Raw genomic sequence first — 88,097 nt, forward strand, 5'->3', positions numbered from 1 at the left:
TGGCAGGATCTGATGCAGGTGGCGCTGTCGATTCAGGCCGGCAAAATATCCTCGCCAATGCTGCTGCGTAAACTCGGCTCTTACAGTCGGCGCAACAAGCTCTACCATGCAGCGCAGGAGCTGGGATGTGTGATCCGGACCATTTTCCTGCTCAAATGGATTGGCAATCGTGAATTGCGCCAAGAAGTAACCGCCAATACCAACAAGATTGAGTCCTACAATGGTTTCTCGAAGTGGCTGTCCTTCGGTGGCGATGTCATCGCCGAGAATGATCCAGATGAGCAACAGAAGCGCTTGCGTTACAACGATATGATTGCCTCCTCGGTGATCTTGCAGAACACCGTCGACATGATGCGTATCCTGCACAAGCTCGCCCGTGATGGCTGGCAGTTTACTGATGACGATGTATCGTTTCTCAGTCCCTACCTGACCAGCAACGTCAAACGCTTTGGGGAATTCAACCTGAAACTCAAGCGCCCACCGGAACCGTGGATAAAGGATTCCATTTTCCAGCAGGCTGCGGGTTCAATGCGTGCGCAACAGATGCCCAATAGTAAAGTTGAGGAGGCGAACTGATGCACATCCCGCCGGCTTCGTTTCGAGTGACACCCTGTGGGGACGTCGATGCCAAGGTACTCGACTCTCTGCGTGCGAGCTACGACACCTCTCAATTGCTCAGCTTGGTCGACCGGCTGGATGCCTGCCTTGCTGAAATCGGAGGGGTCGGCAGCATTCGGGACGATTTCTTACGTCTGCATGCCATGGCCATGACGGTACTGGAAGGTTGCCCTCTCACCGTGGCTACCAGTGATGTCGACAGTATTTGGGGACAGGCGATGGCCCTTCAAGAGGATATTTCTGCGTTATGTTCATGCTTGCAGGTGGGTTCTAAATTCGTGGCTCCTTTAGCAGCACTTGCTCCTGGCTATCAGGACTAGACCATCAACGATGGCCACGGCCGTGCGGATGGACTGCCGGCAGGCAAAACAAACTGTCGATAGTTGGGCCAAGGGTGTCGTTAACTGGATGTTATGCATGAACCTTCCCTTGCAGCGCCTTGAAGTGCTTCATGGGCAGCCCCTGCAATGAAATTGCCCGAAATCATAGCAAGGGGGTCGCACAAGCAGTCAGAACCTAATGCAGAGTACCGTCAATCAAGTACGGGCGCATGTCTCCCAGCAGATACTCAGTTGTGCCTGAAGGCCAGCCATGCGCCTGCCAATGCAGCCAACCAGACCATGACGATGAGCACTGCGGCGACCTTATTCACTGGGCGCTTTACGTTATTTTTCTCCCACTCACTCGCTTTTAGCTGGCACTCCTCAAGTACCACGGGGGGCATTAGTCGAATCGCCAGCATAATGCCTAGTGGCAGAATTATTACGTCGTCCAAATAGCCCAGTACCGGGATGAAATCTGGGATGAGATCGATGGGGCTTAACGCATAGGCCACCACGAAAATAGAAATCCATTTTGGTAGCCAAGGTGTTTGAGGGTGCTGGTAGGAAAACCATAGCACCATGATCTGGCGTTTCAGGCTTTTAGCCCAACCACGTAGGCGATCAAGAGTGCCTTTCATAACAGGGCCTTTGGGGAAATCGTGGAAAAATTCACTATTCACTAATAGAACTCGTTGATGGACAGCATTGACTGAAGGCCCGTTTCGGTCAGGGGATCAGGGATAACCCTTCTGCATGACCACTGCGAGGGTTTCCATCGAAGACTACTTGGCAGAAGTTTCTTTGCTGCACTTAGGTTCCATGGTGAAGGTGTGGGGAACGCGAGCTTATACGGGGCTACAGAATTCGGAAAAAATCGTACGCTAAAACGTTGGGGGGCGATAGTCTTACGAAAGAGAGTTACCGTACGTCTAACAACAAAAAAATCTAATCGTTGCCCGATAAGTGGCTAAGCTTGTGGTGTAGTCCCAAGCCAACTTAGGGGCCGATGGCGCAGTCACAGCGTCAATCTCACGACGAAGGACATTTGGCTGACCGGTGTTGCAAAGTGGCGAAAATGATTTCAACTTTAGAACTCCGGCATATCATCGAACAAAGCTTCCTGCCCATCCGCTGTCAATGCGCGGTCGACTCCAATAAGTCATTGACTGTGCGCATTTATCAAAACACTTCAGGACGAGAAACACTGGTTGTGACAGGAATTTCTGTTAGCAAGCTCACAAATGGGCGAGACATCGCAGGTCTCATCTCTGAGCTTCGTTACGACCTCAAGAGCAGTAAACAGGTACCTTGGCATGATCATAACTAATCGCAGGAATCTATTTCTTCGGTTCCGGAGATACCCGAGTCTCTCCTCAATTTTTCCTGGCTGCTTCACGAAGAGTAAATGAACTGCTTGATTTGTGGTCAAGATGCTTGCTCACAACGTTCTTTTGGTGATTGGGAGCTTTATCTTCACATCCATTTCACCAGTCTTTCACTTCCCCTCACATAGACTCCCCATCCTTTTGCTCGCTCTAATAATCAGTATTTTTACATCCCTGCCATAGGAACAGCACGACAGTGAAATCAAGGTTAAATACACCCCTCAAAAATCGCTCGGACAACATTACCGTGATCGCAAAATATAAATATATTTTGATGGTGGTTGTTGCTGGACTCATCATCATAGCCACTTACTTCTTGATGAAGGGCGCTCCGCTCATAAATCTCGGGCAGGCTAATGCCATGCAGGTGGCCGACCTAAAGTCGCAATGGGCCAATGGCGAGGTGATTGCCTTGGTACGCCATGTGGAGCGCTGCGACCATTCGAAAGCCCCTTGCCTAGATAAAGCAGATGGGATTACCAGCCGGGGCCGAGATGCTGCTATTGAGTTGGGTAAAGAGTTTCAAAAGCTCGGCATAGAGAAAACAGACATCTACAGCAGCCCTCTCACTAGAACCGCGCAGAGTGCATTATTTATGTTTGGTCACGCAAGTGCAGAGCAGAATTGGTTAATCAACTGTAAAAACACCATGCTTCACGATGTACTTCAACAAAAAATGAAAGGTCGTAATTTGATTCTTGTCACGCATAGCGAATGTATGGTGCAACTCGAAAAAAGTATGAAACTGTCTACGTCGACTACGCTTGACTATGGCATCTCAATTTTCATATCCAAATCTGAAGCGGGCGGCGCACCGCTTGCTCTTGGCTTTATCGATGCTCAAAGTTGGCAATCTGTTTTTCCAAATTGAAGGTGGCCTGAGTACTTCACTATGATCAGCTAACCACCATTCTGAGATGGAGATGAAGCCTCCCATTTTTCTGCCGGGAATGACTATTGGCTCTTTCGCTAAATTGAAAAAAATAAAGTATTTTTTTGATTGCCATGCCGAACCTCATCAACCTGGGTCTCAGCCAATACCAATATTTTGAGAGAAATCATGCTACAAAAGCCAAACAGTTTTCGATCCGAATCAATCGTTTGTGCCGTGCTCGTATTCACGTTTATATTCCTTTCTGTAATGGTCATGAAAGGTAATACGGAAGTATTCGACCACGCTTTTTTAATGGCGCTGCGCGCTAACGGTAATCCGGCCGATCCAATTGGTCCCGCCTGGTTAGAGGAAATGGGAAGAGATGTCACGGCTCTTGGCAGTTATGCCTTTTTAGGATTTGTTTTTCTCTCGACTTTGGGCTACCTCTTTCTCTTACGCAAGCGGTCGACGGCAGTCCTATTAACTGTCTCGGTTGTAGGTGGTGCGATCCTGAGCACACTTTTCAAGCTAGGCATTGATCGAGTTCGACCTGATATTCCACACGCCGCAAGGGTGTTCACTGCGAGCTTTCCAAGTGGTCATGCAACGCTTTCAGCCGTTACGTTTCTGACACTTGGAGCCATTCTTGCCAGCGCACACAGCGAGAAACGTTTCAAAATTTACTTTGTCGCTCTTTCGATAACCCTCACTCTATTTGTTGGTTTGAGCCGACTGTACCTGGGTGTTCACTATCCCACCGATGTCTTGTCCGGATGGTGCCTGGGGGCCGCATGGGCGATTGTGTGCTGGTTAACGGCATCTTGGCATCAGCAGCGAAGGGTCATAGAGCAACCCAAAACACAATGCTCGGCCCGACCAATCAAAAAGCTATAACCCCGTTCCCCTGAAGCGAAAACTAGGGCCTCACCGGCACAGTTCCTCCCGTGCAAAAAGAAATTCAGGTGCTAGAGTTAGCGCAGGAGATGGCATTCCTCCTTTAACCGCCTTCCGGCTAATGATGCCTACGCATAAATCCCTTATGGGCGCGTAGGCTTTGTCTGTCTATCTGTCTATCTGTCTATCTGTCTATCTGTCTATCTGTCTATCTGTCTATCTGTCCATGACTATGATCAGGGCAGGTGATATGTTCGATTTCCCTCGCAGTATCCTTCTGATTGGTAAGTCTCAGCGCAGCCTGGGGCTTAGGTTTCGAGCCTTTTCTTTCAACCGCTTAATTCCAGATTATTCATCAAACATCTTTGCAGAAATCAAGCGGGCTAAAACTGAGCTGACAGTCCCTACCGTAGGTGAGCACCATGACTGAGATATGGGCTCAGGCGGCTTTATGGCTGGGGTTGGCGTTAGCCGCCACCTTGATGTCGATCTTCTTGAAGATAGCAACCGCACTATCAGAGATCGTGGTCGGGACCATCGCCCAGTTGATCATCGGTGCAATGCTCGGTGTTGCGATCCTTCAGGGCGATGCTAGCTGGATAAAGTTTCTCTCTGGTGCCGGGGCAATACTGCTGACATTTCTTGCCGGTGCAGAGCTTGATCCAGTGGTCTTTCGCAAGCAGTGGGAGCAAGCCCTAGCGATTGGGTTGGTCAGCTTCATGGTGCCCTTTCTAGGATGTGCTGCACTCGCATTCTGGGGGCTTGGCTGGAGCATTCAGGCAAGTTGGCTTGCAGGCATCGCGATGTCTACCACCTCGGTAGCGGTGGTGTATGCGGTGATGCTGGAACTCGGCATCAACACCAGCGAATATGGCAAAACCGTGCTCGCTGCTTGCTTCGTAACCGACTTGGCCACCGTGATAGCCCTTGGGCTGATCTTTGCCCCATTCACGGTAAGAACACTCGTATTTATTGCCGCATTGGTTGCTGCGGCCTTCTTGCTGCCATGGCTGACGCCAAAGTTTTTCCGGCGCTTTGGTGGCCGACCCTCTGAGCTGGAAGCAAAATTTCTGATCTTGTGCCTGTTTTCTCTGGGCGCGTTAGCAACCTGGGCTGACAGTGAGGCAGTGTTGCCCGCGTATCTGATTGGCATGGTCCTAGCCGGCACGGTAGGTAAAAACCATGCATTGATCCGTCGTTTGCGAACAATGACTTTCGGGTTACTAACGCCTTTCTATTTCATTCGTGCAGGTTCACTCGTTTCGCTCCCTGCATTGATTGCGACTCCTGCCGCCTTCCTCTTGCTATTGCTGGTCAAGATGGCGACCAAAATGATCGGTGCTTACCCCCTAACCCAAGCTTACGGCTCTCCCCGCCGGGAGGGCATGTACACGACATTGCTCATGTCCACCGGACTGACATTCGGCACCATCTCGGCATTGTTCGGCTTGTCGCATGATTTGATCGATAAGGGCCAGTACTCAGCACTGGTTGCCGCCGTTATCGGTAGTGCCGTTTTGCCAACCTTGATTGCCAATGCTTTTTTCCTCCCAAGACATCTCTTACCGACCAACCCCAACGTTGAGGAAAAAGAAGATAACGCCGATGTTCAAGAGCCTTGAACGCTGGGTACTGAACCGCTACGGGTAAGCGCCTGCGATCAAGCACCAACCGTGAAGCCGTTATGCCCACCTGTTACAGGTGGTAGGAGAACATCATGATCCAGCAAGTTCTCATTGCCTATGATGGTTCGGAGGCTGCCAAAAAGGCATTGAATTTTGCCAACGAACTGACCAGCCGTTTCAACGCCCGCTTGCACATTGTTGCCGTATGTCAGCCACCAGAATTCGGTGATGAGGTTGAAACGGAGGCGGTTGTTGAGCGATCAAGAGCACATTACCGCCATATGCTGAAGAGCCTCAAGCACCATCAACAGGCCAGCGAGCATCCTCCAGTTATACAAGTGGTCATCGGTCACCCAGCCGAACAAATAGTGCGCTATGCCGAAGCGAACGCTATTGATCACATCGTGGTTGGGCACCGTGGCCACTCCATTTTCGAACGCTGGCTACTGGGCTCGGTCGCAAGGCAGGTCATTGACCACGCGCCTTGTGCGGTCACCGTTATCCGGGGTTGATTTCAGAGTCTTAATCGTTTTGAAGGAGAAAAATATGTTATCGATTGATATTCCGGGCCGAGGCAAGCTGGAACTCAAACACTTGGTGTGCGATTACAACGGCACGCTGGCTTTCGATGGAACGCTGCTTGAGGGCGTGCAGGAGAAGCTCAAGGCGTTGTCTTCAAAGGTTTCCATCTGTGCTGACGGGTGACACATTCGGCACGGCACAAGAGCAACTCAGCTCTTTGGATATCAATTTGATGATTCTTCCCGTCAAGGACCAGAGCATCGCCAAGGAAGACTATTTACGCACCCTCGGCGCAGCCGGAGTCGTCGCCATTGGTAACGGCAGCAATGATCGTCACAGGTTAGCTATAGCTGCGCTGGGGATCGCAGTCATCGGGGGAGAAGGTGCCGCAATGAATACCCTGACAGCAGCAGATCTGGCAGTGCAAAGCGTCCAACTGGCTCTCGACCTGCTACTGGAACCGCGTCGCCTTATCGCGAGCCTCAGGACATGAGTTCGGGATAAGGCGGCGCGGTCTGAGCGAGCTAGCGAATGAAGGCTTGATGGCCTGCGTAGATCGCCGAGCCCCCCAGTGACTCTTCAATCCTCAGCAGTTGATTGTATTTTTCTACTCGTTCTCCACGGCAGGGGGCGCCTGTTTTCAGATGCCCGGTGCCAAGCGCAACGGTCAAATCGGCGATAAAACTGTCAACCGTTTCCCCGCTCCGGTGAGAGACCATCGCCCCCCAGTTGGCTTTATAGGCCAGCTCGACGGCAGCTCTGGTTTCAGTAAGACTGCCGATCTGATTGGGTTTGATCAGCACAGCGTTCGCGACCTTCTCGTTGATGCCGCGCTGTATACGCTCCACATTCGTGACAAACAGATCATCACCTACCAGCTCTATTCGCTCGCCCAAGGCGGCGTTCAGAAGTTTCCAGCCAGCCCAATCATCTTCAGCCAGACCATCTTCAAGTACTGCAATCGGGTATTGGTCGACCCAATCTGAATACAAGGCAACGAGTTCCTCCGCACCGACTTTTCGTCCCTCGGAATGCAGGTGGTAAAGGCCATCTTCATAAAAACCGCTTGAGGCCGGATCAATGGCTATTTCGATCTGATCCCCTGGGACATACCCGGCACCCTCGATGGCCTTGAGAATCAACTCCACCGCATCCACGTTTCGCTTAAGCGCCGGAGCGAAACCTCCCTCATCACCCACCAGCGTGGAATAACCTTTCTCTTTCAAGACCACCTTCAACTGGTGATAAACCTCAGCTCCCCAACGCAAGGCTTCGGCAAAGCTACTGGCACCGGTGGGAGCAATCATGAACTCCTGGAAGTCAGGCCCTTGCCAATTGGCGTGCACACCGCCATTGAGAATGTTGAACATCGGAACGGGCATACGTTTGGCATCTGCATCGCCCAGGTAACGAAACAAATGCTGCTCAGTGGCCGCTGCTGCTGCCCGCGCAACGGCCAGGCTGACACCAAGAATGGCATTGCCGCCCAGCCGAGATTTATTCGGCGTCCCATCCAGCTCGATCATCAAGCGATCTATTGCGGCCTGATCCAAAGCGTCCTTGCCTCGCAAAGCATTCGCCATCTCGGTATTCACAGAATGGACTGCGTTTCTTACGCCCTTGCCTTGATATCGTTTGCGGTCTTGATCACGTAGCTCCATTGCCTCGTGAACACCGGTGGACGCACCCGACGGTACAGAGGCGCGTCCTTGAGCCCCACCCGCAAGCAGGACATCGACCTCAATCGTTGGATTACCGCGTGAGTCCAGGATTTCTCTAGCGTGAATGGTTTGAATGGCAGTCTTCATACTCATCTCCAGCTTGCGATCAGGATTGGCTTGCTTGTGGTGGTGGGAATATCCAGTCGACGACCATGCTCGATTGCGAACGCGAGCGTTTGACGGTCCCAGGCCTGTTAAGGGGTCAAAAAATCTGGTTGTAGAGGTCTGTCCCGTAAGCGGTAGGTTGTGGCGCAGCTTCGATCAGCTTGAATGTCCTGCGCCCGTCTTCGACAACATGACGCTGCGGTCGAAGATCAAGACTTCAACTGTCAACACTGTCTGTGTTTTCAATCACCATTTTTCGCGGCTATGACCTTCTGAGACGGGCCAACGTCAAGGTTCCAGCTGCCATCAAGAGTGCAGCAACAGCAAAGGCAAATATTGGCGAAACAGCGGTCCAGAGTATGCCAACCGCCGTGCTAGAAATCAGCTTGGCTGTGCCATTGACAGTGCCCAGCGCGCCATAGCTCATGGCCAGCGTCTCACTGCTCACCATATCCGCCGTCACCGTCGACTCCAACGCCTCCTGCACCGCGACATACAAGCCAGCGACGAAAAAGATAACGGTCAAGATGACGATGCCGTCCAGGTTGATCGAGAATGCCAACACTGTAAGAACCGCAGTCAAAGCGCCCAACGCGTAACCCACCACCAACATGGGTAGCGAGCCGAAACGATCTGCCAGCATGCCGATTGGATAGGACACGGCGACCTGCACCACATTGCGCCAAACGTACAGAAGTCCGGCAACTTGTGCCGCTGGCACGATTCCCAATGATGGTGTGAGTAGTTGTGTCGCGGCAAGGATCAGCAGACTGTGGGAAAAGTCGCCGGTGCCAAAGACACCCACTGCACCCAGATAGCGCTTGAATCGGGTAGGCAATCCCCGTAGCGCTGCGAAAAACTTCAGCTCAGGATTTCGTGAGTGTTCAGGGTCCTTCACCAGGGTCAAGAAAGCGAGTACCGCAAGTGTTCCTGGAATCATGCTGAGCCAAAGCACAAAGCGAAATGGCCCTGCCGCATCCTCCCAGGGCAATGTCTGCGCCCAACCCAGTATCGCAACACCGAGTAAAGGGCCAATCACTGCACCGACCGTATCCATTGCCCGGTGAAAGCCGAAGGCACGCCCGCGTGTATCTGGTGTCACCGCCTGGATCACGATGGCATCGCGCAACGGGCCTCGTAATCCTTTGCCAAACCATGAAACCAAACGACCTACCAGGATCAGCGGCCAGCCCAAAGCCAGTGCCAGTAATATTTGCCCAATCGGGGTCAGTCCATAACCCACAAGCACCAATAGTTTACGGTGGCCCAGCTTGTCAGCGATGTAGCCTGAAATCATTTTGGTATAACTCGCCAGAGCATCGGCGACCCCTTCGATAATCCCCAGTGCAGCAGCAGGCACGCCCAACACAGCAAGAAACCCCGGCAGCATGACCGTCGTCGTTTCGTAGCAAAAATCCCCCAGAGCACTGGTCAGCCCTGCACCGACAACCGTCTTGTTTAACCATGGCGGCTTTGGGGATGTAACGATCTCTGCGGTCGACCCTTGAGCCTCAATCGATTTTTCGTCGAGCTTTGTCATTTTGGTGTCTCTGTAGTAAGGAGCTTTAGCCCCAGACATTGGGCAAGCGTTTAAAGAACCATTAGTCAAACTCGAAAGTTGCCAATACAGGATAGTGAGCAGAGGCCATGTCCGTCCCAGGATTGCGTACCAGTTTGGATGCGATCAAGGGGCTCGGTCTTCTTTTAGGAGATTTATTAACTGCACCACCATAATCCCCATTAAAGGCACCAACAGCACGCCGAGGATTAACTCCGGTAGCTCTCCAAGCGCTGAGGAATAGGTGCCGGTTGAAGTCATTTTCACTAACTGAGACAGCTTCTGTGAAAACAGCAAAATACCTACGCAATAGAGGCTCAAAGCCTGAAATTGTAAGCCTCGACGAGGTATCAGGCGGCGGGCCAGAAGACTCATGGCGATGCTAGCAATGAATAATCCTACGAGTCCTAGAAATGACGCGGTGCATAGCCACCCCACTAGAGAGCCAAAGGTGAGACTAGTCACGTAGATTTTCATGACCAGTCTCCGCTCAGATCAAACGCCCAAGCTTTTTGTAATGACGAACGTAGGACCATGTTATTCAAGATCGCCGCCCGCCAATTCGGTACCAGAAACACACGCCAGGGCATCACCTTTGACATTGGCTCTGCACGTATCCTCACTGAGCATCTGAGTCAAAACCAATGTCCCTTCCACAGAGTTGAGGTTGTACCAGCCAACCTTGACAATGTGTGGGCCTGCTCCCGCCAACCACAGCATGGCAAGCGACCACAGTGTAAGACCCGCCAAAAGCCGCGCATTCTCATGAAGCCAATCAGTCACAGTGGGGTCGGGGTGAAGGTAGCGAACGGTTAACATGGCATATCTCCTGATTTTACTTTATGGCTGCCCAAGCGGTAATTCGCACAGCAACAGCACTGCACGTACCTTTCGCAGTTCTTCTGCATGCTCATGCATGAAGGCGCGCAGCCGATCTTCTGTATCTAGCAACTCTAGGCACTGTGGATGGCGCATGGAGTTCACTTCGGGATGATGGAGCGACAACCGTTGCCCAGGAAGGTAACCAGCAGTGATATGGCGCAACATGGCCTGTTCGATATTGGCACCTCGGGCGATGGTCAGCAGGTGCTGTGCTAGCGCAGGCGCACTGAGGTAGTGCCAGAATCGCGTGACCTTTGCACGGCTCGCAGCAGGGAAGTACAGGTGCAGCGCGGTAATATGGTTTTTCGATGCTTTTATAGTCATTGTGCTTCGTCCAGGCCGGTGATTTCTTGTTCGGTTTTTGGAGGATTGTTCTTACGGAACTGCTTGATATCCGCTAGACGTAACTCTTCCGGCAGCGTGCGACGGTGCTTGCTGTGACCTAGTCGCTGTGCGTGGTAGATGCCGGTATGTCCGGAGAAGAGATAGCTCGCAATGCATGCGATAGCGGCGAGAGGGCCGATTTCAGGACCGAAGAGTTCCATAGCCATGACAATGGTCGCCAATGGCGTGTTAGCAGCCCCCGCGAACACCGCTACAAAACCAATACCCGCCAGCATTGGAAATGGCAGATGTAATAGCGGAGCCAAGGCATTCCCGAGCGTTGCGCCAATGTAGAAGAGAGGGGTCACTTCGCCGCCCTTGAAGCCAGTACCCAGTGACGTAACGGTAAACGCCAGCTTGCCGAGGAAGTCCCAGGGAGCCATGGGCACTTCGAAGGACTGAACAATGCTTGGAATGCCCAGACCAATGTATTGGTAGGCATCAAGCGCCCATACAGCAGTTGCAATGACGACTCCGCCGGCAAAAGGACGCAAAGGTGGGTAGCTGATCCAGCGTTTAACAAAAGCACTGAGCTTTTGCGTAGCAGTTGCGAATATCAGGCCGGTAAGCCCGAAGATAATACCGGCAGCCACCACCGCCATTACGCTCCAGAATGCTACCGGCACAACCTCGCCAATCACATAATGGGTGTGCTGCACTCGCCAAGCTTGACCTACCTGGTCCGCCACGATGGCGGCAACCACACACGGGAACAATGCGTCGTAACGCATCCGCCCAATCGCAAGCACCTCCAGTCCAAAGAGCGCACCCGCCAACGGAGTTCCAAACACCGAAGCGAAGCCAGCGCTGATGCCCGCCATCAGAATTATCCGGCGATCTTCCCGGCGCATACGGAATAGGTGCGTGAGCTGGTCTGCAAGCGCACCGCCCATCTGGACCGCTGTCCCCTCACGGCCGACGGAAGCACCGAACAAATGGGAAACCACCGTGCCACCCAATATCAGTGGCACCATGCGCAGAGGCACGACTTTCTTCGGGTCGTGGATTTCATCGATGATCAGATTGTTGCCAGCATCGACGGTTTTACCCATCAGGTGATACACGAGGCCGACGGCGAAACCTGCTATGGGAAGCAGCCAAATCGCCCAGCGATGGGTCTCGCGCCAGTTAGTCGCATGATCCAAAGCAAACAGAAAGAAAGCAGAAGCGGTACCAGCAAGGAAGGCAACAATACCCGCAAGGACAAGCCATTTGCCAATATAGGGCAGGAGTTCAAGTTGTTCAGGACGTCGGAATCGAGACATTTGGTCAGCCACACGAAAAAGTTGGGCCTGACCAAAACAAGGAATGTGAACGCGAACGCCTACAGACCTGGTCTATGATCAGGTGTCTGTAGGCATCATCAGCTGCGGCCGGCGCAGCGGTTCATGGAGGAATGCCATCTCCAGTGCGGCGGATCATACCCAGTAACAATTTCAAAGTAAAATGGCTTTGTTACCCAATCATTTCACCTCTGGTTGCCCTCGCAGATAGCATAAGCAGCCTCCAGCGGCATCAGGTGCGCTATTTCGGCACATAGGCTGCCACCGACTTGCGGATTTCTTCTCGCGCTTCATCAGCGCTGCCCCAACGGCCCATCTTCACCCACTTACCCGGCTCCAGAGCTTTGTAGTTTTCGAAAAAGTGCTGAATCTGAGCCAGCAGCAATGCAGGTAAATCACTGCACTCCTTCACGTCGCGATACAGAGAGCTGAGCTTGTCGTGGGGGACAGCAATGACCTTTGCGTCAGGACCGGCTTCATCGGTCATGTACATCACGCCAACCGGACGACTGCGAATTACCACGCCTGGAGACACGGGGTAAGGGGCGATCACCAGCACGTCCAGCGGATCACCATCCTCACTGAGCGTGTTTGGAATAAAGCCATAATTGGCGGGATAAAACATCGGGGTGCTAAGAAAACGGTCGACAAAAATCTGTCCGCTGGGCTTATCCACCTCATATTTGATTGGTGAGTGGTTCGCAGGAATCTCGATGACGGTAAAAAAGTCATCAGGAATCCCTTTGCCCGCTGGAATGTCGGCATAGCTCATATTCACATCTCCACTGTCTTCAAGGTAACTTGTTGGACTTGTCAGCCTTTTTGCCGATGGTGCCAATCTCAATAGGCGCTTTTATGTAGAACAAGGAAATGTCTTCTGCATTCAGGCGCTCGAACAAGCGAATGCATTCTTCATCGGTAATGGCCAAACGAATTTCGGTGGGTTGATCGGCCAGCTCAAAGAAGTGAGCTGAGTGAAGATGACCTGTATGCCCAAAGCCTTCAATGGCGGTTGAAAGTGTGGCCCCACGCAGCCCCATCTGTTTTGCCAAGTCGACGATCCAGTCGCCAAGCATTTTTCCATGATAGCGACGATTCTGCTGAGTGAAGAAAATCACCAGGAAGCCTTTCATGATCAATCTCCTTTAGCGTGTGCTAAACAGTTGAAATGAGACTAGCCCAGCGGCCGTCATCGCCAATGAGCCTATGATATGGAGCGATATGGCTCCAATTGCCCAGATACCCCGGCCTTCTTGAATCAACTCGACGGTTTCTGCTGAGAACGTAGAAAAAGTGGTGAGACCGCCGCAAAAGCCGGTGATGATCAGCAGCCGCCATTCGGGGCTGAGCGACGGTGTTGCAGCCAGAAAAGCGATGGCGAGACCAATGATGTAGCCCCCGATCATGTTGGCGATCAGGGTTCCCGGTGGAACAGTTGGAAACAGAGCGTTGAGCTTGATACCCAGCAGCCAACGTAACCAAGCCCCGAGTGATGCACCAATGGCTATGACCAATAATGATTTCAGCATAGCTACCAGCCTCCTCGTAGTGTGGATAGGCGAGAAGTTGCTGACAAAAGGATGAGCAGGCAAGGGACGAGCGGAGAATGAAGAATCACGATGCTGTCCTTAATGGAAGGACAGGAGACATACCTACGCACCCTGTCCAGGGTTCACGTAGGCATCATCAGCACGAAGGCGGTTAGAGGAGGAATGCCATCTCCTTTAATCATCCTATAGCAGGGTCGCTAGAAGTTACAAGGTACTAAAGGACTTGAACTGACGTGCTTAACCATCAGCACTTAATTTTCGAAAAAACGCCATGCAATGTCGCGAAACTCGTGGGTAACGCCATAGCAATCAAAGCTGTCAGCAACATGTTCCAATGGCCATGTTCAGGGCTGGCCACCCTTGGCCCTGAACTCCGAAAGTTGACTGGCGAGCACCGCATTGTCTTGCAGGAGGAATTGCTTCTCTGTAACCAACTTGGTCAATTGGGTTTCAACCTGGGTTAAGCGTTCCACCAGCAGGCTTCGCTCCCGCTCGATCACCGCCAGGTTCGTCTGCGCTTCAGCTAAAGACTGCGTGTCCTGACCATGGCGCTGTTCCAGCTCCTGATGCGTCTGTTTCAATTCGGTGAGTTGAAGTATCAAGTGCTCCTGTGCGCTTCGGTTCTGGGTGAGTGCCTCTTGGGTTGTCAGCAGGGTACTTTGTAAATGCTCATTGCCCTGTGTCAGCTGTTGTTCCTGAGCCTTCAGTTCCCCCAGGCGAGTCTGCTGGTCGAGCAAGCGTTGGCGGGCCAAAGTCAGTTCGTGTTCCAGGCGGTGCAGTCGTTGTTCAGCGCTTTGGCGCTCGTCACCGCGTTGTTGCGCGACCGACGCCTGATAATGCTCGAACTGAACCTGCGCTTGTTGCAGTTGTTGGGTCAGTGCGGTCATCTCGGTGACGCGGTCAGCCAGACGTTGTTCGAACCCGCTTTTTTCACTGCCTAGGCTGGCTAGGGCAATCTCCTGACGCTGCACGGTGTCAGCCAGCCCTTGGCTGCGCGTAGCCGCAGCGGCCAGCGCCTGGGTCTGCTGCTCCTGAATGGTGAGTAAGGCGTCATGCTCGACGAGCACTTGCTGCAACTGCTCCTGCAACGCAGCGGTGGCTACCTGATGCAGCTGCTCAGCCAGCTCGCATTGCACAGCGGATTCGGCCTGGACTTTTTCATACACGCCCTTCAGGGCCAGCACCAATTCGGCAGGAAGACCGAGATCGGCCTGGACCAGTGTGTTGGGGTGTGCAGCTTTCCAGCGTTTCAACAAGGGTGCAATCGTGCTTTTGCTGCCGGTCCCGCCCAAGGCGGCCCGGATGCTGTCGATCGTGGGGTTGTGGCCTTCGGCCGCGAGGCGGGCCGCCGCATTGGCGACATGCACGTAGAGGACACCTGAACGGGCCATGGACACCTCTGATTTTTTCGTACCGTATTATGGGAAACGTAATACATCGATTTAAGTACAGAATAGAACACCACGAAAAAACTGCTTTCTCACTCACGATAAGGGTGTTTATCGTGGGTTACACGCTCATGTTCGACATTCGCTTCTATAATCCGCAGTACACACGGCCTGAATGGGCGTTTCTGTATGACTGCCAGCAATAACGACGAAAACCTCCCAACCATACTGCTCCACGAACCAGCAGCGCAGGCGCGTACCCACGGTACGCTTGCCACGCCCGAGAAGTTGGCCGAGCAACACCAACGTTTTCTAGCGGCGGCCACCTCCGACAACACCCGTCGTACCTACCGCTCGGCCATCCGTCACTTTCAGGCCTGGGGCGGCGTACTGCCGTGCGACGAAGCGGTGGTGATTCGCTACCTGCTGTCCTTCGCGGACGTGCTGAACCCACGGACCTTGGCTTTGCGCCTGACCGCGCTGTCGCAATGGCACCGCTATCAGGGCTTTCACGACCCGGCCGCCAGCGCCACCGTACGCAAGACCTTGCGCGGTATCGAGCGGGTCAATGGGCGTCCTCGACATAAAGCCAAGGCCCTGCTGCTGGGAGATCTCGAACTCATCGTGGCGCACCTGGACACACTGGAAGAACTCGCCGCGCTACGTGACAACGCGCTGCTACAGTTGGGCTATTTTGGAGCGTTCCGCCGCAGTGAGCTGGTCACGTTGGAGGTTCAATATTTGCAGTGGGAGCGGGAAGGTCTACGGATCACGCTGCCGCGCTCCAAAACCGATCAAGAGGGTGAGGGACTGGAGCGAGTGATCCCCTATGGCGACAACCTCTGTTGCCCAACGAAGGCGTTACGACGCTGGTTGGATGCCGCCCAGATTGAGCAAGGCCCGCTATTCCGGCGTATCAGCCGTTGGGGCGACGTCGGCGGCGTGGCGCTGCACGAAGGGAGCGTCAATACCATCCTAGGGGCTCGTGCTGAAGCAGCAGGACTGTTGTCTGTGCCGGAGATGAGCAGCCACAGCCTTCGCCGAGGCTTGGCCACCAGCGCTTACCGTGCCGGGGCGGACTTTCTGGAGATCAAGCGCCAAGGTGGCTGGCGGCACGATGGCACCGTACACGGCTATATCGAGGAGGCTAGAGCCTTCGAGGAGAATGCGGCTGGCTCGTTACTGCGGCGCAAGCCATAGCTAGACACGGGATGACAACCCTTTGGACATGGGCTTAAGCCGCAAATTTAATAAATAAAAAATAACGCAATTACAAGCGCTTACAGAACAAATGTCCTAAATTTCCTTTATCTCGGCACAACCCCTCCAGCGGCCAACGATGAAAACAGCTAGAAAAAAGGAATTCACATGAGTTTTTCTGAACATGCACATAGCTCTGTTGGTGAACATATCGCTAATCAGGTGGCGAACGCTGTGGTTCACAGTTCGACCAATCATGTGGTCGGCGCGCTGATGCGCGGCCAAGGCTTGCTGATGATTGTGGTCATCGCCGTTGCCCTCGTTGGCGGAGTTTGGTTTTTTAAAAGCAGGGCTCGAAGCAAGAAATTCGAGGTTGAATAGGCACCCGACGCTTCTGATGGGAAAAAAGAGCATGACGACAGAAACGAATGTCAGCGAGCAGATCAAACGGGCCGAAAAACACGCCAACGAGCAGCTGAGCTATGGCGGGATTTTCCCCGGCACCGGGCCTTTCGGGAGCACGTTGGAATATCGCTACCAGGACGGCGATTTGGTAGACGAAATCGGCCAGATGCGACGCCTTGCGGATGCGCTGAACAGCCTAGCTGATGCGCTTGAATCCGAAGCCGAGTAGTTCAAGGAAAAGTCGTCCAGGTACACCGCAAGCCCCGCCATCAAACGCGGGGCCGAGGACGTAGAAAGACAGCCGTTCTGAGAGGAACTCTTGCTATGCCGACAGAGCTAACCCCCGAAGATCGCCGCGCCAAAGTGCTGGCCGATCTACAAGAAGCAATCAACGACAAGGACGCCTTGCTGCGCAACCCCGAAGCGCATACCGGGCCTCTGACCGAGCAGGTCAAGGCCGCGTATCGGCAAGGCGTGATTGATGCCGACGACCAACGCGAATATCTGGAGTGGATCGACAGCGCACAGGCGTGGGCCGTTGAAGAATTGCTAACCCGCGAACTGAATCAATAGGAAAGGTTGCTGCACCTACAAGCCCGCTCTGTGCGGGCCTTTGCTGTACCAGGGCGCGGCGTTCGCGTTCGATGATCGAGGGAATGAGCAAATGTCGTTGAACGTTTTTTGGGATAACTCCAACATCTGGCTTGTTGGGAAAAACTATTGCAGCCTCAAAGAGCCTGGCCACGAGCGTGAGTTTCGAGTTCATTTTAAGAAATTGCTGATGAATGTTGTCGACGGTCGGCAAATGGAATTTGCGTTTGTTGGGGGATCGCTACCACCGAACAATGACGTGTTATGGAGCTATTTTGACAACCTTGGAGTAAAGGTCGAGGTACAAGAACGAGGGGCTATCGGAGGCGGAGAGGTAGCGGTCGATCAAGCTATACAATACTCCATGCTGAAACGCCTGATTGACTCAGACGCACCTGGAACAATCCTGCTTTTGACGGGCGACGGCAATGGTCATTTGGATGGCGAAGGCTTCATTCCGGCACTGAAAAGAGCCGTGAAAATGGGCTGGAATATTGAGGTGGCCAGTTGGGATTTGGGCTGCAATCGGCACCTTCGTCAATACGCCGAGGAACATGGTGTGTATCGATCTTTGGAGCCTTCATACGAGCATATTACTTTCCTCGCGGGTGGTCGGAACGCTCTCTAGATAGATAGGAAAATCGCCCAAGTACACCGCAAGCCCTGCCGTCAAACGCGGGGCAAAGTAAGTAGAAGGACGCCCAACCTTGCGTCCGCAAAAAAAGATAAGGAATTCCAATGACGTCATTGAGTGAGCTGGATTTAACGATGGAAGCAGCATCGGCTTTAGCCGACGCGCTGGATTTGAATGCAAAGCCTTGCCCTACATCGCGTATCCGGTTCATTACGTGGATTCTGGGCCGTTTTGAAGACGCTGAATCTTTGCTTAAAGCCGCTCAAGGCTTACCTGAACTGCCTTCTGAGCTTCGCTTGGACTATGACGCCTGGGTCACCCAGGGTTGTAAAACGCAAAGTGTAGATCTAGACAAATAGCCACGGAAAATCGCTGCACACCACCGGCCCTTGAGCGAACGGCGCCGCTGCAGCTTTTCAGTACTTCACCTTGTACGTCGGTGAATCCTCCGGCCGCTGACCCCGCCGATCGTACAGGCGCGTGGTGCTGATATTGGCATGCCCCAACCACACCTGGACCTTGGCGATATCCGCGTCATGCTCCAGGGCATTGGTCGCGGCCGTCGCCCTGAGCCCGTGCACGCCGAGGCCGTCGACCTGAATGCCCGCCGCCTTAGCCCAGTGCGCCACCACCGTGTAGATGCCGTTCGCGGTGATGCCGGCACCGGTGGTGCGGCCACGGATTGAGCGGAACAGCGGGCCATTGCCGGGATCGCGTTGATTGTCCCGCTCTAAATACGCATGGATGCGCTCGGCCGCAACCGGGTGCAACGGCAAATAGCGGGTCTTGCCGCCCTTCCCTTTCACCTGCAGGTGTTTGATGCCTCGGCGGTCCTGCAGGTCGCCGGTCATCAAATGCGCGGCCTCTTCGCGGCGCAGTCCGTGGTACAGCAGCACCGCGAGAATCGCCCGGTCGCGTAGCCCTTTCAGCGTGTTTGCATCTGGCGCGTCGAGCAATGCCTTGGCTTGGTGGTCTCCGAGTGCTGGGGTCTTGCCTTCATTGGTTTCGATCTTGGGCCGTTTGACCCCGTGCACGGGATTACCACCGGCGACGGCATTGTTTTCCAGCAGGTGATCGAACAGGCTGGCCAGCGCCGCCAGTTTGCGCCGGATCGTGGCTCCCGCCAGGCCCCGGGTTTCCAACTGCGCGCGCCAGGCCAGGACGTGTGCCCGGGTGACGGCGCGAAATTCATCAGCGCCGGTGATCCCAACGAAACTGCAGAAGTCCGACAGGTCAATTTGATAGGCGCGGCGGGTGCGCGGGTTGTCGATATTAGCGAACCACTCCGCCGCCGCTGGAACGCTGGCCAGCTGCTGGAATTCGGCGGCGGTCAGGCGCCGCTCACTGGCGCCGGTGGTGATCAGATCGCTCATCGAATCCCCGGCCCGGCCGGGCGCCCGGGAGCTTTTTCAGATTCGACCCAGGCCCAGTATTCGCGAACCGAGCGCTCAACTTCCGATTCGGGTACCAAATGCTGCCAGCGCAGTTTTTCTTCTTCGTGGTCAGCCGTACGGATATCGCGCTTGATTTCAACGCCGGCAGCGGCAAACCGCTTGCGCGCCTTACTCCAGAAGCCCACGGCGGTTCCCACTTCATGCAGAGGTACCAAGGGCACCTGGTGATCGCACCACAGTCGCCAGAGTGTGGCCGTCGCCAGGCCACTACGCCAGTAGTCGCCCTCAATAGTCAGGTCGTAGATGTACACCCGGTCGTTGAGCGGATTGATGCTGAAATCAACCTTTCCCATGCGCTGGCCGTTGACCTCGATGCCGGCGATAAACTCGGTACCGGGAAAAGCGAAACAGCCGCGAGTGGATTCCTCCTGCTCTTTAATCAAGTGGACACCCGCAGCACTTTCATTCATTTTTTTTGCCGCCCGTCTATGGAAAAAATCCCGCATCGGCTCAAAAAGCGACATAAGCCCTATCTTACTGAAAATTGGTGATAACGTATTTTATCACCAATTAACGAAGCTGCCGGCATTCGGCCTGCTTTTGTCGTTTAGTGACTGGAGTTGTAGACTTGTTCACGGTTTGATCAACGTTGGGTTAATTATTACGGAGGTATCTAGGATGTTTGGCCACTCACCTAAATCTGTCACTCTGGGTTGACCAATGAAGGTCTGTTGTGAAGGGTAACCTCGGCCAGAGCAGCAGACCAAGGTGAATATGAATTGTTGGGCTGATCGAGGCGCTGCGTGACGACATGTCGACTCCCAAGGCACGTTACAGCCAACAGGGTTTAAGCTTGGGCTTCCAATACTGTTGATCGAACGGTACAGAAGTTTTCGGGACAGGCAGTTTCATAGTCTATCCGTAACCCACTTAAGCCCTCCCCTAACGACGATACGTCACCTGTATATCGCTTACGCTAAGCGATGACCTCTCTAAGATACCTAACGATCCCCCCCCTTGGTAGCATTAGATATCATATGATACTGACGGATATCTATTTCGGCCGTCTTATAAGATACCTTTTAGATATCTCCAGATACCACTTGATATTGCGGGATATCTGCGTAAGATAGATATCGGTAGCTACCTTACGCTATCTTAAGATATCTGGAGTTATCCAAAAATGCCTACCATTCCATTCATCAGTCCAAAAGGTGGTGTAGGTAAAACCACTTCAGCCCTTGCTCTGTCAACACAGCTAGCTGCTAGAGGCGTCGCTGTTACAGTCATTGATGCTGACCCCAACTATCCAATAGCTAAGTGGGCAGCCGGAGGAAACTGCCCGTCTAATTTACGGGTCATCTCGGGGGTTACTGAGAACAATATTGCCAGCAAGATCCGGGAAGCGGCCATGACTGACCCGTTTGTGATAATCGATCTGGAAGGCACAGCAGCTAAAATCGTAGTTTTAGCGCTGCAGGAAGCTGACTTTGTAGTTGTACCGATGCAAGGATCATTGTTAGACGCTGAGCAGGCAGGGAGGGCGGTTTCATTGATCCATGATCAAGAGCTGGCAATGAGAAGGCACGTTCCTGGTTACAAGCTGCCATATTCAATTTTGCTAACTCGTACGCCTCCTGCGTATCAGACCCGGACCATGGCAAATCTGCGTAGGAGCCTTTCAGAGAAGCAAATACCGGTTTTCGAAACTGTGATGACCGAACGAGAGGCATTCAAAGCGATGTTTTCTTTCCAGCAGCCGCTGGAGACATTGAACCCGGCGGAAGTACCAGGCATCAATAAAGCCGTAATCAACGCGTCCGCTTTTGCCGCCGAGCTTGTTTCAAAACTGCAGCCATCCGGGGAAGTTGAATAATGACTGAGAAACCGGTTGATCCATTCGCGAATCTCAACCTAGGTAATTTCCAACCCAAAACGGAATCCCAAAGGCCAGCGGATAAAGAAGTTATCGAAAAGATATCCAAAGATAACAATTTCCCGTCGCGTGAGGCACCAGCACCAAAACCGGCTAAGCGTTCCAGATTTAACGCGAGTGAGCCGAGAACACAGTTCAACATAAAAGTGACCGAAGAATGTAAGGAGCGGTTTTATTCAATGGCTGAGCGTAGGGGAATTAAGACACTTGGCGATTTAATGGATCTTGCACTGGATGCACTTGAAGCAGCAGATCGGCTAGAGCGTAAGGGGTTGTGAGCCCCAAAGGCTCTATACGATCGTGTAATCCACGCAAAAAGCCTAGGCATAAGATTGCATCAATGACTCATAGAAAACGTTCCTGGCGCGATTGTAGAAGGTCGCTAAAAGCTCAACTTCATAAAAGGCCCGCCAAACGGGCCTTTTACTTGTAAATGCAGCCCCGCCGCAAACGGGTTTTGGTATGACTACAAAAGTACATTCATGTCCTGGGGTCTCGGTGATCCTAATGACAGTTGATACGCCACAGCTGATCCAGCCGGGTTGTGTAGCTCTGGCTCAACAGGTTACGACGCATCCCCCATTCCGGGGTGGCAGGCACGCTGGCCACGCGCAGCGTGCCTCGGCCCCACTTGCCGTTGATCGCATCGAGCACAGACATCACTTTGGTAGCTTCACCTGATTGGGACGGAGCAAACAGGTTCTCGGTGAATTCACCTGGCTGGCACAGGCTCAGCAGCATGACTTCGGCCTTGCTGTACTTGAAACCTGGGCGAAATACGCGCTCAACCGCAATTGTCGCCGCCTGGGTCAGCACGCGAATGTCGTCAGTAGGGTAGGGCAGGTCTACCACGACGCCGTTGGCGTACTGCGCTTCCTCGGCGTTGAACATCCCGGTGCGGATGCTGACCCGAATCTTCTTGCATAACGAATGCTGGGCGCGGAGCTTTTCCGACGCCCGCATCATGTAGGTGGCCACCGCCTCTTTGATCGCCGGCAGTTCCTGGAGGCGTCTGCCAAACATACGACTGCAACAGATTTCCTGTTTTGGCGGATCTGGCTCATCCAGCTCCAAGCAGGAGGTGCCTGCCAATTCCCGGGAGGTTTTTTCGATGACAACGCTGAATTTCTTGCGAAGCGTCCAAGGATCGGCTTTGGCCAAATCCATGGCCGTCTTAATGCCCATTTCGTCAAGGTGCGCTTTCATTCGTCGGCCTACCCCCCAAACCTCCGCTACATCAGTGTTGCGCAGCACCCAATCAAGTTTGAAGGGCTCGCAGATGTCTACGACGCCTCCGGTTTGCGCCTGCAATCGCTTGGCGGTGTGGTTGGCCAGCTTGGCAAGGGTCTTAGTCCGCGCGATTCCGACACCGACCGGAATCCCTGTGCTGCGCAGTACCTGATAGCGAATTTGTCGGCCCAAGGCTTCCGGCCTTGATACGCCGCTCAAATCTGCAAACGCTTCATCAATGCTGTAGACCTCGACGGCCGGTACTAGAGATTCAATCACGCTCATGACGCGCTGGCTCATGTCGCCATACAGCGCATAGTTTGATGAGAATGCCACGATGCCCAGCTGCTGCAGTTTGTCTTTGATTTGGAAGTAGGGCTCCCCCATTTTCACGAATGGCTTGGCATCGTAGCTGCGCGCAATTACGCAGCCGTCGTTGTTGGACAGCACCACCACCGGTACTTTGGCTAGGTCCGGTCGAAATACGCGCTCACAGCTGGCATAGAAAGCATTGCAGTCGACCAGCCCAAAAACCGGACTTTTAGACATGACTGCGCACTGTGCTGGTGACAATGCCCCAAATGGTCAATTCATCACCTTCAAGGATGTAGCGAGGTGGGTATTTTGGATTTTCCGAGAGCAGGATGACTTCACGGCCGCGCACGCACAGGCGCTTGCACAATGGTTCATTATTGAGCAAGGCCACCACAACATGGCCGTGTGCCGGCTCAATCGAGCGATCCACCACCGCCAAATCGCCGTCAAAAATCCCTGCGCCCTGCATGCTGTCCCCGCTGATCGAGGCGAGGTAGACATGAGGCGCACGAATGTTCAGCACTTCATCCAGAGAGATTTGTTGCTCGATATGATCGGCCGCCGGCGACGGGAATCCGGCCGGTATCTTGAATAAACAAAAGGGCACCAGCGCACCGCCTTCGACAAGCGGACCCTGCAGGGAAAAGCTCATAACACACGACTTCCTATTACTGTACAAACATACAGTTAACTTTGCTCTGTGCCTGTGGTCAATTTTATGTGCACTCAACAGACCGGCGGATAGCCGAGATGCCAAAGGCAAAAGCCGTATTACGACGGAGAATCAAGGGATGTGCAGCCACTACGAAGCACCGACGCAAAGCCAGCTCGCCCTGACGTTCGGCATCGAATTTAATGAGCAAGGCAAGCTCGACCTTTGGCCGGGTTATTTTGGCCCTTTCATCCGGAGGTCTGGACACACAGATCCACAGGATGAGGCCAGTCCGATTCTGGAAATGCTACTTGGCTCGTTCGGGCTCATTCCGGGCTGGAGCAAAGATGCGAAAATTGCGCGACGTACATATAACGCCAGGTCGGAAACAGTCGCGGAGAAACCCTCATATAAGAATGCATGGCGAAGAGCTCAGCACTGCATTATCCCAGCGGCGGCCATCTATGAACCGGATTGGCGGACGGGTACGGCCATTGCAACTCGAATCACCCGGTCAGACTCAGAACTTATGGGGATCGCTGGTATTTGGGAGCGTTGGCACAGCGCTTCAGGCGAAATCGTTCACAGTTACTCAATGCTCACCGTCAACGCGGACAATCACGCATTCATGCGCAATTACCACAAGCCCAGCGATGAAAAACGCATGGTTGTGATCCTACCTAAGGGACTTTACAACGATTGGTTGAATGCTCCAGCCAGCGCGAGCGCCGATTTTATGCAGAAGTACCCTGCGGATCGTCTGGCAGTTACTCAGCGTGCGTGATGAGAATCAAACGATTGTGTTCACTCTGTAATAGCGGAAAAAATTTTGACAAAAAAAACCCCCAACGTGATGTAGGGGGTTTCTCTTTTGATCGATCACCCGGCAAGGCTTTCGACCTGTTGCTTCCATCATCCTTGCAGGAGATCAGGAAATAGCGGTGCGATGATACAACTCAGATAGGCGGAATTACAATGATCGGAGTGTGTGTTATCGCTTCTAGCTTGTGTTTGCCGGCGTATCGGGCTGGGCGTCAGGTAGCGTCGGGTCGAGCACAGCGGTGAAACATTTCGTTCGTTAGGCGTCAGGTGGACCGGCAGGCAGTGGCCCCAACTCTACAGCTGCTCCCTGTTCGCGCATTGTCGTGGCTATACGGGCCAAATCGGCGTCAGAAAGGGTCAATAGCGCGGCCATGTAGAAGTGCATGTGGAGGCCCATTGTGCGGTCTTCTGTGCGGCCTGTGTACTTGCGCCATTGCGAGCCTTTTGCCAGTCCGGCCAGATCGGCCATTTGAATGCTTGTGAAGCCCAGCGCGGTTTTAAGACGTGCCAGATCCTCAGCGGATGGCGGCGCGTAGTGTTCGATACGTTTCATAGGCAATCCAGAAGCCCCCTGTGGTTGTGGGGGCTGGATAAAGAAAGGTCACATGTGGCTGATCAGCATAAAGACGGCCAGAGCAGCAAGCGCACCGGCTGCAAATGGCATTAGGCCGATGCGTGCAGCGAAAGATTCCTTTGCGCTCAGGCGTGCATCAATGTCAGCACGTTCACGACTCATTAATGCGCGGTCGATTTTAGTATCCATGTCGCATCCTCTTAAGGGGTGACGGGCTGGCCTGTTGCAAGCCCGATCATTAAACAATGTGTACTGCTGGCCAACAAAACTCAAGGGGTGACCCCGAGTGTTCGGGGTCTGTGACTCAAGATTTAGACAGCAGGTTCATAATTGCGCTACCTGCGGTTATCAATGCCGCCCCTACAAGAAACGGATACCAAACAGACTCGCGTTTCAATTTCTTCTCTTCGGCTAGCAGTTTACGAGTTTCAGCAGTCAACTTGCGGGTTTCAAGTTGAAGCTTTTCCAGTTCCAGATACTCGCGATCATCATGCAGCATTTCATTTCACATCCTTTCGGGTATCGGGCGGCGCTGGATGCGTCCCCCTTGAGTAGTATAATGACCCTTTTAGGGTCACAAAACAAGCGATATAAATAGCTTTTTGTGTTTACATGTATTTACATATTCGTGAATCTTACGTAGAATGGCTCTATCGACGCAGCAACTGTCGATGCGGGGTTACAGCGGCGGCAACCGCTCCCACCTTCTTAAACTTGCAGGAGTATTTTACATGTCCAATGCTTATAACCTAGTGATCCCATTCAGCCAACTGCGCCGTAGTGCCGGCAACGTGCGCCGCAGTGGCCGTTCTAATGCCAACTATCTGGCCGGGATTGCGACTCTCGCTGCCTCTATCCGCAGTACCCATCTGCAGACAGGCCAAGGCCTTTTGCAAAATCTGGTTGTACATGCCGATGGTGAGTTCTTTGATGTCGCAGCTGGTGGTCGTCGTTTTGACGCTATCGGGTTACTAGTCACCAACGGCGATTTTCAGGACGACTATCCGGTTCCGTGCTTAGTGATCGACGCCAAAGCTGTGACTTCGGCCAGCTTGACCGAGAACGTCCAGCGTGAGGCAATGCACCCCGCTGACGAGTTTGACGCATTCAAGGAATTGACCGAGCAAGGTTGGACCATTGACCGCATCGCGGATAGCTTTGGTGTTACGCCGTTGGTGGTCGAGCGCCGGTTAAAGCTTCGTGCAGCAGCTCCTGCTTTGATTGCCGACTTCCGTGCCGGTGCGTTGACCACAGACCAGTTGATTGCGCTCTGCTCCACGGATAACCACGACCTCCAAGCGGAAGTATGGAACCGAGTTCGCGATCAGCACTGGAACAAAGATCCGGCCGCGCTACGCCGTGCAGTCATCTCAACAGAAGTTGACGCCTCCAACGACGACCGTGTGCCGTTTATTGGTGGGGTCGATGCCTATGAAAAGGCCGGTGGTATCGTACGGCGTGATCTTTTTGCGGTTGATGGGGACGGCCTGATTTTAGCTGACAGCGCGCTCCTGGACTTATTGGTTCATGGAAAGCTCCATGAGCAGGCCGAGGAGATCCGTTCAGAGGGTTGGGGTTGGGTTGAAGTCTGGCCAGCATTTGACTGGACTCAATTTGAACGTCTAGGCCGTGCACCCACCACGTTTACAGATTTGTCGGATGGGTTGGCTCAAGAGCTTTCAACGCTGGAAAGGGAACTGGCAGAGGTACAGGTCATTATTGAAAGCATGGATGGAATGGAGTTGACCGAGGAAGATCTGGGCCGTTATCACTCGCATGACGATCGTGTCGATGAGCTGTCAGACCTGATTGAAAAAATCCATAAGTCCAAAGCGGGTTTTACCTCTGCTGTCATGGAGCATGCAGGTGTGGTCGTAAGTTTCCAGCGCGGCAGCCTTCGCATCGAGCGCGGCATGGTTCGCGCAGCTGATCGCGCCAATGTTATGGAAGCCGTAGGCGATGGGCAGCGAGTGACCGGAGGCCGAGAAACAGAGTCGGTAGGTCGCAAGGCAGATACCATCAGTGACGCGTTACGCCGTTCTCTGCTCGCACATCGCAACTTGGCAGCTCAGTACGTCACAACCACAAATGCTAATGCCGCCAAAATCCTGATTGCTTGCAAATTCGTCACAGATAGCCGATCTGACTGGAGCGCAACCCCTACAGACATGAGTGTCGGGACTGGTTACGGCACACGCACAGGTTGCACGATCACTGACGATGCGGGGCAGGTGAGGGAAGCGGAATTTGTAGCGCTCGGTATGAAACTGATCGAGGCATTGCCGGTTGATCACGGGGAGTTATGGGACGCGTTGGCTGTCATGAACAGCGCCGAACTAGACAGGCTTCTAGCATTTGCGGTGGCCCGCTCAGTGAGCTTGGCATTCGAGCCAAGCAAGCTTTCAGAAAAGTATCTGCAAGCGCTGGGTTTCAACATGGCCGACCATTTTAGCCCGACGACAAGCAACTATTTGGGCCGGGTGTCCAAGGATTTGATTATTCAAGCGTTGTCAGAAACCGGAAAAATTGCAGGTGATAAAGATCTGAACGCGCTCATGGGAATGAAGAAAGGGGCTCTTGCACAAGAAGCTGAGGCCCGTCTCGCCGGAACTGGTTGGATTCCCAAGGTTATCCGTACTGCTGAGGCCAAACCGATAGCCAAAAAGGGGACCAAGAAATCCGGCGAAAAGGGGATAGCTAGCTTCGCCTAACCTAACGGCAGGTTCAGGGCGGCCCTGATCCTACCGCATCCAAACTTAGGAGAAGTCAGACACACACCAAGCTTTGCCCCGTGCATGGCTATGGCAGTAGAGGCAGTAAAATGGCCTCTACTGCCTCATAGAACGCTCCAAGGCCGAGCAAACGATAGTTCAACCAGTGGAAAACGATAGCATTCGTGCAAGGTCGCGAGTTAAGGAAAAAAATGCTATGAAGGCAACTAAGACGAACGAAGAACGGCTATTAGCGATGGCGACCAAGATTAAGGACACTTTCCAGCCGTCAGAAATCGCCCAGCTAATGCGTTTGATCGGAGCTACGCCAAGCACCGGGGAAATGAGTCCGGTGGAGTTTGAGCGACTTATGCAGGAGCTTGAGGTCAAGAATAACCGCCGCGGCTACTCCCCTAAGTCAATTGAGGCAGCACACCTGGTGCTGGTGATGGGCGCAAGCATCACCGAAGCCGCATTAGACACCAACCTCAGTCGGCAATCTGTCAATCAGCTGATGGTGCGAATCCGGCGTCGCATGGAGTCGTTGCCGCAAGGTTGGAGGCAGGTGACTGAATGGTTCCCGGCTGAAGTTGCTGCTCAGATCGAGAATCTAGCGGCATCACTCAAAGCTGTGCAGGTCACTGGCAAACCGTTGGATGCAGCAGTGTTCAATGTCACGCTCGCGCAGGCTTAGGCATTTTAGATAGGTTGTCGTTATAACGGAAATCATCGCTTTTTCTGACGTCTTCTTATGCTTGGCTGTTTCTCAGATCTGCCGCTGTGCGTGTTCGGCTCTGCCGAAGCGGCTCTCGTGAACCAAGCCCCGGCCAGAAGCGCGGGGACTTGGCCCTGCGGGTTTCGATCCTCACGCCTTCGCCCGTTCCGGGCTGCGCGCTCCGCTTTCTAAGCGCCTGAGTTCTTCCCTGTTGCGACGCCAATGTCGAGGCGTTGAAAGGCATAGGCGTTTGGCGATTAGAGCTTCACGCGCCGCTGTGCGCCTCTGACTTGCCATTTTCCACTCTGCTTTAGTGAAAACCGTCCGAACATTTTTCAGTGGCCGTGAAACAGCAAAAGCAAAGCGGCGTCACAGATGGTCACCGGATGCCATATAGTGTTTACATGTATTGACATTATATGTTTCAAAATAGATAATACCTGCGCGGCGTCACACTGGCGCCGTTGCCCGATAAGAGCGGCGGCAATCGCTCCGGACTAACTTTGCAGGAGTTCAAACAATGGAAAAAGTGTTCTATGTTCCAGGCCAGCCATGGGTAATCGACTTTGCGGTTGAGCGCGCAGATGGTGTCACAGTGAGCCAGTTGCAGGGCCACACTTTAAATGAAGTCCAAGCTCGCAGTCCCGGCGTAATTATAACTACTTATGAGGACGCCACGGCACGGATTGAGGCCGGTTCTAAGACAGAGCCGCGTCAGATCGACGTGGAAGACTTTGACTATGCGCTTAATGTACTCCCGCCTGTTCGTTGGGTGCGTGGCGGTGATGTTGAGTCGTTCAAGATGAGCGAGCGTACAAATGGGCGCGTAACTTCGATCTATTCACGCGTGGGGGCGTCCTATTGGAAGTTTGAAGACATTTACACTATGTCCCACAATGAGATTATTGCCAAAGTGCGCAAAGTTATAGAGCATCATGGAGATGAACTAAATTCACCGTGGGTACGAGGTGCGTTAAGCATCACGAAGCACTTGGAGATAGGCGTCGACGTAAATACTCAGGATGCGGCCACGCAGGTCATATAGCGTAATGCCGTAAATCGGCCGAGAAGAAGCCCGCCAAGTGCGGGTTTTTTTACGCGTAAGGCAGAACAAATGTGTTTACATGTGTTGACGTAAAATCTTTTTTAGATTAAAATAACTCTATCGGCAACACACTAGAGCCGATGTCCGAAACGAGCGACGGCAATCGCTCCGGGCCAATCTTGCAGGAGATCCATCATGTCTATTCATACTTCCCAAACTCCACGGAGCAATGCCCTCAGGTTTGTTGATTTTGAACAGTTGGAACGCGTGCCAGCCTATTGGCGCAAACGTATTGAAATTGCAGAAGTAGGCAAGGTCATCACGGCAACGCGCCCCACACGTACTCCAACGTTCATTGGCTAATCCAACTTACCTAGGAGCCCAGCTGGCTGGGCTTCTTCTCACGGGGAAATTTCATGCGTTTTTCAAATAACTTTCGTAACCCGTGCATGATCCGTAGCGATGCACCATTGACCAATGATGAAATCGCCCAAGTGGTACCGTCAATCTTTGCTGAAGAAGCACATGACAGCCGATCCGAGCGCTACCTGTACATTCCAACCGTTAAGGTACTGGATGCACTACGCGTCGAAGGTTTCCAGCCATTCATGGCTTGCCAAACTCGTGTCCGAAACGAAGGAAAGCGTGAACACACAAAGCACATGCTTCGCCTACGCCACGCCAGCAACATCAGGAACAACGAAGCGAACGAGATTATATTGCTGAACAGCCATGACGGTAGCAGCAGCTACCAGATGATTGCGGGTAAGTTTCGCTATGTATGCGCGAACGGTCTGGTACTTGGCGATCTTGCGATGGATCAAAAAGTACGACATAGCGGCCGAGGGGAGGTAATCGATGAAGTCATTGAAGGGGCCTATGAGGTTTTGCAGCAGTTCGAACAAATCGACCATCACTTGGGCGACATGAAGTCGCACCATCTAAGTAACTATGAACAGTTAGCTTTTGCAGATGCTGCACTGACTTATCGCTACGATACAGCTGAAACCCCCGCACCAATTACACCTTCACAGTTGCTTCTTCCGCGTCGTCGAGAAGACCGTTCAGATGACTTATGGACTACTTTCAATCGTGTACAAGAAAACGTCATCAAAGGTGGCTTGGATGGTCGTAACAAAAAAGGTCGACGGACCAAGACGCGAGCCGTGAATGGGATTGACCAGGATGTAAAATTAAATCGTGCTCTGTGGAAGCTGGCACACGCAATGCGTGGATATCGAACCGCTGCATAAAAATGGATTGGGCGTTTAATGCGCCCTGTTCATAGCCGTTACGTGAATCTACTTTCAGTGAATTAATTGAAAAACTACACCATAGCTTAGAGCATAGAAATTGAATGTTCCGGTGATCATAGAGACGCAGCAAGCGCGGTAGCGGAGCTATATTTTCAATCGCATATTGCCGCAGGGGATCAAAATAGCGCTTGTTCGTTTGTCGTGATAGGTTCCGATGACCTCCCGCTGAATATTGACCTTGAAGATAGTCTGTCAGATCTAGACGGTGATGATACCCAGTAAGAGAAGACATTTGAAAATAACCCCGTTCTACGGGGTTTTTTTTCGCCTAAGAATTACCGATCTTCGTGTGTTATGTGTTTGTGCGACGTTGACAGAGGCAGGGCGTAGGCCAGTTGGGTTGCTGAGGGTTTAGTCACCGCCTGTGATTGACCAGGTACGAACGCCCCCGTTTAAAATCTGTGGCAGTGAAATCGTTCGATAATCACCAACAAGGAGGTGTTAGCGGTGGCCTTTAGGCCACTAAGCATTATTTGCAGCTTTGCGTAAAGTACGAGGTTTTTTCTGATTACTGAGCAGTTCGGTGATTGCTCTCAATGACACCACCACGTTGATTGTTCCCAGCGCCGATTTTATATCGGCTGGCGAGTAACCTTTGCTGTTAGCCAACACCACAATTTGATCCCTCAACGACTCAAGCAGTTCCGATGTTGTGATTTTGTTTTTTCGGAGATCGGGTAACTGAGCCATCGCATGTTTTGCGCTTTCGAGTTGGTTCTGCGTGAATGTCTGTGTTTTGGCCATGTCTGGTTTTCCATTCGATGCCGTCGTTGATTTAAAAGGATGGTAGCTGAAGCTCGCGCACTCTGACACCCCCCCAATCCTGACGCCGCTTTTGATTCGGCGACGCTTAGTAGCGCCGGTGACATCGCGTTAGATAACGATTATACTTTCGGACAGGAAATGTTTTGTAGCTACCGCCTGCACGCAGTCGGTCTCTACAAAACCCTGATCAGGGCTGCGCCCCGATACCCCGTTGATAGTTGGAAGCCGTTATGTCGAAAAGCGAAAAGCGTCTGAGGGAGATCGTCCTACGGCTCCGCTGCACGGAAGATGAAGCAAAAAAAATCACCGATAAAGCCCGGGCGGCAGGCATATCGACGTCCGATCTTTTGCGGCGATCTGCGCTCAATCGAAAAATCATGACGCGGACCGACACGCGTTTGATGGGTGAATTGCTGCGACTAGGTGGTCTTCAAAAACATCTTTACAATCAGATGCAATCGGACATGACCACAGAATTGAGCAAGCAATTTTCCCAAGTCCTGGTGTCGTTGAAGAAAGCGGTTCTTGAATTGGATCTACAAGCAGTACCGGTTGGGGAGTAGCTAAAAGTTAACGTAATCATCCCTCCTAAACGCCGCGATGGTGCCACCAGCTTTATGAAGTTGGTGAGCTACATAAGTGAGCGCGATCGCAAACCGGCCAGCGATGGTGTCGTGTTTGACGATCCCAAAGCGCCGGCATCACAGTCGAGCCAGGCGGTGTTTGATCGCCTCGTTGATTATATTGATCGGAGTGGTGATGAAGAGGGGGGAGTACGCGTAACAGATGAGTTTGAGGACGGCCGCCAACGTGTGTTGGTTGGGGAAGTCGCTTGCGAAACCAACTGCTTTTCATGGGAGACAGCGGCTGCGGAAATGAACATGGTTGCAGCTCAAAACCGGCGCTGTACTGACGCCGTTTACCATTTCATCCTGTCATGGCGTGAACATGAGGTACCGACCGATGCGAAGATTTTCGAGTCTGCGCAGCACTGCTTGAATGCCTTGGGTTTGGAAGGGCATCAATACGTCACTGCGATCCACCAGGACACTGATAATACTCACTGTCATGTCGCTGTGAATCGTGTCAGTCCCCTGACCTATAAAGCCGCCAATATGTGGAACGATGCGGAGAAACTGCAGAAATGCTGCCGCGTTCTTGAGCGACGTTATGGCTTTGAACAAGACAACGGTAGTTGGGAATGGAGTGCGCAAAACACGTTGGTCCCCGCGCCGTTTCGTTTTCAGCCTGCCCCCCAAGGTGCTGCAAAGGCACAGACATTTTCTGATAAGGAAAGTCTCTTTCATTACGCCGAAAGAACTGTGCGTTCTGAACTAGACCAAGCTCTTGATAAGGAGACTACAAACTGGGCCTCTCTGCATCGGCTGCTGCACAAGAATGGCTTAGGGATACGCGAGCAAGGTCAAGGGCTTGTGGTGTACGATTTCATCCGCCCGCAAGCCCCTCCCGTCAAAGCTTCGTCCGTCCATCCTTCGCTAACGAAATCGCGGCTTGCACCTCTATATGGTGAGTACCAAGCTCCACCACTGTTTGAAACATCGGACCCATTCGAGGCCCGGTATGGCATTTTTGAAACGTACAAACCGACGTTACAGTTGAGAGATAAGGCAGTACGAGATGAGCGGCGAGAAGAGCGGGCTGAGGCGCGGGAGGCATTAAAAGCTCGTTACCAGGTCAACCGTAATGCCTGGGTAAAACCGGATTTGAATGTGCCTGCCCGCCAGCGGCAAATCGCCATGCGTTACCAAGCCATGAAGGCAAGCGTTAAGCGGTCGTATAACGATCCGTTGTTGCGAAAGCTGATGTATCGCGTAGCCGAGTTCGACCGCATGAAAGCCATGGCTGAACTGCGTATTCAGATCCGTAAAGAACGCCAGGATCTATCTGATAAAGGGATCTATCGACCGCTTACTTATCGTGTATGGGTTGAGCAGGAAGCCCTGAGCGGTGACTTGGCAGCGGTCAGTCAACTGCGTGGTTGGGCTTACCGTGAGAAACGCAAAGAGAGCATTGCCGATAAGATTAAGGATCGAATCATCCTGTGCGCGGCGGCTGACGACTCTCCACTATTTGATTCGAGTAGCCATGCTTCGCAGCTACGCCGTGACGGCACGATCGAGTACCTTCGATATGGTCGTGTTGGTGTTGTGGATCATGGTGATCAGATCGAAATCAAGCCTGGCTTTGAGGATCATGACGAGGTGGCCAACTACAAAATGGCCGCGGGCATTGTTAGTACGAAAAGTGGTGAGCGCGTTGAGGTTTTGGGTGACGCTCAATTCGTCGACCAAGTGCTGGTGGCCGGATATAGGTTCAATCATGAATACAGTGTGAGTCATTTCCCGGTCACCAATTCTGAGCAACAAGCGCGGTATGCGTACTTTGAAACGTACGCAACTGGCCCGGACTCGCGTTACCAGGATGAGCACGCATCCGATTCTCGGGTGGACAATGTTACCCAATGCGATGAGGATGAAGAATCTCCTCCAGTGTGGTCACCGAGGCTGTGAATAGCCTCGTGGCTACATGTGTGGCACTGGAGAACGTTAGCCGGTTACTAAAACACGGTGACAGCTGAAACTGGCAAGACGTTCTACCAGTGTAACCCCTCGATGTGAGGGGCTAGTTATACGTTCTTGTCGATCACCGAAAACAATAGTTTGCTAATTTTCATATTCTTCACGTATTGAAATTCCACCATTGCGGCCGGATGCAAGTTTGAATCAAGCTGATAGGTGTCCCATCCGCTCAAGCCTGTGCCTCTAAGTGCAATTGCCCCTTTAGAAAACATAGGTTCGCCGAATGCTTTTTGGACCTCTTTTTGATCAGTGACAGATTTAAAAGGTTCTGGTAATTCACCTCCATATATCGGCAGCAGATTAGTAGTTTGCTCATCTTTTAATGTTATGTATATAACCTCGAAACGTAAGGTTTCGGGCCAGAATATCAACTCAATCCCTGGAACCGGCTCGATCTCTAATGATTCACCATCTTCATACATATCTCTTAGTGGATGGTAATCTATTACTTTGTTAGCAATTAGAGCGTCGTACGTACAGCCCAGGTTCTTGATTAAACGTTCCATATTTACGGAGTTCATCTGCGCCTCAGACCTGTTGATAATCCCCCATGCGCCCCTCGCGCACGCGGGGGGCCGATAAGATGCCGTGAAGTCGCGTTTTTTACCAGACCTACATGACCTTGTAATAGCTAACGAAGGTTAGCCTTTTTTGGGCGGCGTGCTTGAACGATCAGGTGCTGTAAATCGGTAGGATCATCAATCCGGTAGATGAGGTCGATCAGAACCGAACGTAGCTCGCTGATTGCCTGCCACCGGGCTTCTACTTCCGTAGGAAGGAAGTCGAGAGGGGAAACACCGAAGAAAATCGCTAGTTTGACCAATTGCTCCCCATCGGGAGAAAAATCGCCCCGTTCATAGCGGCCGACGGTGGTGACTTCACAGTCGAGCGCTTCGGCCAGCCTCGCCTGTGTGATGTGCTTCGCTTTACGGTGTGATCTGATCCTTGAACCGATGAGCGATCGAATCGGAGAAGTCATTTTCCCGCCTGAAATGAGTCAGTTTCGGGAGTCTTGCTCAATTTAAAAGTGCAAAATTGCATAATATGCATATGTGATTGATAACTTTGTTGAATGTGCATAGAATCAATAATGGCGGTGTGCCATTGCGATTTTTAACACTGTACATATAATCAGCCGCCGTCAACACGACGGGCTAGATCCTCTGTGGAGGGTCGCTGAAAGGGAATGGGCTACGGCGCGTTTGTGGCGGCGCGTGTCCGCAAACAGGGGTATAGGGATGTTTCGATGGCACTTGATCACACATAATTTTCATGCTTTTCAGATGGTTACAGAAAAGATAAAACTGTTGGGGGTGGAGGTTTTTGCCCCTACCAAGATCGAAGTAAAAAAACGGCGGGACTGCAATGCCGTTCGATACATGGAAACACAGCTTTTTCCTGGTTACCTTTTTGTCCGGCTCGATCCTGAGCATGTGCATCCTTCCAAGATCTCCGACATTCCAGGCGTAAAAGAATTTGTCCGGTTCGGCGGCGAGATCTGCAGCGTATCTAACTCGCTGATTGAAGCATTGAGGGAATCCCTGCTGCTGCAGGTCGACCAAAAGGTTACTAGCCTTGAATGTCGTAATGTCTCCCCCAACGTCTTAAGAACCTTGTCAGTAATTGCACTGATGAAATCAAAGCTTGAGCGTCAGACCGCGCTTTTTGCTTTGCTGCAAAATGACTCAGTGCTCATCCATATGGGGAGCCAACCGTACTCGCGCATCGGTTCGGTTATCGAGAAGCCACAGGTCAACGAATTGCTCTGGTAACAAACTGATTTAGCCCCAAAAAAATACTTTTAAACACACTGCATGCATGCGCATCGCGGTGTGTTTGCATTTGTCTGGAGAAAATATGAAGAGAGATAAGGTTCGAAGCTTTCAGGGTGGTAATACGACGAAAGTGGTTTATGTGGGGACCGATGGATACAAAGAGCTTTGCGATAAAGCTATCGATATTAGCCACAAAGGCGGCAAGCAAATTACGCCCGCACAGCTAAATCGTTATTTGATTACAAACTATGCGGAGGCGGCTGGAGAGCGGCTGATTGAGGAAATGAAAATTCCTACATGAGTTTTGTCCGGTCCACCACGCCATAGTCCAGCTGCGAGGCAATTATGCGAACCCCCTTTATTTTAACGGCTTTAGTTGCATCACTTTCCGGTTGTACCGTCGCGCCAAAAACGGCTCAGATACCAGCGGAAGGTTGGGTGGATGAGCAGATTGCGCAAAGCGCGACCGCTATCAGTCTGGCCCAGCGCCGGCTGTATCAAACCAGCCCAGCTCTACCAGCAGCTCCTGCAAGCGTTAAGTATTCAGCCGCCGATCCGGGAGCCAAGTCTGTAGCACCGATGACGACAATGGCTACGTCGACTAAATCCACAGTACGAGCGACAACCCTAGCACCTGCTCTGGTTCCAGCTGCTGTTGCCGCTGCGGCGAGCCCATCACTGTCGAGCAAGCCGACTGTCCTGATCGCCACGCCGTCTAAGGTGGCCACGGCCCCAACCGCGGCACCGAGCAAAGACTTTTCAGCAACCCCAATCCAGCCCGTCACCGTTGTTGGATCCACGATGCCCGCTGCAAAGCTAATCGTACCGACGCCGGCGCCCTTCGTCGGGCCATTCGCAGTGGTTCCTGCTCCGAGCTTGGCTCCAGCGCCTCCGCCGCTACCTACTTGGTCTGCACCTGTGGGTACCACGCTACACCAGACAGTTACCAAGTGGTGCCAGCGAGCGAGCGTGCAACTGATATGGAATCAGGAGGATCTGGACTACCCAATCGAAGCGCCCTTGAGCTTCAAAGGCACATTCCAAGACGCGATAGGCCAGATGTTCCCTCTTTACGACAGCGCCAAACGCAGCTTCGTCGTTGATGGCAATTCGAGTCAGGGGATCCTTTACGTATCTGAGAGGAAGAAATGATGAAATCGTTCTTCAAGTTGAATTGCATAACCATCGCGCTGCTGGTGTGCACCAGTTGCACGCTGCAGCGAGTAAACGAATCGGCTGCACGCGCAGAGAAAGAGGGCGCCGATGCAGCCCAATATGCTGCAAACGCCCGTAACCAAAGGCCAGAGCCAAAGCGTGCAACGGTGATTTTCAGTGACAAGCCTTGGGTATCTACCCAGCCTGTAGCTGCAAAGCGCGGCCTGCCTACGGCACTTGACTGTGAAAAGACTTACCGTCCTACCGGTAGCATCACCATCACCGACGTGGCGCAGTTCATTACCAACGAGTGCGGCGTGCCGGTACTGGTTTCACCTGAAGCAATCAACCCAGGGCTGAGCGTCCTTGCTAGCGGGGGGAGTCAAATCGCGCAGGGGCCTGCATTGGCAAATCCGGAAAGCCTTGCAGGGTTATTCCCATCTGGTCCGACCCAAGGGCCAAGGCAAGGCGTGGGAATAGGCACTGCCGGATTCGCCGCGCCAAGTGTCGTCAACGGTATCAAGTTCAATGGCCGCATTTCGGCCCTGCTGGACCTGGTGACCTCTCGACTCGGCCTGTCTTGGTACTACTCTCAAGCAGAGCGCGCAGTGCGTGTGAACTACTTCGACACGAAAGTTTTCGATGTGTACGCCTTCGGCGATAAGCAGGAAATTGAAACCGTTGTGAAGTCTGGCATGACTACCACCACGGGGTCCGGTGCTGGGACCAACGGTGGATCCAGCGCAGCTTCGGGCGCTAGCGGTGAATCGGGCAGCAATCAAAGCACTAAGGTAACGCTCAACACCTCGATCCTCTCCGACATCCAGAACAACGTGCAATCGATGCTGAGCCAGTCGCCCCCCGGTCGGCTTTATATGGCTCCCTCAACCGGCACACTCACGGTCACAGACCGGCCTGAAGTGTTGGCTCGGGTTGAGGCATACCTAAACAAGACGAACGCTGAAATCACTCGGCAGGTTCTTTTCAACGTGAAGGTGTTTGAGGTCACGCTGACCGATACAGACCAGTTAGGTCTGAACTGGCAAGCGGTCTATAAATCCTTGTCCGGCAATTTTGGTTTTTCTCTCACCAATACCGCTGCTGGCATCAGCACCAATGCCGTCGCCGGGTCGATTGGTATCGTCGACTCAGCCAATTCCCCGTGGGCTGGTTCAACAGCAATTATTAAAGCGCTGGCCGAACAAGGGCGTGTATCGGATGTGCGCTCGCCATCGGTGACAACCCTCAACTTGCAGCCGGCACCGATTCAGATCGGGAACGTGAAAGGCTACATCCCTTCGAGTTCAACTAGCAGCACGGCTTCAGTCGGCACGAGTACAGCTCTGAATGCCGGAACGATCACCTCTGGTTTCAACATGACCCTGCTGCCTCGGATCATCGCGAACGATGATCTCTTAGTGATGATTTCGATCAACATGAGTTCGAAGCCAACCTTTACAACATTTACCAGCGGCGGATCCAGTGCGCAGACCGCCGATTACGACACCAAAGGTCTGAGTCCCAAGGTCAAGCTGCGCAGCGGGCAGACGCTGATTCTGTCAGGCTTCGATGAGATGAGCGAAGACGCTAACAAAAGTGGTGTGGGCAGTCCTGGATTCATGGGGTTGGGTGGTTCTCAAGTCCGAACATCGACGCACAGTGTGCTGGTTGTTCTCATCACTCCGATCTTGCTAGGCCAGGCCGGGGATGACGAAATCTTCGGTCGGACTGCATAGCCATGGCTATTAAGGCGATATCCACCAAGCCCACCAAGCAAGCAAAGGTCCAAATACTGACGTATCACGGCAATTCGTTTGTCACCGGGTTGCTTTGGCACCCGCTGGACAGCCTTACGGGCTATATGCGTGAGGCTCGCCAGTTCGGTCGTAAAGAAATGATGGATATCGTGGCTATCCGGCCCGCTAAGACCATCATTCAAGCCGGATTTGTCGCTCACAATGATGGCGCAGTGAAAGGTATGTACTCACTCGCCGCGTCATTGGCCGGTCAGTTGGGCGATTCATGGATCGCCGCTTGGCGAGTCTCCCCGAATGAAGATCGATACGCTTTAGTCGCAGTGGATCAAGGCGCCGTTCTTCCTGCTTGTGATCAGGTCGGTACCGCTGAGGAAACTCAGCGCAAAGTCGCCCAGATGCTTAGCAGCTCGATAGCATTTAAGGACATCTACCTGCCCAAAGAATTCGAGCGGGGAGGTGACAGTCTCGATGTCGGGCCATTACTTCACCCGCAGAATTTGCGTCGAGAATATCGGTTACGTCCACTCACCTTCGGGCTGTCTAAAAGCGAGCTAACACGAGTCTCGTTAGTCGGCGCTTTGGTCATTGGTGCTCTGATCGGATGGCAACAATGGAACAGCTATACGGTACGTCAGGCCAGAGTCGCTGCTATGCAGCGCCAAGCCGAACTGGACGCACTGAATGCGCGCTCTAACCAGCAGCAAACGATGCAAGCACTGGAACATCCGTGGGCAAAGCATCCCGACGTCGCTGACTTCATCGCGGGCTGCAACGGGGCAATTGACCGTATTCCTTTGAGTATTTCAGGGTGGGTGTTCTCGGCAGCCGTGTGCGATGGGGCCCTTGTATCTGCTTCCTTTAAGCGCACAGGCAATAGCACGGCCAGCGGGTTGATCAATGCAACGCGAGGTCACTTTTCGGATGAGCCGGCCATCTTCGACCATGGCAACAGTGCAGCATTGAAGATCAGTCTCAAGCTGAAACTCGCGGGTGATGAACCATTACTCCAAACGAGTGAAGCACTGCCGCGTTTGACGTCCTGGTTACATGGCCAAGCTCTGGCGCCGACGCTCACGGAAATACCAGTGGCCGTTCCACCTCCCGCAAACCTGCCCGGTGGTGCTACCCGGCCTCCAGCCCCTCCACCGGACTGGAAGCACTTTGAATTGAAGTACAGCAGCTCGGTGCCGCCGGCGATCGAGCTGCGCAATGTGCCTAACACAGGCTTTCGATTGCGCGAAATCACTACCGAACTGAAGACCGACCAACTGACCTGGTCAGTGACTGGAGACCTTTATGCGAAATGAATATTTGTTCCTGCCAGTGTTGCTGGCCATCGCTGGTTTACCCCGGCTAGGTCTCGCAGACGAAAGCACAGTGGGTATTAGCGTGGGTGAGCTTTCAGCAGTGCAGAGCGAAACGTATCTGTACAGGGCGCAGGGTGAGCGAGCGAAAGCACAGCGAGCGATCGCTGGTGAGGAGCCGAGAACGTTACAACCATCCCCCTATGGGTATCAGCCCATCCAGCCCGTATCCAGTAATACCGAGTCGCTGCCGGTAGTCAAATTGGTCTACGGCTCAAGCCAGAGTTTGCGTGCCACGCTGCTTTACAGCGGCGGGTTCGAGATCGAGGCACAGGCTGGTGGCCGAGAGCTTCCGGGCGGATACAAGGTCGAGTCCATCAGCATGGATGACGTTGTTCTAACCCGTTCCGGCAAGCGATATCCCTTGGGATTCTCTTCAACAGCGCCCGTGAATAGATCTGCAGACGTTTCAAGTCGCATGCCTGTTACAGGGTTCGCTGGGTTACCTGGTACGCCAATGCCGATGGGGATGCCGGCCTCTACCACCTTGCCTGAGCAGCCTTGAGGAGTATTTACCATGAGCACCCTGTCGCAACCCCCGATCAATCCTGATCATGACGCCAGTAGCAATGAGGCCCAGCACATGACATTGCTAGGGCCGGACATGCCACCTGCTAATCAGGAGCTGGTGGTAACGCTTGCTAGCAACATTGGGCGTGTACTAACCGCTGTTGGAGAACAGTGGGAAGCCAAGCCGGCACTACGGCAACTTTGTGCTCTAACTGATGATGGATACCTCTATGTGTCCTCACAACATCTGATGGACCACCATGTTATGGCGTTTCAGGACCGCCTTGAGCGGGCTGACGTAGCTTTTGAAATCAAGCCGGCAACCATGAGCGAGATTCAAGCGATCTATCAAGCTCATTCCCGAACTGATGACTCTCCATCCTCCGTATCAGCTACCACCCAACGACAGCAAGAAGTGATTGCCCTGATGGGTCGCGCTCACAAAGCGGGTGCCAGCGACATCCATTTTGTGGTTGGCCACGACATCACGCGTATTTTCTTCCGGCTGCATGGGATGCTTACCCAGGCCGGTGAAATCCCCAGTTCTAAAGGGCGCGAATTGTGCTCCTCGCTCTACAACAGCATGTGCGATGTATCGAAAGACCATTATCAGCCTGAGATCCGTCAAGACGCGCGGGTCAGCCGTAAGTTTGTTGATCAACTGAGCTTGTTCGGCGCCCGGGTAGCAACTCGGCCACTGGTAGACGGGCCTTTAATGGTCCTTCGACTGCTGTCGGATGATGAGACAAAGCAAACAATGGAGGAGTTAGGTTTTTTGTCGGTACAAGTTGGGCAGATCCGGCGTCTATGTCGCCTGCCCTACGGCGTCACCTTCATCACTGGTCCGACAGGTTCTGGTAAGTCGAAGACCTTACAAATCAATATCAATTCAGTTGCAAGGGATACAAAGGGAACGCGGCACATCCTGACTGTCGAAGACCCGCCTGAATATCCATTGTTGGCTAACCAGTCACCTAAAGGCGGCGATGAAACCTGGGAAGAGGCCATCGCAAATTCCATGCGTTTGGATCCAGACATTCTTATGTACGGCGAAGTTCGAGACCTGGCTTCGTGCATCGCCGTATTCACAGGCGGACTGACAGGGCACTTGGTGCTTTCAACGCTGCACACGAACAACGCAATCGCGTCGCTTCAGCGTTTGGTCGATATGGGCATGGATATCAGTCTTATCACAGACCCGGCTCTATTGACCGGAATAGTGAACCAATCGCTTATACCTGTCCTTTGTGAGCATTGTCGGAAACCGGCCAAGGACCATCTTAGTGAGCTCGATGTCGATTTGGTTGATCGATTGGCGCTATTGAAAATTGACGACGCGAATCTCTTAGGGGATGGCTGCAACCACTGCGAAATGCTGGGGGTTACAACCCGAACGGCTGTAGCTGAAGTTCTAGTGACAACTCACGGATTTATGAAGGTTTTCAAACAGAGTGCTAGCGAAGCCCGAAATTATTGGGTCAAGCACATGGGGGGCATTACTAAGACAGCTCACACCATTATGAAGGTCCGTGCGGGAATTATTGATCCACGAATGGCAGAGACCATCGTAGGTCCACTGGACTTCGACCACTACATTCTGGAGCAGAATCATGTTGAAGAAGTTCCGGCATGCACTTCGTGAAAACTGGCATAGCAAAAAGTCGGTAGGAAAGTGGTTGCACCATTTATCGACGTTTCATCAGATCAGGGATGCACTTACCGAAGGATACGCAGCACTGGCTAATCGCTGGTATAGCAAGCAATTTGGTGGGAAGGAGCGCATCCAGTTTTACGAGAGCATGGTGGCGCTTCTGGAAAATGGCGTGCCTCTCCAAGAGGCGTTGCTGGAAGTCAGTAATGTCTACAGCGACGAGGGTAAGCGGCCATTTCACCCGATAGCCTTGGCGGGCTCCGCAATGAGCGCGACCGTCAGCAATGGTAAGTCATTGGGTTGGGCCTGCCAGCCTTGGATGCCCTATCAAGAAGTGGCGATCATCGCGTCAGGCGAAAAGTCAGGAGAATTGCAGCAAGCATTTTTTGACTGTGTGCGCACTATTGAGGCTCGGCAAAAGATTGTCTCGCTGATCCTTACCTCCTCGCTCTATCCGGCATTGTTGTGGTCGTTGATGGCTTATCTGCTGCACATCATTGCCACCAGGATGGTGCCAGCGATGGCTCGCCGGTCCGATCCTGAAGGTTGGACCGGCATTCCTTCTCTGTTGTATTCGATGTCGACATTCGTAAACAACTGGGGTTTGGTGACACTGATTGGTTTCGTACTGTTCGTTGTGATTTCGATCGGTACTTTGCCTTACTTCTGCGGCCCAATTCGGGTGCGTCTGGAGCGGCTGCCGCCCTGGTCGATCTATAAGGCACTGCACGGTTCGACATTCCTTCTCAATATCGCTGTGATGCTTCGCTCCAACATAAATCAGCTCGATGCACTGGAAGCCCTGGAGCTTAACGCCAAGCCCTGGCTGCGTGAGCGGCTGACTGCTGCGCGCTATGGCGTTCGGATGGGCAAAAACTTCGGCATGGCATTGAAGTTGGCCGGTCATGAGTTCCCGGATAAACAAGCCGTACAGTTTCTCTGCGTACTTGCCACGCGCAAGGGCTTCTCAGAGGCCATTCACCGGTTTAGTAATCGCTGGCTGGAAAATTCGTTAAAGAACGTTGAGCGGTACTCCAAGAGCCTGCTGATTTTTTCGTCCATGGCCATCGGTGTGCTGATGATCCTGGTGTTAATCGGGACTTACAGCATGCAGACCGCCATCACGAACACGCTTCAACACTAATCTATCAAGAGGTAGTTCCTATGCAACGCAAAACCCGCAGTCAACACTGTCAACGCGGCTTTATCGACCTTTCTATGTTGTTCGTTTTGATCGTAATCGCCATTGGCATCGGCTATGCCATCTATAACGGCGGTTCGCTGCTTTCCAGCTCCGATGTAAGTAACGAACAATCGAATATCGGTCAACTGATTGCCAACACGAGGAAGCTTAAAGGCAGTAATGGATACGGTACTTCAGGTACGAGCCTGGTCACGCAGCTCCAGACCAGTAAAGGCCTGCCAAACATGAGTGTTTCCGGCACCACTCTCTACAACGCCTGGAACGGAACGGTCACAGTCACTTCGGGTGGCATGACTTTCATCCTCACCGAGAACGGCATACCAGGAGATGCGTGCATGACCCTGGCAACCAAAATCAGTCGTGGCCAGAAGGTAACCAGCTCTATCAATGGCGGATCGAGCACTACGGGAGAGGTGGACTCGGCAACTGCAGCCGCTAGTTGCACCGACTCCACCAGCAATACCCTAGCCTGGACCGTATTTTAAGGAAGCCTGCATGAGCCGTATCACTGAGGCAGATTTTGTAGACCTCTACTTAGGCGAAACCTTCAGCGATGTGAAAGGGCTCAACGGTGCGTCGACTAAGAAGGTCGACGCACCGTCTGAATGGACGGACGACCTCGTTCGTTTAAAAGCTCAATGTTCTGCTCACTTTGCCGAGTTTCAGGATCCGGAGTTTTCGCTGATCGAGGATGGTGTGGTGTTGCGTGTCACACAGATCGTCGACTCGCTGGGAAAAGAGGTTTTTGCGATATCGAAAGCAAAACCGAAGATCATGCAATTTGATTCACTGGGTTTCCCTGACAGTTTGGTTGCCACGCTGTTGGATGACGTTTCTAGCGGTTTGGTTATCTTCTGTGGGGAAATGGGTGCCGGTAAAACCTCCAGCGCTGCTTCGCTGGTGGTGGCCAGGCTGGAGGCATGTGGTGGCATAGCCTTCGCTATGGAAGATCCACGAGAAACTAACCTTAACGGCCCCCACGGGCAGGGACGCTGTATTCAAATGCAGGTTTCCCGGCGTACAGGGGGGTATGAGGAAGCTTTTCTCCGTGCGTTACGAACTCGCGCCGATTTGCTGTTTGTCGGAGAGATCCGTGATTCACGGACCGCAGCCCTAGTTGTGCGCGCCTCAATTAACGGTCATTTCATCATTACAACTTCGCACTCGGGGTCGCCCTCACAGGCTATTGAGTATATAGCTGCACTCGCTCAGCCAGAAATCAGTAATGCCCGGGAGATTCTTGCTCAGGGGTTACTGGCTGTTATTTTCCAGACATTAGACAAAGGGCGCGGCAGATCAACTCTCAAGGTCAAGAGCCTACTGTTCTCGGGTGAAGACGGTCCTGGTATTCGCCAGAAAATACGAACGGGTAACGTACAACAAGTTGACCAAGACGTGGAGAATCAATCAAAGAGGAATATTTATGGAAGTATCTAAGGCGCAATTTCAATTGCTCAAAAAGCAAGGCGGATTTATCGCCATCGAGTTCATGTTCGCCATCATCGCTTTTGTTACGTTGTGTACGATTGGCGCTAATATGCTGGCAAGATATCAGGACTCGCAAAATTACCAGATTGCGGCACAGCAGCACCAAACTGTCGCCAATGCTGCAGCCAAGTACCTCAAGGACAATTTCAGCGCCGTCGTAGCAGTGGCAACCCCCACTGTCCCTGCCCAAATTACTACAACGATGCTTCGTAATACCAACTACCTGCCTGGCGGTTTTGGTGACACAAATGCATTCGGGCAAAGATTTTTGGTACTTGCTCGTAGTCCTGCAGCTAATCAACTCGAATCGATTGTCCTCACCACTGGTGGTGAAACGATCGATGAGATAGGCACCCGGGAAATCGCGGAGAACCTAGGAGGGGCGGGCGGGTTCATTCCCACCACTAATACCAGCATCGTTCAGGGCGTGCGCGGAGGTTGGCAGATCGCGCTTAGCAACTATGGGATGAACCCAGGTGTGGGACACAACGCGAGTGCACTTTTTCTTCAAGACGGCACACTGGTCAACGATTACCTCTATCGCAATGCGGTAGCAGGTCATCCTGAAGTCAACACCATGAACACCTCAATCAACGTCAACGGTAATAACCTAAACGGGGTAAATGCCACCAACACCACGACGCTTAACGCAACCACGGTTAATACCAATGTGGAAAATGCCACCACCACAAACACAACAGGTGAAACGACTACGGGCGGTTGGTTTAGAACAACGGGTGATACAGGGTGGTACAGCCAAAAATGGGGCGGTGGCTGGTATATGTCCGATCCAACATGGCTCAGGGCCTATGCAGACAAGAATATTTATACCGGTGGACAGGTGCAGGCTGGAACGCTTGCATCTGTAGGCCGTACAACGGTAGGCGAATATCTGCAGATCAACGGTATCGCTAGCCTTGGTGGCGGGTGTGCATCTAATGGCCTTATTGGTCGGGATGTACATGGCTTAGCCCTATCTTGTAAAGATGGTATATGGCGCGGTGGCGGGGTTAGTGGAACCTACCAATACATCGGTAACTTCGTAGGAGCTGTGACACTCACGACTGGCTCCCAAGCCGCTATTGTTCAGGTCTCCGGTGGCGTAGATTATACCTGCGGTCCTAACGGCGGCAGCAGCGGGGTGAATGAGTTTAGCTTGGTCGCTTATGTAAACGGTTCATCCGTGGCGGGTACCTCGGACGCGAACCCAGATTGGTCTAAGAGTGGTTATATATCCTTCGGTGTTCCTGCAAACACAGCTTATTCCATCCAGTCATACCCTTATTCGTGTACGGGGGGTGTTTTTTCAGTGTTTGCATTCCTGCTTTAACTATGGTGCCGCGATGCCTCTTCTGTGGGTTTTGATACTAGTAACGTTATCTATTACTTTCATGTTTAACTCTGAACAAGCTATCCAAGACAGAAATGCTTCTGTCACAGACGTTACGGTGGCTTCAGAAAGTATGTTGGTGTATCGAAACGCTGTTGCAAAATATTCATATTCTAACCCTGCATTTGTGGGCCGCGTTCCTGATGCGTTGCTAAGCTTTCCCAGCTGGTACATTAAGTCACCGAACTTGAGTAACTACATTTCAGGCGGCACTAGTTATTCATTTTATGTAGGTTCGTTACCTGGTCTTGCCGGCGAATTGGCACATCAGACCGGATCAATAAATGTAGGAACCAATCAGAACGGTGTCCTACTGGCTCCAAATATAGCCAACTCGGGAATTGTGCTGCCAGCTCAGATCCCTCTCGGATCGGTGGTGCTTATCCAATGAGAAAGATCATGCTTCTACTCTCCGTTGTCGCCAGCGCTAACGCGACCGCTGAAATACCTCCTCCGGCCTATCAAATCGCGGCACTACCTCAGGGTGTTCCCCCTGCTGTTTTATATGCCGTGGCTAAAGTAGAGAGCAATTTCAAAATAAGAATCGGCTATTACCCTTGGCCCTGGACCTTAAACATTAAGGGGAAGGGCAGTTATTTTGCGACGCGCGCTGAGGCCTGTGGCGCGGTCATGGAAGGTTTACGGCAGTACGGCAAATACGGGGTGGATATAGGGCTGACGCAGCAGAATTGGGGTTGGATCGGCTCACAGCACTATGTCCATCCCTGCGATGCGTTGTCACCGAGTGACAATCTGGCCACCGCCGCAATCGAGTTACGAAAATGCTTCGATAAGGAGGGCGATTGGGTGAGGGCCGCTGGGTGTTATCACCGGCCAGCCGGAGGCGAACCTGCCCGAGTTTATCGTGAAATTTTCAGCCAAAAATACCGCCAAGTAATTGGCCTGAACTAGTCAGTTGGCGTAATGCCGTCGACGCCAGATCGATCACTAAGGCGTACAAATCACCGCAATGTAGTGGAGACCAACCATGAGGTCAGTTTGGTTCTACCTGGTTTTGTTAATGCCACTTCCTGCTTCGGCTTTCTGTTTTCAGGAGGCCGGTCAGCGTTACAAGGTTGACCCGATACTGCTGGAAGCGATTGGGATCCATGAAAGTAAACTGCAGCAGCACGCGGTGAACCGTAACGTCGACGCGAGCGGCAAATTGCTCAGCACTGATTACGGCGTGATGCAAATTAATACCGATAACGCCAACCACTTGATTCGCATGGGGCTGATTCGCCGTCCCGCAGACCTGTTAGCCGACGCATGTTTTAACGTTCAGGCCGGGGCTTGGGTGTTGGCCCGCCATCTGCGAGTTTGTGGCAACACGTGGCGTTGTCTGGGCTCTTACAACGCAGGTTTCCACCCTTCAGCTGTTCAAGAGAAAAAGCGTCTGCGCTACGCGCAAGAAATTCGCACGATTTACAACCGCCTGAAAGCGCTTGGCCCTACTCCGGCCAACCTCGCAATCCGTTAATAGCTGCGCCCTGTCCAGGGTGTCAGGAGACCATCGATGAAGCTCTTTATTTTCGCTGCGCCTGCGGTGGCCTTGCTGCTGGCCGGCTGCCAGGCTTTTTACGAAAAAGCCCCGGTACAACCCGCTACGCCTGATCCTGCGTTAATCCGGGTGATCGCGCAGCAGCAAGTGTTGTGGCAAGAAGGGGTGATGAATACCCAGTCACCGCTGCCGGCGGATGCTATCCATTTCGACGGTGACCTGGTGTCAGTGACGTGGAGCGCTGATGCAGTTGAACTGCTGTCGCATTTGGCCCGTCAACGAGATGTGCGCTTCACCTGGGCCGGTGTGCGTCTTCCGTTGCCCGTCAATGTGCATGCCAGTGCCGTTACCTATGAAAATCTGTTGCACCTGATCGAAATGCAGACCGCCTGGCGCGCCACGTTGCATGAGTGGCCGGGTGAATTGGCGTTGGTGTTTGCGCAGCCACAACCAACGGCAGGGGGGCGTCAGTGAAAAAATCACTCCTGACGCTTGTCTTAATTCAGGGCCTGATGGGATGTGTACAGACGCCTTCATCTACGCCATCGGATGCGCCGCCGGCGCTGGACAGCTACCTGAGTACGACACGACCAGCATCGGCCGATGTGTCGGACACGCGCAGGCAGCTACTTGAAGAAGCTGGGCGCACAGTGGGTTTTCGCGGAGGTAAAGCCCAGCGCGCATGGGAATTGCGACAGGCGCTCGAAAAGCGCTTTGGTCGCCTTGAGCTGATGTACGACTTTCGGACGTTGATCAGCTCCGAAGGGTGGCTACCGCCGGTGGTTGATGAGGCAGTTGACGTGGCTCACATCACTCCGGGGCAGATTCACCTAGCCTCCCACGTTTACGAAATCATTGCCCCAGAACGGTTTGTCAGTAATCCACCGTCCTGGCGCAGTTGGCTTCTGGCTGGGTTAGCCACCATGCCGACAGATGGGCCGGAGTCTTCAGTGCTGCCAGAAAATGTCGTGCAAAAGGGCCTGTGGCAAGCCGCGATTCGGCAGGGTTGGGATGAAGGGCGGATAAGCGCGGACCATACGCTTGAAGCCAATTTTAACCGTCTCAAGCGCGATTATACGGGCATGTTGTTGTACTCCTTTGTCCTGCGCGAAGGCCTGATGACCAAGCCTGTTGTCACCGACCAACAGCAAACAGTAACGGGCGACCGTCAGAAACTTACCACCGGCGATCGCGTTCGCACACTGAAGGAGAATGCCGGTTTTATCCCCGACAAAACCCAGTGGCGTCCGGTCATACGCAGAGCGCAGCCATGACAGACACCGCGATTTTTGAACCCTTCCCATTTGAAGGCGGGTTGAACAGCCTCACGTTGCGCGACTTTTTCGTGTGGTGCGCCCGACAAAACGTCAGCGATATCCATATCCAGGGTGGTAACCACCTTGTTGTTGGTCATCACGGGCGGCTTCGAAAGGCCAGTCGGTTCGTTTTGGCAGATGACATATTGTCAAAATTGGTGGACGAAATTTTCAACCCCGAGGTTCGCGCTACGGTGCGAGGCGGGCGTCCTGTGGATCGGGCGCTGCAGCTCGATGGCGATATTAACCAGCGTTACGGTCTGGAGCGGGGAGAGCGGTTGCGTTTTCGGTGCAACTTCGTTCAGGCAACTGCTGGCCGGCTGGATACAACGCTCGCCCTGACGATGCGGATCATTCCATCGCTAATTCCCGAATTGACGAAGATGGGCCTTGAAAATGATCTGTTCGAGGCCCTGTTACCGTCCAACGGCATAGGCCTGATCGGAGGGATAACAGGCTCGGGAAAAAGCACTCTGCTTGCATCGACCTACCGCTACTGCCTGGATCATGACCCTGACCGCAAGATCACCACGATCGAAGATCCGATCGAATACATCTTTGGTCGCACCGGTGACATTTTGGAGCCGACGCAGCTGCAGATCGGGCGTGATGTGGCCACCTATGGCGATGGCATCCGAGCGGCCTTGCGCCGTGCGCCATCGATTATCGGCGTGGGTGAAATGCGTGACTTAGACACCTTGTCTGCCGGGATTCTCGCGGGCCAGCTGGGGCACTTCAACCTTACAACCGTGCACATTCATTCGCCAGGTGAGGCGATTCCTCGCTGTCTGACTTTGGTACCGGCTGAAATGCGTGAAGCAACTGCTCGCGACTTGCTTGGCGTGCTGCAGTACATCGTGGTGCAAAAGCTCTTGCGGACCACCGACGGCCAGCGTCAGGCAGCGCGGGAATACATCATCTTCGACGATCCGCTACGCACGAAGCTGGCGGGCATGCCCTACGTACAGTGGGGCCAACACATTGACAGCATCATCCGTATGGAAAGACGCCGCATCGCTGACCAGGCTTGGCGGCTTTACCAAGAGAACCGCATTGACCGACGCGAACTGGCTTCAGCCATGACGACGTATCAGTTGCGAGAACTGGAACAGGAGAAAAGCTCGTGAAGGTAATGAATATGCTTTTGAAACCACCTAAAAACTTTGGCGGTGGGCTGATGTTCTGGGCTGTGCTGCTAAACGTGGCGCCGGCGGCACAGGCGGCACAGGTGCAGGTAGGTTTTTCGCCAGAAGGAGGCGCTGAAGTCCTGGTGGTCAACGTCATCCAGGCCGCGCAACAGCAGATCAGGCTAATGGGCTACAGCTTTACCTCGCCCAAGGTAGTCAAGGCCCTCATTGCCGCCAAAGAGCGCGGGGTCGATGTTCAGATTGTGCTCGATGCGCACGGCAACGAAGGCAAAGGCAGCCGCGCGGCGATGAACGTAATCGCGAATGCGGGCATACCACTGCGCACTGACGCGGCATACAAGATCCAGCACGACAAAGTGATCATCAGCGATGGTCAAAATGTTGAGACAGGATCCTTCAACTATTCCACCGCAGCGGCCAAATCAAACAGCGAAAACGCGCTGGTGATGTGGGGGTTTCCTGAGGTGGCCAGCGTCTATCTGCAGCATTGGAAATCGCGCTGGGATCAGGGCAAACCCTACCAGTCGACCTACTAGGCTGCTCATATTCACCACATTCATGCGCCTGACGGCGACTTGAGGGAGACCAGCATGCGAGACGAGTCGGATGAGAAAGCCTATCGGGACATTGAGTCCTTGATAGCGCAAAGCACACCGGGTGAAGCGTGGGCAATGCACTTCGTTTCTGCCGGGGCAGTGCGGGGGAACATAGAGACGGCGGTGGCGGCGCTCATTGCCAAGGGTAACAAAGCGCTTGAGCTTGAATTCCCGCAACTTGCTCAGGCATCACGGAGCAGTCAACTGCTGGGAGATCGAAATGAACGACAGCTCAGATAACGAGCCGATCGGCTTTTGGCGCAATGCCTCCCGACCTTTGAGCGTTTATGGCGTCCCGGCACCGCTGTTTCTTTTGTACCTGTTCTGGTTTCGATTTCCATCCCTGAACACGATCTATGTCATCACGGCAATTATCGGCGGTTTTCGCGTGCTGTCGTTTTTCGGCTGGACGCTCAAGGTACTGGTCACCCGCCTAGTGTATTTGGCACGCGGAAAACAGCTATCCGGTCGGCCATGGTGGTATCGGCGCTTTACCGAGGGGGATTGATCCATGAAAACATCAGAACATCCGTTTTGGTTAGCAGTGCCGTATGAGGAGCGCGAAGTCGCCAGAGAGCGCGCCGGGGACTTGGCAAATGGCCAATCGGCGCTCAAATGGGATGAAGAAGCAAAACTGTTTTTTGCGCGGCCCGGTTCTGATCTAGAGCGCTTGCGGGACTGGTGGCCGGACAGCAGCCGCCGCGCCGGTGGGGGGGACGCGGAGGCTGAATTCCTCGATGCCTTGACCCAAGAGGGCTTGGTGATCAAAGGGATGCCGGTGATGGATGGCCAGCGTCAACGGGTGGCGACTGTCGAGGACAAAAACGGGAAAAAAAGCGGTGTATACCGTGGCTATCTTGATCGCCGGCCAGGCGGCTGGTTTATCAACTACCACCGAGCCGAAACGGAAAAATCCGTTACCAACTGGAAAGCAACGGGGGGTGAAGCTGACCCGATCACCCAGTTGCATATCCGCGCCGGAGCTCGTCAGGCTCAGGAAGAAGCGGGGCGTTTGCGCGAAGAGACCTACGTTAAACAAACGCTTGCAGCGAAGAATCTCTACGATCGATTGCCTGCGGCCGATCCTGCGCATCCGTATATGGTGCGCAAGGGAATACCTCCTACGCCCGACCTCCGCCAAACAAAAAACGGCGCCCTGGTGGTGCCGTTTTTTAATGCCTCCGGTGAGTTCAGAACTCTGCAATACATCTCACCCGACGGGGAAAAGTTCCTCTTCAAGGATGCGCCCAAACAAGGGCACTTCCTGGTGGTCGGGGGGGCGCTGACGGCAGATCAACCGTTGTTGTACGCCGAAGGGTATGCCACTGCCCGGAGCCTGAATTTGGCCATAGGGCATCCAGTTGTGATGACTATCGATGCCGGAAACATGGTGGCCGTAGCCAAAGTGCTGCATGAGCAATTTCCCGACAGCACTCACCTGTTTCTGGCGGACTTTGACCACGCCAAAGCGGAGAACAAGGGGCTAATGATGGCCACGTTGGCTGCTGAGCAAGTCGGTGGCCAAGTCCTATACCCCGATTTTACCGATGAAGAAAAAGCCCGGGGGCTGACTGATTACAACGATCTTCACCAATCACGAGGCCTTGACGCGGTGCGCAGTCACGTCGTGCCGGTACTCAATCAGATAAATGAGGGTTACACCATGCAGGACGATCGCACACCTGAAGATTCAGGCATGTCGCCATATCTACCTTCCGAAACTCCGACCATTCCCGGTGAGGTCACGGCACCGGCACCGGCCGCTAAAAAGCCCCGTAGCCCCCGCACGCCAAAAACCCCCATGCAACCGCAACTCGACGAAGCATCCACAGCAACCGCTGCCGTGGATTCTCAAGCTCCGCTAATGGGATTAGCAGCAGGCCTGGTAGAGGCAGCGGAACCGCAATCGTCAGAGACGCTTACCTCTGAACCTTCGCCGAAATCCGAGCCCGAATTGCTCAAGGAAGCTTCCGACGTAGCTGTAAAAGCCCCGTTGGCCACACAGTTGACTGTTGAGTTAGGTACTGAACTCACTCCCGACGAGCGCAACATGTTGCAAAGCCAAGGATGGACCGATGAGCAATTGTCGGATATCCCTGCGGACCAGGCTCGGTCCGCACTGGCTGGTGAACTCATTGACCTCGACAACATTCCGCTGCCTGTGGCGCAGCCGGAAATGCAAGTCGAGACGATTGACCTCGGTGCTACCCCGTTGCCGGATGTGAAGCCCGTTTTGGCTACTGACGTAGCCGGAACCATGCCGGCAGAAGTACCGGTGATAACGCCGCGCCTGGTGCAGGCTGGCAGTGACGAAGCGCAGCCGGTGGCACAGACCGGCGGCGATTCGATCTGGGTAGGTCCACCTCGACCACGGAATGAAGAGGCACAGCCAAAAGTTAGTCAAATCGACAAAGATGCACTTCTGTCGCGGCTCACCAGTGAATTGCAAAGCGACAAGACGGTGCTTTACAAGCTCGATGGCGAGCCGGCGTTCATCGATCGGGGCATGCGCCTAGAAATGGTCGATGGTGCCAGCCAAAATGATGAGAAGGTGCTGGCAGCGCTGCTGACTGCTTCAGAGTATTACCGGGGACGGATCGAGCTGACTGGTAGCGATGCGTTTCAAAGAAAGGCGATCGGTTTGATTGCCCAGCATCAGCTCAATGTGACGATGAAAAATCCTGCTCAGCAAATGCAGCTGGTAGAGGCTCGCAAAGCTTTGCAAGACACGACCGTGGAAAGGGATTCTATCAACGGGGAGCCGCCGCCGGCATACGGCGCATCGCATCAACCGTCTGCGGAGCCGGCGGACTCCCCGGCGGACGCAGCAACTACCGTGAGCAAACCTGCAGCAGCTCCCGCGCCAGTAGCCAACCCGGTAATGGACATTGGCGAGATTCCGCAATCAGATGCTCGCCAGTCGGCCGAAAAAAAAGTGACTCAGGCATCCTCGAATGAACAGCCTGCTTCGAGCGACGAGCAGCCTTCCCCGGGGAATGGCTTCACGAAAACCATCTCACCTGAAGTCCATCAGAACCATCAAGCTGCACAGCAGGGCGTTACCGGCAAGGTGATTGCATTTGGGAGCGCGCCATTCCGCTTTGAAGATGGCAATACCGACAGTACATACATCAAGCTGCGTACCAAAACGGGCCAGCAGACATACTGGGGCAAGGAATTAGCAGGTTTGCTACGCGAAACGCGTGTTCAGCCTGGCAAGGTGGTCACCTTGCAGTGGCTAGGCAAAGAGCCAGTCGTGGTTCGCGTGCCCATCAAGGATGATCAAGGCGTCACCATGCGTTTTGATGAAAAAAATGCGCACCGCAACCAATGGTCGTTGACGGTGATGGGTGGTACATCGGTCCGCACCGGGCAAGATGACGGTGTGAAACTGGCGGCTTACGACGTTCAGCGCTTTGGTCAGGTTCAGCAAGCGTTGATGGCCCGGACGCGATTGGATATCCCGCTGCCTTCGACGCCAAAAGATGGTCTGTTTTGGTTGACCCCGGACGGGCAAGGAAGCTCCAAAACTGGTGATGCGCTGTCGGCACCACGTCCAGGCGTCGACAACAAAGCAGCAGGGCAGCCTGTGATGAGCAGTTGGTCTGAGGATGGCCACCTTGACATGCTCCTGGTGCGTGGTGATGGTCCTTATTTGCAAGGTGTAGTGCGTCAAGATGGGCAATTTCAGCATGTGCTGGTGAGCCTTCCAGGTAGTCAAGACGCACCGGCGATGGTGTTTAACGTGCTTACAGCTGCGGGTCTAGTTCCGATTGGCAGCGGCAATGCCATTAACCGCTCAGGCGGAGTCGCTGTCTCACGCGAAAACATTGCGTTCAAACTGGATGGCGACACTGCGGTGCGTATCGGCAAGCTTGATAAGCCCGCTGAAGTACCGCCGGCACTGCATGCGCGTCTCGGGTTTGATGAACGCTGGAGTGATGACAATACGCTCCCAAAGTCCGCACCGGCGGCGGCACCCTCAGCACTGCCAAGCGATCCCCGCCCGGCGTAAAGCGCTAACAGCAAAGGAACTCAGCATGTTGAAGAAAAGCATGTGCGGCGCACTGCTGACGGTTTTGTGCTGCTTGCCGGTTGTAGTAAATGCAACGACCTGCCGCTCCGGCCAAGCGGCAACACAGGGCAGTCAGGCTGGATATGCCCAAGCCAAATTGGCGGCCGATTCATGGGCTGACCGCGAACGCACAGTGTCAGACCAACTCCAGGCCTGCCTGTCGCGTATTCGCACCACGAGCATTAGCTTGCCGTCGTTTCCAAGTCTGCAAGACATCATGAATCAGGTCGCGGACAAGGTGTGCCAAGCCGCAGTGAACCAAATCAATAGCAACATCCCCAGCAGCATCGATCCTTGGCAGAAGTATCAGTAATTGAGGAGCAATGAAATGCAGACACCCGATGTGAACAGCCTCGTGGATGAAACTCCTGCAGGGGACGAACGCGTAGCTAGGCAGACAGACGATGCTGCAGCTTTCGAACATGCCATGGCAGGTCAGCGTCACCGAGAGCTGGGGGCCGCATTCGCGCATCGCTGCCTAATCGTACTGCTCTGGGTAGGTGTTGGTCTGGCGTTGTCCATCGGCTTGAACATTTACTTGGGCTGGCAGGTGGCCCATGCACCGGTGAAATACTTCACCACTGAGAATGGCCGCGTGATTCCAGCATTTCCCTTGGATAAGCCGGGGTTCTCGCAGAGTGACGTAGCTGCGTTTGGAGCCGACACGATTCGCAACAGCTTCACGTTGGACTTTGTGCACTATCGAAACCAGATGACTGCAGTGAGCGAGGACTATTCAGAAATGGGTTATCCGGACTACTACAAGGCGTTGACAACTTCCAATGTGTTGGCAGCCGTAAGGGATCAGCGCATGAATCTCTCGGTAGAGGTAGGACCTGGTGTGATCCGCAGCAGGGGGGCTCCGGGCGGCATCTTCACTTGGGAGTTTCAGTACCCTGTAACCTTAAAACTAGAAGGCCAGCAGTCCAGCAGCCCACCCCAGCGTTTCATCTTCACTCAACGCATTCAGCAAACTGACGTGCGCGTGAAACACAAGGGACTTGAGGTTATGCAGGTGATCACCAGCAACGCTAACTGAGGCGGATACCAGCTATGAATCTTGCATTCGAAGCAGCACTGGCTGCTCGTTTACTCTGGATGGGTGTGATCTGTCTCAATGGTATTGGTGGTTTTGAAAAAGAGGCAGAGGCCGCCGCTCAAGCTGCATACGACGCTGTGGACCAGCTTGCATATTATGACTTCGTTGACTGGCATCACTATGGTGCGAATGCACCGTTACTGCTGCGCGATATCCCGCAGTTGGCCGAGCATTACGCCCTAGCGTACGAGCAGTGTTGTGAAGCGGCTCCAAACCAAGAGAAAAAGCGGCTGGATCTGGAGAGTGGTCTGAGGCATGAGCAATACATGCAAGATCTTGCAGACACCTACGCTGAAATCGAATGGGAGTTAGCCGAAGGCTGGAAACAAGACTGCCTCGACAACGGCCTCATCTAAAACTGAGCTGCCCAGCACACGCTAGAACAATCCTGCCTTAATCCAAGCGCACGCTTGGCTCTCGATGTATTAAGGAAACATTATGAAAACGCACATTGCGCTGGCCATATGGTTGGCCGCAGGCGGTTACGCCTGGGCGGCTGACGGGAATACCAGTTCACAGACTGCTCACGTTGCTGATCCAACAGGATGGGCGTCGGCCGGCGGAGCATCTGGCTCTGTCATCTCCGCGCCGTCATCGTCGGTACCGGCCAACGCTCAAGTGGCCTCAGGCAACGACCCTTTACCGCCGCCGTCACCGCTCTACAGCCAGGCCCAAGACGCCATATCCCCACTGTCGCCTAAGCAGGTTCGACAATTGATGGGCCAGGCCACAGAAATAGATCAGGCTATCGCGTCACCGCAAACGGCGATCGTGCCAAGGATCAGCGCAATTACGGTTGATCTAGCACCTGGTGCTAGCTTGCCGTTGGTGCGCACGGCCGTGAACTATCCCAGTTCGCTGAGCTTCATCGACAGTACCGGCGCGCCATGGAAGCTTGGCGCGGCGCCACTTAGTGGCAATCCAGCGATTGTCGTTTATTGGGTGCCTAATAGCCCCGTACTGGTTGTGTCTGCTAGCAAGCCATTTATGAGCGGCAACATCACGGTTTATCTCGACGGGCTTTCAGTGCCAATCGTGCTGAACGTTACCAGTGGTGAATCTGATACCCCGGCCAAAACCTGGACCGTTGATAGTCGTCTGGATATGCGGGTACCCAGACGTGGACCCGCAGCTCTGTCTGGCTCTGCTCCAGAGACGCGTATTGGCCTACATGACCGAACTCTTCAGGCATTCCTGGACGGAGTACCCCCTAAAGAGGCGCGGCAACTCAAAATCACGGGCGGTGTCCCGGACACAACTGTTTGGCAATTGGGGGATGACCTTTATGTCAGATCGCGAGCCGATATCCGTGACGAGTTTGAAGCCACCCTATCGTCGGCGGATGGAACGCATCTGTGGAAACTACCGCTCACGCCCTATGTGTCGTTCTCGGTGATGGGCCGCACAGCAGCGCTTAACGTGGCTCTGGAGTAGTTATGGCAAACAAAAATGATGCAGGACGAGACATCAAGCTCACCATTACATTGGTGATCGGTGTAGTCGTAGCGATCGCCGGTGGAGCCTATTTTTTGTGGAGCTGGCTCTCTGCCGCTCCACCAGAAAAATCACAGCTCGACATCAATCGAGTTACTGCCGGCTCTCACGGCAGTAGTAAAGAAACGCCGGAGTATCGGGAGCTGCTTAAGAAATACAACCAGCAGGGCGGGAACGCAGCGCAGCTCCAAAACAGCAGTTTTATCGCCAGTATCCCGATGGAACAGGAGCCTGTGGTACTGCCGGTTTCAACCGCAAAACCGACTGCACCCACGCAGTCAACTGCGAGACAAAGCCGCACTGACCAGAGCCAGGCGTCAGCGAATACCGGTAAGGAGGACGAGAGGCGTCAGAAAGCGTTGGACGATTTGCTCAAACGAATCAAACCGCCCGCAGAGGCCAAAGAGCACTTAGAAGGTTTACAAGTTGCCCAGGTGTTGGGAAGCGGAAGCGGCCTCGGGGGTGAGGGAGGTAAGGCAGGAAGTGATTACCAAAAATGGAGTGAAACTTTACCCGGTGGAGCACGGGTACAAGCTTCTATAAGCACTGCAAATGCTCGGACCGCTTCAATGGTGGGTGCACCGGTGGAAGTGATTCCGCCTTACTGGCGTGGTCCGGGGACCATTGATATTGGAGTTGATTCGGACAACAGCACCACACCGGTCCTGGGCAAACTTCCAACCGGGCCTTATGCCGGTGCAGTACTCAAGGCTACTGACGGAGCGAAGCTTGCTGGTGAAGGTGTAGTGATTCACTTTTCTGAGATGGCGCTCAATGGCATTAACTACAAAGTGGATGCCTACGCGCTCAAAGACGACACCCTGCTCGCGAACGTAGCGACCGATGTTAACCACCGTTATATGTCCCGGATCGTCGTGCCGGCGTTGCTCAGTGGAATTGGTGGCGTGGGCCAGATGTACTCCCAGGCCAACACTCAAGTGGTGAGCAACGGTTTTACCACTCAGACCGTACGTCCTGGATTACCGGATGGAACCGCAGTAGTGGGTGCGATTGCTGGAGGTACCGCGAGCCAAGCATCCAAAGTGCTTAGCGAAGATGCTGCGCGCATCCCGGCAGAGCAGGTCACGATAACCAAGGGGCAGGTGGTGGCTATTCAGTTCATGCGCGGGGTGTACTCAGGCGATGCGATCGCTCCGGGCCAGGGTGGAGAGGCGATTAGACAGTCTGTTCCGGTGCAAGCATCGAGGGTGGCACTGATCCAACCCACTACTCAAGATCAATGGCGTGCACAAACTCAAGCACGCATCGAGGAGCAGCGACAGCTGCAGGAGAATAAGTGATGAGTGAGTTTAGTCTTCCTGGCGCCGAGCCCATATCGGCAGCTCCGCCGCCGTTGATCCTAGGGACTCGATTCGGTTGGCTTAGCCATCCTTTTTTCCTGGGCCTGTCATTGCCCTGGCTGGTGGCAGCTGTGCTGGCTGTAGTGGTAGCGGGCTGGTATTTGTTTGCGCCGGAAGGCACAAACACGCCGACGGTTAATCAGCTGGCTTTTAATGAGGGCAGTAATCTACAGCCGGTATCCAGCGAGTATAAGGCCTCGGCGTCCGTCAATGATTCTCCCGGGTTGTCTCAGGTGCAGGATCAAGTGGCGGTGATGGTCGGCGGTGTTCGCAGTTTTGCCGAGGCTAATCGTACCGCCATCGAGCGCCTGGTGCAGACCACCAAAGCGCTGGGTGCGCAGTTGGCCGTAGTGCAACAGCAAGTGCTGGAGCTCCAAGCGCAGAACAGCTTGTTATCGGCTCAATTGTCGTCCAAGGGGTCGACGCCAGTGACCGCACACAGACGTGCACAACCCGCTGCTGTCGCGCCAAGTTCGCCGTTGGCGGAAATGCACCTAAGTGCAGTGCAATTGAATATGGCATGGGTGTACTGGCAGGAAAAAACGTGGGCTGTGCAAGTCGGCGACCGCTTAGGGGCGGTGACCGTGACCGGCATCGATGCCAACAACCGTCAGGTGCGCACCAGTTCCGGCATTCTCAAGTGAGGTGAGCCATGGCTATGCCTAGCGGAAATGACGCGATCCAAATGCTTGTCAACCTGTCCGGCAATCTGAACAGTGTGTTTGTCAAACTCGGATTCACACTGGGTACCTTATTTGCTGTCGTAGGTGCAGTGACTTACCTGGTTCACCATGCCAGTACGTCACGAAAAGCTCCTGGACAGTCACAGGGCAGCGGCAAAGTGATTGCGTGGATACTGCTCTGCGGTGGATTAGCCGGTCTGGACCAGATGATCCAGGCAGGTGCTCGGCAGCTTGGTTGGCAAGGTGCCACGTTTGACGCCATTAGCTATGTGGACGTGGGCACTTTTGGGGTAGCAGCTGATGCAGCCAATGCGGTGCTGACCTTGGTGAGGATGTTGGGTGTGTTTTTTGCTCTGCAGGGCATGCTGACTTGGCGGCGTTCCCTCAAGGACGGTCACACCGGGCTTTCTGCCAGCCAGGATGTATCCACCGGTACGCTAAAGTTCGTTCTGGGAGTGTTTTGCGTCTGCAATCCTTATCTCTTGGACGCCCTCCAAAAATCTCTCGGCATGCAATAAGCGGGTCGGGTTTTTAACGCGCATATGCGCACTTTCAATCGTGATATCAATCTGAAAATTTAAGGAATTAGCCATGCTTAAAGACATGCAGCTGTGGGTTTGTGTGCGCGTAACTTTGTTCAAAGAGCAGTTGAGCCACCGGTTCATCAACTGGTTAGCGGTGGTATTGGCAAGCAGTCCAGTGGCTGCTTTTGCCGATGGAGACATAGCGGCCATGGGTACTGCGGTGGCAAATGGTGCTACGTCAGGTATGAAGTCCGCGCTGCTCGTTGCTCAATTCGCCGGAGTTATTTTTGTGATCGGCGGCCTGATTGCGGCCAAGACGAAGAAAGATAATCCGCAGGTGAAAACCTCCCACATCATCGGTTCCATTGCATTCGGGGCATGCCTGATCGCGGTGCCTGAGATGATCAAGCGTGCTCAAACGCAAGTAGGCCTGTCGCCCGTTACCGTGGGCTAACGAAGATGTCCCCTGTGATAACGGCTGTTATCACAGGGGCTGGGGATGCTTATGGAAATGTATTCAACACAGGTTGTGGGTGATTCGCCGTCCTCCACACGTCGTGAGCAGGCGCCCCTTGTTGCTCTGATGCTCGACATCAGCGGTGACACTCAAACACCGGCGCCTGTGGTGGCTGTGGGTGACCGGTGCGCCTGTTGTGGGCTGAGAACGAGCAAGTTGTGGGAAGGCGCCCGGGCGGCATCACCTGACCTGCACGCGGTCTGCACGCTCTGTTACCTAGCCGGCCACCTAGATAGCCCAACGGCTGCCCACGGTCGCCTTGCCTTTTTGCCGGGAATGGCGATGGCCGACGTGCATCACCTGCAGCGTCGGGCACATTTCGCAATGCTGGGCGGTACGCCTACGCAACGTCGGGAGGGCCAACGCGTTTGGCGTTGGCTGTTGCTCCATTCCCGCGAGGTGGAAACAGCTTGGGGGACCGCGAGAGCCGGCGAGTTTGCCGCAGCCCTGAAACGGCTCGCTCCTCATAAGCGCTTGAAACTGCAGACCCGACTGGCGGGTTGCGCGCTCATTTTGCCTGTTGATGTTTTTGACGACCTCTCTTTGCTGCTGCCCGCCGGAAAAACGGTAGAGGCGGCGCTAACCCCTCGAAGCTGGGGCACCTATACGCGGAGTGACTTGTATGCCGAAACTAATACGCTGGGTTGAGGACTTGATTACAGCGGCCTCACGTTTCGCCGTGTCGCAAGACTTGCCAGACTACTGTGACCTGCAGACCGTGGTGCGTCTGACTAATGACGATCGGGTACGGCATCCGGAACTGACCGCGCCGTACATCATGGTCAACGATGACGGTGATTACTGCACGGTCTACGCCATCGCTGGTAGTTTCTGTGACACCGACGAGACTGCCGGTACCGATGAGCCTTACTCTTGGGCTGGCCGAATTTTGCGCATGACTCAGGCCCTGACCGCAAATTATCGTCGGTACGGAAACAAACTCAGTTTGGTGTTTGAGGACGATCCTGAGCGGGGACACGAAGAGGTTAAGCGCCTGTTGGCTCCACAATACCGATCGGTTAAGCGCACCGGCATTGACCTCACAGAGATTCTGGATGAACACGTCACTAAGCTTGCGCCTTGGGTGTCGAGAGAGCGTTGCTACCTGGTGTGCTACACCGGCAGAAACGCGCTCTCGGCTCATGAGTTGGTCGATGAAAACAAACGGCTTGCGACGTTAATCAATCAAAGCCCCAATGCAAGGTTTGGCCAAAACCCGGTGTTGGCCGAAATGACAGGATTGAAGATCCGCCACGACGCGTTTTTAAGCGGCGTTGAAAGCGCGTTGCGCGATAACGGCCAAGGCGTATTACTGCAACGATTGGACGCTCACGCAGCTGGCCAAGCCCTGCGCGCACAGGTAGATCGTCTGGGCACCAGTGACACTTGGCAGCCGTTGCTGCCTGACGACGTAATCACCCCGCATGGCGTGCGTGACGGATCGGATCACACCCCATTTTTGGCGCCTTGGTTGAATTTTCAACTCATGAACCAAGACGTGCAAACCCACGGCAACAAGCTGTGCGTTAACGGCATGTGGCACGGTTCGCTATCGGTATCGCTGGGGCCTCAGGCCCCACAGACCTTTGCACGCCTTAAAGCGCTGGTCCCAAGGCACATTCCTTGGCGTGTACGGATGGACGTAATGCCGGGTGGTATGGCCTCTCTTCGCGTCAAGAAGGGAACCTTGGATTTCATGGCGTTTGTCCCGGCGCTGAGGCCGGTATGGAACTCCATCGAGTCCTTAACGCGGGTGGAGCAAGAGCAACCTGTGTGCGTCATGACGATAATGGCGTCCACCTGGGGCGACAGCCCTGAGGCTGTGACGCGCAATCTGACACTGCTTACTCAGGCTTTCCAATCGTGGGGCATCTGTGAGGTGACACAGACTTTCGGAGATCCGATCAAGGCGTGGGCATCCACGTTGGTCGCCTCCAGCAAGGGAAGTGGGCCGCACCTGCTATACCCGCCACTGTCCCAGGCGCTGAACCTGCTGCCACTCACCCGACCGGCATCGGCTTGGGAAGATGACGGCAACGCGTTATTCCCAACCTTGGACGGCAAGCTGTACCCCGTCGGCCTGGCAAGTAGTAAGCAGAACAAACTGACTAACGTCATCTGCGGCTCTCCGGGGCTCGGTAAGTCGGTGTTGCTAAACGCACTAGGTAACGTGCAGGTGGCCAGCGCGCAACAGCAACTGCCCTTTATTGCGGGAGTGGACAAGGGATTCTCGATGCAAGGGCAAGTAGCACTGCTACGCGATAGCCTGCCGCCTGAACGCAAGGATGAAGTGGTGGGCATCGTGTTGCAAAACAGTACGAAGCATTGCCGCAACCTGTTTGATGTTCAACTGGGTGCTTTTTTCCCGATCGCTCCTGAACGTAACTGGATTATCAGCATTCTCACCGCGACGTGTATCGACCCGACCACGGGGGAGCCACCGAATGCGCGTGATACGCGGCAAATCCTGGATCGCGTTATCAGCATGGCCTTTACCGCCAATGCCGAGACCAGTCCAAGGGCTTGGACGCCTGAAGTCATACCTGAGGTGGATGCAGCCCTAGAGAAACATGGGTTGTTTGAGCTCCACCCCGCCGATTGGTGGGCAGGTGCAACATGGTATGAGGTAAGGGATCTTCTGTTTAAAGCAGGCAGTGTGCAGGAAGCGCAGCGCGCACAGTTTCAGGCGGTCCCTGAGCTGGCCGACATGACCAGTTTTTTGAACCATGCGGATATTCAGAGCGCGTTTGGCAACGTGCAGCGTGACGATAGTTCCGAGAAGCTGCTGAGCTACCTGAGCCGCTGCATGACGGATGCCTGTTCGGAATACAAGATGTTGGCTGGCCGGACACAGTTTGTGATCAGTCCAAACACCCGCGTCATTGCTATCGACTTGAACAACGTAATGGGCGATGACAGCAAGTCTGGACACCTGAAAACGGGGATCATGTTCCTGTTTGCAGGCCAAGTAGCCGGAGGAGACTTCGCGTTGCCGCAGTACAAGGATGAGTTAATAGCGGCGGTCAATCCGCTTTATCACGCGTTGCATCTAGGACGGCTGGAGCAACTGGACCAAGAGGTCAAAACCAAGGTCTACGATGAACTGCACAATGCCGCCAAGGTGCCTTTTATTTTCCCGATGCTGGAAACTCAGGATAGGGAGCAACGTAAGTTTGGCGTACGCACCGTGCTTTCTTCGCAGTATGTGCGTGACTTCCCTGCCGCCATTCTACAGTCGGCCAACTCCTTGTTCATGATGGAAGTCGATCCCAAGGACGAGCCTTTTCTCATTGAGCACTTCAAGGTACCGAAAGTCACCATCCGTAACTTTCAGCGAACTGGCTCAGGGCCTGCCGCAGATGGCAGCGGCGTACCGTTCTTAGGCGTATTTCGAGTTAAGGGCGGTGGGACTATGGCCCGCATTCTTAAAAATGCTTTGGGCCCACTGGAGTTATGGGCATTGAACTCCTCGCCGGCGGACAGTGCTTTGCGCAGGCTGTTGTATGCGGAAGTTGGAGGCGCAACAGCTCGATCAATGCTTGCTGAGGCTTTTCCACAAGGCACGGCGGAAAAGCTGATAGCGCTGCGTCAGAAACAGGCGGGAGAGACTGACACCAGTAACGTTACGCGCACGCTGGCCAACGAGCTGATTGCTCGACGCGGCTATAACCTTTGAGAGGATTTGATCATGAAGCGACGTTATACGGCGACAGTGCTGGCCGTCAGTCTGCTGGGGAGTCAGTCGGTGTGGGCTGTAATTCCGGTGACTGTGGACGCAAGTGTGCCTATCACCACGGAGGTAATGCCTGCTTTGACGACACTCCAAGCCACACTGGCTGAAATCCTGTCCACTGACACACAGATTGGTACTGCGATCGTACAGGCCAGCGACAAGCAGGTGAGTGCTACTACTGAGGCTTCGAGGGCACAGCGTGAAGCGGATATTTTTGGCCGTGAAACCGAGCGTTTGGAGCGTGCCCGGGGAAGTTTCACCGTAGCGGATAGTATCTGCAGCGAGTCGGCTTCCGGCGTGGCAGCAGCCGTGGGCAGAACTAGCCGGGCAGGGGCTTCGCTCCTTGCTGGCGGGCAAGGCGTTAGCAGCGCAGTGGTGCGTAATACCGTTGCTTCACTATCCGTAGCACCGCGCCAAGGTGGATATCGTAGCGCTGCAATGCACGCGGCCTACTGCACATCAAGCGAGGCAACGCAGTACGGCGGTACTGACTTGTGCCCGGGGGTTTCAGACCTACCAGGCGGGGATATCGAGTTGCGCTCGCTGTTGGACGGTGCCGGAGCTGTTGGTAAAGCTCCAGATCTGACATTCAATCAGGCCCAGGTGGATGCGGGGATGGCTTATATGAAGAACTCTGCGCGTCATGACGGAGGACGGGTGCCAGGAAAAGGTGAGATTCAGTCGGCTACCGGACGCGAATATCAGGGATTGATGACGCAATATAAAGCGATTCAAAGCGCAGCTGCACAGCCTCAACTCGATATTGTTGCGGCAAGTCAAGCTAATCCGGCTACGCATGACGCCCTGGCAGAGGCTTTACAAAGTCCCTCGGCCGCCCAATATTTTACTGCGACTGCCAGCTCTGAAGCGCAGCGCACTGGGGTGATGAGCGAAAGGGAATTTGAAGCGTTTGAAGTGGGTCGACGTTATGCCAATACAGCGTATGAGACTGACTTGCAGCAAATGGACGGTGACAACCTGATCCGGGAATTGATACGGGTGCAGAGCCTGAGCAACTGGCTGCAACTTAGCAGTAAAAATGAACAGCGTCAGGCCAGCATCATTGCCGGCCAACAGTTGGCTTTGGCGGCGGATGCTAAATATGTTCCGCAGTTGCAAGAGCTTGCCAGCAAAATGAGTTCAGGGGTGAGCGCAAATGCAAATTGACCCGAGTAATTCGCCAACCGCAGGAGGCGATGCCGTCGACGGGCACGAAAAAAAATCTGTGACGTCATTGCGCCGCGCCGGGCAGATTGGCCTTTCACTGATCAACCCTTTTTCAGACCTTATGGTGATCTACCGCAAAGGAGTAGTGCCGACGTTAGACAGGATGAAGCTGTTGCGCGAAATCGTGACCCCTTCAACGGCAGTTCGGGAATTGCTTAGTTGGGCACAGGCAGTGCAGCGTGCCGGTAAGCCCATCGAACAGCTAAGAATCTCTTTCAAGCGCATCCGTGCTGCATGGTGGTTCCTGATGGCTGTGCCCGGCATCTTGTCGATTTTGCTGCTGATGATGGTGATGGCCACCAAGTTCAACCTGCCCTCCGGGACCTTGATACGCGCATTGGTAACGACTCTGGTCCTAGTAGCGTTGGGCGGGATTGGTTTTGTAAAAACCTTGGTCGCTACCTACCGCTTGTGGCAGCTCGATGCGCAGCGCGTCAATGAAGAAGAACACGGCACCTTCAAAGATTTTTTGACTGAAAACCGCTGGTTTCTTCAAGTGCTAACGATCGGCTTGATCCGATAAGTCCTACTTCTCTGCTCTATTTGTGCGGCCCCATTCGCGGTCCGGCATAACACTGGAAAACGCTATGAAACTCATCAAACGATTTTGGTGGGTCGGTTTACTGTTGGTCTTTTCCCTGCCGGTGTTGGCCGACAGTGTTACTTATCAGACCATCAGTGCAGCCGCCCAGAAGAACAACGACCTATCCCGCCAAGCGCTAGTGATGATTTTTGGCGACGTGGTAATTCACCCGTTTGCACCATCGAAACAGACGCTGATCGGAGCCTTGTTTGCCACGATTAATGGCGTTTTGAGCGCAGTTGCAATGTTTTGGTTCTTGACCATCACCGTTAAAACCGTTGTGAAGTCAGGTCACCAAGGCCAGGTCTTCAACGGTGGCCGGTCCGCGCTGTACCCCATCATGACGTTTGCCGGCTTCATCTGTCTGGTCCCGACTGGATCAGGCTGGTCGATCTCACAACTGATCATGCTTTGGGCCGCGTCGGTAATGGGGATTGGCAGCGCCAATTTGCTGACCGATACCGCCGTGGACATGATGAGCAGCGGGTACTCAATGGTCACCCAGCCAACCGCGCCGGCTACTCGATCAGCTGCCCGGGGCATTTTTGAGATGAACCTGTGCAAATACGCAGTCAACAGCGAGCTGCAATCGCTGTATGCCGATGGGGTGGCCAACACTCCAATGATGAGCACCAAAGGTAGTCACGGCGATTACAGCACTGGTAACGGCAGCGCTGTCTGCGGTTCGGCTAAAACCCCGAACTCGGGGCGCAGCGGCGTGTGGAACCTCATGTTTGACAGCCAGGTGGACACCGATGGCGTGGTCACTGCACAAAAGCAAGCACTGGATACAATGCAGGCCACTCTGGATCAATCGGCCAAAGCTTTTGTAAGTACCTACTTGAGCAAGCGTGATCAGGATACGGGAAGCTTCCAGGACGCAGAAACCCAGATACAGAATGCCGCGGCCGCGTACGAAGACACGGTGAACCAGGCGCTGAACAAGATCGATTTTAAGGACACACTGCAGAGCCAACTTTCCAGCCAAATCAAAAGCAGTGGTTGGGTGGCCCTGGGCAGTTGGTACCACACCTTTGCCACTGCCAATAGCAAAACAAATGATGTCGCCAACGCAACCCCTATTGTCACGGGCCTGAGTGGTTCTGGTGAGCTGGGTACCAGCGACCTGTATAACCAGGTGTTTGCTGCCTATCGATCGCAGGTCCAAAACAGTCCCTACACTGCGCCGCTGGGGACACAAACAGCTAAGGACGATGGTGCCGCGGCCACGGCGGCAAATCCGAATGCAGTATTTGTGAGTGTATTCAAGTCTCCGATGCAGTGGTTAACAAGCTTGATTGCAACAGGAAAACTAGGCACGGATGCTGACTTTTCCGATCAAGTGAATCCGCTGATCAAAATGCAGGAGATTGGTGATGCCACCCTAGGCACCACCGAGATCCTGATGGCCGCGTATGCAGGCACCTGGGCAGTGGCGTCTATTGCCAGTAACTCTGGGGTGGGTTGGGCGTCGCACATCTTTGCGGTGGATACTGGAGCAGTGGTCAAGGACGTTATGAGTGCCATGGCTCCGCTGTTCTACTTCGTAATGTTTGCGTTGATGGCCATCGGTTTTTCACTGGCCGTGTTTCTGCCGGCCGTGCCATTCCTCTTCTGGATGGTGGGGGTATTCAACTGGATTGTCAGTGTATTAGTGGGCTGTGCGGCCGGCCCGATGTGGGCTGCCACTCACCTTGGTGCCGAAGAAGACAAGGGCAGCCGAAGTGCCTACGGCTACATCTTTCTTATCGACATGATGCTGCGACCTCCGTTGATGGTGCTGGGATTCTTCTTTGCGTCGGTGGCGGTCGATGCAGGCGGCACAATACTCAACCTCCTATTTCCTTCGGCATTGGCCAATGCCAACGCGGATTCGCTTGTTGGCCTGTTCAAAATGATTGGCTGGCTAATGATCTATGCGCGCATCTCGACCTTTGGCGTCACACGGTTGTTTGGTCTGCAGGCCTCCCTGGCGGATTACGTCATTTCGTTCCTGGGTGGACGTGAAGGAGCCAACTTGATGGGCGGAATGGTGGATAGCATGAAAGGTATGTTTGGCTCAGCGGGTGCCGGAGCTGGGCGTATGCCTAGCATCAAAAATCAATCAAGAAATCCGGGTGCTGGCGGAGGTGATGGGATTCAATGATCTAACAAGAGGCTTAAACTAGATCACCGATCACCGGTATAGCTGTTAACATTGTTGACAGCTATACTGCGTTGAGTGCTAATGTGCCACTACAGTAAGAGCGACAACTGATGAAGCCTGACGCTTCCCACCACAATCCTGATCCACGCTATTTACGTGGGTTGCTAGAACAAGCTGGGGTAAGCCGAAGTCAAGCTGCTCGTTTGCTTGGCATGACCCGGACCGGCTTTAACAATTACTTGCGTGATGAGTCTGAACCGCTGTACCGAGTAGCTGATTATCGGGTGCAGTTTGCTCTTGAATGTCTAGCTGACCCACAAGCTTGAAACACTTCAGTCTTCGAGGATGAGATCATGGTGCAACGTCTAAAAACGGCCAAAGAAGGGTGGTTCTGGCTCGCTAAAATGGTTTATTTGTTCACTCTCCCATTCCTGTTGTTTATCGGAGTGGTAACGCTTTACGCACTCCACTCGCCGAGAGCTGAAGCAAAAATTGCAGGTCTGCCTCTGTTCTCTCTGCTCGTTTGGGTAGGTGTTTTGATACCGGTAGCTGTGTTTGTCTATGGCATTTTCAGTCGCCGACGGTTGCTCAAGAGCATTACTACCTCGCTTCGGAGCGCGGAATACTTCAACCCGGATGCGACCTACGAGATGTATCACGAGGGGGATGGCAAGTACCTCGGCATCGATATCAACAACGGTACGATTTTGTACGTGCATAAGATCCGCAAGGGCGAAGTGGACGTGGTGCCTCTGACCATGGACGACTGGATCAACCGTGAGGTGGAAGGCAAGATGCTGCGTATCTATACCAAATTACCTCAGTTGCCGCGTATTGAAATCGCCACCCCTTGGGCACAGCGTTGGTACGATTCCTTGGGCGCGATGGAATTCAATCGCCGCACCACGCCGCACCCATTTGCCAGTTATGTGGGCAATCGATTGGCGAAACTGGAGCGGGATCATCAGATCCAGATTCCACGCTTCGCTTGAGTGCTCCATTCTTCTGATAGCAGCAGAACAATAGCCGATCGCTAACCACGCAGTTGGCTTCTATCGTTCTGATCTTTCCCGACGCGCTTTGCCTTCCGACACCGACCTTCTGGTCGGTGTTCTTTTTGTGGGACTAAATATGCAAAACAAACCTTCACAAGCTTCGTGGGAGAGCGAACAGGCGCACCTGCTCCTGGCGCTTTGTGCAGTGGTGCTTCTGTGCTGGCTCTTCTTCGACTCCTTTGTTTATTGGACCAGCTGGATGCTTTATTGGCTATGGATGATGGTGGATTTTCCATTCATCCACATGTGGGTTGGTGGGAAAATCAACCTGCTGGCCAGTCTCGCTAATCATGCAAAAGACACCACGTTTTCTGAGTGGTTGGATGTGATGAATCAAACGTCGACCATTCTGATGCTGTTCTTGGCCCCATTGGTAGTGTTCAGCAGTTTTAGCCTGGCTCAGCATCCGATGTTGCCGTTTCGCAGTAAACGGCTGGTGAACATCCATTCGCTGCCAGGTCTGGTGAGCGCGTTTGCCCCTTCAGTCATCCCGGTTTTAGCGGGATCAGGTGGGGACGGCCTTATGAATGACACCTCCCCCGAAAATGCTTGGGGACTGAAACCTGAAGAGTTTGCCGAGCAACACAACCTTATTCGCCGCCAAGTGCTTAATCGGGAGGCGGCGCGAGTCGTGTTTGAGGCGCAAATAAAAGGCCCCCCTCATGATGGCCTTAAGGGCTGGGCTCCCTACGAGCGTGCCTTGTTTGCTGTGTTTGGCGCGCAAGTGTTTTTAAACGATCGCAAGGCGGCCTTAAAGTTGCTCGATGATTTGAACCGATCCTGCCTGGTTAAAGGGCTCCTGCGTCGCAAGCAGCGCGATTTCCTACCGATCTACTCATTAGCCGACAAGATTTTTGCGCGCTTAGAAGTTGCTTCAGGCGTCGGTGAATGGTTACAAGTCCACGGTTATGTGCACACGGCCATGGCTGGGTTGTACGGTCGAGATTTGCGGTTGCCATCAGCGAAATTTCGGTGGCTAAAAGGCGTCGACCGCACCCTTTGGTATGCCTTACACAGCGCTGACACCGCGAAGGTGTTTGTCGAAGGTTCTGGCGTATTGGCCCAGGCGCGGGCAGAAAGCAAAGCTCAAAATCTAGGGCTGCCGCGCCCGGGGTTGTTGGTAAAGAAGGCCATCGAAGGACTGCAGACCGAGTTGGAAAGTATTGGATTGGTATTCCCGCGTGAAATTGCAGCTGCCAGACGCCGCTTGATCGTTATAGAGCCGGTAATGACAGCTATCTACGCGGTAGAAGCGCCTTTGGATAACGAAGGTGCATGAGTCGGTCTGCCTCTGACTACAAGCCTTAAACCGCCCCGCCTAACCACGCACAACAAGCACCTGCCACTCCGACGCCCGCGAGTACGTGGCCAAGGTGTGCCTGCTTTTTACCCATTTAGGGAAATCCAATGACCTCTGTCTCTCACTCGCAGTTTTCGGTACTTATTCAGGGCAATCTGTTGGTTGCCACGCAGGCAAAAGACAACGCTAAACGTACATTGTGCGTGCTTGACATGCGCCATAAGCCATCGTTCTACCTGGGTCGCGGCCATGTAGTTTGTCGTGATTCCCTGGGCCAAGAATTTACCCTTGACACCGTTAGTGGTGAAGATGCAAAGGACCTGCTCGCCGAGTTGCAGGCCGTTCAGCTGCACCATCACAAGCACACTAGAAAAATCTGGCACCTAACGAAATCGTTGCATCCCACTGCGCCGGCGGTAGCGGCGATGTTGCTGTTCTCGATTGGCGCGGCCGTAGGCCACTGGGGAGGGGGTTCGAGTGCCGGTGACCCGAGTGTTCGGGTGAGCGAACCGGAATTGAGCGCTTCCGCCGCGCTACCTACACCGGTTAATTCGAAGTTACTGCACGCTCAAACTAATCCTGTTCAGGCTGTTTCATCAATGGTGCCGGCTGCGGTCGCACCGGCAGACAATGGCTGGACGTTACCGGCTTCAATTCGAGCTACTTTGCCGGAGAAACTGCACAAAGCGGCAGAACGTAAGTTGTTTACGGTGGATTACTCCAGCGGCCATGCACGTACCTTGTTCGTTTTTGCAGATCCAAGTTGCCCCAATTGTCAACGCCTGGAGTCGTCGCTGCTGGCTGCTTCCAGCGCGTTCAACGTAGTGGTGTTCCCTGTTTCAGTTATTGGCAAGGAACAGTCGATTGCCGCCATTACACCAGTGCTGTGCTTACCGCCTGAACAGCGCAAGGCGGCTTGGTCAGCGTTGTTTGACCCTGGCCATGATGGTTTGAGCTTGGGTCGAGAGAAGTCTGCGTCAGATGAAGGTGCGGCCGAAGCCGGCGGTAAGCCAGGTGAGTGCGACGTGGCTAACAAAGCTCTAGGTATCAACGAAGTGGCTTACCAGACTTACCGCATTCCCGGCACACCTTGGGTAATTGCCGATGACGGCCGTTACGTCTCGCAAGCTCTGCTGCGTGATCCGGTCAAGCTGCAAGCATTCCTCGGCAGTGTGGAGGTTCCTCATGCGCCAGAATGACTATGCCGTAGACCGGGCACGGGTGAATCGGCGGATTTACCACTCTGCATTGAGCGAGTGGGCTATGGGCCCGGGAAGTCTGGCGTTGGGACTGGTGGCGGCGGGGGCGGGCGGTATTATCTATCCCATCAGTCTGTGGCTAAGCCTTCCTACCATGTTGATATGGGCGCCATCAATGTTGCTGGAGGGTTGGCAGATGCCGATGCGTATGCCCTCCGATATGGACAGCTTGGACCCGTCCACGCAGCGCCAGGTGCCAGGTAAGTTGTTCGGAGTTTTACCTATCACGACGATGAATACGGTGATGAGCAAGGCTGCTGGCATTCTGTACATGGGGTACCTGCGCGGCCGGGACGCAGGACGTGAGCTGTGGCTGTCGATGGATGACATGACACGTCACATCCTGATGTTTGGCACTACCGGCGCAGGGAAAACTGAGGCTCTGCTGGGATACGTACTTGGCCAGCTTGGTTATGGAAAGGGCCTAATTTATTCGGACGCTAAAGCTCAAAACGACGTGGCCTTGGCGATCGCCTCTCTGGCGCGACGTTTTGGCCGCGAAGACGATATTCGGTATATGAACTTCATCACCGGTGGTCGTTCCCGGGCGCAGGAGCTGCTGGAAGACACCAAGAACCGAGGCCAGACCAACACAATTAATGCCTTCGGTATTGCCGAAGAGACCTACATCATCAACCTGATGGATTCTATGCTGCCCCCGGCCGGTAACGACGGTGGGTGGCAAGAGAAGGCACGAGCCATGTGCCAGGCATTGATATTCGGCTTGGTCTACAAGTGCCGCCGTGAAGGAACGGTGATGTCACAGCGCACGATCCAGGCGCACTTGCCGTTACGAGCCATTGCCCAACTCTATATCCAGTCGGTAGAGCAACAGTGGCACGAAGAGGCGCGTTTGCCGCTGCAAAACTACCTCGGCACCCTCGCAGGCTTCGACTTGGCCAAAGTGGACTCACCGTCAGAGTGGGCTCCGGAAGCTTTGAACCAGCACGGTTACTTGATCCAACAGTTCACCCGCATGCTGGCCTTGTTCAACGACACATACGGCCATGTTTTTGCGCGGGATGCCGGCGACATTGACCTCAAAGATGTGGTGCACAACGATCGAATTCTGGCGATTCTGATTCCAGCCCTGGAGATTTCATCAACCGAGGCGGCCACATTGGGTCGGCTGTACGTATCGCAACTGGCGATGATCCTGAGTCAAGATCTGGGTGAAAAGCTTGAAGGCAAGCCCGAAGACATCATGGTTATTCGCAAATACAAAGACCGGTTTCCGTTCCTGTGGATCTGCGATGAAGTGGGTGCTGTTTACACCGAGAAATTGGGTGAGTTAGCCACTCAGGTGCGATCACTGGGTTACTGCCTGTTATTAGCCGGCCAAGAGGCGCAGCGTCTCAAATCCGCCGCCGGCGATAAGGTCTGGACCCTGATTGCCAACATGGGCACCCGTATCACCGGCAAGATCATGGACCCTAAGGATACTCTAGAGATCTTGCAGTTGATGGCAGGCACTGAATACTTACCGGAAATGAGCGGTATGGTGCGCCAGGCGGGTGTGATGGGGGGGGGCTGGGAAGAGTCTGGCCAGCTCAACCTGCGTGAGCATAAGAAAGTCAGCGTAGAAGAGGTGCAACAGCTGCAGGAAGGCGAAAATATCACCTTGTTCAGAGGGCAAGTAATTCGCGGCAGTTCCCTGTACATAACTGATGTCGACAAGCTCTCCAGCGAGGTTATGCGGATTAACCGCTTCATCGAGGTGCAACCGGCCGAGCTCGATGACTTGTTGGCCTGTGCCCCTCTTAAGGTGCAGCGCAGTTACCCACGGGCTGAGCGAGTTCAGCAGATACTTCGACATCTTGACGCAGAACCAGGACGCGCCGATTTGGTTAACGTGGTCCTGACAGATCCGTTGTTGGTCACGTTGAATGATCTGGGACAGGAATGGCACTACATCTGGAGCCGGCGTCCCAATGCGGCGGTACGCAGTACCCTGCTTTGGCAGACCGCACTGCAGCACATGCCGGCACGAGGCCGAGGCTATCGAGCGCAGACCCGCGTGGCGCAAGTATTGACGGTGGGTCGAAAGCGTCTGGACGGCTACCGGATGCAACATGTTGCGCCTAGCCAGGCGCCTATGATGCGAGAAGCTACTGGAGCACCGCAGGCATATGTTTCGCCTCAAGCACCTAGGTCACCTCGGATGGTAAAGCTACCTACCGAGCACGAACTGTCAGGCCCGTTGCAAATCAATGACGGGTTGCAGCCGCCGCCCGACTTATGGGATTAGCACTGCTGCCTAACGGCCCGTTGCGCGCTCTGCAGGCGCCTTGAGTGCTTAGGGGGTTTGCATACGCGAAGCCAATGCCTCTACCGACATAATAATTCGTACTCAACCGTTCAAGTCCACTTGATAGCCACGCTATCGAGTTACTTCTCCCTGTACGTCACTAAAGATTCTCACCGAAGAATCGTGGAGTTTTCGATGAGTGCCGTTTTGTCCTTTAAGCGTTGCGTGGGTGAGTCGCCGCCGATCTATGGCTCTCGCAAAGCCTATTGCTTCGTACGCCCAGATTACTCCGGGGCGTGTTGTCTGCATTACGAGGTTGAGAGCCAAGCCTTTATGGTGAGTTTTGCGAGTTATCAGCAGGCCCTCACGGCGGCAACGATGGCAATTTTTTCCCAGAAAGCGAACTTCCAGAACGTACGAATAACCGCCAGCAAGCAAGACATCGCTCTCAAACTGTATGGCAGTGCCAAGGCCTGGATCCATGAAATCGCCTAGTTCGCGGAAGGTGATCGACGATCCGACGGTTTAATACGGTGAACTTCTCAAGCTAATTCCTACACAGGCTAAGATTTACCACCTTGGCCAAGCTTGACGTACTACCGTAGAACTTCTAATCTCAGCCAGACGAGTATTACCGTATTACCATGGTATCGACCTATGACCTCCGAATCGAAAATCTCCGTCGTCAGCTTCAAGCTGGAAGAGCGAGCAAAAAGGCGTTTCGATGCTGCGATGCGTGCGGAGGGCACTACGGTGTCGAAAACCATTCGCGACGCGGTTTTGAAATTTTTGAATGAGGTGGACGAGGGCGTAAAACACCCTCAGTTCCGCCTCGATCTGAAAGGTTCTGCAGCTAAAGGCAACGATGAAAAGCATTGACTGATTTGCCGCCAACCAACTGAGAATTCAATCGTGTAAATATAGAATCGCAGAAACCAAAAAGCCCGGCTGGTAACCGGGCTTTTTGGAAAATCATGAACAGGTCTTTCTCTTTCGACGGTGAAAACCTGCTCAACACATCAATTGGTGAGCTGATTATGGCGCGCACTGCGGCTTCCTGCAAGTCGCAAAATGTCAACATAATTAGTTTTCCGCCGCAAGGCGTGGAAATGGAATCAACCTCAAATGCACATGGCCTGCATGTCTGGCAGGACAACAGCCATCGTGACAAGCCCAAAGCAAGCACATATTCGCCTTCAGAAAGATTCTTTGAGGATGGCACGGCCTTAAACCGCATTGTCCTTGAGGCCCCTTATCTCGCACGCTGCAGCGATAACAAGACCGCTACGCTTGTTCGCCCTCGCGAATATGCGCTCCGCTATCCCTACATGCAGATCAATCGCCCCGGGATGGTGTCGTGGCTCATATTTGACCTTGACCACACGAACTCGCTTGCGTGGGACGACGCAAGGCTTCCCCCACCAAATCTAACTGTTCGCAATAGGAACAACGGCCACTCACACCTCTACTACGCGATTCCATCGGTCTGTACGACTGAAAACGCTAGAGACAAACCCATCCAATACATGAAGGCGGTCTACGCTGCCTTTGCGATCCGCCTCGACGCGGACACGGAGTACAACAGCGGTCCTGTCGCCAAGACTCCAGGGCATCCGTGGTGGTCGACTACAGAGCTACACAATCACGTTTACGAGCTGGGTGAACTAGCCGACTACGTGGATCTGGAAGTTACACCCTGGAACAAAGGCCCTCAGTTAGACGACCTCCCCCACTCCAGACACTGCATTTTATTTGAGCAACTGCGCTACTTTGCATACAGCATCGTCAACCGAGAACGTGAACAGGGCTCGTTCGCTTCTTTCATGCGGCGTCTGGAAGCATTTGCACATAACCACAACAAATTTGCGCGAAACGGCTTTAGCGATGACCTGATGCAGTCATCGCTCAGGGCCACGGTTAAATCCGTGGCCCGATGGTCGTGGACGCGCTATTACGGGAGCACTAATTGCTGCCGAGGGGCAATGGAACTCGACAAATCCTTGCCCCTAGCCGAGCGGCAGAGCCTTGCAGCCAAGCGCACGCATGAGCTTCGTCACAAAGCCACCGAATCAAAGATCCGCGCCGCGTGCAGAGGCCTCCAGGAGCGAGGCGAAAAGCTGACACAAGCAGCGATTGCCGAGGTTGCGCGTGTCTCTCGGCAAACGGTGGCTAACTATAGCCACGTCCTGAAAGAAGTCTCCTGGCCACAGACTATTGGCATCCTGAGCGCAGCTCCAGGAGCAGCACAGGCCCTCAAACTTCAACCCAAGACCTTCGCCGGCACCGCCGATCGTGGACGCGAACGCAACCATCCCGCTGCCCCTGTAAGGAAGGCTATGGATGTTACGAATGGTGTACATCAGGTAACAGCCCGCAACGCGGCCGTTCTTGATCTTGGCTGTGTTGGTTCTGAAAGTGAAGATTCTTCATAGTGCTCGGCTGTGATAGGTGATGCGGCCGGGGGCTTGGGAGTTGGGCATCGTGGAGGGATTCAGGCATGAGAAACAAAGACAGCGTCATAGATATTATTCTCTTCCAAAAGTGGTGGAGTTGGGCTTCGCCAACCTGCCAGATTTCAACGTGGAGCGTGCTTTAACACTAAGTTTTATAAGGTTTGCGTCTGATCTTAAAGCTTCCATAGAATAGGCTTTGAATATGACTTACTAAGGAATACCCCATGCGTTGCGAGATTCAACTGTTGGACAGTGCTGATAAACCATGGTTTGAAGGATCCCGTGATTTGCCCGGTGAATACATCCTCAAATTGGTTGCCGATCGGAAGCCCTTACTCATGGAGAAAGGCCTTGAGTTCGCTTAAGCTGCTATCACCGGTTTTGGGGCAGCACTGGTTAAGGCGGTCAAGGCCGGCAGCAGTGAAAAAGCAATTGACCAAGCTGTTATCGAGTTTGCGTTGGCCACTGCATCTGTTGAAAGCTGCATGGGGATCGAGGACGAAGTATTGCTCAATCGCCAATTTAATCTGACGGTCTATGACAACGGTGCGGTACGGTACGATCGGGTCGATTAGTAGTCCGATCCGATTATCTGCGGAGTGGGCCTATCTGTACCTTTTCAGGAGGCCCATTAGCCACTTTTACCATTCCGATTTCTCAGGGGGACCGTCCTGTAGAAGCAATTGCCGCGAAGGCTGTTGTTGGTGATCTACCAATCCCGGCCGGATCGACGATTGATATGCAGGAATAACAGACCAAAGCACAATTTATTTTTTTGAATCAGGTTGCAGACATTGGCCCGGTTGGGTTTTTAGCGAATATTGGGGATATATTAAGTGAAGTACCGTGCTGATATAGATGGATTGCGAGCGATTGCTGTGTTAATGGTTCTACTTTTCCATGGAGGAATAACTTGGTTTCCATCCGGATTTATCGGTGTTGATATTTTCTTCGTGATATCTGGGTATCTAATATCAACAATAATTTTTCATTCATTAAAACTTGGCAATTTTAAGTTTTCCGAGTTTTATGCAAGAAGGTTATGGCGTCTGCAGCCGGCGATTGTGGTATTACTTTTTGCGACCTTTGGCATTGCCACTGTTTTGTATCTCCCGCTGGATTTTATTGATTTTGTCAAGAGCGCCAAATACACAGCTCTACTAACCTCAAATCAATTTTTTGAACGCACGACGACTGGTTATGCTGTGCCTGACACTGGCCAATTATTGTTACTTCATACATGGTCCCTGTCTATTGAATGGCAATGGTATCTACTGATGCCGCCATGCTTATGGCTCATGCATCGTTATATACCCAGTAGCATTATAAAGATAATTGTGCTCGTCTTAACCGTTTCCGCGTTGATAGTAGGAGTTTGGCTAACCAAAAACTACCCTAGCAAAGGATATTACTTTTTCTCTGTTCGTATTTTTGAGTTTCTGTTGGGCGTCTGTGCCACCACAGCTATCGCCGGGCAGGTAAACCTAGGAAGATATACGTCTTCCCTACTTGGCGGGTTATCTGTAGCAGCTATCCTCTATTGTGCAATGCTCAGCAATATTTTGTTGAGTTACCCCGATTACCATGCGGTGCTTGTGTGTACGGCTACGGCGGCCCTTTTGTACATTGGTGGTGGTCGCCAAAACTGGGCTACTCAGCTGCTGTCACTCAAACCCCTGGTCTTTATTGGGACTATTTCATACTCATTGTATCTGTGGCACTGGCCGGTATTCGCTGTAGGTCACTATATGGACATACAACCTACTGTATCTTCCATGTGCATTTCATTCGCAATTGTTTTTTTGCTGTCTCTGCTTTCCTACTACGCAGTTGAAAAGCGTTTCAGAAAAGTCAGACTTTCGTTTAAAAAGACAGCGCTTATGTTATTTGTGCTGCCTGCGGTTTTGTTTTCAGGGCTTTTCACAATCGCATTGAAGCTTGATGGTATGCCTATACGATTCGGTAGTGAATTAGCCAAGATTACCCGAGCTTTAAAAAGTGAAGAAGCTCCAGAAAGGCAGTCGTGTCTAGGGTTTAATTCAAACGGCGCCGATAAAAAATGTATTGTTGGTGATACCACCGCTCAAACTAATTCAATTTTAATAGGTGATTCATTTTCCAATCAATATTGGGGTTTAGTCGATATTCTTGCTAAAAACGCCGAAATATCTGTATTGACTCAAGGCACGTCGTCATGCCTTGCATTACCTGAAATTTATCTATTCGACTGGTGGAATTTCAAAAACACTGTGTATTCTGAGTGCCATGATAATGTAAAAAAATATTACGATCTGATCAAACAGAATCACTATAAATTTGTTCTCATCGGTCAGATGTGGAGTAATTACGAGGCGGATAATGTTATTAATGAGGTCGGTGATACTCGCTCGGTTGAATTGTCGCGCGCTAGAATCGAAAAAGCTTTCGAGAAAGCGCTCAACATTATAATTGATTCCGGCGCCACCCCCATTATAATTAAAGCAACATACGTCATGCCCACTCAGTTTATGGAATGTTTTTATAGCCATATAAAGTTACGTCGTGACCTTAAACCCGGTGAATGTCAATTCGAGCAATGGAATGGCGATAGTTCTGATTGGTTTAGCCGTCTTTTTGTTACTCTTAAGGATAAATACCCGTCGTTGGTAATTGTGGATCCGAAAGATGTTCAATGCGTCAGCGGTTCGTGTATGACAGATATTGGAGGTGTTCCAGTCTATCGTGATGTTGGCCACATAACCGATTTTGCGTCTTTCCATTTTGGCGAAATGTACTTAAAGAAATTCCAAAATCCACTCATCTTGAACCATCATTAGCCTACCAGTTAGGACTGGCGGTGTTTCTAGGGGTTAGAAGCCCTACAGATATTGCAAACAGCCCTGTGGCAATCATTAATCAGGTAGCCGGTGCTGTAGCGCGCAGCGCGGCAAGCCTTAGAAAGCGCTCTGCCCCACCAAGCCCCTTAATGGGGCTTAGTCAGTCCCAATGACGCCACTTCACGCCCGTTATGACGATGGTGTGCCTATATGAATCAGTTGAGAAGAACGTACACCCTTTCAATCTTATTGCATGCGGTTATCGTCAACGAGCGTATATCTTTCAGTCCGACTAGTGAGGCCATTTAAGAGGGCTGATTTTAACGCATTCGTGGTGATTTCTGGCAAAAAGACGCTGTGATTCCGCCCGGATCCATTCCTAGTGCAGCGGTGGTCAAGGTGCTTAAGCTTCTGGGACATCAGGTGGTTCTTCACCTTTCGTTTCATCATGCAGACGGTGTGTAAGCATTGTGCGGCAACCTACTTTCCGTGAACATGCCGAAAACATTGATGTTAGGCTTCGCTGGAGGCCTACCACCAACTCTCTCAGGATCGACCTCGATCCGCGTTTAATCCTGACAGAGAGCCCTATGACCGATATTCGTCGCGCAACATCCCTTCGCCCTGGTCAATTCAAACACCTCATTCGCGTTGCATCAGTTACCGGGCGAAATCCTGAGCGTGATGTGATGCTGCTATGGGTCACGCACACGACTGGTATTCGTGTCACCGAACTCGCCCAGGTCGAAATCTCAGACGTGCTTTACCCAAGCGGAGCGGTACGACCAGAGGTGTATCTGTCGTCGTCCATCACGAAGGGCTGTCGCGCCCGGAATATTTACCTCACGCACCCGAAATGCCTTCAAGCCCTTGAGCGCTGGTTTGAGGTACGTATGGCTCGCCGTTGGGGTTACACCGGCGCCAATGGGTATCGAGGCATGCGCCCAGGATCGAAGCTTGTTCTGAGCCACAAAGGGCAAGCCTTCGAACTTGCGTTCAAACATCGTCAGTTGGATAGCGGGCCAGAGGTATACAGGGCGTGTGATTCGCTGCAACAGGCTATTACTAGGCTTTACCGGCAAGCTGGGATAAAGCAGGGTTCTTCGCACAGCGGGCGTCGCTCGCTGGCGGCGAAGGTGCTGGCCGCGACCGGCGACGTAGAAACAGTGCAGATGATCCTAGGCCACGCCGATCTTGACCACAGCAAGCCTTACCTCACGGTAGATCTGGCAACTATACGGCGAGCTTTTGAAGTTGCATTGTAGATACTATGTTTATACATATATGCTTGTCATTTACTATTTACGTATCTACAATGAGACTACTTTTAGGAGGTGCTTATGGATGTCAAAGTTCAACAGTGGGGCAATAGTGCGGCGATACGCCTGCCGGCAACCGTGCTTAAGATGATGAATCTGGTCAGCGGCGATGTACTGAAACTCGATGTGTCCGCCGAGGTAATGACTCTCAAGCCTGCGAAAGCCAAGCCGCATTACGCGCTGGCCGAGCTGATGGCGCAGTGCGATTTGACCGCCCCGGAGCCTGCCGACATGGCCGCTTGGGATGCCATGTCAGCCGTAGGGCGTGAAGCGTGAGGCGGGCAAAATTCAACCGTGGCGACATTTTGCGTCTGAATCTGAACCCCACCGCTGGACGTGAGCAGCAAGGCGATTTTCGTCCGGCGCTGATCATTTCGCCTTCGGCCTTTAACGTCTCGGGCTTGGTCCTGATTGCGCCCATCACTCAAGGCGGTGACTTTGCCCGTTACGCCGGTTTTGCCGTGCCACTGAGCGGTTCAGGCACCGAGACGCAAGGCGTGGTGCTGTGCAATCAAATCCGCACCGTTGACCTTGAAGCCCGAGGCGGCAAGCGCGTGGAATCGGTCCCCGAGGTGGTAATGGACGACGTACTGGCTCGCATTCAAGTACTGATTGAGTAGCAGAGGAAAACGCCCAGTTACACCACACGCCCAGCCATCGCGCTGGGCCGAGGCCGTAGAGAGGATGCCATTTTGGCGTTCACCAAATCGAAGGACTGAGACATGCCGCTACCTAAACGTAAAAACATGACCCTGCGCGAGCAGGAAGCCGCCGCCAAGGTGCAGTGCTACGACTGGAATGCCACGCACCAGGAAGGCATTACCGTGACTTACGAAGAACGGCTTGGCTCGGGTGAAACGATCCAGACCAAAACCTGTGGCAAGGCATTCGTGATGTGCTGCGAGCCGGTCATCATGGTAGAGGATGTTTCGGGTGCTGTTTCCCTGGATCACTGCACCGTCGCCGCTGAACACGCGGCTGCGTAGGAAAGGACCTCGACACTATATCTGGTGTCGCAGACCAGCTGATCGAACACAACATCTAGTGATGAAAGGAAAGGATATGAGTATTCAGCCGGTTTACCGCTGCGGCGGTTGTAAAGAGTCTTTCGCATCCTTCTCGGCAGCGGCTGCGTGCTGCACTGCCGATTATGTTGAATGCCCGCTTTCTGAACTGCCGGTAGGCGCAGAGCTTGGTCACGGCAAGGCATATGGTTACGGCACCGTGTTCAGTGGTGGATGGGAAATCGTCCACAACCATGGCGTTCCAGATCAGCCAGTGAAGGTTTATCCGTTGCCAGAGTTGGTTCGCCACGCAATGGATCACATGTGCTCAGAACGTTACGAGACCGGTCAGTACGAGGCTAAGGCGGCAATTCGAAGCGCCCTTGGCATGAAGTGAGGGATAAGTCGCCCAGCCACACCCCAAGCCCCGCCTTCAAACATGGGGCTAAGGCAGTAAAAGCAGGGCACTTTCGGCTCTCATAATTGAGCAGGGAAACGACATGGAATTGGATGCACTGAACAAGTACCTTGAGGCAACTCAAGACCATTTAGGCGTGGAAGATCAACGTTATGGCGGAGGCTTCCGAGCGATTGTCGCCCATCGCTCGGCGACCGATTTTCTGTTCGACATGCTTGACGGTGGCGACTTTGAAGCGACTGAAGCAATGGCGTTTCTCGGCGAGAACCCGCTGTTCCCGTCTGCAACAGGGGCAACCCCGCAAGAAGCACTGCAAAATCTCAGTGCAAAGCTTGGGCTCCTTTACCAATTTGAAACCAGCACAGGCGCGTTCAAGTGGGAGGCTACGAGTCGCTTTCAATTGAAGGCTCAGTACAACGCCGATCCGGGAGAGGAGCGGGGCTGGTATGACGTGTCGTGGGTGGACATTGTTGGTGACCTGAAATCGAGCGCCCTCTATTACTACGAGGACTCCAAAGCCAAATGCAACGACAGCGAAAAGCGCGATTTGCATGCCTTGGTCAACTTCAAATATGAAGGTCAGTTCGCCAACCTAATGGGATAAGGGAAAATCGCGGTACCGCCCAAGCCCAGCCATGTGTTGGGCCGAGGCAGTAGAACGAGTAACGAACCATAGGAACCCCAGAATGCCAGTCACCACCCGAAAGCAACGCGATGCCTACGCCGACGTGCGCGAATCACTAGAAAACGAAGGCTACACCTCTGGCGACATGCTGGCCCAGGCGGCTATCCGTGAAGCGCTGTCGTTGATGGCTGCTGAAGGTGAGCGTCTTACCGCGTTTGCTCAGGATCTGGCCGCACGTCTCGATGAGGCTGACGAAGAGGCTGCATTGGACGCCGAAGATTCTTCGCGCGGCTGATGACTACCCATACCGAGTTAAGGGAACCCAGCATGCAAATCAAAGTGAGAGAGGGAGACGTGTTCCCGCTGAATCGGTCGCAACAGGTCTGGTGGGGAGATAGCCCGGAGGTGATGCAGGTTGCTCGTTTTGCGGGTCAGGAAATGATGGCCATCACCGATGATGCAGGGGCTTTCGAGTTGGATTACTTGGGCCACATCGGCAGCGGATTTGCCAGCATCGAGGACGCAAAAGCAGCCGCGCCGGAGTTCGCTCGCGCTGTGCTGGAGCGCCTGCGCAATCTCATTCAAGACGTGTAGGAAAACAGCTATGAATGATTCGAGCTACACAAAGTTTGAGGCCAAAGTGGTTGTTGAAGGACCGTATACCTCCGCTGCCCAGGTCTTCAGCCCAGCATCGTTATTGGAGCTGGCTTTGCAACATGCGCTGTTCAGCATGCCAGCCGAAGCGGTTGCGGATCTGGTGCGTAACACCACCAGTCGCATGCTGCACTCGCTTTCCTGCAAGCGTCGTAAGTCCGGAGACCTGGTGCGTTTGGAAGACGAAGATCCAGACGGGTACAACGGCGTTTATCAAATTTCGGTAGGACGCGGAGAGCCAACGGATTGTGTTTCCTGTGGCAACCCTTTGTGCAAAGAGTGGCCCACTCTTTTTGAGTTGACACTGGAAGGAACACAGACCGGCGAGTTTGCCTATCACGTTTCTGAATGCCAGATGCTCGACCCTCAAAGCGAACAGTGATCAGTTAACGGAAAAAACAATGACCCTCGATGAAGCGATGGATGAGGAAACGATGGTGACCCGTGTGAACGCTGAACGTGAATGCCGGAAGCACTCGCTCGATCCGTCTGAACTGTTCGTCGAGCTAGGCGACCACACCGAGTACAAGACCCGAGATGTGCTTCGCTGGCTCGGTTACTGAACCCAAGGAAAAGAATGCACCATGAAGCTACGACTAGTTCAGAGCCCTACGCAGTCGGGACAGGCCCCCGACACAGCTAAGCGCCGAAAGCAGTTAGTCCGGATACGACATTGCGCACGATTCTTCTTTGCACGCCCTTTTCCCGGACCGCGCATGATATTTGCGCTGGTTTTTGCAACGGCTGTCAACGGTCTCGCTGTATGGGCCTTGGGTAACGGCTGGCCTTCAGGTTTGGCAATGTGCGTAGCATTTGCGGCGATGCTTCGCTACGGAAGCGCAGCTAAGACCTGGGGGGGCAAGATCGACATTTGCCTTGCTGATTATGACCCGTTAGACAGAGAAGCTTATAGGCGGTTGCAAGCTACCGCCGAAATGGAAGGACTATCGCCTTGGTCCTTGGACGAGTGGTTGAGCCTTGAATACGCTGCTCTAGATTCGGCTGACGGGATTCAGCCAAGCTCGGCGCACCAGAGCCGCTTTCTGAGGAAAAAGGTATAGGAAATTCAAAATGAGCGAACAGCCTAGCCTCACCATGAGTCGGGTACAGCGTCAAATCGATCTGATTACTAATGCAGAGAACACGCACACGATGCAGCGCGCTTATGACGTTGCATATGGCTATCTGTTGGCCCTGCGTGACGAGGGATTGATCGATAGCAGCGAGTTTTCCGCATTAGATGCGCAGGCCAATGAGGCCGGTAACGCATGGGTAGAGAATGGGCTTTTATCTGAAGATCTCCTTTGCCTTGCCGAGGATGGCTCTAAATGCTGGCTCGCTGATGACCAGGCTAACCGGTAGGAAATTCATCGTAATGTTCGAACGTGACGTTGACGTAAAATTACTAGTCATCGATGGCCCTTCTAAGGGGCAACGCATGGCTCAACCGGGAGAGCAGTTCACCGTTGAAGTAGCTAATGGTACGAGCAAAAACAAGGTTCGTGTTACTTACTGCTTGCGCCGCCATAGGCAGCTTGGCTTAGTTTGGGCCTCGCCAAACAACAAAAGTGTTTTAACTCTTCAAGGGTAGGAAAATCCCGAGAAACACTCCAAGCCCAGCCGTCGAACGTTGGGCTGAGCCATTAGAGAGACGCTACTTTTGCGTCCGCGAAAAGGAACGAGTGATGAGCACTGAATACGAAGAGATCGACTTTAAGGAGGTGGTGGCGGTGAGTTTTGCTGCTGGCCAAGGCGTCATTCAGCTGATGCCCAACATGACCGACGACCAGATTTTGTGGTTGATCAAAGATGCCTGCACCATGAGCAAGGGTATGGCGTTCCAGGTTATTCCACCACGGACAAACTGATCACGGAAAGGTAACACTAGGTACACCCAAAGCCCCGCCGTCAGAGCCCTTGACCACGGAATGGTTGTGCCGGTCGTGCTCCGAAGGCCCTCCAGGGGGTTATGCCGAGATAAAGGAAAATTAGGACATTCGCTCTGCAACCTTATGATGTGTATACAGTTTAATTATTATTCTGTGTTGCCCGTCCTCGTTCCAGGTTAGCCGGCTATGCTGAGGGTTTTGCTTTTTCTTGAGGGACAAACTCCATGGCCTCTCTGGAGCGGACAGCCTATCCGAAGCTGCCGGCGAATCTGTCGTCGAAAGAGCTTCATCAGAGTTACTCGCTCTCAGAATCGGAGCTCGAATGGCTTTCTAGAACGGCTAAAAGCCCTGCTCTTACCATTGGGTTAGCCGTTCTACTTAAAGCATTCCAACAGCTGCATTACTTCCCCGCTCTCGACGAGATTCCAGCTGACATCGTCAATCATGTCAGGTCTTGCCTGAGTTACGGGGTGCGCATAGTTCCTCGTTATGCGAATCCCCGAACCCTGTACCGGCATCAAACAGCTATCCGCCAATATCTACAGATCACCCCGTTTTATGGGAGCGATGCCCTGAGAATTGCGACGGAAGCCGCCCACGAAGCGGTAGTGGTCCTTGATCAGCGTGTTGACGTCATCAATGTTCTGATTGGCGAACTGCTTGAGCGTGGCTACGAACTCCCGGCCTACTCGACGCTCAATGACGCGGCTGAAGACGCCCAAGTTGCTCTCCAAGATAAAATCTTCAATCGGGTCGTCGATAGAGCGCCGATTGATGTGATCTACCGTCTCAAAGAGCTTCTAGACACAGATTTCGGGCGTCGCCAAAGTGACTTCAATGCCCTGAAGCAGATCCCCAAGAAGCCCTCTCGCAAACACTTGGAGATACTGATCGACCACTTAAGTTGGTTGGAGGGATTCGGTGATCTCGATGCCATCTTTGAGGGAATCGTTGATACCAAAATCTGGTTTTTTGCGAATCAAGCAGAGAAGGCGGATGTTTCTGAACTTAAGGATTATTCGTTTCCAAAGCGCTACACCTTGATGCTGGCTCTGATCTACCTCATGCGTGTACGAGCACGTGATCACCTTGCTGAGATGTTCATCAAACGAATCGCGACCATCCACAAACGAGCCAAAGATGAGTTGGAGCAAATCCAGCTACGTCAGCGCAAAAAACTAGAGTTGCTCGTGGCCACCTTGGATGGTGTGATTCAGATTCTCAGCCAAGAACCAAGTGATCAGGAAGCTGGCAGCCTGATTCGCGAGTATCTGTCTCCCGAAGGGAATCTTGATCACCTTCGCGAGGCCTGTGCTGAAGTCCAGGCCACGGGCGGCAGTAACTATCTGCCGCTACTCTGGAAGCACTTCAAGTCCCATCGTTCATTGCTGTTCCGCCTGAGCCACCTGCTGCAACTGGAGCCAACAACCCAGGATCGCTCGCTGATCGAGGCTCTGCGGTTGGTCCAGGACAACGAGAACCTGCATAGGGAGTGGGTCGACGAGCATGTGGACTTGTCGTTTGCCTCGGACCGCTGGATCAAAGTCGTCCGGCGCGCCGCCAGCGAAGGGCCACCGACCAACCGGCGCTTCCTGGAAGTCTGCGTGTTTTCCCATCTGGCCAGCGAACTTCGCTCTGGCGATATCTGTGTACTAGGCTCGGAGTCGTTTGCTGACTACCGCAAACAGTTACTGCCTTGGGATGAGTGTCTAGCGCGTCTGCCGGAGTACTGCGAAAAGGTCGGCCTGCCGAGTACTGCCAAAGAGTTCGTTGCCCGTTTGAAGGAGCAACTTGAGAGTACCGCTCAGCAATTGGATGACAAATTTCCCAATTGCCGTGGCGACGTGTCGATTAATGAGGCAGGAGAACCGGTGCTGCGCCGGGTAGTCGCCCGTGACATCCCGCCGTCAGCGATCTCGCTACAAGCGGCGATCACTCAGCGTATGCCTGCCAGGCATGTGCTCGACATCATGGCCAACATCGAACACTGGATTCAGTTCACTCGCCATTTCGGACCGATGTCGGGGAGCGATCCCAAGCTGAAGGAGCCGGCCGAGCGCTACCTGATGACGATCTTCGCCATGGGGTACAACTTAGGCCCGAACCAGGCCGCTCGCCACCTGGCGGGTAACGTGACCCCGCACATGCTGTCTTACACCAATCGTCGGCACCTGCCACTCGACAAGCTGGATAAGGCCAACCGAGAGTTGGTCGAACTCTATCTCCAGCTCGATCTGCCCAAACTCTGGGGTGACGGCAAGGCGGTCGCGGCCGACGGGACTCAATTCGACTTCTACGATGAAAACTTGCTCGCCGGCTACCATTTCCGTTATCGCAAGATGGGCGCTGTCGCCTACCGGCATGTGGCAAATAACTACATTGCCGTCTTTCAGCACTTCATCCCACCCGGTATCTGGGAGGCTATCTATGTCATCGAGGGTCTGCTGAAAGCGGATCATAGTGTTGAAGTCGATACGGTTTATTCAGACACGCAAGGCCAGTCTGCAACAGTGTTTGCATTCACCCATTTGCTGGGGATCAATCTAATGCCGCGCATCCGCAACTGGCGCAACTTGGTCATGTATCGGCCCGAACGCTCGGCCAAGTACAAGCACATCAACAGCCTGTTCACTGATACCGTCGACTGGAGCCAAATCGAGACCCACTGGCAGGATCTGATGCAGGTGGCGCTGTCGATTCAGGCCGGCAAAATATCCTCGCCAATGCTGCTGCGTAAACTCGG

Annotated in this window: 104 protein-coding genes and 3 riboswitches; of the genes, 83 read left to right on the top strand and 21 right to left on the bottom strand. The window is 53.4% G+C overall.

Translation table 11 applies throughout. The annotated features are described in order from the left end of the window. Both QN378_RS19770 and tnpC read left to right on the top strand, forming a co-directional pair. On the top strand, positions 1-576 hold a 576-nt coding region (locus QN378_RS19770; protein ID WP_323567452.1), incomplete at its 5' end, for a Tn3 family transposase. After that, positions 576-938, top strand: a complete 363-nt coding sequence (gene tnpC / locus QN378_RS19775; RefSeq protein ID WP_323551147.1) for a Tn3 family transposase post-transcriptional regulator TnpC — start codon at positions 576-578, stop codon at positions 936-938. The genes QN378_RS19770 and tnpC, both read left to right, overlap by 1 nt. A 248-nt stretch (positions 939-1,186) precedes the next feature. Here the strand turns inward: tnpC and QN378_RS19780 are convergent, their stop codons facing one another. Beyond that, the gene (locus tag QN378_RS19780; RefSeq protein ID WP_323551141.1) at positions 1,187-1,579 is read right to left on the bottom strand and encodes a YkvA family protein; all 393 of its coding nucleotides are present in this window, start codon (positions 1,577-1,579) and stop codon (positions 1,187-1,189) included. Between the two features lie 437 nt (positions 1,580-2,016). Here QN378_RS19780 and QN378_RS19785 point away from each other — a divergent pair, with 437 nt between their 5' ends. The 7 genes from QN378_RS19785 (at position 2,017) to QN378_RS19815 (ending at position 6,734) form a co-directional block, all read left to right on the top strand. Next, entirely contained in the window at positions 2,017-2,268 is a 252-nt protein-coding gene (locus QN378_RS19785) for a DUF1652 domain-containing protein (RefSeq protein ID WP_323570711.1), read from the top strand. A 254-nt stretch (positions 2,269-2,522) separates the two neighbouring features. Further along, positions 2,523-3,197, top strand: coding sequence for a histidine phosphatase family protein (locus tag QN378_RS19790; protein WP_323551139.1), 675 nt, complete (start codon positions 2,523-2,525; stop codon positions 3,195-3,197). Positions 3,198-3,473: 276 nt separating this feature from the next. After that, positions 3,474-4,094: a phosphatase PAP2 family protein gene (locus QN378_RS19795; RefSeq protein ID WP_323567451.1), complete on the top strand. Its 621-nt coding sequence runs from the start codon at positions 3,474-3,476 to the stop codon at positions 4,092-4,094. 76 nt (positions 4,095-4,170) lie between these two features. After that, a riboswitch (Fluoride riboswitch) is annotated at positions 4,171-4,232 on the top strand. Between the two features lie 284 nt (positions 4,233-4,516). After that, entirely contained in the window at positions 4,517-5,716 is a 1,200-nt protein-coding gene (locus QN378_RS19800) for a cation:proton antiporter (RefSeq protein ID WP_323567450.1), read from the top strand. A gap of 95 nt (positions 5,717-5,811) precedes the next feature. Further along, positions 5,812-6,231: a universal stress protein gene (locus tag QN378_RS19805; RefSeq protein ID WP_323551108.1), complete on the top strand. Its 420-nt coding sequence runs from the start codon at positions 5,812-5,814 to the stop codon at positions 6,229-6,231. A gap of 34 nt (positions 6,232-6,265) precedes the next feature. Further along, complete coding sequence (locus QN378_RS19810; protein WP_323551107.1) at positions 6,266-6,424, top strand: hypothetical protein; 159 nt, start codon at positions 6,266-6,268, stop codon at positions 6,422-6,424. Continuing rightward, the gene (locus tag QN378_RS19815) at positions 6,411-6,734 is read left to right on the top strand and encodes a hypothetical protein (RefSeq protein WP_323551106.1); all 324 of its coding nucleotides are present in this window, start codon (positions 6,411-6,413) and stop codon (positions 6,732-6,734) included. The genes QN378_RS19810 and QN378_RS19815 overlap by 14 nt, the downstream gene beginning before the upstream one ends. Positions 6,735-6,765: 31 nt before the next feature. Here QN378_RS19815 and eno read toward each other — a convergent pair whose 3' ends face one another. The 10 genes from eno to QN378_RS19865 form a co-directional block, all read right to left on the bottom strand. Next, complete coding sequence (gene eno, locus QN378_RS19820) at positions 6,766-8,049, bottom strand: phosphopyruvate hydratase (RefSeq protein ID WP_323551105.1); 1,284 nt, start codon at positions 8,047-8,049, stop codon at positions 6,766-6,768. A gap of 280 nt (positions 8,050-8,329) precedes the next feature. Then, positions 8,330-9,607, bottom strand: coding sequence for an MFS transporter (locus QN378_RS19825; protein ID WP_323551104.1), 1,278 nt, complete (start codon positions 9,605-9,607; stop codon positions 8,330-8,332). A 144-nt stretch (positions 9,608-9,751) separates the two neighbouring features. Then, positions 9,752-10,102 (bottom strand): hypothetical protein, encoded by a 351-nt coding sequence (locus QN378_RS19830; protein WP_323551103.1) that lies wholly within the window; start codon positions 10,100-10,102, stop codon positions 9,752-9,754. Between the two features lie 60 nt (positions 10,103-10,162). Then, positions 10,163-10,444 carry a hypothetical protein gene (locus QN378_RS19835; protein WP_323551102.1) on the bottom strand — a complete coding sequence of 94 codons (282 nt, stop codon included), beginning with the start codon at positions 10,442-10,444 and terminating at the stop codon, positions 10,163-10,165. A 21-nt stretch (positions 10,445-10,465) separates the two neighbouring features. Continuing rightward, a complete protein-coding gene (locus QN378_RS19840; protein ID WP_323567449.1) occupies positions 10,466-10,831 on the bottom strand; it encodes a hypothetical protein in 366 nt (121 codons plus the stop codon). Then, on the bottom strand, positions 10,828-12,156 hold the full coding sequence (locus QN378_RS19845) for a voltage-gated chloride channel family protein (protein WP_323567448.1): 1,329 nt from the start codon (positions 12,154-12,156) through the stop codon (positions 10,828-10,830). Before QN378_RS19845 ends, QN378_RS19840 begins: the two co-directional genes overlap by 4 nt. A gap of 82 nt (positions 12,157-12,238) precedes the next feature. After that, positions 12,239-12,307: riboswitch (Fluoride riboswitch) on the bottom strand. Positions 12,308-12,415: 108 nt separating this feature from the next. Continuing rightward, positions 12,416-12,946: an inorganic diphosphatase gene (gene ppa, locus QN378_RS19850; protein ID WP_323551169.1), complete on the bottom strand. Its 531-nt coding sequence runs from the start codon at positions 12,944-12,946 to the stop codon at positions 12,416-12,418. Between the two features lie 19 nt (positions 12,947-12,965). Continuing rightward, a complete protein-coding gene (locus QN378_RS19855; protein ID WP_323551168.1) occupies positions 12,966-13,307 on the bottom strand; it encodes a DUF190 domain-containing protein in 342 nt (113 codons plus the stop codon). Between the two features lie 12 nt (positions 13,308-13,319). Continuing rightward, positions 13,320-13,703 (bottom strand): fluoride efflux transporter CrcB, encoded by a 384-nt coding sequence (gene crcB / locus QN378_RS19860; protein ID WP_323551177.1) that lies wholly within the window; start codon positions 13,701-13,703, stop codon positions 13,320-13,322. A 141-nt stretch (positions 13,704-13,844) separates the two neighbouring features. Beyond that, positions 13,845-13,906: riboswitch (Fluoride riboswitch) on the bottom strand. Between the two features lie 162 nt (positions 13,907-14,068). Beyond that, positions 14,069-15,115 carry a DNA-binding protein gene (locus QN378_RS19865; protein ID WP_323551092.1) on the bottom strand — a complete coding sequence of 349 codons (1,047 nt, stop codon included), beginning with the start codon at positions 15,113-15,115 and terminating at the stop codon, positions 14,069-14,071. A 186-nt stretch (positions 15,116-15,301) separates the two neighbouring features. Here QN378_RS19865 and QN378_RS19870 point away from each other — a divergent pair, with 186 nt between their 5' ends. The 6 genes from QN378_RS19870 (at position 15,302) to QN378_RS19895 (ending at position 18,301) form a co-directional block, all read left to right on the top strand. Then, positions 15,302-16,312: a tyrosine-type recombinase/integrase gene (locus QN378_RS19870; RefSeq protein ID WP_323551093.1), complete on the top strand. Its 1,011-nt coding sequence runs from the start codon at positions 15,302-15,304 to the stop codon at positions 16,310-16,312. A gap of 168 nt (positions 16,313-16,480) precedes the next feature. Then, positions 16,481-16,693, top strand: coding sequence for a hypothetical protein (locus QN378_RS19875; RefSeq protein ID WP_322207077.1), 213 nt, complete (start codon positions 16,481-16,483; stop codon positions 16,691-16,693). A gap of 31 nt (positions 16,694-16,724) precedes the next feature. Continuing rightward, a complete protein-coding gene (locus tag QN378_RS19880; protein WP_322207076.1) occupies positions 16,725-16,946 on the top strand; it encodes a hypothetical protein in 222 nt (73 codons plus the stop codon). 95 nt (positions 16,947-17,041) lie between these two features. Further along, positions 17,042-17,290: a hypothetical protein gene (locus QN378_RS19885; RefSeq protein ID WP_323551094.1), complete on the top strand. Its 249-nt coding sequence runs from the start codon at positions 17,042-17,044 to the stop codon at positions 17,288-17,290. Positions 17,291-17,381: 91 nt separating this feature from the next. Then, a complete protein-coding gene (locus tag QN378_RS19890) occupies positions 17,382-17,936 on the top strand; it encodes an NYN domain-containing protein (RefSeq protein ID WP_323551095.1) in 555 nt (184 codons plus the stop codon). A gap of 110 nt (positions 17,937-18,046) precedes the next feature. Next, positions 18,047-18,301 (top strand): hypothetical protein, encoded by a 255-nt coding sequence (locus QN378_RS19895; protein ID WP_323551096.1) that lies wholly within the window; start codon positions 18,047-18,049, stop codon positions 18,299-18,301. 57 nt (positions 18,302-18,358) lie between these two features. Here the strand turns inward: QN378_RS19895 and QN378_RS19900 are convergent, their stop codons facing one another. Then, complete coding sequence (locus QN378_RS19900; protein WP_323551097.1) at positions 18,359-19,315, bottom strand: tyrosine-type recombinase/integrase; 957 nt, start codon at positions 19,313-19,315, stop codon at positions 18,359-18,361. After that, positions 19,312-19,806 (bottom strand): N-acetyltransferase, encoded by a 495-nt coding sequence (locus tag QN378_RS19905; RefSeq protein WP_323551098.1) that lies wholly within the window; start codon positions 19,804-19,806, stop codon positions 19,312-19,314. The genes QN378_RS19900 and QN378_RS19905 overlap by 4 nt, the downstream gene beginning before the upstream one ends. A gap of 713 nt (positions 19,807-20,519) precedes the next feature. Here QN378_RS19905 and QN378_RS19910 point away from each other — a divergent pair. Further along, positions 20,520-21,212, top strand: coding sequence for a ParA family protein (locus tag QN378_RS19910; RefSeq protein WP_322207066.1), 693 nt, complete (start codon positions 20,520-20,522; stop codon positions 21,210-21,212). Further along, the gene (locus QN378_RS19915; protein WP_322207065.1) at positions 21,212-21,550 is read left to right on the top strand and encodes a stability/partitioning determinant; all 339 of its coding nucleotides are present in this window, start codon (positions 21,212-21,214) and stop codon (positions 21,548-21,550) included. Before QN378_RS19910 ends, QN378_RS19915 begins: the two co-directional genes overlap by 1 nt. Before the next feature lie 226 nt (positions 21,551-21,776). On the opposite strand, the gene umuC is transcribed toward QN378_RS19915, so the two are convergent. Beyond that, complete coding sequence (gene umuC, locus QN378_RS19920) at positions 21,777-23,051, bottom strand: translesion error-prone DNA polymerase V subunit UmuC (protein WP_323551070.1); 1,275 nt, start codon at positions 23,049-23,051, stop codon at positions 21,777-21,779. After that, positions 23,044-23,469, bottom strand: coding sequence for a S24 family peptidase (locus QN378_RS19925; protein ID WP_323551071.1), 426 nt, complete (start codon positions 23,467-23,469; stop codon positions 23,044-23,046). Before QN378_RS19925 ends, umuC begins: the two co-directional genes overlap by 8 nt. Before the next feature lie 139 nt (positions 23,470-23,608). Here QN378_RS19925 and QN378_RS19930 point away from each other — a divergent pair, with 139 nt between their 5' ends. Then, positions 23,609-24,253 (top strand): SOS response-associated peptidase, encoded by a 645-nt coding sequence (locus tag QN378_RS19930; RefSeq protein WP_323551072.1) that lies wholly within the window; start codon positions 23,609-23,611, stop codon positions 24,251-24,253. Positions 24,254-24,547: 294 nt separating this feature from the next. On the opposite strand, the gene QN378_RS19935 is transcribed toward QN378_RS19930, so the two are convergent. The 3 genes from QN378_RS19935 to QN378_RS19945 form a co-directional block, all read right to left on the bottom strand. Continuing rightward, a complete protein-coding gene (locus QN378_RS19935; protein ID WP_322207061.1) occupies positions 24,548-24,844 on the bottom strand; it encodes an XRE family transcriptional regulator in 297 nt (98 codons plus the stop codon). A 48-nt stretch (positions 24,845-24,892) separates the two neighbouring features. Then, entirely contained in the window at positions 24,893-25,054 is a 162-nt protein-coding gene (locus QN378_RS19940; RefSeq protein ID WP_322207060.1) for a hypothetical protein, read from the bottom strand. Between the two features lie 115 nt (positions 25,055-25,169). Next, complete coding sequence (locus tag QN378_RS19945; protein ID WP_322207059.1) at positions 25,170-25,364, bottom strand: hypothetical protein; 195 nt, start codon at positions 25,362-25,364, stop codon at positions 25,170-25,172. A gap of 232 nt (positions 25,365-25,596) precedes the next feature. On the opposite strand from QN378_RS19945, the gene QN378_RS19950 reads away from it, so the two are divergent. The 5 genes from QN378_RS19950 (at position 25,597) to QN378_RS19970 (ending at position 30,589) form a co-directional block, all read left to right on the top strand. Next, complete coding sequence (locus QN378_RS19950; RefSeq protein ID WP_323551073.1) at positions 25,597-27,576, top strand: ParB/RepB/Spo0J family partition protein; 1,980 nt, start codon at positions 25,597-25,599, stop codon at positions 27,574-27,576. A 217-nt stretch (positions 27,577-27,793) separates the two neighbouring features. Continuing rightward, entirely contained in the window at positions 27,794-28,270 is a 477-nt protein-coding gene (locus QN378_RS19955) for a TrfB-related DNA-binding protein (protein WP_322207057.1), read from the top strand. Positions 28,271-28,811: 541 nt separating this feature from the next. Then, entirely contained in the window at positions 28,812-29,336 is a 525-nt protein-coding gene (locus tag QN378_RS19960; RefSeq protein ID WP_323551074.1) for a hypothetical protein, read from the top strand. A gap of 195 nt (positions 29,337-29,531) precedes the next feature. Further along, on the top strand, positions 29,532-29,699 hold the full coding sequence (locus QN378_RS19965) for a hypothetical protein (RefSeq protein WP_322207055.1): 168 nt from the start codon (positions 29,532-29,534) through the stop codon (positions 29,697-29,699). Positions 29,700-29,752: 53 nt separating this feature from the next. Beyond that, positions 29,753-30,589, top strand: coding sequence for a DUF932 domain-containing protein (locus QN378_RS19970; RefSeq protein ID WP_323567447.1), 837 nt, complete (start codon positions 29,753-29,755; stop codon positions 30,587-30,589). A 525-nt stretch (positions 30,590-31,114) separates the two neighbouring features. Here the strand turns inward: QN378_RS19970 and QN378_RS19975 are convergent. Beyond that, positions 31,115-31,396 (bottom strand): mobilization protein, encoded by a 282-nt coding sequence (locus QN378_RS19975; protein WP_322207053.1) that lies wholly within the window; start codon positions 31,394-31,396, stop codon positions 31,115-31,117. A 251-nt stretch (positions 31,397-31,647) separates the two neighbouring features. Here QN378_RS19975 and mobA point away from each other — a divergent pair, with 251 nt between their 5' ends. Next, the gene (gene mobA, locus QN378_RS19980) at positions 31,648-31,980 is read left to right on the top strand and encodes a plasmid mobilization protein MobA (protein ID WP_322207052.1); all 333 of its coding nucleotides are present in this window, start codon (positions 31,648-31,650) and stop codon (positions 31,978-31,980) included. An 18-nt stretch (positions 31,981-31,998) separates the two neighbouring features. Then, a complete protein-coding gene (gene traI, locus QN378_RS19985; RefSeq protein WP_323570712.1) occupies positions 31,999-33,948 on the top strand; it encodes a TraI/MobA(P) family conjugative relaxase in 1,950 nt (649 codons plus the stop codon). A 116-nt stretch (positions 33,949-34,064) separates the two neighbouring features. On the opposite strand, the gene QN378_RS19990 is transcribed toward traI, so the two are convergent. Next, on the bottom strand, positions 34,065-34,523 hold the full coding sequence (locus tag QN378_RS19990) for a DUF6392 family protein (protein ID WP_323551124.1): 459 nt from the start codon (positions 34,521-34,523) through the stop codon (positions 34,065-34,067). 125 nt (positions 34,524-34,648) lie between these two features. Then, positions 34,649-34,996, bottom strand: a complete 348-nt coding sequence (locus QN378_RS19995) for a helix-turn-helix transcriptional regulator (RefSeq protein ID WP_322207050.1) — start codon at positions 34,994-34,996, stop codon at positions 34,649-34,651. 259 nt (positions 34,997-35,255) lie between these two features. On the opposite strand from QN378_RS19995, the gene QN378_RS20000 reads away from it, so the two are divergent. From QN378_RS20000 to QN378_RS20285, 58 genes are all read left to right on the top strand, one after another. Further along, the gene (locus QN378_RS20000; RefSeq protein WP_323551125.1) at positions 35,256-35,789 is read left to right on the top strand and encodes a transcription termination/antitermination NusG family protein; all 534 of its coding nucleotides are present in this window, start codon (positions 35,256-35,258) and stop codon (positions 35,787-35,789) included. Positions 35,790-35,874: 85 nt separating this feature from the next. Then, entirely contained in the window at positions 35,875-36,093 is a 219-nt protein-coding gene (locus tag QN378_RS20005; RefSeq protein ID WP_322207048.1) for a hypothetical protein, read from the top strand. 500 nt (positions 36,094-36,593) lie between these two features. Then, entirely contained in the window at positions 36,594-36,944 is a 351-nt protein-coding gene (locus QN378_RS20010; RefSeq protein ID WP_323551126.1) for a TcpQ domain-containing protein, read from the top strand. After that, positions 36,941-38,683: a PilN family type IVB pilus formation outer membrane protein gene (locus QN378_RS20015; protein WP_322207046.1), complete on the top strand. Its 1,743-nt coding sequence runs from the start codon at positions 36,941-36,943 to the stop codon at positions 38,681-38,683. The genes QN378_RS20010 and QN378_RS20015 overlap by 4 nt, the downstream gene beginning before the upstream one ends. Before the next feature lie 2 nt (positions 38,684-38,685). After that, entirely contained in the window at positions 38,686-40,011 is a 1,326-nt protein-coding gene (pilO2, locus tag QN378_RS20020; protein ID WP_322207045.1) for a type 4b pilus protein PilO2, read from the top strand. Then, positions 40,001-40,573 (top strand): type IV pilus biogenesis protein PilP, encoded by a 573-nt coding sequence (pilP, locus tag QN378_RS20025; RefSeq protein WP_322207044.1) that lies wholly within the window; start codon positions 40,001-40,003, stop codon positions 40,571-40,573. The genes pilO2 and pilP overlap by 11 nt, the downstream gene beginning before the upstream one ends. Before the next feature lie 99 nt (positions 40,574-40,672). Continuing rightward, the gene (locus QN378_RS20030) at positions 40,673-42,220 is read left to right on the top strand and encodes a GspE/PulE family protein (protein WP_322207096.1); all 1,548 of its coding nucleotides are present in this window, start codon (positions 40,673-40,675) and stop codon (positions 42,218-42,220) included. 61 nt (positions 42,221-42,281) lie between these two features. After that, a complete protein-coding gene (locus QN378_RS20035) occupies positions 42,282-43,373 on the top strand; it encodes a type II secretion system F family protein (RefSeq protein ID WP_322207095.1) in 1,092 nt (363 codons plus the stop codon). A 20-nt stretch (positions 43,374-43,393) separates the two neighbouring features. Continuing rightward, the gene (locus QN378_RS20040; RefSeq protein WP_322207043.1) at positions 43,394-43,918 is read left to right on the top strand and encodes a type 4 pilus major pilin; all 525 of its coding nucleotides are present in this window, start codon (positions 43,394-43,396) and stop codon (positions 43,916-43,918) included. 10 nt (positions 43,919-43,928) lie between these two features. Then, positions 43,929-44,870, top strand: a complete 942-nt coding sequence (locus QN378_RS20045) for an ATPase, T2SS/T4P/T4SS family (RefSeq protein WP_323551079.1) — start codon at positions 43,929-43,931, stop codon at positions 44,868-44,870. Continuing rightward, positions 44,857-46,251, top strand: coding sequence for a shufflon system plasmid conjugative transfer pilus tip adhesin PilV (pilV, locus tag QN378_RS20050; RefSeq protein WP_323551080.1), 1,395 nt, complete (start codon positions 44,857-44,859; stop codon positions 46,249-46,251). The genes QN378_RS20045 and pilV overlap by 14 nt, the downstream gene beginning before the upstream one ends. 13 nt (positions 46,252-46,264) lie before the next feature. Further along, the gene (gene pilM / locus QN378_RS20055) at positions 46,265-46,702 is read left to right on the top strand and encodes a type IV pilus biogenesis protein PilM (protein WP_323551081.1); all 438 of its coding nucleotides are present in this window, start codon (positions 46,265-46,267) and stop codon (positions 46,700-46,702) included. Further along, on the top strand, positions 46,699-47,223 hold the full coding sequence (locus QN378_RS20060) for a Soluble lytic murein transglycosylase (protein WP_323567445.1): 525 nt from the start codon (positions 46,699-46,701) through the stop codon (positions 47,221-47,223). Before pilM ends, QN378_RS20060 begins: the two co-directional genes overlap by 4 nt. A gap of 76 nt (positions 47,224-47,299) precedes the next feature. After that, positions 47,300-47,791 (top strand): lytic transglycosylase domain-containing protein, encoded by a 492-nt coding sequence (locus tag QN378_RS20065; RefSeq protein WP_322207038.1) that lies wholly within the window; start codon positions 47,300-47,302, stop codon positions 47,789-47,791. Positions 47,792-47,827: 36 nt separating this feature from the next. Further along, complete coding sequence (locus QN378_RS20070) at positions 47,828-48,286, top strand: DotD/TraH family lipoprotein (RefSeq protein WP_322207037.1); 459 nt, start codon at positions 47,828-47,830, stop codon at positions 48,284-48,286. Then, positions 48,283-49,086 carry a type IV secretion system DotC family protein gene (locus QN378_RS20075; protein ID WP_322207036.1) on the top strand — a complete coding sequence of 268 codons (804 nt, stop codon included), beginning with the start codon at positions 48,283-48,285 and terminating at the stop codon, positions 49,084-49,086. Before QN378_RS20070 ends, QN378_RS20075 begins: the two co-directional genes overlap by 4 nt. Next, a complete protein-coding gene (traJ, locus tag QN378_RS20080; RefSeq protein ID WP_323553309.1) occupies positions 49,083-50,255 on the top strand; it encodes a plasmid transfer ATPase TraJ in 1,173 nt (390 codons plus the stop codon). Before QN378_RS20075 ends, traJ begins: the two co-directional genes overlap by 4 nt. Positions 50,256-50,305: 50 nt before the next feature. Beyond that, a complete protein-coding gene (locus tag QN378_RS20085; RefSeq protein WP_323551056.1) occupies positions 50,306-50,812 on the top strand; it encodes a phospholipase D family protein in 507 nt (168 codons plus the stop codon). Positions 50,813-50,866: 54 nt separating this feature from the next. Next, complete coding sequence (locus tag QN378_RS20090; protein WP_322207034.1) at positions 50,867-51,112, top strand: hypothetical protein; 246 nt, start codon at positions 50,867-50,869, stop codon at positions 51,110-51,112. Continuing rightward, the gene (gene icmT / locus QN378_RS20095) at positions 51,093-51,380 is read left to right on the top strand and encodes an IcmT/TraK family protein (RefSeq protein WP_322207033.1); all 288 of its coding nucleotides are present in this window, start codon (positions 51,093-51,095) and stop codon (positions 51,378-51,380) included. The genes QN378_RS20090 and icmT overlap by 20 nt, the downstream gene beginning before the upstream one ends. Positions 51,381-51,383: 3 nt before the next feature. Next, the gene (locus QN378_RS20100) at positions 51,384-54,887 is read left to right on the top strand and encodes an LPD7 domain-containing protein (protein ID WP_323551054.1); all 3,504 of its coding nucleotides are present in this window, start codon (positions 51,384-51,386) and stop codon (positions 54,885-54,887) included. A 25-nt stretch (positions 54,888-54,912) separates the two neighbouring features. Then, positions 54,913-55,260 (top strand): conjugal transfer protein, encoded by a 348-nt coding sequence (locus tag QN378_RS20105; protein ID WP_322207031.1) that lies wholly within the window; start codon positions 54,913-54,915, stop codon positions 55,258-55,260. 15 nt (positions 55,261-55,275) lie between these two features. After that, positions 55,276-55,986 (top strand): DotI/IcmL/TraM family protein, encoded by a 711-nt coding sequence (locus QN378_RS20110; RefSeq protein ID WP_322207030.1) that lies wholly within the window; start codon positions 55,276-55,278, stop codon positions 55,984-55,986. Positions 55,987-56,000: 14 nt separating this feature from the next. Next, positions 56,001-56,402: a hypothetical protein gene (locus tag QN378_RS20115; RefSeq protein WP_323551053.1), complete on the top strand. Its 402-nt coding sequence runs from the start codon at positions 56,001-56,003 to the stop codon at positions 56,400-56,402. Between the two features lie 82 nt (positions 56,403-56,484). Further along, positions 56,485-57,480, top strand: a complete 996-nt coding sequence (locus QN378_RS20120) for a DotH/IcmK family type IV secretion protein (RefSeq protein ID WP_322207028.1) — start codon at positions 56,485-56,487, stop codon at positions 57,478-57,480. 2 nt (positions 57,481-57,482) lie between these two features. After that, complete coding sequence (traO, locus tag QN378_RS20125) at positions 57,483-58,841, top strand: conjugal transfer protein TraO (RefSeq protein WP_323551052.1); 1,359 nt, start codon at positions 57,483-57,485, stop codon at positions 58,839-58,841. Next, on the top strand, positions 58,841-59,545 hold the full coding sequence (gene traP / locus QN378_RS20130) for a conjugal transfer protein TraP (protein WP_323551051.1): 705 nt from the start codon (positions 58,841-58,843) through the stop codon (positions 59,543-59,545). Before traO ends, traP begins: the two co-directional genes overlap by 1 nt. An 8-nt stretch (positions 59,546-59,553) precedes the next feature. After that, positions 59,554-60,102, top strand: coding sequence for a conjugal transfer protein TraQ (gene traQ, locus QN378_RS20135; RefSeq protein WP_322207025.1), 549 nt, complete (start codon positions 59,554-59,556; stop codon positions 60,100-60,102). A 73-nt stretch (positions 60,103-60,175) separates the two neighbouring features. Then, positions 60,176-60,562 carry a DUF6750 family protein gene (locus QN378_RS20140; RefSeq protein WP_322207024.1) on the top strand — a complete coding sequence of 129 codons (387 nt, stop codon included), beginning with the start codon at positions 60,176-60,178 and terminating at the stop codon, positions 60,560-60,562. Positions 60,563-60,613: 51 nt separating this feature from the next. Further along, the gene (locus QN378_RS20145; RefSeq protein WP_322207023.1) at positions 60,614-61,273 is read left to right on the top strand and encodes a conjugal transfer protein TraT; all 660 of its coding nucleotides are present in this window, start codon (positions 60,614-60,616) and stop codon (positions 61,271-61,273) included. Beyond that, positions 61,248-64,301, top strand: a complete 3,054-nt coding sequence (locus QN378_RS20150; RefSeq protein ID WP_322207022.1) for an ATP-binding protein — start codon at positions 61,248-61,250, stop codon at positions 64,299-64,301. Before QN378_RS20145 ends, QN378_RS20150 begins: the two co-directional genes overlap by 26 nt. A 12-nt stretch (positions 64,302-64,313) precedes the next feature. Further along, complete coding sequence (gene traW, locus QN378_RS20155) at positions 64,314-65,525, top strand: conjugal transfer protein TraW (RefSeq protein WP_323551154.1); 1,212 nt, start codon at positions 64,314-64,316, stop codon at positions 65,523-65,525. Beyond that, entirely contained in the window at positions 65,515-66,108 is a 594-nt protein-coding gene (gene traX / locus QN378_RS20160; protein ID WP_323567444.1) for a conjugal transfer protein TraX, read from the top strand. The genes traW and traX overlap by 11 nt, the downstream gene beginning before the upstream one ends. A 64-nt stretch (positions 66,109-66,172) precedes the next feature. Continuing rightward, a complete protein-coding gene (locus QN378_RS20165) occupies positions 66,173-68,314 on the top strand; it encodes a DotA/TraY family protein (protein ID WP_323567443.1) in 2,142 nt (713 codons plus the stop codon). Positions 68,315-68,424: 110 nt separating this feature from the next. After that, a complete protein-coding gene (locus QN378_RS20170) occupies positions 68,425-68,640 on the top strand; it encodes a hypothetical protein (protein ID WP_322207018.1) in 216 nt (71 codons plus the stop codon). Between the two features lie 24 nt (positions 68,641-68,664). Continuing rightward, the gene (gene excA / locus QN378_RS20175; protein ID WP_416194851.1) at positions 68,665-69,306 is read left to right on the top strand and encodes a plasmid IncI1-type surface exclusion protein ExcA; all 642 of its coding nucleotides are present in this window, start codon (positions 68,665-68,667) and stop codon (positions 69,304-69,306) included. Between the two features lie 139 nt (positions 69,307-69,445). Continuing rightward, positions 69,446-70,648 carry a conjugal transfer protein gene (locus QN378_RS20180; protein WP_322207016.1) on the top strand — a complete coding sequence of 401 codons (1,203 nt, stop codon included), beginning with the start codon at positions 69,446-69,448 and terminating at the stop codon, positions 70,646-70,648. Between the two features lie 128 nt (positions 70,649-70,776). Continuing rightward, positions 70,777-71,868 (top strand): DsbC family protein, encoded by a 1,092-nt coding sequence (locus tag QN378_RS20185; RefSeq protein WP_323551111.1) that lies wholly within the window; start codon positions 70,777-70,779, stop codon positions 71,866-71,868. Then, positions 71,855-74,176, top strand: coding sequence for an F-type conjugative transfer protein TrbC (trbC, locus tag QN378_RS20190; protein ID WP_322207014.1), 2,322 nt, complete (start codon positions 71,855-71,857; stop codon positions 74,174-74,176). Before QN378_RS20185 ends, trbC begins: the two co-directional genes overlap by 14 nt. A 195-nt stretch (positions 74,177-74,371) precedes the next feature. Next, positions 74,372-74,671 (top strand): hypothetical protein, encoded by a 300-nt coding sequence (locus QN378_RS20195; protein ID WP_323551165.1) that lies wholly within the window; start codon positions 74,372-74,374, stop codon positions 74,669-74,671. Between the two features lie 162 nt (positions 74,672-74,833). Then, entirely contained in the window at positions 74,834-75,055 is a 222-nt protein-coding gene (locus QN378_RS20200) for a ribbon-helix-helix protein, CopG family (protein WP_322207012.1), read from the top strand. A gap of 230 nt (positions 75,056-75,285) precedes the next feature. Continuing rightward, positions 75,286-76,608, top strand: a complete 1,323-nt coding sequence (locus QN378_RS20205) for a replication initiation protein (RefSeq protein ID WP_416350650.1) — start codon at positions 75,286-75,288, stop codon at positions 76,606-76,608. Positions 76,609-76,853: 245 nt separating this feature from the next. Further along, positions 76,854-76,994 carry a hypothetical protein gene (locus tag QN378_RS20210; RefSeq protein WP_323551149.1) on the top strand — a complete coding sequence of 47 codons (141 nt, stop codon included), beginning with the start codon at positions 76,854-76,856 and terminating at the stop codon, positions 76,992-76,994. Positions 76,995-77,465: 471 nt separating this feature from the next. Continuing rightward, complete coding sequence (locus tag QN378_RS20215) at positions 77,466-79,445, top strand: acyltransferase family protein (RefSeq protein WP_323567441.1); 1,980 nt, start codon at positions 77,466-77,468, stop codon at positions 79,443-79,445. A 590-nt stretch (positions 79,446-80,035) separates the two neighbouring features. Beyond that, complete coding sequence (locus tag QN378_RS20220; RefSeq protein ID WP_323551133.1) at positions 80,036-80,710, top strand: site-specific integrase; 675 nt, start codon at positions 80,036-80,038, stop codon at positions 80,708-80,710. 75 nt (positions 80,711-80,785) lie between these two features. After that, on the top strand, positions 80,786-81,040 hold the full coding sequence (locus QN378_RS20225) for an AbrB/MazE/SpoVT family DNA-binding domain-containing protein (protein WP_323551134.1): 255 nt from the start codon (positions 80,786-80,788) through the stop codon (positions 81,038-81,040). Beyond that, the gene (locus QN378_RS20230; RefSeq protein WP_323567440.1) at positions 81,037-81,384 is read left to right on the top strand and encodes a type II toxin-antitoxin system ChpB family toxin; all 348 of its coding nucleotides are present in this window, start codon (positions 81,037-81,039) and stop codon (positions 81,382-81,384) included. The genes QN378_RS20225 and QN378_RS20230 overlap by 4 nt, the downstream gene beginning before the upstream one ends. A 102-nt stretch (positions 81,385-81,486) precedes the next feature. Further along, positions 81,487-81,750: a hypothetical protein gene (locus tag QN378_RS20235; RefSeq protein WP_323551161.1), complete on the top strand. Its 264-nt coding sequence runs from the start codon at positions 81,487-81,489 to the stop codon at positions 81,748-81,750. 76 nt (positions 81,751-81,826) lie between these two features. After that, complete coding sequence (locus QN378_RS20240) at positions 81,827-82,165, top strand: hypothetical protein (protein ID WP_323551162.1); 339 nt, start codon at positions 81,827-81,829, stop codon at positions 82,163-82,165. Between the two features lie 103 nt (positions 82,166-82,268). Beyond that, entirely contained in the window at positions 82,269-82,790 is a 522-nt protein-coding gene (locus QN378_RS20245; protein ID WP_323567439.1) for a hypothetical protein, read from the top strand. An 82-nt stretch (positions 82,791-82,872) separates the two neighbouring features. After that, on the top strand, positions 82,873-83,106 hold the full coding sequence (locus tag QN378_RS20250; protein WP_323551151.1) for a hypothetical protein: 234 nt from the start codon (positions 82,873-82,875) through the stop codon (positions 83,104-83,106). Between the two features lie 32 nt (positions 83,107-83,138). Next, complete coding sequence (locus QN378_RS20255; protein WP_132834105.1) at positions 83,139-83,405, top strand: hypothetical protein; 267 nt, start codon at positions 83,139-83,141, stop codon at positions 83,403-83,405. A gap of 10 nt (positions 83,406-83,415) precedes the next feature. Next, positions 83,416-83,847 (top strand): hypothetical protein, encoded by a 432-nt coding sequence (locus QN378_RS20260; protein WP_323551152.1) that lies wholly within the window; start codon positions 83,416-83,418, stop codon positions 83,845-83,847. A 19-nt stretch (positions 83,848-83,866) separates the two neighbouring features. After that, complete coding sequence (locus QN378_RS20265; protein WP_323551153.1) at positions 83,867-84,028, top strand: hypothetical protein; 162 nt, start codon at positions 83,867-83,869, stop codon at positions 84,026-84,028. 508 nt (positions 84,029-84,536) lie between these two features. After that, positions 84,537-84,827 carry a hypothetical protein gene (locus tag QN378_RS20270; protein ID WP_323567438.1) on the top strand — a complete coding sequence of 97 codons (291 nt, stop codon included), beginning with the start codon at positions 84,537-84,539 and terminating at the stop codon, positions 84,825-84,827. Positions 84,828-84,840: 13 nt separating this feature from the next. Next, positions 84,841-85,056, top strand: a complete 216-nt coding sequence (locus tag QN378_RS20275; RefSeq protein ID WP_323551144.1) for a hypothetical protein — start codon at positions 84,841-84,843, stop codon at positions 85,054-85,056. Between the two features lie 94 nt (positions 85,057-85,150). Beyond that, the gene (locus QN378_RS20280; RefSeq protein ID WP_322207078.1) at positions 85,151-85,333 is read left to right on the top strand and encodes a hypothetical protein; all 183 of its coding nucleotides are present in this window, start codon (positions 85,151-85,153) and stop codon (positions 85,331-85,333) included. A gap of 245 nt (positions 85,334-85,578) precedes the next feature. Next, positions 85,579-88,097 (top strand): Tn3 family transposase (locus tag QN378_RS20285; RefSeq protein WP_323567437.1); only part of this gene is annotated, 2,519 nt, incomplete at its 3' end.

Source organism: Pseudomonas sp. 10S5, assembly GCF_035019745.1.
In the GTDB taxonomy this organism is placed as follows: Bacteria; Pseudomonadota; Gammaproteobacteria; order Pseudomonadales; family Pseudomonadaceae; genus Aquipseudomonas.

What these genes read in the sequence shown, in the direction of transcription:
- tnpC (WP_323551147.1), top strand. Translation starts at nt 576, where the DNA reads ATGCACATCCCGCCGGCTTCGTTTCGAGTGACACCCTGTGGGGACGTC.
- QN378_RS19780 (WP_323551141.1), bottom strand. Translation starts at nt 1,579, where the DNA reads ATGAAAGGCACTCTTGATCGCCTACGTGGTTGGGCTAAAAGCCTGAAA.
- QN378_RS19785 (WP_323570711.1), top strand. Translation starts at nt 2,017, where the DNA reads ATGATTTCAACTTTAGAACTCCGGCATATCATCGAACAAAGCTTCCTG.
- QN378_RS19795 (WP_323567451.1), top strand. Translation starts at nt 3,474, where the DNA reads ATGAAAGGTAATACGGAAGTATTCGACCACGCTTTTTTAATGGCGCTG.
- QN378_RS19800 (WP_323567450.1), top strand. Translation starts at nt 4,517, where the DNA reads ATGACTGAGATATGGGCTCAGGCGGCTTTATGGCTGGGGTTGGCGTTA.
- QN378_RS19805 (WP_323551108.1), top strand. Translation starts at nt 5,812, where the DNA reads ATGATCCAGCAAGTTCTCATTGCCTATGATGGTTCGGAGGCTGCCAAA.
- QN378_RS19810 (WP_323551107.1), top strand. Translation starts at nt 6,266, where the DNA reads ATGTTATCGATTGATATTCCGGGCCGAGGCAAGCTGGAACTCAAACAC.
- eno (WP_323551105.1), bottom strand. Translation starts at nt 8,049, where the DNA reads ATGAAGACTGCCATTCAAACCATTCACGCTAGAGAAATCCTGGACTCA.
- QN378_RS19825 (WP_323551104.1), bottom strand. Translation starts at nt 9,607, where the DNA reads ATGACAAAGCTCGACGAAAAATCGATTGAGGCTCAAGGGTCGACCGCA.
- QN378_RS19830 (WP_323551103.1), bottom strand. Translation starts at nt 10,102, where the DNA reads ATGAAAATCTACGTGACTAGTCTCACCTTTGGCTCTCTAGTGGGGTGG.
- QN378_RS19835 (WP_323551102.1), bottom strand. Translation starts at nt 10,444, where the DNA reads ATGTTAACCGTTCGCTACCTTCACCCCGACCCCACTGTGACTGATTGG.
- QN378_RS19840 (WP_323567449.1), bottom strand. Translation starts at nt 10,831, where the DNA reads ATGACTATAAAAGCATCGAAAAACCATATTACCGCGCTGCACCTGTAC.
- QN378_RS19845 (WP_323567448.1), bottom strand. Translation starts at nt 12,156, where the DNA reads ATGTCTCGATTCCGACGTCCTGAACAACTTGAACTCCTGCCCTATATT.
- ppa (WP_323551169.1), bottom strand. Translation starts at nt 12,946, where the DNA reads ATGAGCTATGCCGACATTCCAGCGGGCAAAGGGATTCCTGATGACTTT.
- QN378_RS19855 (WP_323551168.1), bottom strand. Translation starts at nt 13,307, where the DNA reads ATGAAAGGCTTCCTGGTGATTTTCTTCACTCAGCAGAATCGTCGCTAT.
- crcB (WP_323551177.1), bottom strand. Translation starts at nt 13,703, where the DNA reads ATGCTGAAATCATTATTGGTCATAGCCATTGGTGCATCACTCGGGGCT.
- QN378_RS19865 (WP_323551092.1), bottom strand. Translation starts at nt 15,115, where the DNA reads ATGGCCCGTTCAGGTGTCCTCTACGTGCATGTCGCCAATGCGGCGGCC.
- QN378_RS19870 (WP_323551093.1), top strand. Translation starts at nt 15,302, where the DNA reads ATGACTGCCAGCAATAACGACGAAAACCTCCCAACCATACTGCTCCAC.
- QN378_RS19875 (WP_322207077.1), top strand. Translation starts at nt 16,481, where the DNA reads ATGAGTTTTTCTGAACATGCACATAGCTCTGTTGGTGAACATATCGCT.
- QN378_RS19880 (WP_322207076.1), top strand. Translation starts at nt 16,725, where the DNA reads ATGACGACAGAAACGAATGTCAGCGAGCAGATCAAACGGGCCGAAAAA.
- QN378_RS19885 (WP_323551094.1), top strand. Translation starts at nt 17,042, where the DNA reads ATGCCGACAGAGCTAACCCCCGAAGATCGCCGCGCCAAAGTGCTGGCC.
- QN378_RS19890 (WP_323551095.1), top strand. Translation starts at nt 17,382, where the DNA reads ATGTCGTTGAACGTTTTTTGGGATAACTCCAACATCTGGCTTGTTGGG.
- QN378_RS19895 (WP_323551096.1), top strand. Translation starts at nt 18,047, where the DNA reads ATGACGTCATTGAGTGAGCTGGATTTAACGATGGAAGCAGCATCGGCT.
- QN378_RS19900 (WP_323551097.1), bottom strand. Translation starts at nt 19,315, where the DNA reads ATGAGCGATCTGATCACCACCGGCGCCAGTGAGCGGCGCCTGACCGCC.
- QN378_RS19905 (WP_323551098.1), bottom strand. Translation starts at nt 19,806, where the DNA reads ATGAATGAAAGTGCTGCGGGTGTCCACTTGATTAAAGAGCAGGAGGAA.
- QN378_RS19910 (WP_322207066.1), top strand. Translation starts at nt 20,520, where the DNA reads ATGCCTACCATTCCATTCATCAGTCCAAAAGGTGGTGTAGGTAAAACC.
- QN378_RS19915 (WP_322207065.1), top strand. Translation starts at nt 21,212, where the DNA reads ATGACTGAGAAACCGGTTGATCCATTCGCGAATCTCAACCTAGGTAAT.
- umuC (WP_323551070.1), bottom strand. Translation starts at nt 23,051, where the DNA reads ATGTCTAAAAGTCCGGTTTTTGGGCTGGTCGACTGCAATGCTTTCTAT.
- QN378_RS19925 (WP_323551071.1), bottom strand. Translation starts at nt 23,469, where the DNA reads ATGAGCTTTTCCCTGCAGGGTCCGCTTGTCGAAGGCGGTGCGCTGGTG.
- QN378_RS19930 (WP_323551072.1), top strand. Translation starts at nt 23,609, where the DNA reads ATGTGCAGCCACTACGAAGCACCGACGCAAAGCCAGCTCGCCCTGACG.
- QN378_RS19935 (WP_322207061.1), bottom strand. Translation starts at nt 24,844, where the DNA reads ATGAAACGTATCGAACACTACGCGCCGCCATCCGCTGAGGATCTGGCA.
- QN378_RS19940 (WP_322207060.1), bottom strand. Translation starts at nt 25,054, where the DNA reads ATGGATACTAAAATCGACCGCGCATTAATGAGTCGTGAACGTGCTGAC.
- QN378_RS19945 (WP_322207059.1), bottom strand. Translation starts at nt 25,364, where the DNA reads ATGCTGCATGATGATCGCGAGTATCTGGAACTGGAAAAGCTTCAACTT.
- QN378_RS19950 (WP_323551073.1), top strand. Translation starts at nt 25,597, where the DNA reads ATGTCCAATGCTTATAACCTAGTGATCCCATTCAGCCAACTGCGCCGT.
- QN378_RS19955 (WP_322207057.1), top strand. Translation starts at nt 27,794, where the DNA reads ATGAAGGCAACTAAGACGAACGAAGAACGGCTATTAGCGATGGCGACC.
- QN378_RS19960 (WP_323551074.1), top strand. Translation starts at nt 28,812, where the DNA reads ATGGAAAAAGTGTTCTATGTTCCAGGCCAGCCATGGGTAATCGACTTT.
- QN378_RS19965 (WP_322207055.1), top strand. Translation starts at nt 29,532, where the DNA reads ATGTCTATTCATACTTCCCAAACTCCACGGAGCAATGCCCTCAGGTTT.
- QN378_RS19970 (WP_323567447.1), top strand. Translation starts at nt 29,753, where the DNA reads ATGCGTTTTTCAAATAACTTTCGTAACCCGTGCATGATCCGTAGCGAT.
- QN378_RS19975 (WP_322207053.1), bottom strand. Translation starts at nt 31,396, where the DNA reads ATGGCCAAAACACAGACATTCACGCAGAACCAACTCGAAAGCGCAAAA.
- mobA (WP_322207052.1), top strand. Translation starts at nt 31,648, where the DNA reads ATGTCGAAAAGCGAAAAGCGTCTGAGGGAGATCGTCCTACGGCTCCGC.
- QN378_RS19990 (WP_323551124.1), bottom strand. Translation starts at nt 34,523, where the DNA reads ATGGAACGTTTAATCAAGAACCTGGGCTGTACGTACGACGCTCTAATT.
- QN378_RS19995 (WP_322207050.1), bottom strand. Translation starts at nt 34,996, where the DNA reads ATGACTTCTCCGATTCGATCGCTCATCGGTTCAAGGATCAGATCACAC.
- QN378_RS20000 (WP_323551125.1), top strand. Translation starts at nt 35,256, where the DNA reads ATGTTTCGATGGCACTTGATCACACATAATTTTCATGCTTTTCAGATG.
- QN378_RS20005 (WP_322207048.1), top strand. Translation starts at nt 35,875, where the DNA reads ATGAAGAGAGATAAGGTTCGAAGCTTTCAGGGTGGTAATACGACGAAA.
- QN378_RS20010 (WP_323551126.1), top strand. Translation starts at nt 36,594, where the DNA reads ATGCCCGCTGCAAAGCTAATCGTACCGACGCCGGCGCCCTTCGTCGGG.
- QN378_RS20015 (WP_322207046.1), top strand. Translation starts at nt 36,941, where the DNA reads ATGATGAAATCGTTCTTCAAGTTGAATTGCATAACCATCGCGCTGCTG.
- pilO2 (WP_322207045.1), top strand. Translation starts at nt 38,686, where the DNA reads ATGGCTATTAAGGCGATATCCACCAAGCCCACCAAGCAAGCAAAGGTC.
- pilP (WP_322207044.1), top strand. Translation starts at nt 40,001, where the DNA reads ATGCGAAATGAATATTTGTTCCTGCCAGTGTTGCTGGCCATCGCTGGT.
- QN378_RS20030 (WP_322207096.1), top strand. Translation starts at nt 40,673, where the DNA reads ATGCCACCTGCTAATCAGGAGCTGGTGGTAACGCTTGCTAGCAACATT.
- QN378_RS20040 (WP_322207043.1), top strand. Translation starts at nt 43,394, where the DNA reads ATGCAACGCAAAACCCGCAGTCAACACTGTCAACGCGGCTTTATCGAC.
- QN378_RS20045 (WP_323551079.1), top strand. Translation starts at nt 43,929, where the DNA reads ATGAGCCGTATCACTGAGGCAGATTTTGTAGACCTCTACTTAGGCGAA.
- pilV (WP_323551080.1), top strand. Translation starts at nt 44,857, where the DNA reads ATGGAAGTATCTAAGGCGCAATTTCAATTGCTCAAAAAGCAAGGCGGA.
- pilM (WP_323551081.1), top strand. Translation starts at nt 46,265, where the DNA reads ATGCCTCTTCTGTGGGTTTTGATACTAGTAACGTTATCTATTACTTTC.
- QN378_RS20060 (WP_323567445.1), top strand. Translation starts at nt 46,699, where the DNA reads ATGAGAAAGATCATGCTTCTACTCTCCGTTGTCGCCAGCGCTAACGCG.
- QN378_RS20065 (WP_322207038.1), top strand. Translation starts at nt 47,300, where the DNA reads ATGAGGTCAGTTTGGTTCTACCTGGTTTTGTTAATGCCACTTCCTGCT.
- QN378_RS20070 (WP_322207037.1), top strand. Translation starts at nt 47,828, where the DNA reads ATGAAGCTCTTTATTTTCGCTGCGCCTGCGGTGGCCTTGCTGCTGGCC.
- traJ (WP_323553309.1), top strand. Translation starts at nt 49,083, where the DNA reads ATGACAGACACCGCGATTTTTGAACCCTTCCCATTTGAAGGCGGGTTG.
- QN378_RS20085 (WP_323551056.1), top strand. Translation starts at nt 50,306, where the DNA reads ATGTTCTGGGCTGTGCTGCTAAACGTGGCGCCGGCGGCACAGGCGGCA.
- QN378_RS20090 (WP_322207034.1), top strand. Translation starts at nt 50,867, where the DNA reads ATGCGAGACGAGTCGGATGAGAAAGCCTATCGGGACATTGAGTCCTTG.
- icmT (WP_322207033.1), top strand. Translation starts at nt 51,093, where the DNA reads ATGAACGACAGCTCAGATAACGAGCCGATCGGCTTTTGGCGCAATGCC.
- QN378_RS20100 (WP_323551054.1), top strand. Translation starts at nt 51,384, where the DNA reads ATGAAAACATCAGAACATCCGTTTTGGTTAGCAGTGCCGTATGAGGAG.
- QN378_RS20105 (WP_322207031.1), top strand. Translation starts at nt 54,913, where the DNA reads ATGTTGAAGAAAAGCATGTGCGGCGCACTGCTGACGGTTTTGTGCTGC.
- QN378_RS20110 (WP_322207030.1), top strand. Translation starts at nt 55,276, where the DNA reads ATGCAGACACCCGATGTGAACAGCCTCGTGGATGAAACTCCTGCAGGG.
- QN378_RS20115 (WP_323551053.1), top strand. Translation starts at nt 56,001, where the DNA reads ATGAATCTTGCATTCGAAGCAGCACTGGCTGCTCGTTTACTCTGGATG.
- QN378_RS20120 (WP_322207028.1), top strand. Translation starts at nt 56,485, where the DNA reads ATGAAAACGCACATTGCGCTGGCCATATGGTTGGCCGCAGGCGGTTAC.
- traO (WP_323551052.1), top strand. Translation starts at nt 57,483, where the DNA reads ATGGCAAACAAAAATGATGCAGGACGAGACATCAAGCTCACCATTACA.
- traP (WP_323551051.1), top strand. Translation starts at nt 58,841, where the DNA reads ATGAGTGAGTTTAGTCTTCCTGGCGCCGAGCCCATATCGGCAGCTCCG.
- traQ (WP_322207025.1), top strand. Translation starts at nt 59,554, where the DNA reads ATGGCTATGCCTAGCGGAAATGACGCGATCCAAATGCTTGTCAACCTG.
- QN378_RS20140 (WP_322207024.1), top strand. Translation starts at nt 60,176, where the DNA reads ATGCTTAAAGACATGCAGCTGTGGGTTTGTGTGCGCGTAACTTTGTTC.
- QN378_RS20145 (WP_322207023.1), top strand. Translation starts at nt 60,614, where the DNA reads ATGGAAATGTATTCAACACAGGTTGTGGGTGATTCGCCGTCCTCCACA.
- QN378_RS20150 (WP_322207022.1), top strand. Translation starts at nt 61,248, where the DNA reads ATGCCGAAACTAATACGCTGGGTTGAGGACTTGATTACAGCGGCCTCA.
- traW (WP_323551154.1), top strand. Translation starts at nt 64,314, where the DNA reads ATGAAGCGACGTTATACGGCGACAGTGCTGGCCGTCAGTCTGCTGGGG.
- traX (WP_323567444.1), top strand. Translation starts at nt 65,515, where the DNA reads ATGCAAATTGACCCGAGTAATTCGCCAACCGCAGGAGGCGATGCCGTC.
- QN378_RS20165 (WP_323567443.1), top strand. Translation starts at nt 66,173, where the DNA reads ATGAAACTCATCAAACGATTTTGGTGGGTCGGTTTACTGTTGGTCTTT.
- QN378_RS20170 (WP_322207018.1), top strand. Translation starts at nt 68,425, where the DNA reads ATGAAGCCTGACGCTTCCCACCACAATCCTGATCCACGCTATTTACGT.
- QN378_RS20180 (WP_322207016.1), top strand. Translation starts at nt 69,446, where the DNA reads ATGCAAAACAAACCTTCACAAGCTTCGTGGGAGAGCGAACAGGCGCAC.
- QN378_RS20185 (WP_323551111.1), top strand. Translation starts at nt 70,777, where the DNA reads ATGACCTCTGTCTCTCACTCGCAGTTTTCGGTACTTATTCAGGGCAAT.
- trbC (WP_322207014.1), top strand. Translation starts at nt 71,855, where the DNA reads ATGCGCCAGAATGACTATGCCGTAGACCGGGCACGGGTGAATCGGCGG.
- QN378_RS20195 (WP_323551165.1), top strand. Translation starts at nt 74,372, where the DNA reads ATGAGTGCCGTTTTGTCCTTTAAGCGTTGCGTGGGTGAGTCGCCGCCG.
- QN378_RS20200 (WP_322207012.1), top strand. Translation starts at nt 74,834, where the DNA reads ATGACCTCCGAATCGAAAATCTCCGTCGTCAGCTTCAAGCTGGAAGAG.
- QN378_RS20205 (WP_416350650.1), top strand. Translation starts at nt 75,286, where the DNA reads ATGGAATCAACCTCAAATGCACATGGCCTGCATGTCTGGCAGGACAAC.
- QN378_RS20210 (WP_323551149.1), top strand. Translation starts at nt 76,854, where the DNA reads ATGCGTTGCGAGATTCAACTGTTGGACAGTGCTGATAAACCATGGTTT.
- QN378_RS20220 (WP_323551133.1), top strand. Translation starts at nt 80,036, where the DNA reads ATGACCGATATTCGTCGCGCAACATCCCTTCGCCCTGGTCAATTCAAA.
- QN378_RS20225 (WP_323551134.1), top strand. Translation starts at nt 80,786, where the DNA reads ATGGATGTCAAAGTTCAACAGTGGGGCAATAGTGCGGCGATACGCCTG.
- QN378_RS20235 (WP_323551161.1), top strand. Translation starts at nt 81,487, where the DNA reads ATGCCGCTACCTAAACGTAAAAACATGACCCTGCGCGAGCAGGAAGCC.
- QN378_RS20240 (WP_323551162.1), top strand. Translation starts at nt 81,827, where the DNA reads ATGAGTATTCAGCCGGTTTACCGCTGCGGCGGTTGTAAAGAGTCTTTC.
- QN378_RS20245 (WP_323567439.1), top strand. Translation starts at nt 82,269, where the DNA reads ATGGAATTGGATGCACTGAACAAGTACCTTGAGGCAACTCAAGACCAT.
- QN378_RS20250 (WP_323551151.1), top strand. Translation starts at nt 82,873, where the DNA reads ATGCCAGTCACCACCCGAAAGCAACGCGATGCCTACGCCGACGTGCGC.
- QN378_RS20255 (WP_132834105.1), top strand. Translation starts at nt 83,139, where the DNA reads ATGCAAATCAAAGTGAGAGAGGGAGACGTGTTCCCGCTGAATCGGTCG.
- QN378_RS20260 (WP_323551152.1), top strand. Translation starts at nt 83,416, where the DNA reads ATGAATGATTCGAGCTACACAAAGTTTGAGGCCAAAGTGGTTGTTGAA.
- QN378_RS20265 (WP_323551153.1), top strand. Translation starts at nt 83,867, where the DNA reads ATGACCCTCGATGAAGCGATGGATGAGGAAACGATGGTGACCCGTGTG.
- QN378_RS20270 (WP_323567438.1), top strand. Translation starts at nt 84,537, where the DNA reads ATGAGCGAACAGCCTAGCCTCACCATGAGTCGGGTACAGCGTCAAATC.
- QN378_RS20275 (WP_323551144.1), top strand. Translation starts at nt 84,841, where the DNA reads ATGTTCGAACGTGACGTTGACGTAAAATTACTAGTCATCGATGGCCCT.
- QN378_RS20280 (WP_322207078.1), top strand. Translation starts at nt 85,151, where the DNA reads ATGAGCACTGAATACGAAGAGATCGACTTTAAGGAGGTGGTGGCGGTG.